The 90,198-nt window shown below is 64.9% G+C and carries 98 protein-coding genes, 1 pseudogene and 1 riboswitch; of the genes and pseudogenes, 32 read left to right on the forward strand and 67 right to left on the reverse strand.

The window, feature by feature from the left end; genetic code table 11:
* Window positions 1–608: 608 nt before the first annotated feature.
* Genes cysN through ACT53T_RS09555 form a run of 7 tightly spaced genes read right to left on the reverse strand, consistent with a single transcriptional unit; the run spans window position 609 to window position 6,754 of the window.
* On the reverse strand, window positions 609–2,237 hold the full coding sequence (gene cysN / locus ACT53T_RS09525) for a sulfate adenylyltransferase subunit CysN (RefSeq protein ID WP_476161028.1): 1,629 nt from the start codon (window positions 2,235–2,237) through the stop codon (window positions 609–611).
* The gene (gene cysD, locus ACT53T_RS09530; protein WP_018267971.1) at window positions 2,237–3,154 is read right to left on the reverse strand and encodes a sulfate adenylyltransferase subunit CysD; all 918 of its coding nucleotides are present in this window, start codon (window positions 3,152–3,154) and stop codon (window positions 2,237–2,239) included. Before cysD ends, cysN begins: the two co-directional genes overlap by 1 nt.
* On the reverse strand, window positions 3,151–3,900 hold the full coding sequence (locus tag ACT53T_RS09535) for a phosphoadenylyl-sulfate reductase (protein ID WP_476161029.1): 750 nt from the start codon (window positions 3,898–3,900) through the stop codon (window positions 3,151–3,153). The genes cysD and ACT53T_RS09535 overlap by 4 nt, the downstream gene beginning before the upstream one ends.
* The gene (locus ACT53T_RS09540; RefSeq protein WP_476161030.1) at window positions 3,897–4,397 is read right to left on the reverse strand and encodes a DUF934 domain-containing protein; all 501 of its coding nucleotides are present in this window, start codon (window positions 4,395–4,397) and stop codon (window positions 3,897–3,899) included. The genes ACT53T_RS09535 and ACT53T_RS09540 overlap by 4 nt, the downstream gene beginning before the upstream one ends.
* A complete protein-coding gene (locus tag ACT53T_RS09545; RefSeq protein WP_476161031.1) occupies window positions 4,381–6,105 on the reverse strand; it encodes a nitrite/sulfite reductase in 1,725 nt (574 codons plus the stop codon). Before ACT53T_RS09545 ends, ACT53T_RS09540 begins: the two co-directional genes overlap by 17 nt.
* Window positions 6,102–6,440: a DUF2849 domain-containing protein gene (locus tag ACT53T_RS09550; RefSeq protein WP_018267967.1), complete on the reverse strand. Its 339-nt coding sequence runs from the start codon at window positions 6,438–6,440 to the stop codon at window positions 6,102–6,104. Before ACT53T_RS09550 ends, ACT53T_RS09545 begins: the two co-directional genes overlap by 4 nt.
* Complete coding sequence (locus ACT53T_RS09555) at window positions 6,437–6,754, reverse strand: 2Fe-2S iron-sulfur cluster-binding protein (RefSeq protein ID WP_476161032.1); 318 nt, start codon at window positions 6,752–6,754, stop codon at window positions 6,437–6,439. Before ACT53T_RS09555 ends, ACT53T_RS09550 begins: the two co-directional genes overlap by 4 nt.
* Window positions 6,755–7,116: 362 nt before the next feature.
* On the opposite strand from ACT53T_RS09555, the gene ACT53T_RS09560 reads away from it, so the two are divergent.
* Together ACT53T_RS09560 and ACT53T_RS09565 are read left to right on the forward strand one after the other, a co-directional pair.
* A complete protein-coding gene (locus ACT53T_RS09560; RefSeq protein WP_018267964.1) occupies window positions 7,117–7,950 on the forward strand; it encodes a P-loop NTPase family protein in 834 nt (277 codons plus the stop codon).
* Between the two features lie 59 nt (window positions 7,951–8,009).
* Window positions 8,010–8,723 carry a hypothetical protein gene (locus ACT53T_RS09565; RefSeq protein WP_026191656.1) on the forward strand — a complete coding sequence of 238 codons (714 nt, stop codon included), beginning with the start codon at window positions 8,010–8,012 and terminating at the stop codon, window positions 8,721–8,723.
* A gap of 167 nt (window positions 8,724–8,890) precedes the next feature.
* Here ACT53T_RS09565 and ACT53T_RS09570 read toward each other — a convergent pair whose 3' ends face one another.
* From ACT53T_RS09570 to ACT53T_RS09590, 5 genes and pseudogenes are all read right to left on the reverse strand, one after another.
* Window positions 8,891–9,289, reverse strand: a complete 399-nt coding sequence (locus ACT53T_RS09570; protein WP_018267962.1) for a F0F1 ATP synthase subunit epsilon — start codon at window positions 9,287–9,289, stop codon at window positions 8,891–8,893.
* A 132-nt stretch (window positions 9,290–9,421) separates the two neighbouring features.
* Window positions 9,422–10,837: pseudogene (gene atpD, locus ACT53T_RS09575) on the reverse strand (F0F1 ATP synthase subunit beta); the annotation flags it as partial.
* Between the two features lie 49 nt (window positions 10,838–10,886).
* Complete coding sequence (locus ACT53T_RS09580; RefSeq protein WP_476161033.1) at window positions 10,887–11,768, reverse strand: F0F1 ATP synthase subunit gamma; 882 nt, start codon at window positions 11,766–11,768, stop codon at window positions 10,887–10,889.
* Window positions 11,769–11,921: 153 nt separating this feature from the next.
* Complete coding sequence (gene atpA, locus ACT53T_RS09585; protein WP_476161034.1) at window positions 11,922–13,451, reverse strand: F0F1 ATP synthase subunit alpha; 1,530 nt, start codon at window positions 13,449–13,451, stop codon at window positions 11,922–11,924.
* A complete protein-coding gene (locus tag ACT53T_RS09590; protein ID WP_476161035.1) occupies window positions 13,451–14,014 on the reverse strand; it encodes a F0F1 ATP synthase subunit delta in 564 nt (187 codons plus the stop codon). Before ACT53T_RS09590 ends, atpA begins: the two co-directional genes overlap by 1 nt.
* A 384-nt stretch (window positions 14,015–14,398) precedes the next feature.
* On the opposite strand from ACT53T_RS09590, the gene ACT53T_RS09595 reads away from it, so the two are divergent.
* Both ACT53T_RS09595 and ACT53T_RS09600 read left to right on the forward strand, forming a co-directional pair.
* Window positions 14,399–15,280 carry an S-methyl-5'-thioadenosine phosphorylase gene (locus tag ACT53T_RS09595; protein WP_476161036.1) on the forward strand — a complete coding sequence of 294 codons (882 nt, stop codon included), beginning with the start codon at window positions 14,399–14,401 and terminating at the stop codon, window positions 15,278–15,280.
* Between the two features lie 125 nt (window positions 15,281–15,405).
* Window positions 15,406–16,368, forward strand: a complete 963-nt coding sequence (locus ACT53T_RS09600; protein WP_476161037.1) for an OmpA family protein — start codon at window positions 15,406–15,408, stop codon at window positions 16,366–16,368.
* Between the two features lie 9 nt (window positions 16,369–16,377).
* On the opposite strand, the gene ACT53T_RS09605 is transcribed toward ACT53T_RS09600, so the two are convergent.
* Both ACT53T_RS09605 and ACT53T_RS09610 read right to left on the reverse strand, forming a co-directional pair.
* A complete protein-coding gene (locus tag ACT53T_RS09605; RefSeq protein ID WP_476161038.1) occupies window positions 16,378–17,034 on the reverse strand; it encodes a hypothetical protein in 657 nt (218 codons plus the stop codon).
* A 139-nt stretch (window positions 17,035–17,173) separates the two neighbouring features.
* Window positions 17,174–17,809 (reverse strand): transglycosylase domain-containing protein, encoded by a 636-nt coding sequence (locus ACT53T_RS09610; protein ID WP_476161039.1) that lies wholly within the window; start codon window positions 17,807–17,809, stop codon window positions 17,174–17,176.
* A gap of 163 nt (window positions 17,810–17,972) precedes the next feature.
* Between ACT53T_RS09610 and ACT53T_RS09615 the strand changes: the two genes are divergently transcribed.
* The 6 genes from ACT53T_RS09615 (at window position 17,973) to cysE (ACT53T_RS09640) (ending at window position 24,546) form a co-directional block, all read left to right on the forward strand.
* Window positions 17,973–18,500: an adenine phosphoribosyltransferase gene (locus tag ACT53T_RS09615; RefSeq protein ID WP_036295510.1), complete on the forward strand. Its 528-nt coding sequence runs from the start codon at window positions 17,973–17,975 to the stop codon at window positions 18,498–18,500.
* A 96-nt stretch (window positions 18,501–18,596) separates the two neighbouring features.
* A complete protein-coding gene (locus ACT53T_RS09620; protein ID WP_476161040.1) occupies window positions 18,597–19,775 on the forward strand; it encodes a L,D-transpeptidase family protein in 1,179 nt (392 codons plus the stop codon).
* Window positions 19,776–19,875: 100 nt separating this feature from the next.
* A complete protein-coding gene (locus ACT53T_RS09625) occupies window positions 19,876–20,910 on the forward strand; it encodes a YeiH family protein (RefSeq protein WP_476161041.1) in 1,035 nt (344 codons plus the stop codon).
* A 6-nt stretch (window positions 20,911–20,916) separates the two neighbouring features.
* Window positions 20,917–21,786 (forward strand): LysR family transcriptional regulator, encoded by an 870-nt coding sequence (locus ACT53T_RS09630; RefSeq protein ID WP_476161042.1) that lies wholly within the window; start codon window positions 20,917–20,919, stop codon window positions 21,784–21,786.
* 362 nt (window positions 21,787–22,148) lie between these two features.
* Window positions 22,149–23,624 (forward strand): MocR-like pyridoxine biosynthesis transcription factor PdxR, encoded by a 1,476-nt coding sequence (gene pdxR, locus ACT53T_RS09635; RefSeq protein ID WP_476161043.1) that lies wholly within the window; start codon window positions 22,149–22,151, stop codon window positions 23,622–23,624.
* Window positions 23,625–23,694: 70 nt separating this feature from the next.
* Window positions 23,695–24,546, forward strand: coding sequence for a serine O-acetyltransferase (cysE, locus tag ACT53T_RS09640; RefSeq protein ID WP_018267946.1), 852 nt, complete (start codon window positions 23,695–23,697; stop codon window positions 24,544–24,546).
* A 3-nt stretch (window positions 24,547–24,549) separates the two neighbouring features.
* On the opposite strand, the gene ACT53T_RS09645 is transcribed toward cysE (ACT53T_RS09640), so the two are convergent.
* From ACT53T_RS09645 to nifH, 26 genes are all read right to left on the reverse strand, one after another.
* Window positions 24,550–24,846 (reverse strand): hypothetical protein, encoded by a 297-nt coding sequence (locus ACT53T_RS09645; RefSeq protein ID WP_476161044.1) that lies wholly within the window; start codon window positions 24,844–24,846, stop codon window positions 24,550–24,552.
* A 341-nt stretch (window positions 24,847–25,187) separates the two neighbouring features.
* Complete coding sequence (gene gcvPB / locus ACT53T_RS09650; RefSeq protein ID WP_476161045.1) at window positions 25,188–26,699, reverse strand: aminomethyl-transferring glycine dehydrogenase subunit GcvPB; 1,512 nt, start codon at window positions 26,697–26,699, stop codon at window positions 25,188–25,190.
* Window positions 26,699–28,039: an aminomethyl-transferring glycine dehydrogenase subunit GcvPA gene (gcvPA, locus tag ACT53T_RS09655; protein WP_476161046.1), complete on the reverse strand. Its 1,341-nt coding sequence runs from the start codon at window positions 28,037–28,039 to the stop codon at window positions 26,699–26,701. The genes gcvPB and gcvPA overlap by 1 nt, the downstream gene beginning before the upstream one ends.
* Before the next feature lie 3 nt (window positions 28,040–28,042).
* Window positions 28,043–28,420, reverse strand: a complete 378-nt coding sequence (gcvH, locus tag ACT53T_RS09660; RefSeq protein ID WP_476161047.1) for a glycine cleavage system protein GcvH — start codon at window positions 28,418–28,420, stop codon at window positions 28,043–28,045.
* Window positions 28,417–29,571, reverse strand: a complete 1,155-nt coding sequence (gene gcvT / locus ACT53T_RS09665) for a glycine cleavage system aminomethyltransferase GcvT (protein ID WP_476161048.1) — start codon at window positions 29,569–29,571, stop codon at window positions 28,417–28,419. The genes gcvH and gcvT overlap by 4 nt, the downstream gene beginning before the upstream one ends.
* A 150-nt stretch (window positions 29,572–29,721) precedes the next feature.
* Window positions 29,722–29,811, reverse strand: a riboswitch (glycine riboswitch).
* 97 nt (window positions 29,812–29,908) lie between these two features.
* A complete protein-coding gene (locus tag ACT53T_RS09670) occupies window positions 29,909–30,076 on the reverse strand; it encodes a hypothetical protein (RefSeq protein ID WP_018267940.1) in 168 nt (55 codons plus the stop codon).
* 55 nt (window positions 30,077–30,131) lie between these two features.
* Window positions 30,132–30,425, reverse strand: coding sequence for a ferredoxin family protein (locus ACT53T_RS09675; protein WP_024881116.1), 294 nt, complete (start codon window positions 30,423–30,425; stop codon window positions 30,132–30,134).
* Between the two features lie 14 nt (window positions 30,426–30,439).
* Window positions 30,440–31,747 (reverse strand): FAD-dependent oxidoreductase, encoded by a 1,308-nt coding sequence (locus ACT53T_RS09680; RefSeq protein WP_018267938.1) that lies wholly within the window; start codon window positions 31,745–31,747, stop codon window positions 30,440–30,442.
* A 15-nt stretch (window positions 31,748–31,762) separates the two neighbouring features.
* Complete coding sequence (locus tag ACT53T_RS09685) at window positions 31,763–32,869, reverse strand: electron transfer flavoprotein subunit alpha/FixB family protein (RefSeq protein ID WP_476161049.1); 1,107 nt, start codon at window positions 32,867–32,869, stop codon at window positions 31,763–31,765.
* Between the two features lie 13 nt (window positions 32,870–32,882).
* The gene (locus tag ACT53T_RS09690; RefSeq protein WP_476161050.1) at window positions 32,883–33,734 is read right to left on the reverse strand and encodes an electron transfer flavoprotein subunit beta/FixA family protein; all 852 of its coding nucleotides are present in this window, start codon (window positions 33,732–33,734) and stop codon (window positions 32,883–32,885) included.
* A gap of 40 nt (window positions 33,735–33,774) precedes the next feature.
* Window positions 33,775–34,110, reverse strand: a complete 336-nt coding sequence (gene nifW / locus ACT53T_RS09695; protein WP_018267935.1) for a nitrogenase stabilizing/protective protein NifW — start codon at window positions 34,108–34,110, stop codon at window positions 33,775–33,777.
* Window positions 34,107–34,850, reverse strand: coding sequence for a serine O-acetyltransferase (gene cysE / locus ACT53T_RS09700; RefSeq protein WP_476161051.1), 744 nt, complete (start codon window positions 34,848–34,850; stop codon window positions 34,107–34,109). Before cysE (ACT53T_RS09700) ends, nifW begins: the two co-directional genes overlap by 4 nt.
* On the reverse strand, window positions 34,847–36,019 hold the full coding sequence (nifV, locus tag ACT53T_RS09705; protein WP_476161052.1) for a homocitrate synthase: 1,173 nt from the start codon (window positions 36,017–36,019) through the stop codon (window positions 34,847–34,849). Before nifV ends, cysE (ACT53T_RS09700) begins: the two co-directional genes overlap by 4 nt.
* A gap of 12 nt (window positions 36,020–36,031) precedes the next feature.
* Window positions 36,032–37,234 carry a cysteine desulfurase NifS gene (gene nifS, locus ACT53T_RS09710; RefSeq protein WP_400765995.1) on the reverse strand — a complete coding sequence of 401 codons (1,203 nt, stop codon included), beginning with the start codon at window positions 37,232–37,234 and terminating at the stop codon, window positions 36,032–36,034.
* A gap of 10 nt (window positions 37,235–37,244) precedes the next feature.
* On the reverse strand, window positions 37,245–38,297 hold the full coding sequence (nifU, locus tag ACT53T_RS09715; protein ID WP_476161053.1) for a Fe-S cluster assembly protein NifU: 1,053 nt from the start codon (window positions 38,295–38,297) through the stop codon (window positions 37,245–37,247).
* A 22-nt stretch (window positions 38,298–38,319) separates the two neighbouring features.
* Window positions 38,320–38,640 carry an iron-sulfur cluster assembly accessory protein gene (locus ACT53T_RS09720; protein ID WP_400765993.1) on the reverse strand — a complete coding sequence of 107 codons (321 nt, stop codon included), beginning with the start codon at window positions 38,638–38,640 and terminating at the stop codon, window positions 38,320–38,322.
* 221 nt (window positions 38,641–38,861) lie between these two features.
* Window positions 38,862–39,539: a nitrogen fixation protein NifQ gene (locus ACT53T_RS09725; RefSeq protein ID WP_476161054.1), complete on the reverse strand. Its 678-nt coding sequence runs from the start codon at window positions 39,537–39,539 to the stop codon at window positions 38,862–38,864.
* A 4-nt stretch (window positions 39,540–39,543) separates the two neighbouring features.
* On the reverse strand, window positions 39,544–39,861 hold the full coding sequence (fdxB, locus tag ACT53T_RS09730) for a ferredoxin III, nif-specific (protein ID WP_018267928.1): 318 nt from the start codon (window positions 39,859–39,861) through the stop codon (window positions 39,544–39,546).
* Window positions 39,861–40,061, reverse strand: a complete 201-nt coding sequence (locus ACT53T_RS09735; RefSeq protein ID WP_018267927.1) for a CCE_0567 family metalloprotein — start codon at window positions 40,059–40,061, stop codon at window positions 39,861–39,863. The genes fdxB and ACT53T_RS09735 overlap by 1 nt, the downstream gene beginning before the upstream one ends.
* 19 nt (window positions 40,062–40,080) lie before the next feature.
* Complete coding sequence (locus tag ACT53T_RS09740; protein WP_476161055.1) at window positions 40,081–40,548, reverse strand: NifX-associated nitrogen fixation protein; 468 nt, start codon at window positions 40,546–40,548, stop codon at window positions 40,081–40,083.
* Window positions 40,541–40,951, reverse strand: coding sequence for a nitrogen fixation protein NifX (nifX, locus tag ACT53T_RS09745; protein WP_400765991.1), 411 nt, complete (start codon window positions 40,949–40,951; stop codon window positions 40,541–40,543). Before nifX ends, ACT53T_RS09740 begins: the two co-directional genes overlap by 8 nt.
* A 15-nt stretch (window positions 40,952–40,966) precedes the next feature.
* Window positions 40,967–42,364, reverse strand: coding sequence for a nitrogenase iron-molybdenum cofactor biosynthesis protein NifN (gene nifN / locus ACT53T_RS09750; protein WP_476161056.1), 1,398 nt, complete (start codon window positions 42,362–42,364; stop codon window positions 40,967–40,969).
* Window positions 42,365–42,373: 9 nt separating this feature from the next.
* Window positions 42,374–44,044, reverse strand: coding sequence for a nitrogenase iron-molybdenum cofactor biosynthesis protein NifE (gene nifE / locus ACT53T_RS09755; RefSeq protein WP_476161057.1), 1,671 nt, complete (start codon window positions 44,042–44,044; stop codon window positions 42,374–42,376).
* 129 nt (window positions 44,045–44,173) lie between these two features.
* Window positions 44,174–45,733: a nitrogenase molybdenum-iron protein subunit beta gene (gene nifK / locus ACT53T_RS09760; protein ID WP_400765985.1), complete on the reverse strand. Its 1,560-nt coding sequence runs from the start codon at window positions 45,731–45,733 to the stop codon at window positions 44,174–44,176.
* 124 nt (window positions 45,734–45,857) lie between these two features.
* Window positions 45,858–47,324, reverse strand: a complete 1,467-nt coding sequence (nifD, locus tag ACT53T_RS09765; RefSeq protein ID WP_018267921.1) for a nitrogenase molybdenum-iron protein alpha chain — start codon at window positions 47,322–47,324, stop codon at window positions 45,858–45,860.
* Between the two features lie 82 nt (window positions 47,325–47,406).
* Window positions 47,407–48,294 (reverse strand): nitrogenase iron protein, encoded by an 888-nt coding sequence (gene nifH, locus ACT53T_RS09770; protein WP_026191650.1) that lies wholly within the window; start codon window positions 48,292–48,294, stop codon window positions 47,407–47,409.
* A 408-nt stretch (window positions 48,295–48,702) separates the two neighbouring features.
* Here nifH and ACT53T_RS09775 point away from each other — a divergent pair, with 408 nt between their 5' ends.
* Window positions 48,703–49,128 carry a response regulator gene (locus ACT53T_RS09775; RefSeq protein ID WP_018267919.1) on the forward strand — a complete coding sequence of 142 codons (426 nt, stop codon included), beginning with the start codon at window positions 48,703–48,705 and terminating at the stop codon, window positions 49,126–49,128.
* A 146-nt stretch (window positions 49,129–49,274) separates the two neighbouring features.
* Here the strand turns inward: ACT53T_RS09775 and ACT53T_RS09780 are convergent, their stop codons facing one another.
* The 14 genes from ACT53T_RS09780 to nifB form a co-directional block, all read right to left on the reverse strand.
* Complete coding sequence (locus ACT53T_RS09780) at window positions 49,275–49,607, reverse strand: (2Fe-2S) ferredoxin domain-containing protein (protein WP_018267918.1); 333 nt, start codon at window positions 49,605–49,607, stop codon at window positions 49,275–49,277.
* Between the two features lie 45 nt (window positions 49,608–49,652).
* The gene (locus tag ACT53T_RS09785) at window positions 49,653–50,552 is read right to left on the reverse strand and encodes an SIR2 family NAD-dependent protein deacylase (RefSeq protein ID WP_476161058.1); all 900 of its coding nucleotides are present in this window, start codon (window positions 50,550–50,552) and stop codon (window positions 49,653–49,655) included.
* A 40-nt stretch (window positions 50,553–50,592) separates the two neighbouring features.
* Window positions 50,593–50,808, reverse strand: a complete 216-nt coding sequence (locus ACT53T_RS09790; protein WP_018267916.1) for a hypothetical protein — start codon at window positions 50,806–50,808, stop codon at window positions 50,593–50,595.
* Between the two features lie 19 nt (window positions 50,809–50,827).
* Window positions 50,828–51,133 (reverse strand): 2Fe-2S iron-sulfur cluster-binding protein, encoded by a 306-nt coding sequence (locus tag ACT53T_RS09795; protein ID WP_024881138.1) that lies wholly within the window; start codon window positions 51,131–51,133, stop codon window positions 50,828–50,830.
* 247 nt (window positions 51,134–51,380) lie between these two features.
* Entirely contained in the window at window positions 51,381–52,532 is a 1,152-nt protein-coding gene (locus ACT53T_RS09800; RefSeq protein ID WP_026191648.1) for a DegT/DnrJ/EryC1/StrS family aminotransferase, read from the reverse strand.
* 6 nt (window positions 52,533–52,538) lie between these two features.
* Entirely contained in the window at window positions 52,539–52,802 is a 264-nt protein-coding gene (locus ACT53T_RS09805) for a hypothetical protein (RefSeq protein ID WP_024881140.1), read from the reverse strand.
* Between the two features lie 3 nt (window positions 52,803–52,805).
* Window positions 52,806–53,018 carry a putative nitrogen fixation protein NifT gene (nifT, locus tag ACT53T_RS09810; protein WP_026191647.1) on the reverse strand — a complete coding sequence of 71 codons (213 nt, stop codon included), beginning with the start codon at window positions 53,016–53,018 and terminating at the stop codon, window positions 52,806–52,808.
* 76 nt (window positions 53,019–53,094) lie between these two features.
* Window positions 53,095–53,319, reverse strand: coding sequence for a nitrogen fixation protein NifZ (locus tag ACT53T_RS09815; RefSeq protein ID WP_018267911.1), 225 nt, complete (start codon window positions 53,317–53,319; stop codon window positions 53,095–53,097).
* Window positions 53,316–53,612, reverse strand: a complete 297-nt coding sequence (locus tag ACT53T_RS09820; RefSeq protein WP_018267910.1) for a nitrogen fixation protein NifZ — start codon at window positions 53,610–53,612, stop codon at window positions 53,316–53,318. The genes ACT53T_RS09815 and ACT53T_RS09820 overlap by 4 nt, the downstream gene beginning before the upstream one ends.
* Window positions 53,609–54,418, reverse strand: a complete 810-nt coding sequence (locus tag ACT53T_RS09825) for a 4Fe4S-binding leucine-rich repeat protein (RefSeq protein WP_476161059.1) — start codon at window positions 54,416–54,418, stop codon at window positions 53,609–53,611. Before ACT53T_RS09825 ends, ACT53T_RS09820 begins: the two co-directional genes overlap by 4 nt.
* Window positions 54,408–54,950, reverse strand: coding sequence for a tetratricopeptide repeat protein (locus ACT53T_RS09830; protein WP_400765979.1), 543 nt, complete (start codon window positions 54,948–54,950; stop codon window positions 54,408–54,410). Before ACT53T_RS09830 ends, ACT53T_RS09825 begins: the two co-directional genes overlap by 11 nt.
* 17 nt (window positions 54,951–54,967) lie before the next feature.
* A complete protein-coding gene (locus ACT53T_RS09835) occupies window positions 54,968–55,321 on the reverse strand; it encodes a HesB/IscA family protein (RefSeq protein ID WP_018267907.1) in 354 nt (117 codons plus the stop codon).
* Entirely contained in the window at window positions 55,318–55,551 is a 234-nt protein-coding gene (locus tag ACT53T_RS09840; RefSeq protein WP_018267906.1) for a 4Fe-4S dicluster domain-containing protein, read from the reverse strand. The genes ACT53T_RS09835 and ACT53T_RS09840 overlap by 4 nt, the downstream gene beginning before the upstream one ends.
* A 148-nt stretch (window positions 55,552–55,699) precedes the next feature.
* Complete coding sequence (nifB, locus tag ACT53T_RS09845) at window positions 55,700–57,259, reverse strand: nitrogenase cofactor biosynthesis protein NifB (RefSeq protein ID WP_026191646.1); 1,560 nt, start codon at window positions 57,257–57,259, stop codon at window positions 55,700–55,702.
* Window positions 57,260–57,662: 403 nt separating this feature from the next.
* Between nifB and ACT53T_RS09850 the strand changes: the two genes are divergently transcribed.
* The 3 genes from ACT53T_RS09850 (at window position 57,663) to ACT53T_RS09860 (ending at window position 60,821) form a co-directional block, all read left to right on the forward strand.
* Entirely contained in the window at window positions 57,663–58,142 is a 480-nt protein-coding gene (locus ACT53T_RS09850) for a hypothetical protein (RefSeq protein ID WP_018267904.1), read from the forward strand.
* A 113-nt stretch (window positions 58,143–58,255) separates the two neighbouring features.
* Entirely contained in the window at window positions 58,256–60,037 is a 1,782-nt protein-coding gene (gene nifA / locus ACT53T_RS09855) for a nif-specific transcriptional activator NifA (RefSeq protein ID WP_476161060.1), read from the forward strand.
* Window positions 60,038–60,062: 25 nt separating this feature from the next.
* Entirely contained in the window at window positions 60,063–60,821 is a 759-nt protein-coding gene (locus ACT53T_RS09860; RefSeq protein ID WP_476161061.1) for a 4Fe4S-binding leucine-rich repeat protein, read from the forward strand.
* A gap of 163 nt (window positions 60,822–60,984) precedes the next feature.
* Here the strand turns inward: ACT53T_RS09860 and ACT53T_RS09865 are convergent, their stop codons facing one another.
* Together ACT53T_RS09865 and ACT53T_RS09870 are read right to left on the reverse strand one after the other, a co-directional pair.
* Window positions 60,985–61,575, reverse strand: coding sequence for a hypothetical protein (locus ACT53T_RS09865; RefSeq protein WP_400765974.1), 591 nt, complete (start codon window positions 61,573–61,575; stop codon window positions 60,985–60,987).
* Window positions 61,559–61,978, reverse strand: a complete 420-nt coding sequence (locus ACT53T_RS09870) for a group II truncated hemoglobin (protein ID WP_018267900.1) — start codon at window positions 61,976–61,978, stop codon at window positions 61,559–61,561. Before ACT53T_RS09870 ends, ACT53T_RS09865 begins: the two co-directional genes overlap by 17 nt.
* A gap of 326 nt (window positions 61,979–62,304) precedes the next feature.
* Here ACT53T_RS09870 and groES point away from each other — a divergent pair, with 326 nt between their 5' ends.
* From groES to ACT53T_RS09915, 9 genes are all read left to right on the forward strand, one after another.
* Window positions 62,305–62,592: a co-chaperone GroES gene (gene groES, locus ACT53T_RS09875; RefSeq protein ID WP_018267899.1), complete on the forward strand. Its 288-nt coding sequence runs from the start codon at window positions 62,305–62,307 to the stop codon at window positions 62,590–62,592.
* A 47-nt stretch (window positions 62,593–62,639) separates the two neighbouring features.
* Window positions 62,640–64,277 (forward strand): chaperonin GroEL, encoded by a 1,638-nt coding sequence (gene groL, locus ACT53T_RS09880; protein ID WP_400765971.1) that lies wholly within the window; start codon window positions 62,640–62,642, stop codon window positions 64,275–64,277.
* A gap of 187 nt (window positions 64,278–64,464) precedes the next feature.
* The gene (locus ACT53T_RS09885) at window positions 64,465–64,800 is read left to right on the forward strand and encodes a hypothetical protein (protein WP_476161062.1); all 336 of its coding nucleotides are present in this window, start codon (window positions 64,465–64,467) and stop codon (window positions 64,798–64,800) included.
* Window positions 64,801–64,871: 71 nt separating this feature from the next.
* Complete coding sequence (locus ACT53T_RS09890) at window positions 64,872–65,039, forward strand: hypothetical protein (RefSeq protein WP_400765967.1); 168 nt, start codon at window positions 64,872–64,874, stop codon at window positions 65,037–65,039.
* Window positions 65,040–65,093: 54 nt separating this feature from the next.
* Entirely contained in the window at window positions 65,094–65,933 is an 840-nt protein-coding gene (locus ACT53T_RS09895) for an ADYC domain-containing protein (RefSeq protein ID WP_476161063.1), read from the forward strand.
* A 142-nt stretch (window positions 65,934–66,075) separates the two neighbouring features.
* Window positions 66,076–66,213 carry an aa3-type cytochrome c oxidase subunit IV gene (locus tag ACT53T_RS09900; RefSeq protein WP_400765962.1) on the forward strand — a complete coding sequence of 46 codons (138 nt, stop codon included), beginning with the start codon at window positions 66,076–66,078 and terminating at the stop codon, window positions 66,211–66,213.
* Window positions 66,214–66,339: 126 nt separating this feature from the next.
* Window positions 66,340–67,470: a Re/Si-specific NAD(P)(+) transhydrogenase subunit alpha gene (locus ACT53T_RS09905; protein WP_400765959.1), complete on the forward strand. Its 1,131-nt coding sequence runs from the start codon at window positions 66,340–66,342 to the stop codon at window positions 67,468–67,470.
* Between the two features lie 45 nt (window positions 67,471–67,515).
* Window positions 67,516–67,965, forward strand: a complete 450-nt coding sequence (locus ACT53T_RS09910; RefSeq protein WP_476161064.1) for an NAD(P) transhydrogenase subunit alpha part 2 — start codon at window positions 67,516–67,518, stop codon at window positions 67,963–67,965.
* 4 nt (window positions 67,966–67,969) lie between these two features.
* Window positions 67,970–69,367, forward strand: a complete 1,398-nt coding sequence (locus ACT53T_RS09915) for an NAD(P)(+) transhydrogenase (Re/Si-specific) subunit beta (protein WP_476161065.1) — start codon at window positions 67,970–67,972, stop codon at window positions 69,365–69,367.
* A 92-nt stretch (window positions 69,368–69,459) separates the two neighbouring features.
* Here ACT53T_RS09915 and ACT53T_RS09920 read toward each other — a convergent pair whose 3' ends face one another.
* From ACT53T_RS09920 to ACT53T_RS09935, 4 genes are all read right to left on the reverse strand, one after another.
* The gene (locus ACT53T_RS09920) at window positions 69,460–70,791 is read right to left on the reverse strand and encodes a DUF3422 family protein (RefSeq protein ID WP_018267891.1); all 1,332 of its coding nucleotides are present in this window, start codon (window positions 70,789–70,791) and stop codon (window positions 69,460–69,462) included.
* 148 nt (window positions 70,792–70,939) lie between these two features.
* Window positions 70,940–71,539, reverse strand: coding sequence for a hypothetical protein (locus ACT53T_RS09925; RefSeq protein WP_476161066.1), 600 nt, complete (start codon window positions 71,537–71,539; stop codon window positions 70,940–70,942).
* A gap of 71 nt (window positions 71,540–71,610) precedes the next feature.
* Window positions 71,611–72,048: a cyclic nucleotide-binding domain-containing protein gene (locus ACT53T_RS09930; RefSeq protein WP_018267889.1), complete on the reverse strand. Its 438-nt coding sequence runs from the start codon at window positions 72,046–72,048 to the stop codon at window positions 71,611–71,613.
* Window positions 72,049–72,085: 37 nt separating this feature from the next.
* The gene (locus ACT53T_RS09935; protein WP_476161067.1) at window positions 72,086–72,736 is read right to left on the reverse strand and encodes a response regulator transcription factor; all 651 of its coding nucleotides are present in this window, start codon (window positions 72,734–72,736) and stop codon (window positions 72,086–72,088) included.
* An 85-nt stretch (window positions 72,737–72,821) separates the two neighbouring features.
* On the opposite strand from ACT53T_RS09935, the gene ACT53T_RS09940 reads away from it, so the two are divergent.
* Window positions 72,822–73,370 carry a L,D-transpeptidase family protein gene (locus ACT53T_RS09940; protein WP_476161068.1) on the forward strand — a complete coding sequence of 183 codons (549 nt, stop codon included), beginning with the start codon at window positions 72,822–72,824 and terminating at the stop codon, window positions 73,368–73,370.
* Here ACT53T_RS09940 and ACT53T_RS09945 read toward each other — a convergent pair.
* Window positions 73,367–74,041, reverse strand: a complete 675-nt coding sequence (locus tag ACT53T_RS09945) for a YggS family pyridoxal phosphate-dependent enzyme (RefSeq protein WP_018267886.1) — start codon at window positions 74,039–74,041, stop codon at window positions 73,367–73,369. The two genes, ACT53T_RS09940 and ACT53T_RS09945, sit on opposite strands and share 4 nt — an antisense overlap.
* A gap of 13 nt (window positions 74,042–74,054) precedes the next feature.
* On the reverse strand, window positions 74,055–74,330 hold the full coding sequence (locus ACT53T_RS09950) for a hypothetical protein (protein ID WP_400765946.1): 276 nt from the start codon (window positions 74,328–74,330) through the stop codon (window positions 74,055–74,057).
* A gap of 112 nt (window positions 74,331–74,442) precedes the next feature.
* On the opposite strand from ACT53T_RS09950, the gene leuS reads away from it, so the two are divergent.
* From leuS to holA, 3 genes are all read left to right on the forward strand, one after another.
* Window positions 74,443–77,058, forward strand: a complete 2,616-nt coding sequence (leuS, locus tag ACT53T_RS09955; protein WP_476161069.1) for a leucine--tRNA ligase — start codon at window positions 74,443–74,445, stop codon at window positions 77,056–77,058.
* Window positions 77,045–77,614, forward strand: a complete 570-nt coding sequence (locus ACT53T_RS09960; protein WP_476161070.1) for a hypothetical protein — start codon at window positions 77,045–77,047, stop codon at window positions 77,612–77,614. The genes leuS and ACT53T_RS09960 overlap by 14 nt, the downstream gene beginning before the upstream one ends.
* 67 nt (window positions 77,615–77,681) lie before the next feature.
* Complete coding sequence (gene holA / locus ACT53T_RS09965; protein ID WP_476161071.1) at window positions 77,682–78,710, forward strand: DNA polymerase III subunit delta; 1,029 nt, start codon at window positions 77,682–77,684, stop codon at window positions 78,708–78,710.
* A 35-nt stretch (window positions 78,711–78,745) separates the two neighbouring features.
* Here holA and ACT53T_RS09970 read toward each other — a convergent pair whose 3' ends face one another.
* The gene (locus ACT53T_RS09970; protein WP_476161072.1) at window positions 78,746–79,207 is read right to left on the reverse strand and encodes an META domain-containing protein; all 462 of its coding nucleotides are present in this window, start codon (window positions 79,205–79,207) and stop codon (window positions 78,746–78,748) included.
* 133 nt (window positions 79,208–79,340) lie between these two features.
* Entirely contained in the window at window positions 79,341–80,336 is a 996-nt protein-coding gene (locus ACT53T_RS09975; RefSeq protein ID WP_018267880.1) for a 2-hydroxyacid dehydrogenase, read from the reverse strand.
* A 244-nt stretch (window positions 80,337–80,580) separates the two neighbouring features.
* Between ACT53T_RS09975 and ACT53T_RS09980 the strand changes: the two genes are divergently transcribed.
* Window positions 80,581–81,132 carry an SH3 domain-containing protein gene (locus ACT53T_RS09980; protein ID WP_018267879.1) on the forward strand — a complete coding sequence of 184 codons (552 nt, stop codon included), beginning with the start codon at window positions 80,581–80,583 and terminating at the stop codon, window positions 81,130–81,132.
* 203 nt (window positions 81,133–81,335) lie between these two features.
* On the opposite strand, the gene irrA is transcribed toward ACT53T_RS09980, so the two are convergent.
* On the reverse strand, window positions 81,336–81,737 hold the full coding sequence (gene irrA, locus ACT53T_RS09985) for an iron response transcriptional regulator IrrA (protein ID WP_036295536.1): 402 nt from the start codon (window positions 81,735–81,737) through the stop codon (window positions 81,336–81,338).
* Window positions 81,738–82,010: 273 nt separating this feature from the next.
* On the opposite strand from irrA, the gene fabA reads away from it, so the two are divergent.
* The 3 genes from fabA to fabI all read left to right on the forward strand — a co-directional run bounded on the left by fabA (window position 82,011) and on the right by fabI (window position 84,684).
* Window positions 82,011–82,526: a 3-hydroxyacyl-[acyl-carrier-protein] dehydratase FabA gene (gene fabA, locus ACT53T_RS09990; protein WP_018267877.1), complete on the forward strand. Its 516-nt coding sequence runs from the start codon at window positions 82,011–82,013 to the stop codon at window positions 82,524–82,526.
* A gap of 91 nt (window positions 82,527–82,617) precedes the next feature.
* The gene (fabB, locus tag ACT53T_RS09995) at window positions 82,618–83,841 is read left to right on the forward strand and encodes a beta-ketoacyl-ACP synthase I (RefSeq protein WP_400765935.1); all 1,224 of its coding nucleotides are present in this window, start codon (window positions 82,618–82,620) and stop codon (window positions 83,839–83,841) included.
* Window positions 83,842–83,862: 21 nt separating this feature from the next.
* Window positions 83,863–84,684 carry an enoyl-ACP reductase FabI gene (gene fabI, locus ACT53T_RS10000; RefSeq protein WP_476161073.1) on the forward strand — a complete coding sequence of 274 codons (822 nt, stop codon included), beginning with the start codon at window positions 83,863–83,865 and terminating at the stop codon, window positions 84,682–84,684.
* Here fabI and ACT53T_RS10005 read toward each other — a convergent pair.
* Window positions 84,629–85,315, reverse strand: a complete 687-nt coding sequence (locus ACT53T_RS10005; protein ID WP_476161074.1) for a response regulator transcription factor — start codon at window positions 85,313–85,315, stop codon at window positions 84,629–84,631. The two genes, fabI and ACT53T_RS10005, sit on opposite strands and share 56 nt — an antisense overlap.
* Window positions 85,312–86,460, reverse strand: a complete 1,149-nt coding sequence (locus tag ACT53T_RS10010) for a sensor histidine kinase (RefSeq protein ID WP_476161075.1) — start codon at window positions 86,458–86,460, stop codon at window positions 85,312–85,314. Before ACT53T_RS10010 ends, ACT53T_RS10005 begins: the two co-directional genes overlap by 4 nt.
* 185 nt (window positions 86,461–86,645) lie before the next feature.
* Here ACT53T_RS10010 and addB point away from each other — a divergent pair, with 185 nt between their 5' ends.
* Window positions 86,646–89,762, forward strand: a complete 3,117-nt coding sequence (addB, locus tag ACT53T_RS10015) for a double-strand break repair protein AddB (RefSeq protein ID WP_476161076.1) — start codon at window positions 86,646–86,648, stop codon at window positions 89,760–89,762.
* Window positions 89,763–90,198: the final 436 nt, after the last annotated feature.

A 90,198-nucleotide genomic window follows, 5' to 3' on the forward strand; every position in this document is an offset into this window, starting at 1 on the left:
CGAAGCGACGAAGCGATCCAGGGGCCGCCCCACGACTCTGGATTGCTTCGCTTCGCTCGCAATGACGGCCGATGGACGGCCGGCTGATCGCTTCGGCCGAGCAAACCCACCCCCCTCGTCCTGAGGCGCTTTTTGCGGCACGCAAAAAGCCTCGAAGGACGATCCGGCGCCCACTCAGCGGCGCCCCTTCGAGACGCCCGCTTCACGGGCTCCTGTTGTATCACCCGTCATCGCGAGGAGCGAAGCGACGAAGCGATCCAGGGGCCGCCCCACGACTCTGGATTGCTTCGCTTCGCTCGCAATGACGGCCGATGGACGTCCGGCTGATCGCTTCGGCCGGGCAAATGCAACCCCCTCGTCCTGAGGCGCTTTTTGCGGCGTGCAAAAAGCCTCGAAGGACGATCCAGCGCCCACTCGGCGGCGCCCCTTCGAGACGCCCGCTTCGCGGGCTCCTGTTGTATCACCCCTCCCCGACCCTCTCCCGCTTCGCAGGAGAGGGAGCGGATTGCGCGCTTCATCGAGGCTTGGCGAAATGTCGTCGCCTTCCCTCTCCCGCGTAGCGGGGAAGCGTGAGGGAGGGGGCGCTTCAGCGTCTCGCGCGAGCGCCCTTACAATCCCGTGTCGTCGTGCGGCGGCTCGCCCTTGGTGAGGCCGACGGCGAAGCGCGTCCATAGGCGCTCGTGCAGATAATAGAGCACGATCTTGGAGACGATCTCCGTGCCGGTGATCGCCGCCGATATGCCCGTGTCCTGTGTGAACAGAAAGGCCGCAGCGAAAGTGATGACGCTGCCGGGCACGCGCCAGGACAGCGATTTCACCAGGCTGCGCAAGGGCGTCGGATGCAGCAGATGATCGGGCGGCGGCACGCCTTCCATGGAGGCGTAGCTCGCCTCCACGCCATTGCGCGCGCTGCGCTCGGTCCAGGCCGATTGCTTCACCATGCCGACGGCGACCGTCTCATTGGTCACGCGGTCGATGAGGATGAAGCCGCCGGTCTCGCGATTGTCCTCATAGAGATCGCAGGCGATGGCCGTGTCGAGCCACAGCTCCGCCTCGCCGATCTCGTTGAAGGCGAGCGTCTGCGTCGTATCGGCGAGCGGCTCGGCGAGGCCGGTCTCGATCTTTATGTGCGAGGCGACCTGCTTCACAAAGGCCGGCGTCGTGCGCGCGCCGAGCTTCAAAAGATAGCTCTTGTCCAGCGTGAGCGGCTCGCGCACCAGCCACAGGAGGCGGGCCGATAGGCGATCGCCGATCTTGGCCGGCGACACCGGCGAGGCGAGCATGTCGCCGCGCGAAATGTCGATCTCCTCGGTGAGGGTCAGCGTCACCGACTGGCCGGCCACCGCATGGGCGAGATCGCCGTCATAGGTGACGATGCGCGCGATCGTCGTGTCGCGGCCGGACGGCAGCACGCGGACGATATCGCCCGGCTTCACGTTGCCGCCGGCGATGAAGCCGGAGAAGCCGCGGAAATCATGGGACGGCCGGTTCACCCATTGCACGGGAAAGCGGAAGGGCAGCACGCGGGCGTTGTCGTCCGAAGCGACGCTCTCGAGATAGGCGAGCAGCGGCGGGCCGGAATACCAGCCCATCTTCGCGCTGGCGTGCACGAGATTGTCGCCGTCCTTGGCGACGAGCGGAATCACCTGAATGGTGAGAAAGCGCAAATGCTCGGCGAAGGCGCGGAAGTCGCGCTCTATGTCGGCGAAGACGTCCTGCGAATAGGAAGCGAGGTCCATCTTGTTGATGGCGACGACGACATGGCGCACGCCGAGCATGGAGACGATGACGCTGTGCCGGCGCGTCTGGTCGAGCAGGCCCTTGCGCGCGTCGACGAGCAGAACGGCGAGATCGGCCGTCGAGGCGCCGGTCGCCATATTGCGCGTGTATTGCACATGGCCGGGCGTGTCGGCGACGATGAACTTGCGCTTCTCCGTCGCGAAATAGCGATAGGCGACATCGATGGTGATGCCCTGCTCGCGCTCCGCCGCGAGGCCGTCGACGAGCAACGCGAAATCGAGATCGTCGCCCTGCGTGCCGTGCTTCTTCGAATCCTTCTCGAGCGCGGCGATGAGATCGTCGGCGGCGAGATCGGCGTCGTAGAGCAGACGGCCGATCAGCGTCGACTTGCCGTCGTCCACCGAGCCGCAGGTGATGAAGCGCAGCAAGGGCTTGTCGGCGGGCGCCGGCCCGGCGGGAGCGCGCAGCGGCGCGGGCGTGGCGAGGCCGCCGTGCATCAAAAATAACCCTCCTGCTTCTTCTGCTCCATGGAGGAGGAGCCGTCGTGATCGATGAGGCGGCCCTGACGCTCGGAGGAGCGGCTCGCGCGCATTTCGGCGATGATCTCCTCCAGCGTCGCCGCGGAGCTGTCGATCGCGCCGGTCAGCGGATAGCAGCCGAGCGTGCGGAAGCGCACCAGCCTCTGCTGCACGGTCTCGCCGGGCTGCAGCTTCAGGCGATCGTCGTCCACCATGATGAGCATGCCGCCGCGATCGACCACCGGGCGCTCCTTGGCGAAATAGAGCGGCACGACGTCGATGCCCTCGCGCGCGATGTAATCCCACACATCGGCCTCGGTCCAATTGGACAGAGGGAAGACGCGCAGGCTCTCGCCCGGACCCTTGCGCGCATTGTAGAGGCGCCAGAACTCGGGGCGCTGCGCCTTCGGATCCCAGCGATGCTGCGCGTTGCGGAAGGAGAGCACCCGCTCCTTGGCGCGGGATTTCTCCTCGTCGCGCCGCGCGCCGCCGAAGGCCGCGTCGAATTTCCATTTGTCGAGCGCCTGCTTCAGCGCGTCGGTCTTCATGATCTGCGTATGCAGCTGCGAGCCATGCACCGTGGGATCGATATTCATCGCGATCCCTTCAGGATTGGAGTGCACGAGCAGCTCGAGGCCCGTCTCGGCCGCGCGGCGGTCGCGAAAGGCGATCATTTCCTTGAACTTCCATGTCGTGTCGACATGCAGAAGCGGGAATGGCGGCTTCGACGGATAGAAGGCCTTCATGGCGAGATGCAGCATCACCGCCGAATCCTTGCCGATGGAGTAGAGCATCACCGGCCGCTCGCATTCGGCGACGACCTCGCGCATGATGTGGATGCTCTCCGCCTCCAGCCGATCCAAATGGCCGAGAGGTTTGGACGCCAGCGCGTTCATTGCGAGCCCTCCGGCGCCGGGCCGCGCGTCAGTCGGCCGTCCGGCCCGACATGCAGGCCGCATTCTTTCTTCTCGTCCTCTTCCCACCACCAGCGGCCGGCGCGCTCGCTTTCGCCGGGCTCCAGCGCGCGCGTGCAGGGCGCGCAGCCGATGGAGAGAAAGCCCTTGGCGTGCAGCTCGTTCACGGGAACGCTGAATTCCTCCGTCGCGGCGACGATGGAGTCGCGCGTGTAATCGGCGAGCGGATTGAGCTTGATGAGCCGACGCTCGGCGTCGCTCTCGATGAGATGCACGCCCTCGCGCGCCTGCGATTGATCGGCGCGCAGGCCCGTCACCCAGGCGGAGGCGCCGGCGAGCAGGCGCGACAACGGCTCCACCTTGCGAATATGACAGCAAGCCTTGCGATTCTCGACCGAGCGATAGAAGCCGTTGACGCCATGCTCGGCGACATAATCGGCGAGCAGCAGCGCCTGCGGATAGGCGGCGTGAATGCGCCGCGCATAGCGCGCCTCGGTCTTCTCCCAAAGGGCGATCGTCTCCTCGAAGAGACGGCCCGTGTCGATCGTCACCACCTCGATCTCGAGGCCCTGGGTGAAGATGGAATGGGTGACGAGCTGATCCTCTATGCCGAAGCTCGTCGTGAAGACGATGCGGCCGGGAATGACCTCGCGCGTGAGCTTCAGGCGATGATCGAGATCGAGCGGCGCGAGGCGCGGCGCCAGCGTTTCGACGATCGACGTCTTCATGCCACGCCCTTTCGCCGACGCTCGAGTATGGACGCGCCGCCAGCGACGCCGCGCTGATAGGAGAGGCTGCGCGCCTGACGCGCCTTGGCCCAATTGGCCTCGCCGTGATGCGCAGCGAGCTCGTCGGGTATCTCGATCGTGTCGAAGCCGCCGCCGATCGCGTGCAGATATTGGTCCGGCGTCAGCCGTCCGCTCGCCCGCAATTCGCCGGCGAAGCCGTCGCGCCGCAGCAGCCGCGCCAGCGAGAAGCCGCGCCCGTCGGTGAAGGCCGGGAAGGCGATGTCGATGAGCGCGAGACGCGCGAAATGAGGCGCGAGCGCTTTCGGGTCCGTCGTGTTGGCGACATAGACGCCGAGCGCCGTCGGCCGCGCATCCTCCAGCGCGGCGGGCAGACGCGCGAGCGAGACGATCACCTTGCCGGAGCCGGGAAGCGATTCCTCATCGGCGAGACGGCGCCACTCGTCCGCGATGAAAGCGCCGTCAGATACCAGAGCCATCCTCGCCCTCCCGGCGCGCAGATTCCTTGAAGCGCTTATGGCCCAAGCGCCGCCATGTGTCGATGAAAGCCTCGCCGTCGCGCCGCTCGGCGAGATAGAATTGCACCAGGCTCTCGATCACGTCGGGAACCTCTTCCGCCGACACGCCGGGACCGAGCAGCTCGCCGATCGAGGCCGAAAGCGTCGGATCGCCGCCGAGCGTGATCTGATAGGATTCGACGCCTTTCTTCTCGAGGCCGAGAATGCCGATCGCGCCGATATGATGATGGCCGCAGGCGTTGATGCAGCCGGAAATCTTGATCCCCAGCTTGCCGATGAGACGCTGACGCTCGAGATCGGCGAAACGCTCCGAGATCGCCTGAGCGATCGGGATGGAGCGCGCCGTCGCGAGCGCGCAATAGTCGAGCCCAGGGCAGGAGATGATGTCGCTGATGAGCCCGGCGTTGGCGGTCGCGAGGCCCGCCGCCGAAAGATCGCGCCACAGAGCGAGGAGATCATCCTGCTTCACATGCGGAAGAATGATGTTCTGCTCATGGCTGACGCGCAATTCGCCGAAGCCGTATGTGTCGGCCGCGTCGGCGAGCGCGCGCATTTGCGTGGAAGTGGCGTCGCCCGGAATGCCGCCGATCGGCTTCAGCGAGACGGTGACGATGGCGTAGCCGGGAACCTTGTGCGGCGCGACATTCGTCGCGGCGAATGCGGCGAATTCGCCGTTCTCCGCCTTGGCCTTCTCGAAGCCGTCCGAATGCGCCGGCAAGGTCTCGTAATCGGGCGGCGCGAAAGCGGCGACGACGCGCTCCAGCTCCTGCGCGTCATAGGCGAAAGGCGCGCGATCCATGGCGGCGAGCTCCGCCTCCACCTGCGCGCGAATCTCGTCGAGCCCGGTCTCGTGCACCAATATTTTGATGCGCGCCTTGTATTTATTGTCGCGGCGGCCGAAGCGATTATAGACGCGCAAGATCGCCTCGAGATAGGCGAGCAGATCGGCGCGCGGCAGGAACTCCCGGAGCAGCTTGCCGACGAAAGGCGTGCGGCCGAGACCGCCGCCGACGATCACCTCATAGCCGATCTCGCCTTCCGCATTCTTCACGATGCGCAGGCCGATGTCGTGAATCTTGATCGCGGCGCGGTCATGCTCGGCGCCGCTCACCGCGATCTTGAACTTGCGCGGCAGAAAGCTGAACTCGGCATGGGCGCTCGACCATTGGCGCAGAAACTCCGCCGTCGGCCGCGGGTCCTCCAGCTCATCGGCGGCGACGCCGGCGAAATGATCGGCGGTCACATTGCGGATGCAATTGCCGGAGGTCTGAATGGCGTGCATGTCGACATCGGCGAGCGCCTCGAGAATATCGGGCACATCGACGAGCTTCGGCCAATTATATTGGAGGTTCTGCCGCGTGGTGAAATGGCCGTAGCCTTTGTCCCATTTGTCGGCGATATGGGCGAGCTGGCGCATCTGCCGCGAGGTGAGCGAGCCATAGGGAATGGCGACGCGCAGCATATAGGCGTGCAGCTGCAGATAGAGCCCGTTCATCAGGCGAAACGGGCGGAATTCGTCCTCCGTCAGCGCGCCGGCGAGGCGCCGCTCCACCTGGCCGCGGAATTCAGCGACGCGCTCGCGCACGAAGGCGCGGTCATATTCGTCATAGGCGTAGATGGTCGGCGCGGAATTGGGGCGCGGCGGCAAGGCCGGATCATGCGCAGTCATCGATTCCCCGCTCCTTGCAGCCCTGCCTGCTTGCCGAGATCGCGCCGCACGCTGGGACCGGCGGCGCGGAATTTCTCGCGAAAATGCGACGGCGTCGGCGCGCCGGCCGCATCCACCGTCACATCGACCAGATAGGCGTCGACGACGCGATTGGCGGCGACCGCCGCCTTGCCCGCCGCGTCCAGCGTCGCCGCCTCGGCCTCGTCATAAGCAATTTTCGCGCGCAGGAGATCGCGCTCCCAGCCGTCCGGCCCCCAGAACACGACATCGCCCTCGGCGAGATCGGAGGCGAGCAGGATTTTGGGCGAGAATTTGGGATTGGCGGGCCGCGTCATGTCGGCTCCTTGACCAGTGTGAGCTTCAGCCCGTCGAGCTCGTCCGACCAGATGATCTGGCAGGAGAGCCGCGAGGTCTCATGCAGGAAGGGCAGTTCGTCGAGCTTGTCGAGCTCGTCCTCGCGCGGCGGCGCGACCTTGTCCGCCCATTCGGGATCGAGCACGATATGGCAGGAGGCGCAGGCGACCGCGCCGCCGCATGTGCCCTCCATGCCCATGCCGTAGTCCCGCAAAATTTCCATCAACCGCCAGCCTTCCACAGGCTCCAGCTCGTGGGTGACGCCGTCTGCGTCCTCGACACGGATCACGCTCATCCTTTTCTCCGAATAGGCGCTGTCGCCGCATAGGCGCCCTTGCTTCGGCTGTCGGCCCTGCGCGACCCCCTCGCGCCGGACAAAGCGGCCGCGCCGATCGCCGCTGCGCGCGGAGACCTCGTCACGAACCGCAATCCTTCGAAAATGTGAGACCTACTTATTCGAGGTCGCGTGAATGTCAATTCACTATAAGATAGGCTGGCGCCCGGAAAAACTACAAACGCCATTAGTGGTATGGGCGGAAAAGGCCGCGATCGCGCTCCCCGGGGCGAGAAAAGGCTCGGCGCGCCCGACTCATAAATGGTAAGAGTTTTATGTTCCTGCCGCCCGAAAGCGGGCGCGAGCGATATAGGTGCTAGGCCATGGCTCAAAGACCGACCAAAGAAACCAAGCAGAGTTCGGCGCGTGAGGAGCGGCCGCCGGTCGCGCGGGAGAAGACTCCCCCGCTCGCCCCTCCGAGAGGTCGGCCGACGCTCATTCTGGTCGGAGCGGACAAGGGCGGCGTGGGCAAGACGACGATCGCGCGCGTGCTGCTCGACTATCTCGCCGCCAACAACGTCTTGACCCGGGCCTTCGACACGGAGACGCCGCGCGGCACGCTCTATCGCTTTCACCCCGACCAGACCAATGTCGTCGATCTCACCTCGACCTCGGACCAGATGAAGATCATCGACACTCTGGCCACGGCTCAGGTGAAGGTCAGCGTCGTCGACGTTCGCGCCGGCGGGCTGGAGCCGGCCCTGCAGGCGCTGCAGGACACGGGCTTTCTCGATGCTGTGGCGGAAGGTGAGGTCGGCTTCATTCTGTTCCATGTGCTCGGATCGTCCATCGCCTCGCTCGACGAAATCGCAGAAGTCGCGCCCTATGTCGAGGACGCGGACTATTTCCTCGTCAAGAACCATGTCAACGACACCACATTTTTCGAATGGGACCCGGTGACGCACCGCAAATATTTCGAGAAAGTGGTGACGGCGGGCGAGATCACCATCCCCAAGCTCAACGAATTGTCCTATGAGCAGGTGGAGATCGCCGGCGCGCCTTTTTCCACCTTCGTCGCCAATCGGACGGCGGAAGGGGAGCCGGCGGACCATTCCTTCGTCCTTCGCGGCTATGTCCGCACCTGGCAGAACAGGATCGCCGACGAGTTCGACCGCATCCATCTGCTGGATCGGATCGCCGGCAGGGAGGGCGCATAGCGCCGAACATGGTTGAGCGGCAAAACAGAGAGCCTCGGGCGGCGCCGAGAGAGTGAGAGATGAGTCGACGCACTTTGGTGTTCGTCGCCTGTTCCCCGCATCCGCGTTCGGGCGTTTCGACGACCGCGCGGCTGCTGACGGACTTCTATCTCTCGCGTCTCACCGAGGTCGAAGGCTTCGACACCGATCCGCATGCGCCGCGCTACCACGAATGGTTCCCGGACCGCGCGCGCGTCATCGACACGGCCGACATACGCGGACAAATCTCCTTGTTCGATCGTCTGCTGATCGATGACGGGACGCCCAAGATCGTCGATGTCTGGCAGCGCGCCTATGACCGCTTTTTCAAGACGGTGAAGGAGATCGGCTTTGTCGAGGAGGCCCGCGCGCGCGGCGTGCAGCCGATCCTGCTGTTCCATGCCGACCACACCGACTCCGCTCTCGCCAGCGCGAAATCTCTGTCGGCGGCATGGCCCGATCTTCCCATGCTGATCGTGCAGAACGAAGGCGCCGCGCCGCTCGGCGCCTATGCCCATGAAACGCTGGGACAATATCCGACGACGCGCCGTTTCCTCATCGGCGCGCTGGACGGCGCGGTGGCGAAGACTCTGGACGAGCCGGATCTGTCGCTGAGCCGCATGCTGGTCTCGCCGCCGCCGGACATGTCGATCGTCATTCGCGCCGCGCTCAAAGCCTGGATCGCGCCGATCTTCACGCAGTTCCGCAGCTTCGAGCTGCGGCACGAGCTCGACGGCGCGCAGTTCTTGAAGTAGCGCGACGCCGCCGGCGCGCATTTCGCGGACGGCGCGCCTCCCGACAAAAAGAAGCGAGCCTGAAGGCTCACGGTCCGAGGCGAGCGCTGGACCGCGAGCCTTCAGGCTCGCATTGCACATAAGAGCGCGGCCGGCGCCCGGAGACAGGCTCCAGGCGCCGATTTTCGTCAGAGGCCGAGAGCGGCCTTCAGCTCCTGGAGCTGGCCGAGCTTTTCCGAGGCGAGGCGGCGCGCCTCGTCGGATTTGGCGTCGGCCACATCCTCGCTGGCGTCCTTGATATCGGCGTCGATCTTGGCGGCGTCGAGCTCGGCCACCGGAATGGCGTATTCGGCCAGAATGGTGAAGCCGCCGAGCCCGACATCGGCGAAGCCGCCGCGCACGAACAGCTTTTCTTTCTTGCCGGCCCCGTCGATCTCGACGACGCCGGGCTTCAGCACCGTCATCACCGGCGCATGGTCTTTGAGAACCGTGAACACGCCTTCGGCGCCGGGGGCGACGACGGCGTCCACCTCTCCCGAGAACAGAAGCTTCTCGGGAGAGACGAGTTCGAAGTGGAACGTGGCCATGAAGGGCTCCGTCGTCTATGCAGGATTTCGGAAAAGCGGGAACCGGCTTTCCGAGAAATTCCTGCAAAACCAAAAAGCTCTAAGCGGACAGGCGTCGGCGGGCCGACGCGCGTCCGCTCAGCGATTAACGGATCAAGCCGCTTCCTTGGCGAGCTTGGCGGCCTTCTCGACGGCTTCCTCGATCGTGCCGACCATATAGAAGGCGGCCTCGGGGAGGTGGTCGTACTGGCCTTCGACCAGGCCCTTGAAGCCCTTGATCGTGTCGGCGAGCGCGACGAGCTTGCCCGGCGCGCCGGTGAAGACTTCGGCGACGTGGAAGGGCTGCGACAGGAAGCGCTCGATCTTGCGGGCGCGCGCCACGGTCAGCTTGTCCTCTTCCGAGAGCTCGTCCATGCCCAGGATCGCGATGATGTCCTGCAGCGACTTATAGCGCTGCAGCGTGGACTGCACCTTGCGGGCGACCTCGTAATGCTCTTCGCCGACGATCGCCGGGGACAGCATGCGCGAGGTGGAGTCGAGCGGGTCGACGGCCGGATAAATTCCCTTTTCCGCGATCGAGCGGTTGAGCACGGTCGTCGCGTCGAGATGGGCGAAGGAGGCGGCCGGGGCCGGGTCGGTCAGATCGTCGGCCGGCACGTAAATGGCCTGCACCGAGGTGATCGAGCCCTTGGTCGTCGTGGTGATGCGCTCCTGCAGCGCGCCCATGTCGGTGGCGAGCGTCGGCTGATAGCCCACCGCCGAGGGAATACGGCCGAGCAGAGCCGACACTTCCGAGCCCGCCTGGGTGAAGCGGAAGATGTTGTCGACGAAGAAGAGCACGTCCTGGCCCTTGTCGCGGAAGTCCTCGGCGACGGTGAGGCCGGTCAGAGCGACGCGGGCGCGGGCTCCCGGAGGCTCGTTCATCTGGCCATAGACCAGCGCGGCCTTGGAGCCGGCGGCGGAGCCGTTCTCGGGCTTCTTGTTGACGCCGCCCTCGATCATCTCGTGATAGAGGTCGTTGCCCTCACGCGTGCGCTCGCCGACGCCGGCGAAGACGGAATAGCCGCCGTGCGCCTTGGCGATATTGTTGATGAGCTCCATGATGATGACGGTCTTGCCGACGCCCGCGCCGCCGAACAGTCCGACCTTGCCGCCCTTGGCGTAGGGCGCGAGCAGGTCGACGACCTTGATGCCCGTCTCGAGGATCTGCGCCTCGGTCGCCTGCTCGGCGTAGGACGGAGCCGGCTGGTGAATGGCGCGCTTGGTCGCCGTCACGATCGGGCCGGCCTCGTCGACCGGCTCGCCGATGACGTTGATGATGCGGCCGAGCATCTCGTCGCCGACCGGCACGGAGATGGGGGCGCCCGTGTCGGTCACGGGCGTGCCGCGCACGAGGCCTTCCGTCGAGTCCATGGCGATGGTGCGCACGGAGTTCTCGCCGAGATGCTGCGCCACTTCGAGGACGAGGCGCGCGCCCTGATTGGTGGTCTCCAGCGCGTTCAGGATTTCCGGCAGATGATCGTCGAACTTCACGTCGACGACAGCGCCGATCACCTGCGTGATGTGACCCGTGGTCGTGGGGGTAGCCATTGTCTCGTCCTCTCGACTGTTGTTCCGATCAGAGCGCCTCGGCGCCCGAGATGATCTCGATGAGTTCCTTGGTGATGATCGCCTGGCGGGACCGATTGTAGAGCGTCGTCTGCTTCTTGATCATGTCGCCGGCGTTGCGCGTGGCGTTGTCCATCGCGCTCATGCGCGCGCCCTGCTCGGAAGCGGCGTTCTCGAGCAATGCGCGGAAAATCTGCACCGAAATGTTGCGGGGCAGCAGCGTCGCCAGAATCTCGTCCTGGCCGGGCTCATATTCGTAATTGGCCTGCGGGCCGGCCGTGGCGGCCTCGTTCTCATTGGCGGAAATCTGCGCCGGAATGAGCTGCAGCGCTGTCGGAAACTGCTGAATCACCGATTTGAAGCGCGAGAAGAACAGCGTCGCCACATCGAACTCGCCGCTCTCGAACAGCTCGATGACCTTGCGGCCGATCGCGTCGCCATGCTCGAAGCCGAGCTGGCGCACGCCGCGCAGCTCGATGAGCTCGATGATGTTCTTCTCATAATTGCGGCGGAGCTGGTCGTAGCCCTTCTTGCCGACGCAGAGAATCTTGACCGTCTTGCCCTGGCCCTGCAGGCGCTGGATGTGCTCGCGGGCGAGGCGGACGATCGAGGAGTTGAACGCGCCGCAGAGGCCGCGCTCGGCGGTCGCGACGACGAGGAGATGCGTCTCGTCACGGCCATTGCCGGAGAGCAGCACGGGCGCGCCGGAGGAGACGCCCCCGGCGAGATTGGCGAGCACTTTCTCGATGCGCTCTGCATAGGGACGCGCCGCCTCGGCCGCCGCCTGGGCGCGACGCAGCTTGGCCGCCGCGACCATCTGCATGGCCTTGGTGATCTTCTGCGTCGCCTTGACGGAAGATATGCGGTTTCGAAGATCCTTCAACGAAGGCATGAGAGAACCCGTCTCATTCTGACCAGAACCACGCCGCCGTCATCGCGAGGAGCGAAGCGACGAAGCGAGCCGGAGCCGCGAGGCGACCCCTGGATTGCTTCACTTCGCTCGCAATGACGGAGGCATTGTCTCTAGTCCTCGAGGTTGCGCGCGTCAGGCGAAGGATTTCGAGAAGGCGTCGAGGACGCCCTTCAGCTCGGCGGCCGTCGCATCCGGCAGATCCTTGGTCGTGCGGATCGTCTCGAGGATGTTCGGATGCTGCGTGCGCAGCAGCGCCAGCAGACCATCCTCGAAGGCGCGCACGCGATTGACCGGCAGCGGATCGAGATAGCCGTTGACGCCGGCGTAGATCACCACCGTCTGCTCTTCCATCTGCAGCGGCGAGAACTGCGGCTGCTTCAGCAGCTCGGTGAGGCGCGCGCCGCGATTGAGCAGACGCTGCGTCACCGCGTCGAGATCGGAGCCGAACTGAGCGAAGGCCGCCATCTCGCGATACTGAGCGAGCTCGCCCTTGATCTTGCCGGCGACCTTCTTCGTCGCTTTCGTCTGCGCCGAGGAGCCGACGCGCGACACCGAGAGGCCGACGTTCACCGCCGGGCGGACGCCCTGGTAGAAGAGGTCCGTCTCCAGGAAGATCTGGCCGTCGGTGATGGAGATGACATTGGTCGGAATATAGGCCGACACGTCGTTCGCCTGCGTCTCGATGACCGGCAGAGCGGTGAGCGAGCCAGCGCCGCGCTCGTCATTGAGCTTGGCGGCGCGCTCGAGCAGGCGGGAGTGCAGATAGAACACGTCGCCCGGATAGGCCTCGCGTCCCGGAGGACGGCGCAGCAGCAGCGACATCTGGCGATAGGCGACGGCCTGCTTGGAAAGGTCGTCATAGACGATCACGGCGTGCAGGCCGTTGTCGCGGAAATACTCGCCCATGGCGCAGCCGGCGAAGGGCGCCAGGAACTGCATCGGCGCCGGATCGGAAGCGGTGGCGGCGACGACGATCGAATAGTCGAGCGCGCCGCGCTCCTCCAGCACCTTCACGAATTGCGCGACGGTGGAGCGCTTCTGGCCCACCGCGACATAGACGCAGTAGAGCTTGGCCTTCTCGTCGGTTCCGTCGTTCAGCGACTTCTGGTTCAGGATCGTGTCGAGCGCCACGGCGGTCTTGCCGGTCTGGCGGTCGCCGATGATCAGCTCGCGCTGGCCGCGGCCGATCGGGATCAGCGCGTCGATGGCCTTGAGGCCGGTCGCCATCGGCTCATGCACCGACTTGCGCGGAATGATGCCGGGAGCCTTCACGTCGACGCGGGAACGGCTCTCGTAGAAGATCGGGCCTTTGCCGTCGATCGGATTGCCGAGCGCGTCGACCACGCGGCCGAGCAGGCCCTTGCCGACCGGAACGTCGACGATGGCGCCGGTGCGCTTGACCGTCTGGCCTTCCTTGATGTCGCGGTCGGAGCCGAAGATCACGACGCCGACATTGTCGCTCTCGAGATTGAGCGCCATGCCGGTGAGGCCGTTCTCGAACAGCACCGTCTCGCCGGCCTGGACATTGTCCAGACCATAAACGCGGGCGATGCCGTCGCCGACGGACAGAACCTGACCGACCTCTGCGACTTCGGCCTCATTGCCGAAATTGGCGATCTCATTCTTGAGGATCGCGGAAATCTCTGCGGCGCGGATAGCCATCAGCCGACCTCTTTCATGCGTGTTCGAATGGAATTGAGCTTGGTCTTCAGCGACGCATCGAGCATGCGCGAGCCGATTTTGACGACGAGACCCCCGATGATCGCCGGATCGACCTTCACCTCGAGGTCGACGGCCTTGCCGCCGGTGACGCCGGCGAGCGCATCGCGCAGCGCGCTCTCGTGATGAGAGGCGAGCGGCGCGGCCACCGTGACGTCGGCGCGCACGACGCCCTTGGCGGCGTCATGCAGCTTGCCATAGGCCTCGATGATGGCGGGGAGAACGAAGAGGCGACGTTTTGTCGCGACGAGCTTCACGAAATTGGCCGCGACGCCCGTGACGCCAGCGGCGTCGAGAATGGGAGAGAGAGCCTTGATCTGCGTCTCGGCAGAATAGACCGGGCTCTCGATCAGGCGCTCGAGATCCTTGCTCTCCTGGATCAGCGCGGCGAAGCCGCGCAGCGCCGTCGCGATCTCCTCCGTGGAGCCTTGCTCCACTGCGAGATCATAAAGGGCCGAGGCGTATCGCCCCGCTACACCGGATAGATCGTCTCCGCCTGAAGCCACTTGCGTATCGCTCTCGGATCGCCGTCACTCGAGGCGCCTCGCGCGCAACGCAGGTCTGCGTGCGACGAAATCCGCAATGGCCTCGAACAACGTATTGTCGGGGGAAGGAGCCAAGGGCGACGCCCCAGCTCCAAGGCGATCGTCCCCTAACACAGCATATTTTGCGGCGCAACCCTGCGACGGCTGCGGAGAGGGCAGTTTCAACGATCGCACAAAAAAGCGTCACCTCCGTCTCGGCGCGTGGAAACCCTCGGCTTGGCCTTTGATGACATTGAATTTTTTAGCGCTTCGCGATTTTTCTGCGCGGGCCGGCGCATTGTCGCCGCTTGCGCCTCACGCGAGGCCATGGCACTGCGAAATCCTATCCACAGTCGGAGACGAAAGATGACGCGAGCGGTGGTGGGCATCATCGGAGGATCGGGCGTCTATCATCTGCCCGGCCTGCAGGATTTGCGCGAGCAGCGCGTGACGACGCCTTGGGGCGATCCGTCCGACGCTCTGCATTTCGGCCGCATCGGCGAGACGCAGGTGGTTTTCCTGCCGCGGCACGGTCGCGGTCATGTGTTCTCGCCCTCGGGCATAAATTATCGCGCCAATATTTTCGCGCTGAAGCAGGCGGGCGTCACCGATCTCGTATCCGTCTCCGCCTGCGGCTCGTTCAAATCGGAGCTCTATCCCGGCCTCTTCGTGCTGCCGGGTCAATTCGTCGATCGCACCTTCGGCCGGCAATCCTCCTTCTTCGGCAATGGCTGCGTCGCGCATGTGTCGATGGCGCATCCCGTGGCGCCCTTGCTGGCGAAGCGCATCGCCGCCGCGGCGAAAGCGGAAGGCATGGAGCATTCCGTCGGCGGAACCTATGTCTGCATGGAAGGTCCGCAATTTTCGTCCTACGCGGAATCGCTAACCTACAAGGCCGCGGGCTATGACGTCATCGGCATGACGGCGATGCCGGAGGCGAAGCTCGCGCGCGAGGCCGAGCTCTCTTACGCGACCATCGCAATGGTCACCGATTTCGATTGCTGGCATCCAGAGCACGACAATGTCGATGTCGCTGCGGTCATCGCCGTGGTGCGCGACAACGCCGACAAGGCGAGCCGTCTGCTCGCGCGACTGCTCGCGGATTTCCCACAAGAGCACGAGCCCTGCCCCATCGGCTCCGACCGCGCGCTCGACACCGCCATTCTGACGGCGCCCGAGGCGCGCGATCCGGCGCTGATGGAGAAGCTCGGCGTCATCGTCGCGCGGGCGCGCGGCGCGGCGGCGTGAGAAGGTGCGCGGCCGCACAGACGCGAAGCGATCGACGATCCAAGCTTTGATTCGCGCCTTTTTTTAAAAAAGGCGGAGTCTCGCCATCCGAGCGGTGGCGCGACTCCGAACCAGGAGCGAGCTTCGTGTCCATATCGTCGAACAGAATCGCCTTTTCTCTCCTCGCCTGCCTGCTGACGAGCGCCGCTCTCGGCAAGGATGCGGCGGGGAGCAAGGATCATCCATTGGTCGGCCGCTACGCCGGCGCCGAGATCACGAGATATGTCGCGGCGGAGTTCGACGAGCAGCGCTTCGTGCGTGCGCCGCTCGACATCAAGACCGACGGCGAAGCCTTCACCGAAGCGAATAGTTTCGCCGTCAGGGGCAAGGTCGCGCGCATCTGGTACGACGCGCCCAAGGAGCGATCCTCGCTCGAGATCATCGCCAATTACGAAGAATCCCTGAAATCCAAAGGTTTCGAGATCGTCTACAGCTGCGCCGACGCCAGCTGCTTCAAAGGCCAGACGAGCGTCTACCGCTTCAATTTCGTCGGCGGCGACAGCGCCATCAACTACCGCTATGGCGACGGCGTGCGCTATCTGCTCGCCAAGGCGACGCGTCCCACCGGCGACGTCTATGCGGCGATCATCATCGGCGACAGCAAGAGCGGCCCGCTGGTGCGCGTGATCGCCGTCGATATGAAGCCGATGCAGAGCGGCCAGATCGCCTTCGTCGACGCCGACGCCATGGCGCGCGCGATAGCGAGCAGCGGACGCGTCGCGCTCTACGGAATTCAATTCGATTTCGACGATGCGCAGATCAAGCCGGCATCACGCGCGACGCTCGACGAGATCGCCAAATTTCTGAAAGCGAATCCGTCCATTTCGGTCATCGTGGCCGGCCACACCGACGGCAAGGGCCAGTTCGACTACAATGTGGATTTGTCGAAGCGGCGCGCCGCTGCTGTGGTCGCCGATCTTACGCAGCGCTATGGCGTCGCGGCGCAGCGCCTCACGCCCTTCGGGGCCGGCATGGCCTCGCCGATCGCCGCCAATGACGACGAAGCCGGCCGCGCCAAAAATCGCCGCGTCGAGCTTGTCAAACGCTGATCGCGCCGTTCAATCCGCGCAATCGTCCAGCCACACATCGGCGAAGCCGCGCCGCGCGCAGAGGCCGGCGAGATATTTCTCGATGCGGCGCACGCGCTCGGCGTTGGCTTGCGTGCCCGGCGCGCGATCCACCGTCTCATCGCCGGCGGCGACGAGGGCGAGAAACTCGTCGTCGTCCAATTCCGCGAGCGGCTTGCCGAACCATCGGCGCGAGGCGGAATCGAATCCGCCCACATCGATGAAAGCGGCGATCTGCGCGCTCTTGGAGGCCAGCGGGCCGACGGCGAATTGCGCGATCAGCGTTTGACGAATCCTGCCGAAGCCCGGCTTGAAATCGGCGAAATAGAGCTTCTTCGTCACCGATTGCGCGACCGTGCTGGCGAGCGGCGCGCTCCAATCGACGCCGCCGTGGATCCAGAAGCCGGGGTCATGCACGGCGAGCAGCGTTTCTATGCGCTCGCGCGAGAAGCCGGGCGGCAATTTCGCGCCATGATCCGTCTCCGCCTCATAGCGCGCGAACAGCGACGGCGTGGCGATCCGCGCCAATGCGACGGAGACCGCCTCATAGCCGATGACAGCGGCGAAGGCCGCGCCGGCGAAGGCCGCCAACGCCGAGCCGGCCGTCGCCGCCGCGAATGAGCGCGCCCGCAATTTCGCTTCCCGCATCACACAAGCTCCCGCCGCAACCAACTCCCCGCCGCGCCTCCCTCTCGAGAAGCTTTGCGAGGAAAAAGGGCGGCGACGCGACACGGCCGTGGCCATCTCGCGACGCCGCCGACGCGATTGCGGCGGGACGAGCGACGGGTCATCCCCCGCAGCTCTCCAGCCACACATCCGAAAAGCCGCGCCGCTCGCAGAGGCCGGCGAGATATTTCTCGATACGGCGCACGCGCTCGGCGTTGGCCTGCGTGCCCGGCGCGTAATCCTTGGGATTGTTGTTGGTCGCGACCAGCGAGAGAAACTCGTCGTCGTCGAGCTCCGCCAGCTTCTTGCCGAACCATTTTTGCGATGCGGGCTCGAATCCGTTCACATCGATGAAAGCGGCGAGCTGCGCATTCTTGGACGTCAGCGGCGCGACCGCGAATCGCGCGATCAGCGTCTGCCGGATCTTCGAGAAGCCCTTTTGGAAATTCTCGAAATAGAGCCGCTTCACCACGGATTGCGTGACGGTGGTGGCAGTGAGCGGCGCGCTCCAATCGACTCCGTCATGCGTCCAGAAGCTCGGATCCTGAACGGCGAGCAGCGTCTCGATTCGCTCGCGGGACAGCCCGGCGGGCAGGGAGGCGCCATTGTCGGTCTCCGCCTCATAGCGTGCGAAAATCTCCGGCGTGGCGACGCGCGCGAACGCCACAGAGACCGCCTCATAGCCGAAGAGACCGAGAAACGCCGCGACGGCGACCGCCACGACGACGTAAAAAATTCTGCGCTTTATGTCAGCCATGTGAAAACTCCTCTCGAAAACTTGAACATGCCGATCTTTGCAGGGAAAATGGGCGCCGGCTCGGCGATCCCACGGCCACTCTGAGGCGGGCGGCGAAGATGCGCTTTAGCCGAGAATGAGCTATGAACCGAAGAGCCGAACCCATTCCGACGAGATCTCGAACATGACCCTCGCCTCCTCGATTCGCACGATTCCCGACTATCCCAAGCCGGGCATCATGTTCCGCGACATCACCACCCTGCTCGGCGACGCCAGGGCGTTTCGCCGCGCGGTGGACGAATTGGTGCAGCCCTGGGCCGGCACGAAGATCGACAAGGTGGCGGGCATGGAGGCGCGCGGCTTCATTCTGGGCGGCGCGGTGGCGCATCAATTGTCGGCCGGCTTCGTGCCCGTGCGCAAGAAGGGCAAGCTGCCGCATGCCACCGTCTCCATCGCCTATTCGCTGGAATATGGCGTGGACGAGATGGAGGTGCACGAGGACGCCGTGGTGAAGGGCGAGCGCGTCATTCTCGTCGACGATCTCATCGCCACCGGCGGCACGGCGGAAGGCGCCGTGAAGCTGCTGCAGAAGATCGGCGCCGAGGTCATCGCCGCCTGCTTCGTCATCGATCTGCCGGAGCTCGGCGGCGCCGAGAAGATCGAGGCGCTCGGCGTGCCGGTGCGTCGGCTCGTCACCTTCGAAGGACATTGATTTTTCAGCGGCCGGGCGCGCTTTTGGCCGCGCCTCGGCCGTTCCTTCGCCAATATCGCGTTTCGTAATGCGTTTTCACTGATTCCGTAACGACCCATGCCGTCGAAACCGTCGCGCCCCATCCTCCTCGCCGCCGCGCTGGCTCTGAGCCTCGTCGAGATCGGCGTTTTCGTCGCCTTCGCCTCGCGCGGCCCGGCGCGGCCGGCGGAGACGCGCGAGGCCGTCGCGGCAAGACGCTCCAATCCCTTCGGCGCGCTGGTGCAAAATCTGCGCGGCGCCATTGTCGAGACTGCGCGGCAGGAGGAGCCGGCTCCGAGCGAGGAGCCGCCGCCGGCGATCGCCGCCGCGCCGAGCGCGCCGAGCGCGCGTCCGCCCTCCTTCCTCGCGGCGCTGCCTCCCCTGCGTCCGTCGGAGCCGGAGGCGGTCCTCGCCCTGCCGCCCGTCGATGCGCCGCTGCCGCCGGCGCGGCCGCGCAATCTCGCCGCCGTCGAGCCCGCGACCGCCACCACGCCCACGGAGGCGACCACTGCGCTGCCGCCGGTCGCCGTCTCGCCGCCGGCGCCGACACAGGCGCTCGCCCTCGCCGCCGCGCCGCCCAATGAGCCGCCGCCGCTGACGAACCGTGACGACGGAAATTTCCGCATGGGCTCTGCGGTCTATGTCCGCATCTTCAAAAAGGAAGGCGAGCTCGAGCTTTGGCGTCGGCAGAGCGGGCGTTTCACGCTCTACCGGACCTATCCCATCTGCAAATGGTCCGGCCATCTCGGACCCAAGCTGAAATCCGGCGATTATCAATCGCCCGAGGGCTTCTACAGCGTCTCGGCGCGCCAGCTCAATCCGAACTCCCATTATCACCGCGCCTTCGACGTCGGCTTTCCCAACGCCTACGACAAGCAGAACGGCCGCACCGGCGGCGCGCTGATGGTCCATGGCGCCTGCAAATCGGTCGGCTGCTTCGCCATGACCGACAGGGTGATCGAGGAAATCTACGGCCTGGTGGAAGCCGCGCTGCGCGGCGGCCAGCATGAGGTGCCGGTCCACATCTTCCCGTTCCGCATGACCGATGCGGCCTTGGCCAAGGAGACGCAGGGCGATTGGACCAATCTCTGGTCGGCGCCGCCGGAGCACCAGCAATGGAGCGGCTTCTGGCAGAATTTGAAGGAAGGCTACGACCTCTTCGAGCAGACCGGCGAGCCGCCGACCGCCTATGCCTGCGGATCGCGCTACGCCTTCGGCGCCGCCGGCGGCTCCTGCCGCCGCATCGCCGGCTGGTAATCCATCGAATAAATCGAACGATTCAAGAAATATAATGCGTTGGACCGAACGGTCCGCGGCTGCGATCTGAACCGAGCCCTCAAAAAAGGAGTTCGGTCCGATGGAAGCCGTTTCGACCTCGGCGCCCGCTTTCCCGAAAGCGCCCCCCTTCCTCCGCGCCCCGGCGTTTCTCGCCATCCTCCCCGGCGTCGCCCTCACCGCGGCGATAGCGGCTGCGGCCTATGCGCTGCGTCTGCTCCCCGCGATCGGCGCGCTCAGCCCGATGATCCTCGCCATTCTGCTCGGCGTCGGCCTGCGCAATCTCTTCGGCGCGCCGGCCTGGGCGGCCCCCGGAATCGTCGTCTCGCTGCGCAAGATCCTGCGCTTCGCCATAGCGCTGCTCGGCCTGCAATTATCGGCGGCGCAGATCATCGATGTCGGCTTCACGGGCCTCGCGATCATCGCCGCCTCGCTCGTCGCCACTTTCTGCTTCACCACACGTCTCGGCCGCTGGCTGGGCGTCGAGCCCGAGCTCGCCCGATTGATCGCCGCCGGCACGTCGATCTGCGGCGCCTCGGCCGTGGTGGCGGCCAACGCCATCACCCGCGCCCGCGATGAAGACGTCGCCTACGCCATCGCCTGCGTCACCGTTTTCGGCACGCTCGCAATGGTCTCCTATCCGGCGCTCGCCGATCTCGCGCGGCTCGGCCCGCGCGCCTATGGCCTATGGGCCGGCGCCTCGATCCATGAGGTCGCGCAAGTGATCGCCGCGAGCTTTCAGCACGGCCGCGAGGCCGGCGATTTCGGCGCCGTCGCCAAATTGTCGCGCGTCATGCTGCTGGCGCCGACGCTGCTGACGCTCGCTGTCATGGCGGGGCGCGGCGCGGAAAAGTTTTCGCCGCCCTTCCCCTGGTTCGTGATAGGCTTTCTCGCTCTCGTCGGCGTCTCCAGCATTGTCGCCATTCCGCCGGACGCAAAGGCCGCCATCGCGACAGCGACGACGATTCTGCTGTCGATGGCGCTCGCCGCCATGGGGCTCGAGACCGATATCGCCGCGCTGCGCGCCAAGGGGCTCCGGCCTCTGGCGCTGGGCCTGGCGGCCTCGGTCTTCGTCTCCGGCTTCAGCCTCGCGCTCATCGAGGCGTTCTTTCGCTGAGGCGTCATGACGCTGGAGCAATTGCGCATTTTCGTCGCCGTCGCCGAGCGCGAGCATGTGACGCAGGGCGCGCGCGAGCTCAATCTCACCCAATCGGCGACGAGCGCGGCCATCGCCGCGCTCGAAGCGCGATACGCGACGAAACTGTTCGATCGCGTCGGCCGTCGCATCGCGCTCACCGAGGCGGGGCGTCTGTTTCTCGTCGAGGCCAAGGCCGTGCTGGCGCGCGCCGCGGCGGCCGAGGCGGTTCTCTTCGATCTCGCCGGGCTCGAATGCGGGGCGCTGAGCCTTTCCGCCAGCCAGACGGTCGGCAATTATTGGCTGCCGCCGATCCTGCATCGGTATCGCACGCTCTATCCGAAGATCGCGATAGAGCTGAAAATCTGCAACACGCTGACCGCCGCCGATATGGCGCGCGAGGCCATTGTGGATTTCGCCATCGTGGAAGGCGAGATCGACGACAAATCCCTCGCAGTGGAGCCGGTGGCCTGGGACGAGCTGAAGCTCGTCGCCTTCCCCGGCCATCCCTGGACCGCTGCAGCGCCGAAGCGCGTCGAAGATTATCGATCCGCGAGCTGGGTGCTGCGCGAGAAAGGCTCAGGCACGCGCGCCATTTTCGAGGCGGTTCTGCGCGAGAAGGGCGTCGACCCCGCCGAGCTGCGCGTCGCGCTGGAGCTGCCGACGCATGAGGCCGTCGCCGCGGCCGTGGCGGCGGGCGCCGGCGTCGCCATGCTGCCGAGCCTCGTCGCCGGGGCCTCGGCAGGGGCGCTGGCGGCGATCGACATCGCTCTGCCGAAGCGGCGCTTTCTCGCTTTGCGCCGCGAGGGCCGCCACATCACCCATGCGGCGCAGGCGTTTTTGGCGCTGCTGCGCTGAGAGGCGCGTCGGCGCGCGTATGACACGCCGACGCGCGGCCGCCGGACTCTTCCCGGCGTCCGGCGGTCAACGGAACAATTGCGACAATTGGTGCATCACGATGAGGAAGAAGGCGAGCACTCCGCCAATTCCCATCAAAGCTTTCACGACGCCCGCGCTGCTCGTCTGCATGGCTCGAGTTCCTTGTTCGGTTGCGACAAAAGCGAGGCTAGCGGAGCGAAAAAGGCGTTAAACCGCCAAGATCGACGCGCCGACGGGTCCAAAGACGCGCGGCGGCCCCGTCACTTGACAGAGCCGGCGCGCCCGGAGGAAGCTGCCGCCGGCCCTACGAAAAGAGCAATAATGCCGAATGGAGGGGTCCAATGTCGCGACCCTTCGCCTATAGCCTGTCGCGCGAGATCGATCCGCGCCGCGGCGCGCCCCTCTATCTGCAGATCGTCCATGCGCTCATTCACGATGTGAGGAGCGGACGGCTCGCGCCGGGCGCGGCGCTGCCCAGCAGCCGCGAGCTCGCCGAATCGCTCGGCGTCAATCGCAAGACCATCGTGCTGGCCTATGACGAGCTGGTCGCCCAGGGCTGGTTCACCACCCATGGCACGCGCGGCACTTTCGTCTCCGCCGAGCTGCCGGAGACGCTGCCGGCGCCGCGCAAGGCCTCCGCCGATCCGCGCTCGCCCGGCTTTCCCTTCCGCGCAACGCCCGACCCCGCCTTTGTGCCGGCCGGCGAGGGACTGGCCATAGACGACGGGCTTCCCGATGCGCGGCTCTTCTCGATCGACACTCTGCTCGGCGCCTATCGCGACGCCGGACGGCGCGCCGCGCGCTGCGGCGGGCTCGGCTATGGCGATCCGCGCGGAACCGGCGAGCTGCGCCGCGCCATAGCGGCGATGCTGGCCTCGCATCGCGGGCTCATCGTGGACGCGGAGGATGTGTGCGTCACGCGCGGCAGCCAGATGGGCATTTTCCTCGCCGCGCGCATTCTCGTCGCGCCGGGCGACGTCGTGCTGGTGGAGGGCCTCGGCTATTCGGCGGCGCGCGCGGCCTTCGCCGCCGCCGGCGCCGAGGTGATCGGCGTCCGTCTGGACGAGGACGGCGTCGATGTGGAAGATGTCGAGCGCCTCTGCCACGGGCGGCCCGTGCGCGCGATCTATGTGACGCCGCACCACCAGTTTCCGACCACTGTTCCGCTGACGCCCGAACGGCGGCTGCGCCTCTTGGACCTTTCCGCCAAATATGAGTTCGCGATCATCGAGGACGATTACGATCACGAATATCATTTCGAGCGCCAGCCGCTGCTGCCCATGGCGAGCTATGCGCCGGGACGGGTGATCTATGTCGGCTCCATGTCCAAGCTGCTGCTGCCGGGATTGCGCATCGGCTATGTCGTCGCGCCGCCGCCGGTGGTGAAATCCCTGGCCAACGCCGCCGCCGGCGTCGATCGCCAAGGCAATGCGATGACCGAGCTCGCCGTGGCCGCTCTCGTCGATTCCGGCGAGCTGCGCCGCCATGTGCGCAAGGCGCGCCAAATCTATGCGCAGAGGCGCGACGCTTTCGGCGCATCGCTCGCCCGCGCCTTCGGCGACGCCATCCGCTTCCGCACGCCCGCGGGCGGCCTCGCCTTTTGGACGACCTTCCGGGACGAGGCGACGCTCGACGCGCTGGAGCGCGACGCCGCCGCCAATGGCCTGCGCTTCCTGCCCTCCACCTGCTTCGCGGCGCCGCCACAGCGCGGGCGCGGGCTGCGGCTCGGCTTCGGCAGCCTCGACGCCGGCGAGGCGGAGCGCGTCATCGGGCGGCTGCGCCGCGCCGCCGGCGCGCAAAGCGCGCTACCCTGCTGATCGCTCGGCCGAACTGGACGAAGCCGGCCGCTCGAGCCACATTGAGGGCCTTCGAAGCGAGGAGACGCCGATGGGAGCGACGCAGGACAATAGTCGCGCGATCGTCGCCGACGCCACGGGTCGCGACGCGCTGTGGGAGCATATCCTCCGCGAGGCCGAGGACATGCTGGCGCGCGAGCCGGCGATGGCGAGCCTGGCGCTGACCTTCGTCCTCAATCGCCGCTCCTTCGAGGATGCGGTGGCGCGGCGTTGCGCGGCGCGTCTCGGCGGCGCGGTGACGGAGGACCTGCTCTTCGACGCCTTCGCCCGCGCGCTGGACGCCGATCCTGCGATCGGCGACGCTTTTCGCGCCGACATAAAGGCCGTCGTCGAGCGCGACGCCGCCTGCGGACGGCTGATCGAGCCGCTGCTCTTCTTCAAAGGCTTTCACGCGATCGAGACGCATCGGCTGGCGCATTGGCTGTGGACCAATGGCCAGACCGATCTCGCGCTCTATCTGCAGAGCCGCTCGTCGGACGCGTTTCAGACCGACATTCACCCCGCGGCGCGCTTCGGCCGCGGCATATTCCTCGATCACGCCACCGGCCTCGTCGTCGGCGCGACGGCGGTGGTGGAGGACGATGTCTCCATTCTGCAGAGCGTGACGCTGGGCGGCACCGGCAAGGAGAGCGGCGACCGTCATCCCAAGGTGCGGCGCGGCGTGATGATCGCCGCCGGCGCGAAGATTCTCGGCAACATCGAAATCGGCGCCTGCTCGCGCGTCGCGGCCGGCTCCGTCGTTCTGCATCCCGTGCCGCGCAATTCCACCGTGGCCGGCGTGCCGGCGAAGGTAGTGGGAACCGCCGGCTGCGCCGAGCCGGCGCGCGACATGGATCAGTTTCTGAACGGCCTGTCCTACGATTCGTTCAGCTATTCCATTTGAGCCTCACTGCGGCGGCGTCTCTTGGCCGACGCGCCCGGCGAGCTGCGCGAAGGAGAAGCCTTCGCCCGCCGCCGATTCGCGCAGCGCGAGACGCAGCAGCCGCGCCGGAAAGCAGATCGCTTCCACATTGGAGCCGCGCATGTCGCGCGGCCGCAGCGGATCATTGGCGAGCGAAAGCTCGACATCGACGAGCAGCGCGTCGATCTCCTCCTGTGCGAGCGCGCCCTTGTCGCGCAATGCGCCGAACAGCGCCGCGAGTATGGCGTAGACGCCTTCCAGCTGAAGATTGGCCGTGTTCATATGTCGCCTCCGGCGCCCCTTCAGCGTAACCGCCGGCGGGAGGATTCGATCCATCGGCGCGAGAATAATTCGCGCGCGGCAGTCACAGCGAAGAGTGAAGCGACAAAGCGATCCAGGAAACAACGAGGCGTCATCACGCGCGCTCCTTCTCCCACTCGTGGGAGAAGATGGCCCGGCAAAGCCGGGTCGGATGAGGGCCGCTCGGCAAAATCTCTGCCGTGGGTCGAGCCCTCATCCGACCCTCGCTGACGCGAGGGCCACCTTCTCCCGCAAACGGGAGAAGGGCGCGCCCTTATCTTCAGTTTCGCCTTCAGTTTCGCGGTCTCGGCGAAGTGGAGCAATCAGCCCGCGCTCCAACGCAGCACGGGCTTGCGCGCGGCGGCGGCCTCGTCGAGGCGACGGCGCGGGGCGTAGCGCGGCGCCTCGGTGAAACGGCGCGTCTCGCCGCGCTTCGCGCTGGCGATGAGATCGCGCAATGTCGCGACGAAGAGATCGAGCGAGCGTTTCGATTCCGATTCCGTCGGCTCGATCAGCATAGCGCCATGCACGACGAGCGGGAAATAGATCGTCATCGGATGATAGCCCTCGTCGATCATCGCCTTGGCGAAATCGAGCGTGGCGACTCCCGTCCCCTCGAGGAAGCTATCGTCGAACAAGACCTCATGCATGCAGAGGCGATCGCCGAAAGGCTGCGTCATCACATCGCGCAGCGCCACGCGCAGATAATTGGCCGAGAGCACGGCGTCGCGCGACGCCTGCGCGAGCCCGTCCGCGCCATGCGACAAAATATAGGCGAGCGCGCGCACGAAGGTTCCGAACTGACCATGAAAGGCCGTCAGCCGGCCGAAGCTCTGCGCTCCATCGCCATGCTCGACGAGACGCAGCGCCTCGCCCTCGCGCAGCAGAAACGGAACCGGCGCGAAAGGCGCGAGACGTTCGGAAAAGACGACAGGACCGGAGCCCGGCCCGCCGCCGCCATGCGGCGTCGAGAAGGTTTTGTGCAGATTGAGATGCATGGCGTCGACGCCCAAATCGCCGGGCCGCGCCACGCCGGCGATGGCGTTGAAATTGGCGCCGTCGCAATAGAAATAGCCGCCCGCCCCATGCACGCGCCGCGCAATGGCGACGATATTGCGCTCGAACAATCCGCACGTATTGGGATTGGTGAGCATGATGGCCGCGACATCGGGACCGAGCGCTCTGGCGACCGCCTCCTCGCTCACCACGCCATCGGCGCCGGCCTCGATCACGCGCGGCTGAAAGCCGAGCAGAGCGGCGCTCGCCGGATTTGTGCCATGCGCCGATTGCGGGATGAGAACCACCTTGCGCGTCGCCGCTTCGCCGCGCGCTTCCAGCGCCGTCTCTATGGCCATGAGGCCGCAGAGTTCGCCATGCGCGCCGGCCTTGGGCGAGAGCGCTATGGCGCTCATTCCGGTGAGCGTCAGCAGCCAGCGCGACAGCTCCTCCATCAGCGCCAGCGCGCCTTGCGCCGTCGATTGCGGCTGCAGCGGATGCAGATCGGCGAAGCCCGCGAGCCGCGCGACTTTCTCATTGAGACGCGGATTATGCTTCATCGTGCAGGAGCCGAGCGGATAGAGGCCCGCGTCGATCGAATAATTCTTGCGCGACAGACGCACATAATGGCGCATCGCCTCCGGCTCCGAGAGGCCGGGCAGGCCGATCGGCCCTTTGCGCTCGAGCGCGCCGAGACGCGGCTCCAAATGCGCCGGCTCTTCGATATCGACGCCGCTCGTATCCGTGCGGCCGATCTCGAAGATGGGCGGCTCCTCCTGATCGAGCCCGCGATTTCCCGAGAAGGTCTCGAAAGCGGATTCCTTCGGATGATCGAGCATCAGAGCGCTCCTCTCATTGCGGCGACGAAAGCCTCGCGATCTTCCGCCGTATCGACCTCTGTGCTGGCGACGATGAGGAGATCATCGAGCCCCGCGTCTGGAAGCAGGCGCGAGACCGGAACGCCCGCGAGCACGCCTCGCTCCGCCATGGCCTCGACGAGACGCGCGGCGTCGCCCGGAACGCGCAAGGTGAATTCGTTGAAGAAGCTCTCATTGAGCGTCTCGACTCCGGCGACGCCCGCGAGCCGGTCGACGAGATCGATAGCGCTCGCATGATTGGCGCGCGCGAGACGGCGCAGGCCCGCTTCGCCGAGCAGGCTGAGATGAATGCTGAAGGCGAGCGCGCAGAGATTGGAGTTGGTGCATATGTTGGACGTCGCCTTGTCGCGGCGAATATGCTGCTCGCGCGCCGAGAGCGTCGTGACATAGCCGCGGCGTCCGTCGGCGTCGACGGTCTCGCCGATGAGACGTCCGGGCGTCTGCCGCAGATAGGATTGCCGCGTCGCGAGCAGGCCGAGATAAGGGCCGCCGAAGGAGAGCGGATTGCCGAGCGACTGGCCCTCGCCGACGACAATATCCGCGCCCATCTCGCCGGGCGACTTCAGCAGGCCGAGCGAGACGACCTCCGTGAAGACGGCGACGAGCAGCGCGCCATGCCGATGGCAGGCCTCGGCGATGGACGTGAGATCGCGCAGATTGCCGAAGACATCCGGCGTCTGCACGATGACGCAGGAGACGCTATCGTCGATCGCCGACGTAATATCTTCCCGCGCGCGCACATCCGGCGCCAGCGCGACGATCTCGTCGCCGGCGAAATGCGAGATGGTGCGCAGCACATCCGCGTAATGCGGATGCAGTCCGCCGGAGAGAATCGCCTTGCGCCGCTTGGTGATTCGATGCGCCATCAGCGCCGCCTCGGCGCAGGCGGTGGAGCCGTCATACATCGACGCATTGGCGATCTCCATGCCGGTGAGCATGGCGACCTGCGTCTGAAACTCGAAGAGATATTGCAGCGTGCCCTGCGATATCTCCGGCTGGTAGGGCGTGTAGCTCGTTAGAAACTCCGAGCGCTGAATCAGATGATCGACGCTCGCGGGAATATGATGGCGATAGGCGCCGGCGCCGATGAAGAAAGGCGCGCTCGCGGCCGAGAGGTTGCGCTTCGCCATCTCCGACAGCAGACGCTCCACCTCCATCTCCGATTTCGCGCGCGGGAGATCGAGCGGGCGATCGAGCAGCAGCTCAGACGGCACATCGGCATAGAGCGCCGCGAAATCGGCGACGCCGATCGCATCGCGCATGTCTTTGCGATCGGCGTCCGTCAAGGGCAGATAGCGCATGGCTCATCCCTCGCTTTCCAGAAAGGCGCGATAAGCGTCCTCATCCATCAGCTCTTCGAGCTCGGCGGCGTCGGCGACGCGCAATTTCAGCAGCCAGCCTTCGCCGAGCGGCTCCTTATTGACGAGATCGGGCGATGATTCGAGGCGGTCATTGATCGCGACCACCTCGCCGGAAATCGGCGCATAGATTTCGCTCGCCGCTTTCACGCTCTCGATCGTCGCCAGCTGCTCGCCTTTGGCGACGCGCTTGCCCGGCGACGGCAGCTCCACAAAGACGATGTCGCCGAGCTGCGACTGCGCGAAATCGGTGATCCCGACGATCGCAATGTCGCCGTCGACTCGCAGGAAATCATGGTCCTTGGTGTAGCGCTCGCCGCTCATGATCTGTCCTTTCCGGCTGTGCCGCGGAAAAAGCGATGGGGAACGAAAGGCAAAGGCGCGACCTCCACCGCGACAGGCCTGTCGCGAAGGCGGCTCTCGAGCGTTACGCCGGGCGTGGCGAAGGATTTTTCGACATAGCCCATGGCTATGGGACGCGAGAGCGTCGGCGAATAGCCGCCGGATGTGACTCGGCCGATGATTCGGCCATCCGGCGCCGTCAGCGCCGCGCCCTCGCGCAAGGGCGCGCGGCCTTCCGGCAGCAGGCCGACGCGCCGGCGCGCGGGGCCATGCTCCAGAGCGGCGCGGATGCGCTCATAGCCGGGGAAGCCGCCCTGCTCGCGCCGGCGCTTGCCGATGGACCAGGCGAGGCCCGCCTCGACCGGATCGGTCGTCGCGTCGAGATCATGGCCATAGAGGCAGAGGCCCGCCTCGAGCCGCAACGAATCGCGCGCGGCGAGGCCCGCGGGCGCGACATCGGGATGCGCTAGCAGAGCTTCCGCCAGCGGCTCGGCGAGATGATTGGGGACGGAAATCTCGAAGCCGTCCTCGCCCGTATAGCCGGAGCGCGACACGAACAGGCCGGCGCCGCGAAACTCGGCGGCGCGCCAGCCCATGAAGGGCATGTCCTCGAGCTCCGGCAGGACCGTCGCGAGCGCGGCGGCGGCGCGCGGCCCTTGCAGGGCGATCAGCGCGCGGCCGGTGAGAACCGAAAGAGCGAGCTGCGGCAGCTCCTGGCGCAGAAGCGCGAAATCTTGGGCCTTGGCCGCGGCGTTGACGATGAGCAGCAGCCGCTCGTCGCGTCCCGGCAGGCGCGTGATCATCAGATCGTCGAGAACCCCGCCGTCCTCCGCGAGCAGCTGGCTATAGCGCGTGCGCTCGGGCGGCAGCTCCGCTATGGCGGCGGGGACAAGAGATTCGATGCGCTCCGCGGCGCCGCGGCCGGCGAGAATCGCCTGGCCCATATGCGAGACGTCGAAGAGGCTCGCCTTCTCGCGCGTGTGAATATGCTCGGCGACGACTCCGGCCGGGTAATGCAGCGGCAGCTCATAGCCCGCGAATGGCGTCATTCGCGCGCCGAGAGCGCGATGCAGCGCATCGAGCGGCGTCTTTTCGAGCGGCGTGGGAATGCGTGGGGCGAAGCTTTCGCTCAAAGGGCGCTCCCGACAGATCGGCGTTCCGCATTGGGCGGATTTCTCCGCCCGGCTCGCGCCCCCTCTGTCTGGAGACCTGAGAGATTTCCCTGCAGCGCAGGTTACGCCCTTCGGTGGGCGCGGATGGGCCGCGCCGCTTTCCAGAGTGTCTCTTTCCTCGCGGTCCTTTTGCCTGAGCGTTTCCGGGGCGGTTGCGCCTTCGGCTCCGGCGCGAGCGCCGGTCTCTCCCGCGAAGATCGTCGAGACACTTCAAAAGATGAGATCGAAACGCGCGGTCGTCAAGCCTTGCCGGCGACGAGAGCCTGCGTCGGTCGGTCGCGCCCCGAAAGGGGCGGCCTCATTCTTCGCAGTCGGTGGACAGGACGACCTCGTCGGGCAGTCCCGCCATGACGCTTTTTTCCAAATTCACCCCGACGAGACGGGCCAAGGCTCCGTCTCCCTCGAGGATCACCACGGCTTCGCTCGGCATGTCCTTCAGCACTTCGATCAATTGCGCGACCGTCATCGAACATCCTCGCGTCCATTTTCCGACGCGCCGACACGCGGCGCGTCGGTCGCTCTCAGCCGAATTTGAACAGCACGCCGTAGCCGCCGCGCGGATAATTCCACACGATATCGCCCTGCGGCTCGCAGAGAACACGACAAGTGCCGCATTCCAGACAACCGTCCGGCGTGATCTCGACCTGGCCCGAGGCGTTCTGCTCATAGCAGCCGGCCGGGCAGATCTTCGTCATCGCCACGAGATTCTTGGACGGCGTCGTGTGCGGCTGCACGACGATATGGGGTTTTCCTTGGTCGACGAGATAGCGGTTCTGGAACAGCTTCTCCTCGACTCGCGCAGCTTGCGTCGACATCGCGATTCCTCCTCTCAGCGCCAGGCGCGCGCCAGACGCCATGCATCTCCGAACAATCCCGTCAGCGAGCGCTTCTCACGGAAAGCGCGGACCGACGCCTTTTCCTTCTCGATCTTCGGCGTGCCGTCGACGCGTAGGAAATTCTCCATCGCCTTCGACACGAGTGTCGGATAGGTGAGGAAGAAATTCTGCGCCTGCGTGTGCAGCAACGCCGGCATATCCTTGTATTTCTTCAGATCCTTCATGACGAAGCTGTCATCGAGGAATTTTTTGTAGAGCGCCAGATTCTGCTTCGTCATCGGATCGCGGCGGGACTTCACTTGGAAAATCGCCTCGCCCGCGAGCCTGCCGGACGTCATAGCAAGATTTGAGCCTTCTCTATGGATGGCGTTGTTGAGCTGCGCCGCGTCGCCGACGACGACCCAACCATCGCCGAACAGCTCGGGAATCGTGTTGAAGCCGCCCTCGGGAATGAGATGCGCGGCATATTCCTTCACTTCCGAGCCCTCGAGCAGCGGCGCGATCGACGGATGCTTCTTGAAGTTCTCCAGCATGCCGTAGGGCGTCTCCTGGTTTTCGGCGAAATCCGACACCAGGCAGCCAAAGCCGACAGAAATGCTCTCTTTGTTCGTGTAGACGAAGCCCATGCCGGTCATCCCCTTGGAGATGGTGCCGGCCGCCTCGATCACGACGCCTTCGTCGCCATGCAGATTGAAGCGGGCCTCGAGCGTCTCGCGCGGCAGGAAGTGCATTTCCTTCACCGCGAGCGCGACATGCTCGGGCCGGGGCGTCGGCCGCAGCCCGGCGCGCGCGCCGAGCAGGCCGTTGACGCCCTCCGCCAGCACGACGACATCGGCGAAGACCGTGCCGCCGGCGCGATCCGTGCGCACGCCGATCACCTTGCCGTAAGCGTCGCTGACGAGCTCGGTGACGGTGGTCTCGCTGATGACGATCGCGCCCGCGCCCTGCACCTGCTTGTTGAACCAGCGATCGAACTGCGAGCGGATGATCGTGTAGCGGTTCGGCTTCTCCTCGTTGAAGTCGTCCGAACGATATTGCATGCCCGTATGGGAGCGGTCGGTCATCATCCAGAACCGCTGCTCGATGAGATGCCGCTCGAGCGGCGCCTCCTCGCGGAAATCGGGGATGATCTTCTCCAGCATGTCGGCATAGAGAATGCCGCCCTGCACATTCTTGGAGCCGGCGTATTCGCCGCGCTCCAGCTGCAGGACGTTCAGACCGCGCGAGGCCATCGTATAGGCCGCAGCGTTGCCGGCCATGCCGGCCCCGATGACGATCGCGTCGAATTTCTCTTCGATCATGATGATCTCCTCGGGTTAGCCGGCGAGCCGGTCTGCGTTCTCGGGCGAGAGACGTTTGCGGAAAGCTTCGGTCAGCGCCGGAAGCAGACGAATGGCGTCGGTCACTATGCCGATATGCGCGAAGTCGAAGATCGGCGCATTCTTGTCGGTGTTGATCGCGACGATGCAATCGGCGCCTTCGACGCCGACGCGATGCTGAATCGCGCCGGAAATGCCGGCGGCGATATAGAGCTTGGGACGGATCGACTTGCCGGTCTGGCCGATCTGGCGATCGGAGCTGATCCAGCCCTTCTGCACCAGAGGACGCGAGCCGCCGAACTCGGCGCCGAGCACGGTCGCGAGATTGCGCACCAGCTGATAATTCTCCGCGCTCTGCAGGCCGAGCCCGCCGGCGACGACGACATCGGCGAAGGCGAGATTGCTCTTGGCCGACTCGCGGTCGGGGATGAACTTCAGCAGCTTGGTGATGATCGCGTCTTCGTCGAGATCGGCTTTGAACTCGATCACGCGGCCGGTGCGCGATTCATCGCGCACAGGGGTCGGCAGCTGACGCGGACGCACGGTCGCCATCTGCGGCCGATAGTTCAACGTATAGATCGTGCACAGCAGCGAGCCGCCGAAAGTCGGACGCGTCGCCGCCAGCGAGCCGTCGGCGTCGACCGCGAGCTCGGTGCAATCGGCGGTGAGGCCGGTGAGCAGAGTCGTCGCCACGGAGCCGGCGAGATCGCGTCCGAGCGTCGTCGCGCCGAGCAGCAGGATCTCGGGCTTATGCGTGTTGACGAGCTGTGTGACGGCCTTCGAATAAGGCTCGTTGCGATAATCGCCGAGGATCGGATTCTCGACGAGATAGGCGAGATCGGCTCCGTAGAAGAAGGACTCGGTGACGGCCTTGCGCGTGGCTTCGCCGGGCGCGCCGAGCACGACGGCGGCGAGATCGACCTTCAGCTGATCGGCGAGCTTGCGGCCGGCGCCGAGCAGCTCCCAGGACACCGGATGCACCTCGCCGCGCTCCAGCTCGACGAACACCCAGACGTGCTTGTAGCCGCGGAAATGCTCCGGGAGCTCCTTTTTCGCGCTGGCGCGGCTCTGCTGCGGCGCGGCGGGGGCGGGCTTGTCGGACATTTTCGCTTCTCCTTTAGAACCCACTGGCCAATTTCGTCATATCTTCCTCGAGCGCCGGATGGCGCTTGAAGATCGCCTCGATCAGCACGTCGGCGGATTCGCCGGCGTTCTTGCCCGGCTCCACGAAGGCGGCGCGGTCGGTGCGCTGCGGCGGCGCGAAGACCTTCTTCACGATCGTCGGCGATCCTTTCAGCCCGCATTTGCCGAGGTCTTCGATCTCGGCGTCCTTCGCGCTCCAGGTGATGATCTCGGCGCGAGCGGCGCGCAGCGAATCCGAGATGGAGCCGCGACGCACCTCGTTCGTACCCTCGAGCATGGCGATGAGGCAGGGCATTTTCGTCTTGAGGACTTGCGTGCCGCCTTCCGCGCGACGCTCGATCACGACCTCGCGCTTCTCCTCATCGGCTTCGACGATTTTGGAGACATAAGTCAATTGCAGAAGGTTGAGACGCTTCGCCACACCCGGACCGACCTGCGCCGTGTCGCCGTCGATCGTCTGCTTGCCGGTGAAGACGAGATCGAGATCGCCCCAAGTCTTCTGAATCTTGCCGATCGCCTGCGCGAGCGCATAGGTCGTCGCCAGAGTGTCCGCGCCGGCGAAGAAACGATCGGTGAGCAAAATCGCGCGATCGGCGCCGATCGCCAACGTCTTGCGCAGTGCGTCGGCGGCCATGGGCGGACCCATGGTCAATGTCGTGACCTCGCCGCCGAATTTGTCGCGCAGCTTCAGCGCTTCCTCCAGCGAGAAGAGATCATAGGGATTGATGATCGTCGGCACCCCCTGCCGCATGATCGTGTTGGTGACAGGATGCACGCGGATCTGGGCGCTGTCGGGAACTTGCTTGATGCAGACCAGTATCTTCATGAGTCTCTTCCTCTCGCCATCCCGACTGGTGTTTCGATCTTCATCCGTTCGACGTCGTGACCGTTGTGAGCGGCACGAAGGGCTTCTTCGGCTCCTCCTTCGGCTTTACAGCGTCCTTGTGCACTTTGAAAAGCCGTTCTTCGATCGGAGACGATTTCGTGAAGTCCTGATAGGCCTTCGCGAGAAACTCACGACAGGCTTCGCGCACCTCGTCGTCGGACGCGCCCTCGGGCGCCGCCTTGTGAAGATACTCGCCCATGCGCCGCAGAATATGCAGACGCGAGTGACGCACGATGTTGGGGTCGTATTCGACGCCGAGAAGATCGAAGAATTCCTCGGCCGCCGACAATTTGCGCAGATCGTCCAATATGCTCATGGCTTGTTGTCTCCGACTTGCCGATGGGAGCCTTCGCTGACGCGCACCTGAAGATGTGCGAGCCGCGCTTCGAGAAAATCGATGCGGTCGATGAGCACGGAGATCGCGTCGCCGACCGGATCGGGAATGAGGTGATGCTCGAGATCGATGCGGCCATCCACGCCCGAGCGGCGCCGCTGCTCGCGCACCACACGGCCGGGAATGCCGACGACCGTCATCTCCGGCGGCACATCCTCGATGACCACCGAATTGGCGCCGATGCGCGCGCGCGGGCCGACGCTGATCGGCCCGAGAATCTTGGCGCCCGCGCCGATCAGCACGCCATCGCCGACCGTCGGATGGCGCCGGCCCGCGGACCAGGAGGTGCCGCCGAGCGTGACGCCGTGATACATGGTCACATCGTCGCCGATGGTCGCCGTCTCGCCGATGACGACGCCCGCGCCGTGATCGATGAAGAAGCGCACGCCGATCGTCGCGCCGGGATGAATGTCGATATTGGTGACGAGACGCCCGAACCACGAGAGCGCGCGCGCCGAAAACTTGTGGCCGTTGCGCCACAGGCGATTGGCGATGCGATGCCATATCAGCGCGTGCACGCCCGGATAGAGCAGCACCACCTCGAGCGTGCTGCGCGCCGCCGGATCGCGCTGCGCGACGCAGCCGACATCTTCGCGAATCTGCGCGAGCAGGCCTTTGCTGGCCACGACGCGCGGCGTGTCGACAATCGAAATGGGACTCATGACACGCCTCCGACATCATGCCGCGCCGCCAGCGCCGCTTCCGCCTGCGCACGATCGACGAGGCGAATGAGCTCGCCGCGATTGACCGGACGCTTCTGGTCCAGCGCACGGCGCTTGACGTGAGCGAGCAGGCGCGCAGCCGTCTCGCGGTCGAGATCGACACCGATCTCGGCGCATTTCTTCTGAATCGCGCTCAAGCCCGAATGCTTGGCGATGACGATGCGATGGCGTCGCCCCAGCCGCGCGGGATCGAGGCCCTGATAGGTGCGGACATCCTTCATCAGCGCCGAGACATGAATGCCCGATTCATGCGTGAATATGTCGGAGCCGACCACCGCCTTGGCGCGGCCGATCTTGCGGCGCGCCGCCGCCGCCACGAGCCGCGCGACGCCCTGCAGGCGCTTGAGATCGATATTGGTGCGCCCATGCGCGACATGGCCGAGCGCCAGAGCGACCTCCTCGAGCGCCGCATTTCCGGCGCGCTCGCCGAGGCCGAGCATGGTGACAGAGGCATGCGTCGCGCCGCCGCGCACCGCGGCGAGCGTGTTGGCGGTGGCGAGCCCGACGTCGTCGTGGCCGTGAAACTCGATCGGCAGATCGGTCTCCTCGCGCACGCGACGTATCGACTCGTAGGTGGCGAAAGGATCGAGCGTTCCGAGAGTGTCGGCGAAGCGGAAGCGCGTCGCGCCGGCCGCCGCGGCGGCGCGGGCGATGCAGCCGATGTCGCGCGGATCGGCGCGCGAGGAATCTTCGCCGCCGAGCGCGACGGTCAGCCCCTTGGATCGCGCATAGGCCACGACGCGCTGCACCCGCGCCGCCGCGCCATCGACATCCGTCGACAGCTTGACGCCGATCTGCAAGCGCGACATGGGCGACGACACATTCACATGCGCGACATTGGCCGCGAGCGCCGCGTCGACATCGCTCTCGCTCAGCCGGCACCAGGCCATCACCCGGCACGGCAGGCCATCGCCGGCGATGGCGGCGATCGAGTCGATCTCGTCCCGGCCCATGGCGGGCGTCCCCGCCTCGATCTCATCGACGCCGAGAGCCGCCAGCGCGCGCGCGATCGCGAGCTTCTCCGCAGCGGTGAAGGCGACTCCCGGCGCCTGCTCGCCGTCGCGGAGCGTCGTGTCATTGATGAAGATGCGGGGTTGATCGCCGTTCACGGGAGCCGCCTGTCAAGCAAAAACGGGCTTGGAGTCGTTCGTCTTCTTCTCCGCGTCCGCCCAGAAGGGCGACATTTCGCGCAGCTTCTCGACAATCCCCGGCAGCGCCTCCACGACGCGATCGACGTCCTCCGAGACATTGTCCCGCGAGAAGGAGAAGCGCACCGCGCCATGCAGCGCCGCCTCGGGAATCGCCATCGCCTTCAGCACATGGCTCGGCTCCATCGAGCCCGACGTGCAGGCCGAGCCCGACGAAGCGGCGACGCCGCCGCGATTGAGATGCAGCAGGATCGCTTCGCTCTCGACATATTCGAAAGCGATATTGGTCGTGTTCGGCAGACGGTCATGACGATCGCCATTGACGATGCAATTGGGCACGCGCTGCAGAACCGCCTTCTCGAGCCGATCACGCAGCTCCTTCACGCGGCCCTGCTCTTCCGCCATATGCTGAAGCGCGAGCTCCGCCGCCTTGCCGAGGCCAATGATCGCCGGCACATTCTCCGTGCCGCCGCGACGCGCGCGCTCCTGATGGCCGCCGCGGATCAGCGGCTTGAAACGCGCGCCCTTCTTCACATAGAGCGCGCCGATTCCCTTCGGGCCATGCAGCTTGTGGCCGGACAGCGACAACATGTCGATCGCGCTGTCCTTGAGCGAGATCGGCGTCTTGCCGACCGCCTGCACGGCGTCCGTATGGAACAGAGCGCCATGCTCCTTGGCGAGCTCGGCGAGGCCTTCGACCGGGAAGATCGTTCCGGTCTCGTTATTGGCCCACATCAGCGACACCACGGCCACCTTGTCCGACAGAGCGGCGCGATAGGCGTCGATATCCAGCTGGCCGGAACTATCGACGCCGATGAAGTGAACCTTGGCGCGGCCGGTCTTCTCGAGATGCTCGCAGAGCGACAGAATCGCCGGATGCTCGACCTTGGACGTCACGATCTCATTGCGATCCGGCAGCGCCTCGAGCGCCGACAAAATGGCGGCGTTGTCGCTCTCCGTCCCGCCCGAGGTGTAGATGATCTCGTGATCATGCGTCGCGCCCAGCAACTGCTGCAGCTGCTGCCGCGCGGCCTTCACCGCGGTCCCGACCTCCGCCCCGAACGAGTGAGCCGAAGAGGCGTTGCCGAAATGCTCCGTGAAGAAAGGAAGCATCGCCTCCACCACCGACGGATCGACTCGGGTCGTCGCATTATTGTCGAGATAAATCGCCTTCATGACGCACTCCTCAATGAGCGTTGCGACCGACTGGGATCACGCGGATCGGCACGCCCAATTTGGCCATGAGCCGCTCTTGAATTCCCGAGACGGTTACGCTCGCCATTTGACAGCCGACGCAAGCGCCCGTGAGGCTGACGAGCACATTGGAGCCGTCGACGTCGATCAGCTCGCAATCGCCGCCGTCCTTGCGAAGATAGACGCGGAGGTCTTCGATCGTTTCCTCGATCAGACGAATCTTCTTCAGATTCGTCATCCCGGCGGAAGGCGGCGGCAATGGCGACGCTGGAGAGAGCGGCGAAGATTCCGCGGCTGGCCGCACGATCGGCTTCGCAGGGGCCGGCGCCGTCGACGCGGCCCGCACGGCGGCGCTGAAAAGATTGAGCGAGCCCGGCCGCGGCGCGACGGGAGCTGGCGCCGAAGCGGCCGGCGCCGTCTCTGGACGCGCGGCTTCCGCCGCCTGCGCAGACGCCGAAGCGGCAGAGGCAGCCGCAGCCTCGGTCGCTACCCGCAGCAGAATATCCTCGATCTGCTCATAGCAGGTCGTACAGCCCGTGCCCGCCATGGTGAAGGCGCCGACCTGCTCGACCGTCGACAGCGCATTGTCGCGGATCGCGCTTTCGATCGCCCGCGCATCGACGCCGTGACATTTGCAGACGAGCGCCGCCTCCTCGTGCCGCGGCAGCGGGGCTTCGCCGCGAAAATCGGCGATCGCCGCCTTAAGCGCCTCATGCCCCATCACAGCGCAATGCATTTTTTCCGGCGGAAGCCCGCCGAGAAAATCCGCGATGTCGCGGCCGGTGACAGCCCGCGCCTGCTCCAGCGTCTTGCCGATGACGAGCTCGGTCAGAGCCGAAGAGGACGCGATCGCCGAGCCGCAGCCGTAGGTCTGGAATTTGGCTTCGAGAACGATCTCCGTCACAGGGTCGATATGGAGCATCAGCTTGAGCGCATCCCCGCAGGAAAGGGCGCCGACCTCGCCGACCGCATTGGCGCCGTCGAGAGCGCCGGCGTTCTTTGGGTTGAAGAAATGCTCGTGGACCTTGTCGGAATATTCCCACATCGCCGCTCTCCCCGTAAGACGATCAGCCGAACGACTTGCCGCAGGAACAGCTGGATTTGGCCTGGGGATTGTCGAAGGTGAAGCCCGCGCCCTCGAGGCCGCTGACGAAATCCACGCGCGTGCCGTCGAGATAGGCGAGCGAGCCCTCCTCGATGAAAACCTTCACGCCGTCGCGCTCGAAGACATGGTCCGCGGGATTGCTCTCATTGACGAGGCCCATGGTGTACTGGAAGCCCGCGCAGCCGCCGGCCTCGACCATGATGCGCAGTCCCTCGACCTCCTGCCCGGCGCCCGAAATTGCCGAACGCACCGCGTTCAGCGCGTTGTCTGTGAGTTCGATCATTTGCTTAACCTCTTCCCGGAAAATCATCCGTCATAGAGGAAGCAACCGCTATGCCACCCGGCTTTACCATCGTGAATCAGTCGATTCGAAGCGCTCGAGGCTGTTCGCATTCCCACATTGTCAGAGTTCCGACACGGATGGCGTTTGTGCTGCTATTTGCACGAAATTCCGCGATTTCAGCGGCGTTTCACGCTGAAAAAGGCGCCAAATCTCGAGATCGATCAGGAATTCGAAGGCTTGCCGTGGGACAGCCGCGCCAGGGCGCTCTCGCCGCTCTCATCGCCGAAGCAGTCGTGAAAATCGCTGCACTCCCGGCACGTCGGCGAGGCGCAAAGGACGAAGCCTTCCATCTCGCACAAGGAGCGATAAAAGAACTTTTTCCATTTCATATGATTGACGTTGCGCGCAGCGAGGCTCGGAAAGCGCTCCTGCATCAGACGGCCGAGCTCGTCTCTTTTGGCGAGACCGAGATCCTGCCACAAATGCCGCGGCGACATAGCGCGCTTGGTGAGAATAGAGGCGAGCCAAGCGGATTCGTCCGACGCGTCGCCGCGAAACCTCAGCAATAATTCGCGAATTTGATCTTCTTCGTCGTCCAGCGCGATCGTCTCGGGCTCGGATGCGAGCTCGAACAGAGAGGTCGCCTCGGGCGCCCAACGCTCGATCAACCGCGTCAGCGCCTCGCGCCCGAGCGCGAGCGACTGGGCGAGCCCTCCGGGCCGCCCAGCCGCCTCGCTCAGACCGAGAGCCAGCACGCAACAGAACACATGGGCGGTAAAAGGATCGTCGCGTCCGAAATCGCTCGGACGCGACCGCAAGCGCACGTAAATGTCCGTCGCATCCAGGCTGGGCTGCGGAAGCCTGCTCTCCGCTCGACGATCCTCGGAGAGAAAGGCCATCGGATCAGCCGACCAGCTGGTCCACAGGGACGTGCGTCTGGCAGTCCTTGGGACAGACCTTGGAGCACGCCGAGCAGCCGATGCAGTCCTGCTCCCGCTCGACCTTCATGATCTTGCGATTGAGCTCGCCGTCGAAATCATCATCGTCATCGTCGGTGACGATGCCGAGGATGGTCCCCTCCGCGTCGACGCCGTAGAGCGCCATCACGTCCTGCGGGCAAACCTTGAAGCAACGCCCGCAACCGATACAGGTCGCGGGGTTGATGTCGGTGAGATAGGACGGCGTCCAATCGGCGCCGCCTCTGGTCTTGAACGCCCCCATCACGCCGTCTCCAATTCCTTGAGCTTCTGGCGCGCGGCCTCGAGAGCCGAATACGCCTCATAGGTCTCCTGCGCGACAGTGAGAATCGTGCCCCAATTGATCGGCAGCTCTTCCGAAAGGTCGTGCAGATTCATCTTCATATTGGTCGCCTTGGCAGAGAGCTTCTTGATCTCTGCCTTCAGCTCGTCGACGGAGCTCATTTTCCACTCTCCTTCGAAATCAGTAACGGGCGACTTCCGGGAATTTCTCCACCATCTCGACGCCGGCGTTGACGAGCTTGGTGCCTTCCTCGGCCAGCTTGTCGAGATTGTCGAAGCCGAAACGATGAACGTCGCGCAGCTGCTTATTGACGACGATGAGGCGCCCGGCGATGAGAACCTGACGGCCGAAACCCTCATGGCTCATCTTGATCATCGGCTGAACCATCACGCCGGTGGCGCGCTCGATCGACAGAGCGACGGCGTTGTAGAAAAGCTCGACGCGCCAGAGGATCTCGGGGTCGGGATCGCCGATCAGCGGCAGCGCCTTACGCGCTTCCTTGTCCACGATATACGGCTTGATGAGATCGAGATCTTTCTTGTTCTCCCAGGTGCCGTGCGTATCCTGCGCGCGCCACTGCTTGATGAGCTCCTTGATGAAGATGCTCTCAGCGGCATTAGTCGCCGTAATCGTCTCGGTCTCAGCCATTTGCAGCCTCTTCCTCGAAATCGAAGGTACGTTCCTGCCCCTTCGTTATCACCTTGCGCAGCCACGGCGGCGGCGCGCCCTGCAGGACAACCTTGAGCTTCTCCAGCAGATCGACAATGTTCTCGGGCTGCGGCACCTTCATCGGATGAATGCCGGAGGCCACGACACGCGCCGCGCCCGAGCCGCCGATCGCCGCGATGTAGAGAATCGCGCAGTCCTTGATCGCCTCGAGCTTCGGCTGGAGCTTGTCTTCGTTGCCGTCCTCTTGCAGATCGCCCTGGAACTGGATCGTCTCGACCAGGCTATATCCCTCGGCCGTCAGCTCGTAGATCGCGATATTCTTCGCCCAACCGAAATGGGCGTCGACGCGTTCGAGGTCTTGTGTGGCGAATGCGACTTTCATGCTGCCTCCTCGTGGTCAGGCCATCGCGGTAAGTTGGACGAGCTCGGGGGACGGCTCACCCCCGAAATGAGTGACATTCTCATCGTCACGGCGCCATGTGTCGGGATCGGGCTCATGCGCCTGCGAGATGAACATATTGCCGATATTGAAGATCAGCGTCCGCGTGCCTCTGTAGCCGACCGTCAGCTCGTGCCCCGCGCCGAGGCGATCGAAGGTCGGGAGACCGAGCCTGAAGAGCGGCACGCCGAGACGTTCCGACGCCTGGCGCCCATGTGAATGGGTCATTATCAGATCGGCGTCCTTCGAACGATTTTCCAAATCTTCAAGATCGCCGATCAGCACCTCTTCGATCGCCAGCTTTTCGAGCACGGCGGAATGCGTGGTCGTCACCGCCGCCGTGACATTCGCGCCCATCTCGATCAGCCAGGATCCGATCGCGAACAAAAGATCCGGCTCGGCCCCGATCGTCACCTTCTTGGCGCCGAAATGGAAATGCCCGTCGAGCATTGCGTCGACGAGTTGCCCCCTCTGCCGTTTGAACTTCACCGGCACGGGGCGGCCGCTGATGCGGGACAGAAAGGCGATCAGCTCATCATTGGGCGCGAGGCCAGTGAGGCGATCGAAGAGCACGAAGGGCACGCCGGCGCGACGCTCGAGAGTCGTCGCTGCGAGCCGCATCTGCTCGCCGACCGCGATCGACCAAGCGGCGGAGCCCATCTGTTTCATTGCGTCGCGAGACGTGCCGCCGAGCGTCGTCGGCGTGAAATCCTCCGGCAGATGCCCGTCGAGCGAACCAGAGAGATCGGGCAAGAAAGTCGGCTCTAGCCCAAAGCTTTCGATAATGTCACGCAGCTCGTCGATATCGCCGGGCGTGAGGTGGCAGCCGGGCAGAACATTCACGCGCTGCGGAGCCCTTTGCGCAGGCGTCTCATTCGCCGGCACGAAAGCCTCGATCAGCTTGGCGACGGTCTTGCCCCAGCCATCCTGAAACGCATCCTTGAAGTCGGGAGTCGACACATAGACGATGCCCATGTGATCGAGCTCTGGGTGACGCTGACGAATGAGCTGAATATATCCGTCGACGTCATCGCCTTTGGTCTCGGTCACGCCGGTCGAGCAAATGCCGATGATCTCCGGCTTGGCGCGCTTCGCGATGTTTACGACCGCTTCTTCGACATTCTCCAAACCGCCGAGCACAGTGGCGACCTCGCTCATCGCGGTCGTCTGCAGCGGAATGGCTTCGCGAAAATGTCGAACGAACAGCACGAGCCCAAAAGATGTGCATCCCTGTGACCCATGCAGCAGCGGCATGCATCCCTGAACGCCCATGAAGGCGAGCGCGCCGCCGATCGGCTGGCTCATCTTCAATGGATTGACCGCGCAGGCCTTTTTGGAAACTTCGACTCTAGCCATCGGAGCGCCTCACGCGGCTTTCGATGCAGGAACCGCGCCACTGGCGTTGGCTGCCTCGATCATTTGTTCCATCGTGTCGCGGCATCCGCCGCAACCCGTGCCGGCGTGCGTCGCCTCGGCCAGCGCATCGACAGTGGTCAATGAGCCGGCGGCGATCGCGTCTTCGAGGGCGCCGACGTTGACGCTATGGCATTTGCACACGCGCTTCTCGCGACGAACCTGCTCGGCCTTGACCGGATCGGCGGCGAGCTCGGCCGCCTCGGCGGCGATGGCCTCATTCGCACGCTCTTCCCAGGTTTTTTCCTGCCACGGCGGCGCTCGACGAACCTGCTCCCAAACCGGATTGAAGAGCGCCTTGTCGATCTCGTGAACGAGCTCGACCATGCCTTCATAACCGGCATAGGCGTGATGACGCTCCTGGTTGATGTCGAGCCAGGGCATCTTGGCCTTGAGCGCAATGAACTGCGAGCGGCCGCCCGACAACATGATATCCGCCTGCGCGTCTTTGAGCATTTTATACATTTCGCGCGGCGTCATATCGTCGATCATATGGGCGTCCTGACCCATCAGTTCCTTGATGCGCTCCTTGTCCTCCTTGGTGGACTTCTTGACGCTGGTGCCGACGAGCTCCATGCCGGCTTCCTGCAAAGCGGCGACGACGGACCAGGATTTGACGCCGCCCGTGATGAGCAGAACCTTCTTGCCCGTGAGGCGCTCCTTATAGGGAGCGATGCGCGCCCAGGCGCGCGCCTCCTCGCGCTCGATGAGCGCGTCGGTCCGGTCCTTCAGCTCCGCCGGCGCGCCCCGCTCGATCAGCAGGCGCGCAATCTCGCGAAGCGAGTCGCTCATATCGCCTATGCCGTAGAACGACCCTTCGAAGAAGGGAATGTCGTAGCGCTCCTCCATCTTGCGAGCGACGTTGATCATGGCTTTAGAGCACACCATCATCGACGCTTTTGCGCGATGGGAATAGGCGACCTCGTTGTATTTGCCGTCGCCGGAAATGCAGGACAGGATGCGAATGCCGAGCTCGTCCAGCAGCGGCTTCACCTGCCACAGCTCGCCGGCGAGATTATATTCGCCGATGATGTTGATGTCGTAGGGAGTCGTATACTCCGGCTCCTGCGTCCCGATCACATGCTCGAGAATAGCCTCGCCCGCGAGCTTATTGCCGAGATTCTTCGGCCCGACGAAGCCGGGCGAGTTCACGGGAATGACAGGCTTGTTGAATTTTTTCGCAGCGGCCTTGCAGACCGCGTCGATATCATCGCCGATCATCGCAGGAACGCAGGTCTGATAGACGAAGACCGCTGGCGGATCGTATTTGTCGATGATCTCTTTGATCGATTTGTAGAGGCGCTTCTCACCGCCGAAGACGACGTCGGTCTCGCCGATATCCGTCGTGAAACCGGTGCGGTAGAGGCTGGAGCCCGAAGTCTTGGCTCCGCGATTGTCCCAGGAATTGCCTTCGCAGGCGATGGGACCATGAACGAGATGGGCGACGTCGGTGATGGGCTGAAGAGCGATCTTGGCGCCATCGAAAGCGCATCCGCCGGCTGCGGCGCCCGGCGCCAATTGCTTCGTGCAGCCCTTCTTTCGCTCTTTCTCGGATTTGCCCTTGTTCTTGTCGCAACCGGGCTCGTTGAAAACTTCTTGAACTTTTGCGGCCAGCGTGCTCATCCGCGCCTCCTGCAACGGCCATCGCCTCCCACACTGCGCACTCATTGCGCCGGCGCGGCGATCGACCCGACGGATCAGGCTCTCGTTGTTCCGCCGGGTCGATCGCGACCCGGCGGAAGCTCGTGAACGTCAGCGAATAATGTCGAAGCTGTAGTCCGACTTCGCGACGACGTTGGTGTTGCGATCGATCTCCTCGAAGACCTTATCGAGCAGCCACACCAGAACGTTCAGGCCGCCCTGATAGCCCCACACCGGATAGCGGTGATAGTGGTGGCGATCGAAGACCGGGAAGCCGATGCGGATCAGCGGCGTGCCCGTGTCGCGCTCGAGATATTTGCCGTAGGTGTTGCCGATCAGGAAGTCGACCGGCTCCGTGAACAGCAGCGAACGCATATGCCAGAGATCCTTGCCAGGATAGGCCTTGCAGTTCTTGCCGAAGGGCGAGCTGGCGAACAGCTCGTTCATCTTCTCTTCCCACACCTTGCCGCCGTTGCTGGCGAGCACGGTGATCGGCTCGGCGCCCAGCTCCATCAGGAAGGCGGAGAGGCCGTAGCAGAGGTCCGGGTCGCCGTAGATCGCGAAACGCTTGCCGTGCAGATGCGCGGAAGAGTCGGCGATGGCGTCGACGAGGCGGCCGCGCTCGCGCGTCAGCTCCTTGGAGATCGGCTTGCCGGTGACTTCCGAGACCTTCATCAGGAACTCGTCGGTCGCGCGCACGCCCACCGGATGATGGAAGGAATAGGTCTCCTGGCCGCTCGCGGCGATCAGCGGCAGCGTCTTCTCCGTGGAGAAATGCTGCATCGAGAAGGTCGCCTTCGCGTTGATCGCGTTGGCCGCGTCCTCGAGCTTCGTGCCGCCGTCATACATGCGGAACTCGCCGTCGGTGGGCGTATCCCACACATCGCTCGGATCGCCGAAGATCGTGTATTCGACACCCATGGAGTCGAACATGCGCTTCACTTCGCGAATGTTGCCGACCACATAGCCGTCGAAGCCGCCGATGAAGTTGATCGAATTGTTCGGAACGCGCTCAAGCTTGGGAGCGGTGCCGGCCTTGCCGTTCCAGAAATGCTCGACAATGCCCTTCATCACATTGTCGTAGCCGGTGACATGGCTGCCGACGAAGGCCGGGGTGTGAGCGAACGGAACGTCGTAATCCGCCGGGACGGAGCCCTTTTCCTTCGAGGTCTTGATGAAGGCGTTGAGGTCGTCGCCGATGACTTCCGCCATGCAGGTGGTGGAGACGGAGATCATCTTCGGCTTATACATATTGTAGGTGTTGGCGAGGCCGTCGATCATGTTGTTGAGGCCGCCGAACACCGCCGCGTCTTCCGTCATCGAGGAGGAGACGCAAGAGGTCGGCTCCTTGAAGTGACGCGAGAAGTGCGAACGATAATACGCCACGCAGCCCTGCGAGCCATGGACGAACGGGATCGTCTGCTCGAAACCGAGCGAGGCGAACACCGCGCCGAGCGGCTGGCAGGCCTTGGCTGGATTGACGGTCAGAGCTTCGCGAGCGAAGTTCTTTTCCTGATACTCTTTCGTCTTGGCCCACTCGCGAACGCGCTCGACTTCGGCGTCGGGGTGATGATTCTCGAACTCTTTCTTCTTCTTCTCGAACATCTCGAGATATTCCGGCTGGCGGAATAGGTTGAAATGGTCGAGGACGTTATCTGCATTCTGTGGCATGTCGATTCCCCTCGTTGTCCGCGAGCGCCCGCCCTCTCGGACCGAGGCGGCGACCCGGCCTCGGTCTCTCGAACGCGAACGGGGAGAACCCCGTTCGCGAAGAGAGCGTTTGCAACTCAGTCGATCAAGCCGCCCACGGCGCCTTGGCGAATTTCCAGACCGGCGAGTTGATCGCCATGTCCATGTCGCGAGCGAAGATCGCGAAGCCGTCATAGCCGTGATACGGGCCGGAGTAGTCCCAGCTGTGCATCTGGCGGAAAGGAACGCCCATCTTCTGGAAGACGTACTTTTCCTTGATGCCAGAGCCGACCAGGTCGGGCTGGATCTTCTCGACGAACTTCTCGAACTCGTAGCCGGTCACGTCGTCATAGATCAGCGTGCCGTCCTTCACATAGTGGGTCGTGCGCTGATAGTCGTCGTTGTGGCCGAACTCATAGCCGGTGCCGACGATCTCCATGCCGAGATCCTCGTAGGCGCCGATCACGTGACGCGGGCGGAGACCGCCGACGAACAGCATGACCTTCTTGCCTTCGAGACGCGGACGGTACTTGGCGATCACCGCGTCCATCAGCGGACGATATTTGGCGATGACGCGCTCGGCGCCTTCCTTGATCTTGTCGTCGAAGTGGCTGGCGATCTTGCGCAGCGATTCTTCGATCTTCGACGGACCAAAGAAGTTGTACTCGACCCACGGAACCCCGTACTTTTCTTCCATGTGACGGGAGATGTAGTTCATCGAGCGGTAGCAGTGCAGCACGTTGAGCTTCGCGCGAGGCGTCGCCTCAAGCTCGGCGATCGTGCCGTCACCCGACCACTGCGCAACGACGCGGAGGCCCATTTCCTCGAGCAGAATGCGCGAAGACCAAGCGTCGCCGCCGATGTTGTAGTCGCCGATGATCGCAACGTCGTAAGGCGTCGCTTCGAAGAGAGCGGGCTTGCCCTCCATCTTGTCGAACACCCAGTCGCGGATCGCGTCGTTGGCCAGATGGTGGCCGAGCGACTGCGACACGCCACGGAAGCCTTCGCAGCGAACCGGAACGATCGTATGGCCGTTGTACTCCTTGGTCTTCGCCTTGGAGACGGCCTCGATGTCGTCGCCGATCAGACCGATCGGGCACTCGGACTGGACGGAGATGCCCTTGTTGAGGGGGAACAGCTCCTGGATTTCGTCGATCAGCTTGGCGAGCTTCTTGTCGCCGCCGAACACGATGTCCTTCTCCTGGAAGTCCGAGGTGAACTGCATCGTGCCGAAGGTGTCGATGCCCGTCACGCCGATGTAGTAGTTACGACGAGACGCCCAGGAATACTGACCGCAGCCGACCGGGCCGTGGCTGATGTGGATCATGTCCTTGATCGGGCCCCACACGACGCCCTTCGAACCGGCGTAAGCGCAGCCACGGATCGTCATCACGCCGGGGATCGACTTGATGTTGGACTTCACGCCGCAATCCGGCTTGCCATCCTCGAATGTGCCGAGGTGCTTCGCGCGGCGCTTGGCGGTCTTTTCAGGATAAACTTCGAGAACCTCTTTGATCAGCGCCTTATTGCGCGCCTTGAGGTCTTCGATGGATTCGGGTTGAGCCAGGCTCATGACGCCATCCCTTTCTGATTAGTCCTAGCTTGAAAGATCGGCCCGGCCCCGTTCGAGGCCGGGCCGCTAGCTTTCAAACGGATTACGCGATCGCGGCGAGGTCCGCAGCGGTCTTGCCGACCTGCGACTCGTCGACCTGCTTCATGATGCCGTGCTCCATGAGGAGGTCTTCGAGCTCGTCCATGGTGATCGGGGTCGGGATGATGCCGTTGCCCTTGTTCGCATGGACCTTCTCGGCCAGGTTGCGGTAGTGCTGAGCCTGACCGGACTCGGGAGCGTACTCCACGACAGTCATGCGGCGCAGCTCGGCGTGCTGAACGATATTGTCGCGCGGCACGAAGTAGATCAGCTGGGTGCCGAGCTTCTTGGCGAGAGACTCCGCCAGCTCGTACTCCTTGTCGGTCTGGCGCTCGTTGCAGACCAGCCCGCCCAGGCGCACGCCGCCGGAGTTGGCGTACTTCAGAATGCCCTTGGAGATGTTGTTGGCCGCATACATGGCCATCATCTCGCCGGACATGACGATGTAGATTTCCTGAGCCTTGTTCTCACGGATCGGCATCGCGAAGCCGCCGCAGACCACGTCGCCGAGCACGTCGTAGGAGACGTAGTCGACGCCGTCATAAGCGCCCTGCTCCTCGAGGAAGTTGATCGAGGTGATAACGCCACGGCCGGCGCAGCCGACGCCCGGCTCCGGACCACCGGACTCGACGCAACGGATGTCCATGAAGCCGATCTTCATGACGTCTTCGATCTCGAGGTCCTCGACCGAGCCGGCCTCGGCGGCGAGCGACAGGATGGTGTCCTGGGCCTTGGCGTGGAGGATCAGGCGGGTCGAGTCGGCCTTGGGGTCGCAACCGACGATGAGGATCTTCTTGCCCATCTGGGCAAGAGCCCCGAGGGTATTCTGGGAGGTCGTGGACTTGCCAATACCGCCCTTGCCGTAGAACGCGATCTGTCGAAGTTCTGACATCTCTGTCTCCTTAAGATACCGTTTCATTGCGATCGGCGCGCACGGCGCGCAGGCCGAAGTCGTCGTTACCGACCGAGCCCGGCGCCGGTTGCTTGATCGCCCCCTTGGTGATCGGGGCCGCCCAATCCGCAGCCACTCGCCTTGCGGGCCCTGTCTCGCAAGCGGCGTGCCAGCCCTCATTCGCAGCCTTAAATAAGGTGAAATCAATTATTTAGAGATGAGCGCCGTGCCCCCCGAGGGGGGTGTGTCAAAGCCGACAGTCATGCGCGGAATCGGACGAAGCGCTTTTGGCCGACTGGCTCGTTCGGAACTATTGTAAGATTCGGACGCGCTTCGTCGCCATTGTCGGATTCGGCACGGCATGTCGATTGCTTAGAAAGCGGGCAGTCAAACTACGGAGCAGACGAGATGCAAATCGGCGTCGAAACGTCCAGGGCGGTCGAAAACAAGCGCATTTTCGTCGTCGACGACGACGAGATCATTCGGGCGGCGCTTCAGTTCATGCTGCACGACGAATATGAGACCCACGAGATCGGGAGCCTCGAATCCGCCATCGACAAGGCGGCGTCGGCGAAGCCCGATCTTTTGATTTTGTCGGAAAATGTCGTGAAAGCGGCCGGCCTTCCCGTGCTGAAGGAAATTCCCCAACGCATTTCCGGCGTGAAGGTGCTGGTGATCGTCGACTCGCTTCAGAGCGGCTTCGGCAAGGAGAGCCAGGCGGCCGGCGCTCACGGCTATATCGTCAAGCCGCTGACGGTCGAGTTCGTTCGGCAGAAAGTGGACGTTCTTCTCGGCCGGCGCCAGGGAGTCGCCATTCCGTTGACTGTTCTCTGACATCGGGCGAAGGCGATCAGGCGACGATCTAGGCCGGAGCGCTCGCTCCGGCCTTTTTGTTTTCGGATGTGTTTTTTTCACGGGTCCGACAAATAGAAAACGCCCGCGGCGACCGCGGGCGTTTGCGCATTCTCTCGACGTCGGCGTCAGAGCTGCGGCACGATGATCAAGCGCTCGACGGGATTTCCGTCGATGAAATGCGATTGAACGATTTCATCTATGTCTTCCGGCGTGCGCGGCGCATACCAGACGCCCTGCGGATAGACGACCATCAACGGGCCGGCGCGGCAGAATCCGAGACATCCCGTCGCCGTCATCGAGACGTCGGGCAGCGGCTGCGCGCCGAGCTTGGCCTGCAGACGATCCCACAGCGGCTTCGCGCCGGAAGTGGTGCAGCTGCCGCGCGGATGTCCCGGCGGACGCTGCTGGAAGCAGGTGAACACATGGTATTTGAACACGACCGGAAGTTCTTCGAGCATTGTCTTGTCCTGAATTACACTGATCTGCGGCGACGCCGGCGCCGATCAAGCCGCAGCGTCGGCGGTCGTGACGACGACAGGCTGGCCGGTGAGAGTGCCCACGAATTCGGCGAGCGGCGTCTCGATACGCGTGATGTTCTGCTCGGCGAGGAACTTCGCTTCATTCTTCGTCAGCGGGCCTTCGATCACGGCCCAATGCTGGTCGGAAGAGCGCTTCATGATCTGACGAGCGAAGTTGCGCTCGAGCTGGGTCGTGAAGCGGCAACCGAGGAAGAGGAAGCTGCGGCCCTTGCGGATCGACTGGACCGCTTCGGGGATCGGCGTCTGAATGTCGATTTCTGTCAGCACCTCGACATAGTCGGAGTCCGAGATGACGAAATTCGCCGCCGGAGTCACCGAGCCGATCGGCTGATAGAGCAGAGTTTCCCAAGCCAGAGTCTCTTCGGGAGCCTCGGCCGGAGCCTTGGCGCCGGACCCGTCGCGGATGAATTCCTTATTGGGCACGAGCGAGAAATCAGGCCGGAAATAATTCACCCAATAGCCGAAATGTTCGGCTTGTGACACGCCTTGCACAATGCCCCAGCCCTTGCGGCCCGCGAGGGATTTCTGCGGCAGATCGTCGTACCAGGCGTTGACCACCAGCGGCAAGCTCGGCTGCTCGGCGATCCACTTATGCAGGACGCTAGGATCCGGCGACTCCTCGAAAGCCTTCTTCATCGCGGCCGATATGGTTTTGCGATGCTTGAAGTTCTCGATGTATTGAGCGGCAGCGGTGAGATTATTGCGGATTTTGTGCGGAACGGTCGCCGCCTTCGTCAGCTGCACGACCAATTCTTCGGGAGAGGCGGGAACAGGGTTCCCGCCGGTCGCCAGCGTCAGCACGCCGGGTCCGAGATAGGGTATCACGAGGCCTCGCTCAAACCCCGTTTTGATTGCGCTCAGCACTTGTGTTTCTCCTCTCGTCGAACCCGGATTGCCTGCTTTGTCACTGAAGCGTGGCGCTCTTGGCGACGTCCAGCTCTTCGGGCGTCAGCTTGAAGGCGCCGCGGCCGCCCGAAAGCGCCATGTAGTCCATGGCGTAGGCGTTGGTCAGCTTGGTGAACCACTCCTGGCTGGACAGGCTCGCGGGACGCTCGCCGATCTCCTGCACGGAGCCGTCATTGTAAAAGCGGACATGAATGATGACGGATTTGTCGCTCATCTTGATTCCCCTCCGGTTTTCAGCGGCCCGAGTCGAAGCCCAGCAGCTCGACCGTGACGTTCTCGGTTCCGAAATTGGCTTGGCAAGCGAGACGCGATTTCGAGCCCACGCCGACGATCGTGTCCAACTGCTCGTTTTCGGCGCGAGTTGTCTTCGACAGGCTCTTCTTTCCTTCCTGGACGAAAAGATGGCAGGTGCCGCACTTGGCCTCGCCACCGCATTTGCTTTGGATCTTCTCCTCCGCTTTGAGAATCGCGTCCAGGAGTCTGCTGCCCGGCTCAACTTCGATGGTTTTGCCCGACGGCAGAATGGTCAGTACCGGCATGTCGTTCACTCCTCCTTGCCAAAGGTCCTCACACCGTCTTTCCAGCAAGTTTCGAACCACTCTAAATTTCGTGCAGCGGCGCGCGCGACAGCACGCATCGCGGACGAAAAAGCGCAGCGTTCCGGGTGTGATGGGGCTTTTGTTCGCGCGGTTGGGCTACTCTCGGCCACTCGCGACTTCGGTCACGTCCGTTTCTGGACAATGACATGACGGCTATGGACGCGCCGGCCAGAGGCCGGCGCGCCTGTCACAGATAAATAGCGGCGCCTGCGCCGATATTGATCGAAGCGTCCTTCATCGTGCCGACGATGAAAGCGATCTGATTTTCGGTGAGATGAGCGTGGAAGGGCAACGCGACCGCGCGATCCGCGACTTTCTCGGTCACGAAGAAATTGCCGCGCCGATAGCCGAGATCGAAGTAGTAGCGTTGCAAGTGCAGCGGATGCGAATAGGCCGCCGCGTCGATCTTCTCTGTCTGCAAATCTTCGATGATCTGATCGCGGCTGGAGCGCGAGAAGCGCGTGCCGAGATGCACGACATAGAGGAACCAGTGAACCTCCTCGACGTCGGGCGCGATATAGGGATCTTTGATCCCTTCGAAGGACTTCACATATTGGTAGAACCAGCGCTCGACTCGGGTGCGGCGCGCCAGCAGCAGCTCGAGGCGCCGAAACTGCGCGAGACCGAGCGCCGCGGTGATGTCGCTCATCGCCGCCTGCATGGGAGGATAGGCGCCGAGCACCACAGAGGATCGCTCCGCGATCCGGCGGCTGCGAAGATTGCGGATCGCCGAGGCGCGGTCGTCGTCATCGGTGACGATCATGCCGCCCTCGCCGCAGGCGATGACGCCCGGCTGCGAAAAGTCGAACACGGAGCAATCGCCGAAGGAGCCGACCAGCTTGCCCTTGTAGATGGAGCCGATAGCCTCGGTCGAATCTTCGATGAGGATCAGCTTCTTCGCTTCGGCGAGCTGACGAAAGGGCTCCCACGGGGCCGGATGGCCGTTGGTGTTGCCCGCGACGATCGCCTTGGTCTTGTCGGTGATGACCGCTTCGGCCTTTTCAGGCGCCAGCGTGCCGGCCCAATAGTCGATGTCGGCGAACACCGGCCGCGCGCCCGAGAGCGCGATCGCATGCGTCGTCTCGCGGAAAGAATGGGCGGAGGCGACGACCTCGTCGCCGGGGCCTATGCCATAGGCGCGCAATGTCAGCAGAAGGCCGATCGTGCCGCTGGACACGGCGATCGCATGCTTGCGCCCGAGATAGGCGGCGAACTCCGCCTCGAATTCTTCGACTTTCGGTCCCGCGGACAGTCGCGGGGACGTGATCGTCTCGACGACCGCATCCAGATCACTCTGGGCGAGATCTGGATCATTCATCGGCAGAAGGGACGTCTGCATGCTCGCTCACCTTTTCGGGGCAACCACCAATCCTGTGGCGACGGTCGGATCCGCTGTGATCTTGACGCAATGATCGCGGGCGTCGATCAGGAACAAATCGCAGTTCTCATAGGTGCGAAACGGCGTCTCGTCCTGAATATCCGCCTTGTCGCATCTCATCGCCGTGAGGCCGGGTGCGACTTGTCTCAGAGCGGAAACGGCCGCCTGATCGGCGGCCGCCGTCGCGAGCGTCGCGTCGATCGCCTCGAGTTGCTCGGTCGCGATCGGCATTTTTCAGTCTCCACTTACTTTCTTGGCTTCGACCGTGATCGGCAGCGAAGTCTCCGCCGCCATCTCCGGCAGCTGAAGCACCCAACCATTGGCGAGCGTCACCGTGCCGCCCCACAAATTGGGGCTCTCCTGTTCGACGATCGGCTCTTCGAGATCCTTCTTCGGCACATAGGCCGAAAGAATGCCGTCGGAGCCTCTGCGGATCATGACTTTCACACTGCGCCTCGCTGTTAGGTTGACCCTTGTCGTTTAGCAATGTTCATACCGCGAGTCGTGCGAAAAAATCACCGCGTCAAACGGGCTCGATCTCCTCCTCGAAGCATCCGATCACCGTCTTCTCGCCGAACTCCACGATATAGACGGGCGTGTCGCTCTCGACATGCTGGCCGATCTGCACGATCTCGCCGGGATCGCCCGCCTTCACGAGCAGGGCGTCCGGCTCATGCCCCGGGTGCGATCCGTCGTTGAACAGATCGACGGTGGCGCGCACCCGCATGCCCCAATCATATTTGATCATTGAGCCGCCTCTTGGGTCACGACCTCGACGGGCTCGAGCTCCTTTTTGCGCATGCCGACCTTATAGCCGGTCTCCACGAACTCGACGCCGTAGATGTAGAATTGCTGCAAAAACGTGCCGATGCTCGAGACGTAGCCGATCTCGCCTTTTTTGACGAGAATCTCGCCGACGTCCTTGCCCGGGAAGGTTCCGTCGTTTCGCACCACCTTCTTCGACTTGACCTTCTCACCGTAGTTGAAGGCCGGCGGATCGTTCAGCTCGACGGCGCCGTCGTCACGGTTGATGTTGCTCATATCCGTTCCTCGATGTGGCTGTGGTTGCGCTCCAAGACTTTCCGGCCGGATGGATCGGGCGTCTCGCCGAGCCGCGCTTCTGCGGTCTCGCGCACGATCGGATCCTCGTCGGAGAGAAGAAGTCCAATGTCCGTGAGGGCGGCGCGCTGCGCCACCTCGTAACGCACACGCCAGTCCGGGTCGCCGATGAGATCGGGAAGCAGCGCGGCGTCGAGCCGTTGCGCGGCCTCGAAGCGGACTGTGGCGTCCGGGTCGGTCGTCATGCGTTTCAGCGCCTGCGGCGCGATGCGCTGAGCGACCACGCGCCGCACCTCGATCTCGTCGTCGTCGATCATCAGCACCAGCAGATCGGGCGATATTCGACGGGCGACGACCTGACGAACATAATAGTCGCGGTCCTCGATCATCGGCAGAAGATCGACGGGGTCGAGCCGGTGCGCGACCCTGATCCTCACCTCGCGATGCGGATCATTGCGAAGCTTGAGAAGATAGCGGTCCGGCAGGCGCCGCGCGGCGCTCCAGCGCACGGTCTCTTCGGGATCGTCCAGAAGCGCCGGCAGGAGGAATATCTCGGCGGCTTTTGCGGCCCAGGCGCGCACCTCGAAATAGGGATGCGCGAGATAAAGTCGCGCCAGCTTCGGATTCCAATCGAAGAAGCGATCGATCCGACGCGCATAACGGTCGAAAACGCAGGCCCGCAGCGGCTTGCAACGGCCCTCGGCCAGAAGCTCGCCATGCGGACATTGGCCGCAATCGACGGGTGCGCCCTGCCAGTCGATGGCCTCGTCGATCTCGTCAGTCGACATCCTCGGCCTCCCGTTGCGCGAGCACGGTGAGCAGCAAGGTCGCGCCGACTTTGTCGGTCGGATCGAGCTCGAGGAGCTTTTGCGCTGCCTCTCGTCCCTCCTCATGCTCGCCCATGCGCATCTGCAGATAGGCGTAGCCTTTGAGCACGAACATGAAGAAGCGCGGCAGCACGGCCTCGTAATTGGCGAAGTCGGCGTCGCCCTTTCTCACCTCGCGCCAGTCGAGCGGCAAAGAATTGTCGATCGCAGCCCGAGTGAGGCAGGTCTTGGCGATCTCGAGCGTCTCCTCGAGTCGATTTTTATAGAAGTAGAACCGGTAGAGCCCGATCAGCACCGCCACATGGGTCGGGGCCGCGCGACGCGCCTCGAACAAATGCTGTTCTGCGACGTCGCCGAGATGGTAGGAAAGCGCCGCTTCGCGGAGATGACGCTCGGCTTCCGCCGGCAATCCGGCGCCGAAGACAGGAGAAGAGAGAATCTCGTCTCCCGTGTCGAAGGCCTCATTGCGTAGAGCGCCATCTCCGTTCAACATGAAGCGTTCCTATCCACTCACGCCACGGGAAGCTCCGGCAGCTCGACGACCGTCTGCGTCGTCGAGGAGCACCCGCAGGCCTTCGCCTTGGGATCGATGAAGGAGAAGCCAGTGGAGGTGGCCGTCTCCTTGAAGTCGATCGTCACGCCATCGAGCAGCAGGCGGCTCTGCGCCGGCAGAAACAGCTTGAAGCTCGGGAAGTCGAACGCCTGCTCGCCTTCGCGCGGAGCCGGCTGAACCGAGAATTCCGCGCTCATGCCCGAGCAGCCGCCCGGGGAGACGTGGAGGCTCAGGCCAAAGCCCGGACCGCCGTCGAACATGACGAGGCGACGGATGAACTTCTCCGCGGCGGGAGTGAATTGAATGTTCATGCCGCGCCCCCGGCAGCCTGATAACGCGGCAGCGAATTGTCGATGACGCAGGTGTCGTCGACCGGGCACACCGCGACGCATTGCGGCACATCGAAATAGCCGATGCACTCGGTGCACTTCTTGGGATTGATGACGAAGGTTCCGTTCTTCTCGGAGATCGCCACATTGGGGCATTCCGCCTCGCACGCCGAGCAGGACGTGCATTGCGAAGCAACGATCTTGTAGGTCATTTGCTTGCTCCTCCATCGAGCCGTCACTGAGCCGGAGAATCGCCGATTCTCACGAGCCCTAATTCTCCGCGCATCCGCGGTCTTGAGTGAAGCGCGGGCCGCTCGGCGGCTCGCGCTTCCTTGGTGGCGAATGCCGATCGCTTCCGTATCAGGCCGTGATGAAGGCGCCCTGACGCAGAGTCGCGTCGCCGCGCTCCTTGTGCTCGATCTCGCCGCTCTTCACCTTGTCCAGATAGCGCTTGAAGTAGGTGATCGCCGACTGCTCGATGAACTCGAAGGCGAACTCATCGACCGGATCGATGCCGGCCTTGACGAGATCGTTCTTCGGGCAACCGCCGATCTTGGCCACGAACACGGCCGTGCAATCGTTGATCGCGCGGATGATCGTGTCGAGGCTGTCCTCCTCGCCATAGCCGCCCTGGCAATACAGGTCGACACGACGATGGCCGACGAACTTCGCCCCATGGGTGCTGAGCTCGTAGATCTGGAACTCCTTGGCGTGGCCAAAGTGCTCGTTGACGCGGCCGCTGCCCTTCGTCGCCACCGCGATCAGGATCTTGATGTCGACATTGTCCTCGCCGGCGAGCGTCGCCAGCTCGGCGTTCTTGGCGGCGGCCACCTTCAGGCGCTCTTCCTCGACCTTCGTCTGATAAGCCTTGCGGCTCTCGAGATCATAGGTCACTTCCATGGCCATGATCTTGTCGGTCGTGAATTCGGCGCTGCGATCCTCGCCCAGCAGCCCGACCGCGTCGGCGCGGCACTGGCGGCAATGGCGCATCATGTTCATCTCGCCTTCACAGCTGTCCTGCAGCGCCTTCAGCTCCTGAGCCGTCGGGCCGCGCTGGCCGTTGAGGCCGAACACGGTGCCGTGCTCGGGGGAAGAGATGAGCGGCATGATGTTGTGCAGGAACGCCCCACGCGACTTCACCGCCTTGTTCACCTCGACGAGATGCTTGTCGTTGATGCCCGGGATCATGACCGAGTTGACCTTGCACAGAATGCCGCGCTCGGTCAGCATCTCAAGGCCGCGCATCTGGTGCTGCGTCAGGATCTCGGCGGCCTCACGGCCATAGATGCGCTTATGCTGCCAGTAGATCCAGGGATAGATCTGGGCGCCGACGTCAGGATCGACCATGTTGATGGTGATGGTGACGTGGTCGACGTTATATTTGGCGATCGTGTCCACATGCTCCGGCAGAGCGAGACCATTCGTCGACAAGCAGAGCTTGATGTCGGGAGCGGTCTGCGAGATCAGCTCGAAGGTCTTGAAGGTCTTCTCGGGATTGGCGAGCGGGTCGCCCGGGCCGGCGATGCCGAGAACGGTCATCTGCGGGATCGTCGACGCGACGGCCAGAACCTTCTTGGAGGCCTGCTCGGGCGTCAGCTTCTCCGAGACGACGCCGGGGCGCGACTCGTTGGCGCAATCATATTTGCGATTGCAGTAGTTGCACTGGATGTTGCACGCCGGAGCGACGGCGACGTGCATGCGGGCGTAGTGGTGATGCGCCTCCTCGCTGTAGCAAGGATGGTTCTTGACCTTGTCCCAGATTTCCTGCGGAAGATCGTTCTCGCCAGCCGCCGTGCCGCAGCTCGCCTTGCCGCTGCCGCCGGAGGTGCCGCAGCCCTTGTGCTCGGCGATCTTCTGCATCACGTCATCGATCGATTCAGCCCCGCCGGCCTCGACGGTTTCAGTAGATAGAGATTCCATGTTCGGTTCCTCACGATTTGAAGAGTTTCAAACCCTTGCGGAACGCAGTCGCGACATATCCGTCTGCCAATGCACCGGCGCTGTCGCGGAAGCGGTGTCCGGGCACGAGGTTCGCAACAAGCATGCCATGCCGAAGCAGGCTCCTAAAGACCTGAAATTATGAGATAAGCTCTGTTTGTTTGGAACCTGTCCAAATGCCGACACATGTCGGAAAGCGTCGGAACCAGCTGTCGTGAACGCGACACTTCGACGCAAAACCCGCGCAAGCCCAACGATAAAGTCGCGAAATCGCGCTTCTCGGGCGCCTTTCGCTCGGGCGCAGCGGCCGTGGGCGTGAATTCCCGCCTCCTCGCCCGTCTCGCGCGCGACCGGCATTGGCGCGCAGCTTGCTTGCGGGCGCGTCATGAACGACCTCACCCGTGAAAACGATCTCGTCGACTTCGGCGAGCTGTCGCCCGCCGTCAACGAGCTCTTGCAAAAAGGCGTCCTCGCCTATCGAAGCGATCGGACGCGCGCGGACGAATTGTTTCGGGAGGCGCTGGAGCTGTCTCCCCACGAGCTGCCCGCCTACTACTGCCTTTACAAGATTCATACTTATATGGGGAATCTGGAGGTCGCCTGGACCGTGGCCAATCAAGGCTTGGCCGAGGCGACGCGGCAGGCCGGATGGGCGCTCGATCCGCATAGCTGGCCGCTGAAAGAAACGGCGCCGGGCTCGGCCGAGCGCTTCGCATTGTACACTTTAAAGGCTTTGAGCTTCATTCAGCTGAAACGCGGCAACAAGGCGGAAGCGATGGAAAACCTCGGGATTTTGCAGCTGCTGGACCCACCCGGCCATGTCGGCTGGACGGTTATTTATGAGCTTGCGCAGGGAGTTGCCTGAGGCCGTGCGCGCGCCGCCAGCGAGCGGAGCGTAGAACTGTCACGGCGACGGCATGTTAGTTGCTAAACATTCCAGGGTGAACTATCGATTCCCGCGGAACGTCAGGCACGTCTATGGGATACGAAGCTGGAAGCAGCATGAACACGGCTCAGGCTCGCGCGTTCGACCCGAGCGAATCTGCTCTCGTCGGAATCTACGAAATTTCGAAACTACTGGCCTCGCCCAACCGGCTCGAGAAGACGCTGGCGGGGGTGCTGGCGCTGCTGTCGAGCTTTCTCGACATGCGCCACGGCCTCATCGCTCTGCTCGACACGCATGGCGACCCGGAAGTGGTCGTCGGCTCGGGCTGGAGCGAAGGCAACGCCAAGAAGTTCTTCGAGCATCTTCCCGAGCGGGCGGTCGGCCAGATCGTCGCGACCAAGATGCCGCTGGTGGTCGAGAATGTCGCCGCCTCGCCTCTGTTCGAAGGCACGGATCTCTCCGAATGGGGACCGACCGACGGGCAGCCCTTCTCCTTGATCGGCGTGCCGATCAAGGAGGCGGATGCGGTGGTCGGCACATTGACGGTCGATCGCGTCTATAGCGACCGGTCCTCGGTTCGCTTCGATCACGACGTTCGATTCCTGACAATGATCGCCAATCTGGTCGGCCAGACCTTGCGGCTGCACAAGCTGATCGCGCGCGATCGCGAGCGTCTGATGCAGGAGAAGGCCAGGCTGGAGAAAGGCGATCGGCCGGCGGCGCATCATATAGAGGCGCGGCTGGACGGCATCAAAGGGATCGTCGGCGAGAGTCCGGCGGTGCGCGCCGTCGTCGACAAGATCCGCATCGTCGCCAAGGCGAAGTCGACCGTGCTGCTGCGCGGCGAGTCGGGCACCGGCAAGGAGCTGTTCGCGGCCGCGATCCACAATCTCTCGCCGCGGCAGAGCAAGCCTTTCGTCAAGCTGAACTGCGCCGCTTTGCCGGAGAGCGTGCTGGAATCCGAGCTGTTCGGTCATGAGCGCGGCGCCTTCACCGGCGCGGCGGCCCTGCGCAAGGGCCGTTTCGAGCTCGCCGACGGCGGCACTCTGTTCCTGGACGAGATCGGCGACATCACGCCCGCCTTTCAGGCCAAGCTGCTGCGCGTGCTGCAGGAGGGCGAGTTCGAGCGCGTCGGCGGCTCCCGCACGATGAAGGTGGATGTTCGCTTCGTCTGCGCCACCAATCGCAATCTCGAGGAAGCGGTGCAGAAGGGCGAGTTCCGCGCCGATCTCTATTACCGCATCAGCGTCGTTCCGATCTTCCTGCCGCCGCTGCGCGAGCGCAGGGGCGATCTGGCGCCGCTCGCCAATGAGTTCCTGCGTCGGTTCAACGGTGAGCAGAATGTCCATCTGACTTTCTCGGAGTCGGCGATGGAAGTGCTCAACGAATGCAGCTTCCCGGGCAATATTCGCGAGCTCGAGAATTGCGTTTATCGGACGGCGACGTTGGCGCGCAACGACTCGATCGTGGACAAGGACTTCTCTTGCCGCAACGACGGCTGTCTGTCTTCAGTGCTGTGGAACGGCTCACGCGAGTCGACGATCGGCGGATTGCACCCGCCGAGCTTCACGCCTCTGCCGATCGTCTCCAAGCCGCAGGCGCCGCCGCCGCCGACGCGGCCGCCCGTGGCGCGGCCGCCGGTCGTCGAGGAGCCGGTCGTTCCGGTCGTCGCGGCGCAACCAACGGCGGCCTGTCCGGGGGCGGAGAACTGTACCGTCATCGAGACGGATCATCGCTCCGATCGCGACAAGCTCATCGAGGCGATGGAACAGGCCGGATGGGTGAAGGCCAAAGCGGCCCGCCTGCTCGGCCTCACCCCTAGACAAATCGGCTATGCGCTGCAAAAATATGACATCCCGGTAAAGAAGTTTTGATTCCTGGAAAGAAGACGGCTCGCCAATGGCCGCAGAACCAGAAAGAATAAGCGACGATCCGCTCGACTGGCGCGGTCGCCCCATACGCTGCAGGGAATGCTCCCATGTGGCGCTCAATCTCGAGGGGCTCTGCCGCAAGGGATCGGCCTGCGTGCGCGACCGCAGGGCGAAGCGTGTCGATCTCTTCTTCCGCGGACATCCGCATCTCGCGGATTCCTATCTCGATCACGTCTATTTCGAGGTGCGCGCCCGCGCGGCGCGCTACGCCTCGGTGCTGCGTCTGCCGCCTCTGCTCGACGATCCCGAGCCGGAGGTGCGCGCGACAGTGGCGTCACGCCTACCGGCGTCGCGCATCGCCCATCTCGCGCATGACCCCGAGCCGCGCGTGCGAATCGTCGCCGCCAATCGGCTCGAAGGGGCCGCCCTGCTCGCCATGTATTCGGACCCGGATTATCTCGTCCGCATCCATGTCGTGCGGCGTCTGTCGCCCGATTTGCTGACCATCGCCGTCCATGACGAGGACCCGGAGGTGCGCCGCTGGGTCGCGCGCCGCATTCCGCTGGAGCGGCTGCATCTTCTCGTGAAGGACCCCGAGCCTCTGGTGCGCCTCGTCGTCGCCGAGCGCCTGCCGGAGGATCGCCTCGCCGCCATGAGCAAGGACGAGGATTTGCGAGTCCGCTTCACCGTCGCCGAGCGCTGCTCTGCCGAGCTGCTCCCCTCTTTCCTCGATGACGAGGACGAGCTGGTCCGCGCCTGCGCGCAAGCGCGTCTGGAAGGCGACTGACCACCACTGTCGATCAACGAACCAGGCCGGGCGCATTCTGACAATCGTGTCGGAATGCGCGCATGGCGTTTCTCGCCCGCCTTCTCTCGCCGCATAAAAAAAAGCAATCCAGAGCCGAGCGGCCCCTGGATTGCGTGATCATTCCCGAGAGGAGACGGTCGCGTCAGACCGGACGATTCTCGTTGCGGTTGCGCACCGGACCCATGACTTCCAGGCCCTTCTCGAAGGTGATCTTCTCGAACTTCTGGTCGAAGGCGATGCCCGCATTGGCGACGGCGTCGATCTTGCCGGCGGTCGTGGCTTTCTTGAGATCGTTCTTCTCGATGTAGAACAGCTCGAGTAGCTCGTTGTAGACCGTCGACTCGTCGATCGGCAGCACGTAGTAATTGATGCCGTCGAGCTCGACCTGATATTTGCTGAGCAGATCGATATTGTTGGCGAAAATGAAATATTTGCCTTCAGGGCTCAGCAGGCCCTTCAGCACCTCGTGGACATTGCCCAGATGCTCGAAAGAGAGCACCCACTGCGCGAAGAAGTCGAAGGTGGGCTTGCCGGCTTCCGCCACCGCGATGACCTGATCGGAGCAGAGCTCCGGCGGGCGCGCCTCATCGGCGAACTGTTGGGCGAATTTCAGGGCGAGCTTGCCGCGGAAGCCGAAGCGCCCGGCCTTCTCCGTCGGTCCCTTGTGAACCGGGCTGAGCAGCCGCTTCTGCTCTTCCAAAGTCGCAAACGCCGTTTCAGTGATGCTTGTCATGTTGATTATCCGGATCGTTACGTAGCCAATCCGCCAGTTTGGCGAAGTTCTGCTTCAGGGAGTCACGCAGTCTCACATCATCGACCACCTCATCGAGCGCGCCAGTCATGCAGGCCATCCACGCGTCGCGCTCGGCGGGTCCGATCGCGAAGCCCATGTGACGCATGCGCAGCCGGGGATGTCCCCGCTGTTCCGAATAGCTCTTCGGTCCGCCCAGCCATTCGGCCAGATAGAGCTTCAGAACCGCCTTGGTGGGGCCGAGATCGATCGCATGCATGGCGCGAATGCCCCGCGCCTGCGGCAGCTCGTCCATATTGCGGTAGAACGTCTCGACCAGACGGTCGATCGCCTCCTGGCCTCCGATGACGTCGAATGCGGTCTTTGTCGATTGCACGGCGTCCATTGTCATGCCTCGCGAGCTAGCAATTCGTATGCCGAAGCATGGGCCTACCACAGGGCGCGAAAGGGCGCGACGCCCCTGCGGGAAAGCGCGATAGGGCCGCCCGATTTCGGCCGCCTCCCGAGAATAAAGAGGCACGGCAAGGCGCAATTTTATGCATTCGCGCAGCCGGCGCCCGAATTTCAGTAGGACGCGCCCTTGACAGGGCAGGGGGCTGCTTCCTATGTCATCGCCAGCCTGCTGGCACTCACCCTTCACGAGTGCTAATAGGCATTTTATTCAATCTTTCGCCCGCGCGCTCCGGCCGGGCAGCAACGAAGGAAGACGAAATGGCGTTCCGTCCCCTCCACGACCGCGTCGTGGTCAAGCGCCTCGAAGGCGAAGACAAGACCAAAGGCGGCATCATCATTCCCGACACCGCGAAAGAGAAGCCCGCCGAGGGCAAGATCATCGCCGTCGGGCCGGGCGCCCGCGACGAGAGCGGCAAGCTCGTCGCCCTCGACGTGAAGGAAGGCGACCGCGTGCTGTTCGGCAAATGGTCCGGCACCGAGGTCAAGATCGACGGGGAAGACCTCCTCATCATGAAGGAAAGCGACATTCTGGGCGTGATCGCCTGAGCCGCTAGACCCTCGCAGCTTTTTCTCTTCAACGGAGCCGAACGAAAATGGCAGCCAAGGACATTCGTTTTTCCTCCGACGCGCGCGACCGTATCCTGCGCGGCGTCGAAATCCTCGCCAATGCGGTGAAGGTCACTCTCGGCCCCAAGGGCCGCAACGTCGTCATCGAGAAGAGCTTCGGCGCTCCCCGCATCACCAAGGACGGCGTCACCGTCGCCAAGGAGATCGAGCTCGCCGACAAGTTCGAGAATCTCGGCGCGCAGCTCGTTCGTGAGGTCGCCTCCAAGCAGAACGACCTCGCCGGCGACGGCACCACGACGGCGACCGTGCTCGCCGCCGCCATCGCCAAGGAAGGCGCCAAGGCCGTCGCGGCCGGCCTCAACCCGCAGGATCTGAAGCGCGGCATCGACCTCGCGGTCGAGGCGGTCGTCGCCGATCTGAAGAAGAACTCCAAGAAGGTCACCTCCAACGACGAGATCGCCCAGGTCGGCACCATCTCGGCCAATGGCGACAGCTTCATCGGCCAGGAGATCGCCAAGGCGGTGCAGAAGGTCGGCAATGAGGGCGTGATCACGGTGGAAGAGGCCAAGAGCCTCGACTCCGAGACCGTCATCGTCGAGGGCCTGCAGTTCGACCGCGGCTATCTCTCCCCCTATTTCATCACCAACGCCGAGCGTCTCGTCGCGGAGCTCGAGGATCCCTACATCCTCATCCACGAGAAGAAGCTGTCGACGCTGCAGCCGCTGCTGCCGATCCTCGAGGCCGTTGTGCAGACCGGCAAGCCGCTGCTCATCATCGCCGAGGACGTCGAGGGCGAGGCTCTGGCCACGCTCGTCGTCAACAAGCTGCGCGGCGGCCTGAAGATCGCGGCCGTGAAGGCTCCGGGCTTCGGCGATCGTCGCAAGGCGCAGCTCGAGGACATCGCCATCCTCACGGGCGGCCAGGTCGTCTCCGAGGATCTCGGCATCAAGCTCGAGAACGTCACGCTTCCCTTGCTCGGCCGCGCCAAGCGCATCCGCATCGACAAGGAGAACACGACGATCATCGACGGCGCCGGCGAGAAGAAGGACATCGAGGCCCGCGTCCAGCAGATCAAGGCTCAGGTCGAGGAAGTCACCTCCGACTATGACCGCGAGAAGCTGCAGGAGCGTCTCGCCAAGCTCGCGGGCGGCGTCGCGGTGATCCGCGTCGGCGGCGCGACCGAGGTCGAGGTGAAGGAGAAGAAGGACCGCGTGGACGATGCGCTGAACGCCACCCGCGCGGCCGTGCAGGAAGGCATCTCGCCCGGCGGCGGCGTCGCCCTGCTGCGCGCGATCGCCGTGCTCGGCGACGTCAAGGTCGCCAACTCCGACCAGAAGACCGGCGTCGAGATCGTCCGCAAGGCGATCCAGGCTCCGGCCCGTCAGATCGTCGACAACGCCGGCGGCGACGGCGCGGTCGTGGTCGGCAAGCTGCTCGAGTCCAAGGACTACAGCTTCGGCTATGACGCCCAGTCCGGCGAGTATGGCGATCTGGTCAAGCTCGGCATCATCGACCCGACCAAGGTCGTCCGCACCGCTCTGCAGGACGCGGCTTCCGTCGCGGCGCTGATCGTCACCACCGAGGCGACGATCACCGAGCAGCCGAAGAAGGACTCCGGCCCGGCTCTGCCGCCCGGCGGCGGCATGGGCGGCATGGATTTCTGATCCGCGCTTCCCTCGGAAGAAACAAAGAAGGCCCCGGAGAAATCCGGGGCCTTTTTCATTGCCCGCGCGCGCCGTGCGCCGCCGCACGGCGAAGGGAACGCGAAAGAGCGACAAGGGCGATGTTCCGACGCCAATGCGGAACGTCAGGCGGCGGATCCCCGCCGTCGCTCATGAAAGGTTCGAGACAATGTTCCAACGCTCGATTTTCGCCCTCGGCCTCATTCTAGCGGCGGGCTCGGCCTCCGCCGAAACCGCGTCCAACGGCATTTCCTTGAATGGCTTCTCCACCAATGCGTTGAGCGAGAACGCTATTACAATTAACGGGCTGCATTTGAACGCGCTGACGCAGAACTCGGTGCAGCTGAACGCCGTGCAGCTGAACTCGGTGCAGCTGAACGCGCTGGTCGAAAACGCAGTGACGCCGAACGCGCTCACCTTCAATAGCGCGACGATCGAAGGCGCTCGGTCGCGCGGCGTCGGCGCCGGCTTGCGCGCCTCCTCGCTCGAGCTTCCCGAGCGCTGAGGCGGGACGCATCCCGCTTCGAGCATGATTTCAATGCGACTTGATAGAAAGGGTCCGAAATGTTGCTGCGCATGATCTCGATTTTTGTCCTGGTCGCCGTGGCGGGTTCCGCTTCGGCCAAGATCGCCGCCAATGGCGTCAGCCTGAATGGCGTCAGCTTGAACGCCATCGGCGTGAATGGCCTCGGCGTGAACGGCGCGAGCCTGCGCGGCGTCGCGCTCGAGCTTCCGCAAAAATGAAAATAGAGGAGGCGGCCGACACTCGGCCGCCTTTCGCATCGGAAGGAGCGCGACATGGCGAACCGCAATCTCTTTTCTCTCGCGCTCTGCGTCTTTGTCTCGCTGGCGGCGAGCGCGCAGGTCCGAGCGGCGCAATCGGCGCAAATGGTCTCGCTCGACGTCGAGGGAACGCAATTCAAGGCGACTCTCTCCGACGGACGCGCGCTCTATTCGCCCGATCTCGTCGGGGCGACGCTGACGATCGCCGGCGCTGGCGGCGAGACGAAAATCCGTATCGAAGCGGTCGAGCCGGACCCCGGCGACAATGCCCGCGCAGCGGCCCCCTCCTCCGAGGTTCTGCTTCACACGTTCTCCTACCGGACGCCCGAAGGAGAATGGAAGAACCTGTGCGACCCCGGCCCCGACGGCCGCCGCCAGGGCTTTCCTCTCGCCGGCCGCGCGCGCCGCGACGGCACGATCGCGCCGGCCGAGCCCGGCGTCTTCGAGCTGACCTGCACGGGCGGCGCGCAGGGCAAATGCGTGCGCTTCGGCTATCATCCGTGGAAGACGCGCGACGGCGCGCCGACGGCCCGCGCGCTCTATGACGCCTGCGTGCGTCTGGTGCGCGCCGATTACGCTGGCGATGGCGAGGGCACGACGCGCAACGGCCAGCCGATCGACATTTACGATCTCGTCGGCGTGCAATCGCCGGGCAATGATCCGGCGCATGAGTTCGAGGCCGGCTTCTCGCCCGAGGGCGCCGTCTGCGTGCGCCACGTCCGCGTCAGGGAAAATGCGAGCCTCGAGGCGCTGGCGGCCGGAAGCTTGCGGCTGAAAGGGCGAACCGGCGCCATATGCACGGAAGAATTCGCGCGCGCCAATGGCGCCATCCTCTTCGTCCGCTCGCCGCCCTGATTCCCGTCGCGCCCCGCCCGCGCCGTCGCCCCGCAGACCGCGACGATTGCGACATTGCAGGACGGCGCGCGCTCGTCTAGCATGATTCTGCTTCGTCCCTCGACGGACGAAGCGCAAACGCAAGAGCACGCGGGGGAGAGCAATGGCCAATCATCACGAGACTTCGTCAGACATTGCGGAGCATCTCGCCACCTATAACGGCTTTCTGACGCTGCTGAAGGTGGGAACGGCTGTCAGCGTCGTCACCCTGCTGCTGCTGTATTTCTTCCTCGCGCGCTAAAAGACCCGGCGCGTCGATCGCCGATGCGCCGCTCCACAGGTTCTCTCCACAGTTTCTGACCGAATGCGAAACCGCGCGGCCATCCGGCCACGCGGACCCGACGCTCCGCAAAATGGAGTTTCGTCAATGCGCATTGCTGTTCAAGCCGAGAGTGACAAGAACGAGACGCGCGTCGCCGCGACGCCGGAGACGGTCAAGAAGCTCGCGGGCCTCGGCGCGGAAGTCGTGGTCCAATCGGGCGCTGGATCGCTGTCCGGCTTCTCCGACGCCGATTACGCCGCCGCCGGCGCGGCGATCGCGCCGAGCGCCGCAGCCGCCTCCGATAATGCCGAGGTGGTGCTGCGCGTGCGCCGACCGGCGCCGGGCGAGCTCTCCGGCATAGCGCGCGGCGCGGCGGTCGTCGCCATCGCCGATCCTTTCGGACATGAGAAAGAGCTCGCGGCCCTCGCCCAGACCGGCGCGACGCTCTTCGCCATGGAATTCATGCCGCGCATCACCCGCGCGCAGGTGATGGACGTCCTCTCCTCTCAGGCCAATATCGCGGGCTATCGCGCCGTCATCGACGCGGCGGCCGAATATAGCCGCGCCATTCCGATGATGATGACGGCGGCGGGCACCGTCCCGGCCGCCAAGATCTTCATCATGGGCGTCGGCGTCGCCGGACTGCAGGCGATCGCCACGGCGCGCCGGCTCGGCGGCATCGTCTCGGCGACCGACGTGCGGCCCGCCACCAAGGAGCAGGTGGAATCGCTCGGCGCGAAATTCATCGCCGTCGAGAATGACGAGTTCCGCCAGGCCGAGACTTCCGGCGGCTACGCCAAGGAAATGTCGCCGGAATATCAAGCCGCACAGGCGGAGCTGGTCGCCGCCCATATCGCCAAGCAAGATATTGTGGTGACGACGGCGCTGATCCCCGGCCGGCCGGCGCCCAAGCTCATCTCGGCGGCGGCGGCGCGCTCCATGCGCGCGGGCTCGGTCATCATCGATCTCGCCGCCGAGCGCGGCGGCAATTGCGAGCTGACCAAGCCGGGCGAGACGATCGTCGACAATGGCGTGAAAATCGTCGGCGCGGTCAATCTCGCCGGCCGACTGCCGGCGACGGCCTCCAGCCTCTACGCAAAAAACCTGCTAGCCTTCGTCGAGACTCTCATCTCCAAAGAGACGAAGACTCTGGCCATCGATTGGAACGACGAATTGGTGAAGGCGACGGCCCTCACCCGCGACGGCGCCGTCATCGATTCGCGATTTGCGGCTTGATCGCGCCGGCCCCGCGAGGGCCGCGCGAAGAAAGGGCGTTGGCACATGGCATCCGACACGACTCAGCAAATGCTCGAAACGGCTCGCCGCGCAGCCGAGGCGACGCGCCAGCTCGCCGATCAGGCGCAAGCCTATTCCGACCAGCTGGCGCAAGTGGCGGCGGCGGCCTCCTCGCACGGTCTGACCGGCGGCGTCGATCCGGTCGTCTTTCGCCTCGCGATTTTCGCGCTGGCGGTTTTCGTCGGCTATTATGTCGTCTGGTCGGTGACGCCGGCGCTGCACACGCCGCTGATGTCCGTCACCAACGCCATCTCTTCCGTCATCGTCGTCGGCGCGCTGCTCGCGGTCGGCGCCGACGCAAAGGCCGACGCCAGCGGCGGCGCCAGCTGGGCGCAATGGTTCGGCTTTGTCGCGCTCGGCCTCGTCAGCGTGAATATTTTCGGCGGCTTCATGGTCACCGAACGTATGCTGGCCATGTATAAGAAGAAGGGCTGAGCGCATGAACGGCAATCTCGCGGTCCTTCTCTATCTCGCCGCCGGCATATTGTTCATTCTGGCGCTGCGCGGCCTCTCCTCGCCCGCGACGTCGCGGCAAGGCAATCTCTACGGCATGATCGGCATGGGCGTCGCCGTCGGCACGACTCTGCTGCTGCGCGCGCCGAGCTTCAGCGGAATTTTGTTCATGTTGTCGGGCGTCGCCATTGGCGGCGGAATCGGGGCGTGGCAAGCGCGCACCGTGCTGATGACGGAAATGCCGCAGCTCGTCGCCTTGTTCCACTCCTTCGTCGGCCTCGCCGCTGTTCTGGTGGCGGGCGCAGCGTTCAATGCGCCGCAGGCTTTCGGCATTGGCGCGCCCGGCCATATAGAGGGCGGCAGCCTTTTCGAAATGTCGCTCGGCGCGGCGATCGGCGCGATCACCTTCTCCGGCTCCATAATCGCTTATATGAAGCTCGCCGAGAAGATGAGCGGCAAGCCGATCCTGCTGGCCGAGCGTCACACGCTCAATATTCTGCTGGGGCTGGCGCTGCTCGGCTTCATCGTTCTGTTCGCGACGACGGAGAGCGGCTTCTGGCTCTTCCTCATCATACTCGTCTCGCTCGCGCTCGGCGTGACGCTCATCATTCCCATCGGCGGCGCCGATATGCCGGTCGTCGTGTCCATGCTCAACTCCTATTCGGGCTGGGCGGCGGCGGGCATAGGCTTCACGCTCGGCAATCTCGCGCTCATCATCACGGGCGCGCTGGTCGGCTCCTCGGGCGCCATCCTCTCCTACATAATGTGCAAGGGGATGAACCGCTCCTTCGTCTCCGTCATTCTCGGCGGCTTCGGCGGCGAAACAGCGACGGCCGGCGGCGCGGTGGAGAAGCGCCCGGTCAAGCAGGGCTCGGCGGAGGACGCCGCTTACATCATGCAGAACGCCGGCAAGATCATCATCGTGCCCGGCTATGGCATGGCGGTGGCGCAGGCGCAGCACGCGCTGCGCGAGATGGCGGACCTTCTGAAGAAGGAAGGCGTCGAGGTGAAATACGCCATTCATCCGGTCGCCGGCCGCATGCCCGGCCATATGAATGTTCTGCTCGCAGAGGCCAATGTTCCTTACGACGAGGTCTTCGAGCTCGAGGACATAAATTCCGAATTCGCCCAGGCCGACGTCGCTTTCGTCATCGGCGCCAATGACGTGACCAATCCTTCCGCCAAGACCGATCCGCAATCGCCGATCTACGGTATGCCGATCCTCGACGTCGAGAAGGCGAAGACGGTTCTCTTCCTGAAGCGCGGCATGGGCTCCGGCTATGCGGGCGTCGAGAATGAGCTGTTCTTCCGGCCCAACACGATGATGCTGTTCGGCGACGCCAAGAAGACCGTCGAGCAGATCGTCAAGGCGCTGGCGCATTGATCGAAGGAAACGAAAGCGCCCCCTGTCTCGCTCGCTGATGCGGGCGAGACAGGGGGCGATGTTTTCGCCAAAGCTCTGGGGCCGATCCGCCGTCAGCTCACCTTCTCTTCTTCCTGCGCCTTGGCGGAGAGGCGCTTCACGCGCTGCCAGAAGGACCAGGCGCCGAGAATGACGAAGGGCATGGCCGCGGCGGCCGCCTCCTCGCCCGTGAAGCCGAAGGGCAGAGCGCCGGCGTCCTTCAGTCCCTTGAAGAAATAGAGCGAGAGGCCGGCGACATAATAGCTGAGCGCCGCGATGGAGAGGCCGCCGACCAGCTTTTGCAGGCGCATCTGCAGCCGCGCGCGGCGATTCATATCGTCGAGCAGATCGCGGTTCTGCTGCTCCATCTCGAAGGTGATGCCGGTGCGCATCAGATCGGTGGCGCGCTCCACCTGCCGGGCGAGGCGCGCCTGCCGCGTCTCGAATGCGTTGCAGGTCTCGATCGCCGGATCGAGCCGCGCGCTGAAGAAGGCCGATATGGTCGTATATTGGCTCTCCTTCGCCTCCTGCAGGAGGTTGAGGCGGTTCTTGACGATGGCGTGATAGGCGCGGCTCGCGCCGAAGCGAAAGGCCGTGCGCGTCGACAGCGCCTCGCTCTGCGCCAATAGATCGCTGAGACGCTTCAGCAGATCGCGGCTGGTGCGCATGTCCTGCGTCTGGCTCAGCGCCTGGGTGATGTCGGAGATTTCGCGCTCCATGGCGCGCAGCTCCGGCCCGGCGCTACGCGCCTCCGGCAGGCCGAGCAGCGCCATCGTCCGATAGGTCTCGATTTCCAGCACGCGCTGGATCAGCCGCCCGGTCTCCAGCGCGCCAATGGCGCTCTCCTTCACCAAAAGTCGCGTGAAGCCGAAAGGATCGACCGCGAAATCGGTCATCACATGGGCGGCGCCCTTGGCCGCGCGAATGACGCAGAGGCTCTGCGAGTTGAACAGGCCGACATAGGGCTCGTGCGAATGTCCGCTCTCGAGCGCGCAGAGATGGGTGGCGACGATCAGCCGGCCCGGCGCGCGAAAGGCGATCTCGCCGGTCCCGATGGGATCGGGATGGGTGAAGGGCTCGCCGGAGTCCTTGTCGGTCGACCAGGTGTAGGTGGTGAATTCCGTATGCTGCTCCCAGCGCAGCCGCCAATCGCCGATCGAGAGGCGCTGGAATTTGGCGTCTCCGGGGCGCGGCACCAGCATATGGGCGCGGCAGAGATCGGCGAGGGCGGCGCGGTCGGCGCGCGCTTCCTCCTCATTGGTGGCGAAGGCGAAATGATAGACGCGCTGCGGCAGCGTGATCGGCAGGAAAGGCCGGGCGTGCAGCTCGGCGAGGACGGCCGCGCGGGCCTCGTGCTCGGCGAAGCGTCCGGCGATGGGCGCGCCGCTCTCCTGGTCTGACGCCATTTCTCTCTCTTTCGTTTCGTTTCGCTTTTTCCCGGCGGGCGCGGGCCTCGCCGAATCGCTTTCGAGAATAGCGAGGGAGCCTGTCGCGGGAATGCGACAAAACGAACGAAAAGGCGAGGCGTAGCCGCCTCGCCGTCAGAGTGGCCGTTCAGCGATGATGGAAGCCGCCGCCATGGAAGCCCCCGCCGAAGCCGCCATGATGGAAGCCTCCGCCCCAGCCGCCATGACCAAAGCCGCCATGACCGAAGCCGCCGTGACCGAAGCCGCCATGGCCCCATCCGCCGCCCCAGCCGCCGACACGATGGTAACCGCCGCCCCAGCCGCCGAAATAGCGCGGACGATAGCCCCAGCCGCCGCCATAGACGACCGGCCCGCCGCCCCAGCCATAGCCGTAATAGGGATAGCCGTAGCCATAGTCGTAAGGATAGGGATAGGCGTAATAGGGCGAATAGGCGCCGGCGGCGACGAGGCCGGCCGCCGCCGAGGTGACGACCGCCGCCGCAGGATCATAGCCACGGTAATAGCGCAGCGCATGATGCCGGCGGATCGGCCGATAATGAGTCGTGTAGCGCACGTAATGGCGATGCGGGCGGCGGCTGTAATGCGCCTCCTCTATCGCGCTCTGCGGCGCGACGATGGATTTGCTCGCGACGCTGGTGACGCCGGCGAGCGCGCCTCCCGTGGACAGGGCGAGGGTGAATGTCACGCCGAGCGCGGCGAAAAGCCCAGATTTGAACGGATCACGCATTTTCTCCTCCTTACTTCGACGCAAAAGAAACATTTGCCAATGGCGGCGCGCGGACGCCCTGCGGCGACCGCTCACGCCTCGAATTTCAGCTCCTGCGCCAGCTGCGTCAGGCGCGTGGCGACGCGGGCGCGCACGCGCGTCGCCGTGTTGGGAAACTCCTCCAATATGCGCAGGAACAGCGCGCGGGTGATCTTGAGGATGGTCGCCGGCTCACGCGCTATGGCCGTGACGGGGCGCGTCGTCTCGGTGATGAGCGCGGTCTCGCCGATCAGCGCGAAGGGCCGCAGCACTTTCTCGGCGGGGCGTCCGTCGTCGTGCTTCTCCAGCGCGATCGAGCCATTGGTGAGGATATAGCCGCCGTCGGAGGCCTCGCCGCGGCGGAACAGCGCGTCGCCGGCGCGCAGCAATTTCGTCTCGGCGCTGAAGGTCAGAAGGCGCAGCGCCTCGACCTCGAAATCCTCGAACAGGGGAATGCGCCTCAGATTGGCGATATCGTCGTCGAGAGCCATGTCCCGGCTGCTTTCCTCGGGGCGTCGCGCCGCGCGGTCAACGCGCGGGGGAGAAGACCAGCCGATAGCCGTTCTTTTCGGTGAGAAGAAGGCGGGCCTCGGCGGGGTCGGTTTCGATCTTGCGGCGCAGCCGGCTGACATGGGTCTCCAGCGTGCGCGTCGTCACTGTCGGATGATAGCCCCAAACCTCGCGCAGCAACATGTCTTTCGTCACCACCGCGCCGCGCGCCGCGGCGAGGCGCGTCAATATTTCGGCCTCCTTCTCGGTGAGCGGCAGGCGTTTTTGCGCGGCGTCGGTCAGCTCGAAGGCGCCGGGGCGGTAGCGGAAGGTGCCGATGGCGACGAGGAGCGGCTCGCGATCCTCCCTCGCCCGCAGCCGCGCGAGAAGATGGGCGAAACGAAACGGCCGCGCGATATAATCGCAAGCGCCGGCGACGCTCGGCGCGCCGATGAGAAGGATCGCGCCATGGAAGCGCTCGCGGACGTCATGGGCGAAAGCCTCGCCGATCCCCGCCTCGGCGAGCATGATGTCGTAGCCGCCTTCGTCCAGCAGGCGCGTCGCCTCCGGCGCGGAGGCGGCGGGCGCGACGGCGAATTCGGGATAGCGAGCGAGCTGCTCCGTGAGCGAGGCGCGCAATCCCGCGCCGGCGAGGAGCAAAATATTGCGCGGCGTCGGCGCTTCCGTCATTGGCGCTTCCGGGAGTGGGCTCTCTTGCCCATGATCGGCCAAGGACGAGCGCCGTTCAAGGCGTGTGCGCGGGATGGAGAGGCGCATGACCGAGGGGTTTTCCCGCCATCATGGCGGGGTGTCGACGCTGAAGGTCGCGCGGCGGATCGGCGGCCGCCCGCATGAGGGCCGGCTGATCGCCGGCGATCTCGTGCTCCCCTGCGCGCTCGGCCGCTCGGGGATCACGCGCCGCAAGCGCGAGGGCGATGGCGCGACGCCGGCCGGGAGCTTTGCGCTGCTCTCCGTCTATCTGCGGCGCGGGCGGACGGCGGCGCCGCGCCTCGTCGCGGCGCGCTTCACGCGCCCGGATGATCTCTGGTGCGACGACGCCCGGTCCTTCCTCTATAATCGGCCGCTGCGGGGGAAGACGCCGCTCGGCCATGAGCGGCTCTGGCGGTCCGACCATCTCTATGACGTCGTCGGCGTGCTCGACTACAACATCCGCCCGCGCGTGCTGGGGCGCGGCAGCGCCATTTTCTTCCATATAGCGACGGAGACGCTCGGCCCGACGGCCGGCTGCGTGGCGCTGCGGGCGCGCGATATGGCGCGGCTGCTGCCGCGTCTCGCCGCCGGCGTCCGCATCGTCGTCGATTAAGGCTTCGAATAGTCGCGCTCGCCCATGATGGCCGAGCCGATGCGGACATGCGTGGCGCCGAGCTGAATGGCGAGCTCGTAATCCGAGCTCATGCCCATGGACAGCTCCTTCAGCCCGTTGCGGGCGGCGATCTCGGCGAGCAGAGCGAAATGCGGCGAGGCCTGCTCGCCGACCGGCGGCACGCACATCAGCCCGGCGATCTCCAGCCCATGCTTCTGCCGGCACTCGGCGATGAAGGCGTCGGCGTCCTGCGGTAAGACCCCGGCCTTTTGCGGCTCCGCCCCCGTATTCACCTGCACGAGCAGGCGCAAGCGCTTGCCCTGGCGGCGCATCTCCTCGGCGAGGGCCTCGGCGATCTTGGGCCGGTCGACACTCTCTATGACGTCGAAAGTCTCGACCGCCTCGCGCGTCTTATTGGATTGCAGCGGGCCGATGAGATGCAGCTCGACGCCGGAAAAGCGCTGGCGCAGCTCGCCCCATTTGGCGCGCGCCTCCTGCACTTTATTTTCGCCATAGACGCGATGCCCGGCCTCGAGCAGCGGAACCGCCGCCTCGGCCGGAAAGGTCTTGGTGACGCAGACGAGGGTGATCTCGGCCGGATCGCGGCCGCAATCGCGGGCGCGTGAGGAGATGGCGTCCTTGGCGGCGTTCAGCCGATCGACGACGGTCATGGAAGAAGCGGCCTCAGCGGACGAATTTGACCATAATGTACGTCGCGCAGATCAGCACGACGCAGTATCCGAACATCCAGCGCAATATCTCGTTCTTTGCCTGAATGATCGCGAGTCTAATGCGCGATTCCGATTCGAAAATCGCTTGTCTCAGCCCCAGCAGACAGGCGGGCTCCGGCGTTTCGCGCGCGGCGATCGCTCCTCCGCGGAGATCAGGCGGATGCCCGAGTCTCTGCTCGGGCGAAAACCCTTCCCGGGCCGGAGGGTCGAAGAGCGCTTGCGCCGACATGGCCCGGATATAGCACGCGCCCCGCTTCGCGGCGAGAGGCGCCTTTGACAAGCCCCGCCCCGCCCGGCATTACAGGCGAAACTCCGCAATTCGATCAGGACCGCTCGGACCCATGAGACCAGAACGCTACGACTTCGCCGCGGCCGAGCCCAAATGGCGAAAGATTTGGGACGAGCGGCAGGTTTTCACCTCCGGCGACGCGAAGAAGCCGAAATATTACGTGCTCGAAATGTTCCCCTATCCGTCGGGGCGCATTCATGTCGGCCATGTGCGCAATTATTCCATGGGCGACGTCATCGCCCGCTATAAGCGCGCCAAGGGCTTCGACGTGCTGCACCCCATGGGCTGGGACGCTTTCGGCCTGCCGGCGGAGAACGCCGCCCAGCAGAGCGGCTCGCATCCGGCGACCTGGACCTACGCCAATATCGCGAGCATGCGGACACAGCTCAAATCCATGGGCCTGTCGCTGGACTGGTCGCGCGAGATCGCCACTTGCGATCCGGCCTATTACAAGCATCAGCAGAAGCTGTTTCTAGATTTCCTCGCCGGCGGCCTCGTCGATCGCAAGCAGTCCAAGGTCAACTGGGACCCGGTGGACATGACCGTGCTCGCCAATGAGCAAGTGGTGGACGGGCGCGGCTGGCGCTCCGGCGCGCTGGTGGAGCAGCGCGAACTGACGCAATGGTTCCTGCGCATCGGCAAATATGCCGACGATCTTCTCACCTCGCTCGACACGCTCGACCGCTGGCCGGAGAAGGTGCGGCTGATGCAGCGCAATTGGATCGGCCGCTCCGAAGGCCTGCTGGCGCGTTTCGCGATCGCCGGCGATCCGACGGGCGAGATCGAGGTCTTCACCACGCGGCCGGACACTTTGTTCGGCGCGAAATTCGTCGCTCTGGCGCCCGACCATCCGGTCGCGCGCGCGGCGGCTTCGAGCGACCCGGCGCTCGCCGCCTTTGCCGAAGAGTGCCGCCATATCGGCACGTCGGTGGCGGCGATCGAGACCGCCGAGAAGAAGGGCTATGACACGGGCCTGCGCGTCGTGCATCCCTTCGATCCCTCTTGGACGCTGCCCGTCTATGTCGCCAATTTCATTCTGATGGATTACGGCACGGGCGCGATCTTCGGCTGCCCGGCGCATGACCAGCGCGACCTCGATTTCGCGAATGCTTACGGCCTCGGCGCGACGCCGGTCGTCTGCCCGGAGGGCGTCGATCCCGCGACTCTCATCGTCAGTGAGACCGCCTTCGACGGCGAGGGACTTCTCGTCAATTCGCGCTTTCTCGATGGGCTCACCGTCGCGGAAGCGAAGGAGGAGGTTGCCAAGCGCCTCGAGGCCGCGCAGCTGCACGGCCGTCCGCAGGGCGAGCGCAAGATCAATTACAAGCTGCGCGATTGGGGCATATCGCGGCAGCGCTATTGGGGCTGTCCGATCCCCATCATCCATTGCCCGGATTGCGGCGTCGTGCCCGTGCCGGACGCCGATCTTCCCGTGAAGCTGCCGGAGGATGTGACATTCGACCGGCCGGGCAATCCGCTCGACCATCATCCGACATGGAAGAATGTCGCCTGTCCGAAATGCGGAGCCGCCGCGCGGCGCGAAACCGACACGATGGACACTTTCGTCGATTCGTCCTGGTATTACGCGCGCTTCACCGATCCGCACAATGAGTCGGCGCCCGCCGCGCCGGACGCGCTCGCGCGCTGGCTGCCGGTGGATCAGTATATAGGCGGCATAGAGCACGCGATTTTGCATCTCCTCTATTCGCGCTTCTTCTCGCGCGCCATTCGCGACACGGGCCATGGCGGCGTCGGCGAGCCTTTCGCCGGCCTCTTCACCCAGGGCATGGTGGTGCATGAGACCTATCGCGCCGCCTCCGGCAAATGGATCGCGCCCAGCGAGCTGCGTTTCGAGACCAGCGACAAGGGCCGCCGCGCCTTCCTCATCGAGGGGAGCGAGGAGGTGGTGATCGGCGCGATCGAGAAAATGTCCAAGTCGAAGCGCAACACGGTCGACCCGGACGATATTATCGCCAGCTATGGCGCCGACACGGCGCGTCTCTTCGTGCTCTCCGATTCGCCGCCCGACCGCGATGTCGTGTGGACGGAGGAAGGCGTGCAGGGCGCTTGGCGCTTCGTGCAGCGCGTCTATCGCCTGGCCGGCGAGCTGGCCAACGCCGCGGCGCCCGTCGGCGCCGGCGCGCCGGCCGAATTCGGCGCGGCGGCGCTCGATGTGCGCAAGGCGACGCATCGCACCATCGCCGCCGTCGGCGACAATATCGAGCGCCTGCGCTTCAACACGGCGATCGCCCGCATTCGCGAATACGCCAATGAGCTGACCGCCGCGCTCGACAAGGTGGAGACGGTTCCGGTCTCCGCCGATCTCGCCTTCGCCTTCCGCGAGGCGGCGGATGTCTTCGTGCAGCTGATCGCGCCGATGACGCCGCATGTGGCGGAAGAGTGCTGGAGCGATTTCGGCCATTCCGAGATCGTCTCGCTGGCGCCCTGGCCAGAGGCCGATCCTACTCTCGTCGCGCAGGACATGATAAGCTTGCCGGTGCAGGTGAACGGCAAGAAGCGCGCGGAGATTCTCGTGGCCCATGACGCCGATGAGGCGACGATCCGCGAGGAGGCGCTGACGCAGGAGGCCGTGCTGCGCGCCATGGAAGGCAAGCCGTTGAAGAAGTTCATTCTCGTTCCCAAGAGGATCGTCAATGTGGTCGTTTGAACGGCGCGCCAGGACCGCGAGCCTTCAGGCTCGCAGCGCAAAGAGCGAGCCTGAAGGCTCGCGGTCCAAGCCACTGGTCGCCGCCATCGCCGCTCTGGCGCTCTCGGCCTGCACGGTGCAGCCGCTCTATGGCCCCATCGGAACCGACGCGCCGCTGGCGGCGGAGCTGCAGGCGGTCGCGGTCGATCCTATCCCCGACCGCATCGGCCATTACGTCCGCAATGAGCTGATCTTCGCCCTGAACGGCACAGGCTCGGACGTTCCGCCGCGCTATCGGCTCAAGGTCGAGCTGAAAGAGCGCGTGCAGACGCCGATTCTCGACACCGTCACCGGCCGCGCGACATCGGCGACCGTGATCGTCGACGCCGAATATAAGCTCATCAATATCGCCGATGAGCAGATCATCACCAAAGGCGTCGCTTTCGGCGTCGCCAGCTATGACCGTTTCAGCAATCGTCTCGCCAATGTGCGCGCCGCGCGCGACGGCGAGATTCGCGACGCCAAGGTCATCTCCGACATGATCCGCACGCGGGTGTCGACGGCTTTGGCGAAATGAGAGCGAATAGGGAGTAGCGAGTAGAGCTATTCGCTACTCCCTATTCGCCATTCGCTCGCCCAGGCCCATGACCGCCATCAAGACCCGCGACGCCGAGCGCTTCGTGAAGGCGCCGCCGGCCAATATCTTCATGTTCCTGCTCCACGGCGCCGACGCCGGCCTCGTGCGCGAGCGCGCGCTCGCCATTGTCGCGCAGCGCGTCGACGATCGGCATGATCCGTTTCAATGTGTGGAGATGAGCGGCGACGCCGTGGCCGCCGATCCGCTGTCGCTGCTCGACGAGGCCAATACGATTCCGCTGTTCGGCGGCAGGCGCGCGATCATCGTCGAGACGGGCGGCAAGTCCATCGTCTCGCCGCTCGAGCAATTGCTCGCCGCGCCGCCTGTGGATTGCGCCGTCGTGCTGACCGCCGGCGCGCTGAAACGCGACGCGCCGCTGCGCAAGCTGATCGAGCCGTCCAAGATCGCCGCGGCGATCGAATGCAATCCAGACGATGAGCAGGATCTGCATGCGCTGATCGACAACAGCCTGCGTGAGGCGGGCTTTTCCGTCACGCCGGAAGCGCGGCTGCTGCTGCAGGCGGCGCTCGGAGAGGATCGCCGCATGAGCCGTTCCGAGCTCGCCAAGCTGATGCTCTACAAGCATGGCGCGCGCGCGATCGAGGCCGGCGATGTCGAGGAGATCGTCGCGCACGCCTCCAATATCGCCTCCGATCGCCTGGTGCTGGACGCTTTCTCGGGGCAAGCCGACGCCGCGGGCGACGCTTTCGACAGAGCGGTCGCCGGCGGCGGCGACGCCGGGCAGCTATTGAACGGCGCGCTGCGCTACGCCATGGCGCTGCATCGCGCGCGGCTCACCGTGGATCGCGAGGGGCGGCCGGATTTCGGGATCACGATTCTGATGCGCAGCGGCTTCGGCTTCTCGCAGCGGCCGCAGCTCGAGCAGCATTTGCGCATCTGGTCCGCGGCGAAAGTGGCGGCGCTGCTGCCCGCGCTGCGCGACGCCAATCATCGCGCCCGCGCCAATGCCGCGCTGGCGGAGATGGAGGCGGGACGCGCGCTGCTGCGCATTGCGAGTCAGGCCGGGCGGCGCTGAGCCGCCGCCGGAGCGGGATTGAACGGCCGGCTCTTTCAGAGCGAGCGGGTGAAGCGCAGCACGCCGCCCTTGGCGCCCTTGAGGACGAGGTCGGAGCCCTGCAGGTCCCAGAAGGGGCCGGACAGCATCACCTGCCAGAAATCGCGCTCGATCGCCTGCAGAGCCGGATCGCATTTGGCGTCGGCGACGGCGGGCATGGCCTTGGGACCCAGGCGATTGGCGCCGACGACGAAGACGCCGGACCATGACTTGCAGCCCGAAAAGCCCGAGCCGCGCATCGTCGTGTCGATGCGAATCCAAATGTCGGCGGGCGGAGCCTTGCCGTTTATGTCCTTGAGATTGAAAATATAATTATGCGGGAACGGCTTGTAGTTCGGCGGCGGCTCCTGCGCGGTCGCCTCCTGCTGATCCTTCTCCTTTTGCGCCGGCTTGCCCTTGGCCAGCGCGGGGCCGTAGGCGGCGAGGCCGACCAGAAGCGCGGTCAGAAATCGTCTCATCCTTCGATCCTTGTTGAGAGCGACCCTCGAGCGAATCGCTTCAGGAGAATGGCGCGCGTCTTGTGGTTTTTTTCCGAACGGAAATGCGCCGGAAAGCTCCGACGCGCGCGGGGAGAGGAGCGGAAACGCGCCCTCACAACATGCTGGGCAGAACGCGATCGGGCGGGCGGTGCCCGTCCATGAAAGTCTTGATGTTGATGATGACCTTCTCGCCCATGTCGACGCGGCCCTCATTGGTGGCCGAGCCCATATGCGGCAGCAGCGTGACCTTGCCGGCCTTGGCCAGCTTGACGAGCTTGGGCGAGACGGCCGGCTCATGCTCGAAGACGTCGAGGCCGGCGCCGGAAATCTCCTCCGCCTCCAGCATGCGGATCAGCGCATTCTCGTCCACGATCTCGCCGCGGGCGGTGTTGACGATGATGGCGTGCGGCCGCAGCTGCTTCAGCCTGCGGGCGGAGAGCAGATGATAGGTCGCCGGCGTATGCGGGCAGTGGATCGACAGAATGTCGATGCGCGCCAGCATCTGGTCGAGCGATTCCCAATAGGTCGCCTCGAGCTGGTCCTCGATCTCGACCGGCAGGCGGCGGCGGTTGTGATAATGGATGGAGAGGCCGAAAGCGCTGGCGCGGCGGGCCAGCGCTTGGCCGATGCGGCCCATGCCGACGATGCCGAGGCGCTTGCCGGTGATGCGATGGCCGAGCATCCAGGTTGGCGACCAGCCGCCCCAGGAGCCGTCTGGAATGGTGCGCGCGCCCTCGACGAGGCGGCGCGCCACGGCCAATATCAGGCCCATTGTGAGATCGGCCGTGTCCTCGGTGAGGACGCCGGGCGTATTGGTGACGGTGATCGAGCGGCGCAGCGCCGAGGCGACGTCTATGTGATCGACGCCATTGCCGAAATTGGCGATCAGCTTGAGCTGGTCGCCGGCCTGGCCGATGAGGCCGGAATCGATGCGGTCGGTGATCGTCGGCACCAGCACATCCGCGGTGCGGACGGCCTCGACGAGCTCCTCATGGGTCGCCGGCCGGTCGCTCACATTGAGGCGCGTGTCGAAAAGCTCGCACATGCGGGTTTCGATCACCTCGGGGAGCCGACGTGTCACCACGACGAGCGGCTTCTTTTTCGCCATCTTCCCCTTCGTCCTCCCGCCTCGCGCGACTAAGCTCTCCGGCGCGCCCGAAGGCCCGTTCCGCCGATCGAGCCTTTGGAGCGGTTTCGACGTCTCTTCAACCAGGTCTTAACGACGATGGATGAAAAGAGCGTTTCGCCGCCCGCGCCCCTTTCCCATCGAACTTCCTAGCAGATGGCGGGACAAAGACAAGACGAGGCGTCGTTCGCATCTGCGAAGGGCGCTCCCCGGGAGAAGAGTAGAAATGGACGCAAAGCCCCTTTTGAGCCGACGCGCGGCCGCCGCGATCCGCCGCCTCGCCGTCGATCTGCTCGCCATCGCCGCTCTGCTCGCCGTCGCGCCGGCGCGCGCCGACGCGCAGCAGCAGCTCGGCTCGGCGTCCGGCCTTCCCCTGCCGCGTTATGTCAGCCTCAAATCGGACCGCGTCAATCTTCACGAAGGGCCGAGCAAGGAGCATCCGACGCTCTGGGTCTTCGAGCGCGCCGGCCTGCCTGTCGAAATCACCGCCGAATTCGAGACCTGGCGAAAAATTCGCGATTCGGAGGGAACCGAGGGCTGGGTGCTGCATTCGCTGCTCTCCGGCCGCCGCACCGCCCTCGTCGCGCCCTGGAAGAAGGAGCCGATTCTCGCCTACGCCAGCGATCGTGCGACGGCGGTGGCGAAACTCGCGCCCGGCGTCGTCGCCAGCCTGCGCCGCTGCGACGGAGCCTGGTGCCGCGTCTCGGGAGAAGGTTTCGACGCCTATGTGAAGCAGGAGGGCCTTTGGGGCGTCTATCCGGGGGAGAAGATAGAGTGACCAGCCGATAGGCTCACTCGGCCGAGGACGCGAAGGCCCCCTCCCTCACCCTCCCCCGCTTCGCAGGAGAGGGCGGCGGCAGGCGTGTCGCGAAATTTCGATGAAGCGCCGCGTCTACTCCCTCTCCCGCGAAGCGGGGGAGGGCTGGGGAGGGGGCGCGAGCAGCGCCTCGATCCAGCCGCGCAGAAGCAAAGCGTTTCCGCTCAGTCCTCGTCCTTGCACAGGCGGACCACCACATCGACGCGGGCGATTCTCATGCCCGGCGGCGGCGGCGGCAGGCTGGCGACGTCCACATGGGCGCCGGGGATATCGACGAGCCCCTCGCCCTCGACCAGGAAATGATGATGCTCCGACACATTGGTGTCGAAATAGACGCGCGCGCCGTCCACCGCGATCTCGCGCAGCAGGCCGACATCGGTGAATTGATGCAGCGTGTTGTAGACGGTGGCGAGCGAGACCGGCAGATCGTCGGCCAGCGCCTCCTCGAAGAGCTTCTCGGCCGTCACATGGCGGTCGCCCTTGCCGAACAGCAGCCCGCCCAGCGCCACGCGCTGACGCGTCGGCCGCATGCCGGCCGCCATCAGCCGGCTGCGCAGCCGCCGCATGGCGTCGCTCGGCGCCCGCTCGGAGGTTTCGACCGTGAATTGCTCGACCGTCATTCGCCCGTTCTTCCCGCCCCGCATCATGTCTCTTTCGTTACAATAGGGAAGCTCGGCGGCAGAGACAATCTTTTCCTCCGCGGGCCGCTGTGGACCGACGAAACCGCTCTCGAGGCCGCGCGCCCCCTTTGACCCGGCGGGCGCCTATGTTAACGAATGCGGCTTCCGGTCCGCAGCGCGGCCGGAAATCGTCACGTCGCAGACGCAAGAAGGAACATCATGAGCGAACGGCGCTCGTCTTTCGGATATGAGGATCTGCTCGCCTGCGCGCGGGAAGAGCTTTTCGGCCCGGGCAACGCCCAGCTTCCGCTGCCGCCCATGCTCATGTTCGACCGAATCACGGAAATTTTCGAAGAGGGCGGCGCCCATGGCAAAGGCTATGTGCGCGCCGAGCTCGACATTAATCCGAGCCTCTGGTTCTTCGACTGCCATTTCAAGGGCAATCCGGTGATGCCGGGGTGCCTCGGGGTCGATTCGCTGTGGCAGCTCACCGGCTTTTTTCTGGGCTGGCTGGATCTGCCCGGCCGCGGCATGGCGCTGGGCGTCGGCGAGGTGAAGTTCAGCGGCCAGGTGCGGCCGCACAATAAGCTCGTCCGCTACGGCGTCGATTTCAAGCGCGTGTTCAAATCCAAGCTCGTCCTCGGCATCGCCGACGGCTGGGTGGAGGTGGACGGCGAACGTATTTACGAAGCGAAAGACCTGAAGGTCGGTCTCGCCAAGCCGGAAGCCGCGTGACGGCCCGACGGCGCGCCGATCGCGGCGCGCGAGACAATCGCCAAACCAGACGGGACAAAGCAAAAGCCCGCCGGCGCGAGGGAGTTCGGACATGAGAAGAGTGGTCGTGACCGGCATGGGCGTCGTTTCGTCCATCGGCAACAATACGCAGGAAGTCGTCGCCTCTCTGCACGAGGCGAAGTCGGGCGTCGTCAAGGCGGACAAATACGCCGAGCTCGGCTTCCGCTGCCAGGTGCATGGCGCGCCGACCCTCGACCCGTCGACCCTCCTCGATCGTCGCGCCATGCGCTTCCACGCCATGGGCACGGCCTGGAATCACGTCGCCATGGATCAGGCGATTCTCGACTCCGGCCTCGCGCCGGACGAAATCTCCAATGAGCGCACCGGCATCATCATGGGCTCGGGCGGCCCTTCCACCAAAGTCGTGGTTGAATCCGCCGATATCGCCCGCACCAAGGGGCCGAAGAAGGTCGGCCCCTTCGCCGTGCCCAAGGCCATGTCCTCCACCGCCTCGGCGACGCTCGCCACCTGGTTCAAGATCAAGGGCGTCAACTATTCCATCTCCTCGGCCTGCGCGACGTCGAATCATTGCGTCGGCAACGCCTATGAGATGATTCAATGGGGCAAGCAGGACATTATGTTCGCCGGCGGCTGCGAGGAGCTCGAATGGGAGCTCTCCGTGCTGTTCGACGCCATGGGCGCCATGTCTTCCTCCTTCAACGACCGCCCGGCGACGGCCTCGCGCGCCTATGACAAGAACCGCGACGGCTTCGTCATCGCCGGCGGCGCCGGCGTGCTGGTGCTGGAGGAATATGAGCGGGCCAAGGCGCGCGGCGCCAAGATCTACGCCGAGATCGCCGGCTATGGCGCGACCTCGGACGGCCATGACATGGTCGCCCCTTCCGGCGAAGGCGCGATGCGTTGCATGCGCCAGGCGCTCGCCGGCGTGAAGACGCCGATCGACTATATCAATCCGCACGCCACCTCGACGCCCGTCGGCGATCAGAAGGAGATCGAGGCGATCCGCGAGGTCTTCGGCCGCGGCGACAAATGCCCGCCGATCTCGGCGACGAAATCGCTGACCGGCCATTCGCTCGGCGCGACAGGCGTGCAGGAGGCGATCTATTCGCTGCTGATGATGCAGAACGGCTTCATCTGCGAGAGCGCCAATATCGAGGAGCTCGACCCCGAATTCGCCGATATGCCGATCCTGCGCCAGCGGCGCGACAATGTCGCTCTGCGCGCCGTGCTCTCCAACTCCTTCGGTTTCGGCGGCACCAATGCGTCGCTGGTGTTCAAGCACCCCGACGCCTGACGAGAATAGGACCAATCAAAGATGACGGTTTCAACGGGCCTCATGCAGGGCAAACGCGGCCTTGTCATGGGAGTCGCGAATGATCATTCCATCGCCTATGGCATAGCGCGAGCGCTGGCGCGGCATGGGGCCTCGCTCGCCTTCACCTATCAGGGCGAGGCGCTCGGCAAGCGCGTCCGCCCGATCGCCGAGGAGCTCGGCTCCAATCTGGTGATCCCTTGCGATGTGGAAGATATCGCGTCCCTCGATTCCGTCTTCGCGCGGCTTCAGGAGGAATGGGGCGAGCTGGATTTTCTGGTCCATTCGCTCGCCTATTCCGACAAGAGCGAGCTGAAAGGCCTCTACGCCGACACATCGCGCGAGAATTTCATCCGCACCATGGTCATCTCCTGCTTCTCCTTCACCGAGGCGGCGAAACGCGCGGCGGCGATGATGAAGAATGGCGGGACCATGCTCACCGTCTCCTTCGGCGGCGGCACGCATGTGATGCCCAATTACAACGTCATGGGCGTCGCCAAGGCGGCGCTCGATTCCTCCGTGCGCTATCTCGCGGCCGATTATGGCGCGCGCGGCATTCGCGTGAACGCCATCTCCCCCGGCCCGGTGCGGACGATGGCCGGCGCCGGCATCACCGGCGCGCGCGCCATGGGCGCGTTCCAAAAGGCGCATGCGCCTTTGCGCCGCATGATCACGCTGGACGAGATCGGCGGCTCGGCGCTCTATTTCCTGTCGGAGCTGTCGGGCGGCGTGACCGGCGAGATTCACGTCGTCGACGCCGGCTACAACATCATGCTGCAGCCGCGCCCCGAAGATTTGAACGGCGGCGCCGCAACGGCGGATTAGGCTCGCGTCCCTCGCTCGCCTTGACGCTGGCGGCGATCACCGAGAGCCGCGCCAGCTCGACCAGCGTGCCGATATTGGCCTTGGCCATGATATTGGCGCGGTGCAGCTCCACGGCGCGCAATTCGAGGCCGAGCCCTTCCGCTATGTCGCGGCTCGGCCTTCCTTTGGCGACGCCCGCCAGCACGCGGCGCTCGTCCTCGCTCAGCGCGCCGAAACGCGCCAGAACGGCGCGCGTCTCGGCGTCGCTCTCGGCCTCGCCGCGCCGAGACGCCAGCGCCCGCCGCACCGAGGCGAGCAGCGCCTCATCGTCGAAGGGCTTTTCCAGAAGATCGCTGGCGCCGGCCGCCATCGCCTCCACCGCGAGGGAAGCGCCGGCGCAGGCGGTGATGATGACCACGGGCGGCGTCGCCCCGGAGGCGCGCAGCCGCCGCGTCAGCTCGACGCCGGTCATGTCCGGCAACCGCATATCGGCGACGATGCAGCCCGATGTCTTCGGCCCCGCCTCGGCGAGACATTCCTCCGCCGCGCGATAGGCGCGTGGGCGAAAGCCGCGCGAGCGGAACATCAGCGTCAGCGCGTCGCGGATGGCCGGATCGTCGTCCACGAGGTGCACGAACGGCGCTGGTCTCATAGGCTGGCCCTTTCCGCGAGAGGAAGCGTGAAGCTGAAAATCGCGCCGCCGTGAGGATTGGGCTCGGCCCATATGCGGCCGCCATGCGCCTCGACAATGGAGCGGGAAATCGAAAGCCCTATGCCCATTCCGCTCGCCTTGCTGCTGCGGAAGGGCTGAAACAGCGCGCTGGCGCCGTCCTTCAGACCATGGCCGGTGTCGGCCACGTCGAGCCGCGCATAGCCGTCGGCGGCGGAGGTGGAGAGCGACAGCTCTCGCCGCGGCGCGCCGTCCATCGCCTCGACGGCGTTGCGCATGAGATTGACGATGACCTGCTGGATCTGCACGCGATCGGCGAGAACCTCGTCATTCTCGGCCTTGGCGGCGACGGTGATCTGCGCGCCGACCTGGCGCGCGCTGGCGACGCCCAGCGATTTCGCCTCCTCGACCAGAGCGCTGAGGCTCTGCACCGTCTTCACCGATTCGCCGCGGGTGACGAACTCGCGCAAGCGGCGCACGATGTCGCCGGCGCGCATCGCCTGCGCCCCCGCCTTGTCCAGAATATCCTCGACCTCGCTGCTCTGCTTGGGCTTGCGCTGCAGCAGCCAGCGCGCGGTGCGGACATAGGTCGCGATGGCGGAAAAGGGCTGGTTGATCTCATGCGCGAGCGCCGCCGCCAGCTCGCCCATCGCCGCGAGCCGCCCGGCGTAGGCGAGCTCCGAGCGCAGCTCGCAGAGCAGCGCCTCGGTGGCGCGCTCCTCGGTGAGATCGCGAATGACGGCGATGCGTTGGCGAAGCGCGCCGCGCGTCTCGGTCACGGTGAGCGCGGCCGGGAAGGCGGAGCCGTCCGGGCGCCGCGCCAGCGCGTCCGATCGCCGCTCGCCGGCGGCGAGGCGGCTCTGGGGCAGCAGCTGCGCGGCCTCTATCCCGAGCAACGCGTCGCCCGCGCAGCGGAACATCAGTCCCGCAGCCGCATTGGCGGCCGCCACCACGCCTTTCGCGTCGATTGTAAGCACAGCGTCCGACAGAGAGTCGAGAACGGCCTCGAGCCGCGCCGTATCGGCGAGGCGCAAATCCTCCCCGCCCCCGGCCGCGCGGCGCGAAGGCCGTGTCGACGCGGAAGTCTCTCGGAGCTCGGCGTGCGAATCGCTCGACGATCGGTCCATCGGCGAGTTCCCTCGAAACCTATTCGCTCTCGAAAAAGCCGGCGCGCCGCCAAACCATCGCCACGGTCGCCGCCCCGGAGTATTCTCCTCTGCCAGCGGGTTTCAATTCCGCAATCACGCGCAATACACAGAATTCAGACGTGAATTGCTCCGCTCGTGCTTTCTTTCCACCCGCCGAGAAAAGAATGGCGTCTCGCTACGTATTTTCCATAGCCCCTGGCGCCTCCTTTCTGGGCGCCTTCACGCGGTCTCTGCTGGATGGCGCGCTCATCCCCGGCCTCTCGCGCGAGAGCGGGCCGCTGGCTCTGGCCGCCACCACCATTTATGTGCCGACACAGCGCGCCGCGCGGGCTTTGGCGGCGCAATTCTCCACGGCGATCGAGGCGCCGGCGGCGCTGCTGCCGCGCATCTTGCCGCTCGGCGATCTCGACGAGCAGGAGGCCGCCGCGCTGTTCCATGTCGATCTCGACTCCGGCGAGGCGGCGCAGGAGCAGGCGCTGGCGCCAGCGATAGAGGAGCTGGACCGGCGGCTGATCCTGGCCGAGCTGACGCTGCAATGGGCGCGCGCGCTGCGCCACGCCATCGTCTCCATCGATTCGACCGGCGCGGTCGAGCACGACCCGCGCGAGATGCTGCTGATCGCCCCCTCCCCCGCCAGCGCCTATGCGCTCTCCGGCGAGCTGGCGCGGCTGATCGACGAATTCGCCATCGAGAAGCTGGAGGCGAGCGCGCTCGCCGGCCTCGCGGAGGAGGCCTATGACCGCTTCTTCGCGATCACCGCCAATTTTCTGAAAATCGCGCTCGAGGATTGGCCGAATATTCTCGGCGCGCGCGGCCTCATCGACCGCGCCGCGCGGCAGACCGCGCTGATCGAGGCGCAGATCGCGCATTTGGAGCGCGGCGGCGCGCGCGGCCCGGTGATCGCGCTCGGCTCCACCGGCGCGCATCCGGCGACGGCGCGCCTTTTGGCGGCGATCGCCCGGCTGGAGCGCGGCGCGGTGATCCTGCCCGGCCTCGATCTCGAGCTGGACGAGGCCGCCTGGCGCAGGGTCGGCGACGATGGCGAGAGCGAGCGCGACGAGCCGAGCTTCACCCATCCGCAGACGCTGCTGAAGCGTCTCCTCTCGACGATCGGCGTCACGCGCGAGGAGGTCCGCCCCATCGGCTCCGCTCCGCCCGTGCTGCGGGCGCGGACGCGGCTGCTGGCCGAGGCGCTGCGCCCCGCCGATTGCACCGATTATTGGCGCGAGTTCCGCGCCGCCGCGGCCGAGGGCTTCGCCGAAGCGCTCGCCGGCGTCTCCTTCATCGAGGCGGCGGACGAGCGCGAGGAGGCGCTGGCGCTCGCCCTTTCCATGCGCGAGGCGCTGGAGACGCCCGGCCGCACGGCGGCGCTCATCACGCCCGATCGCGACATCGCCCGCCGCGTCTGCGCCGAGCTGGCGCGATGGGGCGTGGAGGTCGACGATTCGGCCGGCCGACCGCTGGGCTCGACGCCGATCGGCGCTCTGGCGCGGCTCGTCGCCGCCACGGCGGAGGACGGCGCGTCGGCGATCGACGCCGCCGCTCTGCTCGCCCATCCGCTGACGCGCCTCGGCCTCGAGCGCGCGGAGATCGAGCGCCTCGCTCCGCTGGTCGAGATCGCCGTGCTGCGCAATGTCGAGAGCGGCGGCAGCTTCGCCGCAATGGCCGCGCCGGCGCGCGGGCTCGCCGAAGAGACGCACGCCCATCCGGCGCTGAAGCGCATGAGCGAAGAGGACTGGCGCGCGATCGCCGATCTCCTCGCCCGTCTCGACGAAGCGCTTTTTCCCCTCGCCGCGCTCACGCCGGAGGCGCGCCTCGGCGAACGCGCGCGCGCCCATGCGCTGGCGCTGGAGAAAATCGCCGGCGAGGAGCCCGCCGGCGAGGGCGTCGAGCAATTGCTGCAACTCTTCGATGCGCTGGAGGCCGCAGGCAGCGCGCTCATCTTCGACGCCGCCGGCTACGCCTCCTTCTTCGACCGCCTCGCCTTCGAGGCGAGCGCGCCCTCCCCGAAACGCGCGCATCCGCGCCTCAAGATTCTCGGCCTGCTGGAGGCGCGCCTGCTCGACGCCGATCTCGTGCTGCTCGCCGGGCTCGACGAGACGATCTGGCCGCCGCAGGCCGAATCCGGCGCCTTTCTCAATCGCGCCATGCGCCGGCAATTGGGCCTCTCGCCGCCGGAGCGCCGCATCGGCCAGACGGCGCATGATTTCGCCATGGCCTTCGGCGCCCCGGAGGTCGTCGTGAGCCGCGCGAAAAAGCGCGACGGCGCGCCGACCGTGGCGTCTCGCCTCATCGCGCGATTGGCGGCGCTCTCGGGCGAGGCTTTCGCCGCCTGCAAGGCGCGCGGCGATGAAAAATGCGCGCTCGCCGCCGCGCTGGATCGCCCACAGGAGATACGCGCCATATCGCGCCCGCTGCCGCGCCCGCCCGTGGAGCTGCGGCCGACGCGGCTCAGCGTCACGCGCATCGAAAAATTGCGCCGCGATCCCTATTCCGTCTTCGCCGAATCTATTCTGCGCCTGCCGCCCTTGCCGCCGCTCGGCGCGCCCAAGGGCGTGCGCGAGATCGGCGTCGCGATCCATGCGGCGCTGGCGAACTTCCAGGAGGCGCATCCCAAAGGCCCGCTGCCGGAAGACGCGCGCGCGCTGCTCGTCGAAATCGCGCGCGCCGAGCTAGGCGAATTCCTGGACGATCCGTCCTTCCTCGCCTTCGACTGGCCGCGCATAGAGGCCGGACTCGATCACGCGCTCGCCTTCGAGCGCGAGCGCCGCGAGCAAGCGCGCGAGATTTTCATCGAGAAAGGCGCCGGCTGGAAGCTGACGCTCGCCGACGGCAGCGTCTTCACCCTCTCCTGCGTCGCCGATCGCATAGAGGTGGATGCGAGCGGCGAAGCTTTCGTCTTCGATTACAAGACCGGCAATCCGCCGACCGCCTCACAGGTCGGCGCAGGCTTCTCGCCACAGCTCACATTGGAGGCGGCGATGATCGAGGCCGGCGCCTTCGACTCCATCGGCGCGCCGCGAGTCGCCGGCGCCGCCTATGTGCGGCTCGGCGGCAAGAGCGGCGGCGAGACCCAATGGCTGAAATTCAAGGACAAGGGTTTCGGCGACGTCGTCGCCGAGCATCGCGCCAATCTCTTCGTGCTGCTGAATCAGTTTCGTCTCGCCGACACGCCCTATCCCTCGCGGCCATGGGTGGAATTCGCCTCGCGCTACAGCGATTACGACCATCTGGCGCGCGTGAAGGAATGGTCGCGCGAGGGCGGCGGCGGAGAGGAGTGACGCTTCGCTGCGAAGTCACGAAGCGTTCACCCTGTTCTTTGACGCTTCGGCAAGGAATCGGCGGCCGATTTTCGGCGCTCCCGATTCGGACAGGGTTTGTGCGCGTCTCGTGCCGCAATTCCACTTTCGGGACCATGCGAAGAGGCCGACGATTCACCACTCGCTAAGCCTGTGAAGGCGGCGACGCGCCGAGCCGCGAAGACACCGCATTTACGAAGCCTTCGCCATGATGATTGACGCTTCGGCAAGGAATCGGCGGCCGATTTTCGGCGCTCCCGATTCGGACGCGGTTTGTGCGCGTCTCGTGCCGCAATTCCATTTTCGGGACCACGCGAAGAGGCCGACGATTCACCACTCGCTAAGCCTGTGAAGGCGGCGACGGGCCGAGCCGCGAAGACACCGCATTTACGAAGCCTTCGCCATGATGATTGACGCT

The organism is Methylosinus sp. DMC45, assembly GCF_056313885.1.

Excerpts from the sequence above, each read along its gene's own strand:
- cysN (WP_476161028.1), bottom strand. The coding sequence starts at position 2,237 with ATGCACGGCGGCCTCGCCACGCCCGCGCCGCTGCGCGCTCCCGCCGGG.
- cysD (WP_018267971.1), bottom strand. The coding sequence starts at position 3,154 with ATGAACGCGCTGGCGTCCAAACCTCTCGGCCATTTGGATCGGCTGGAG.
- ACT53T_RS09535 (WP_476161029.1), bottom strand. The coding sequence starts at position 3,900 with ATGAAGACGTCGATCGTCGAAACGCTGGCGCCGCGCCTCGCGCCGCTC.
- ACT53T_RS09540 (WP_476161030.1), bottom strand. The coding sequence starts at position 4,397 with ATGGCTCTGGTATCTGACGGCGCTTTCATCGCGGACGAGTGGCGCCGT.
- ACT53T_RS09545 (WP_476161031.1), bottom strand. The coding sequence starts at position 6,105 with ATGACTGCGCATGATCCGGCCTTGCCGCCGCGCCCCAATTCCGCGCCG.
- ACT53T_RS09550 (WP_018267967.1), bottom strand. The coding sequence starts at position 6,440 with ATGACGCGGCCCGCCAATCCCAAATTCTCGCCCAAAATCCTGCTCGCC.
- ACT53T_RS09555 (WP_476161032.1), bottom strand. The coding sequence starts at position 6,754 with ATGAGCGTGATCCGTGTCGAGGACGCAGACGGCGTCACCCACGAGCTG.
- ACT53T_RS09560 (WP_018267964.1), top strand. The coding sequence starts at position 7,117 with ATGGCTCAAAGACCGACCAAAGAAACCAAGCAGAGTTCGGCGCGTGAG.
- ACT53T_RS09565 (WP_026191656.1), top strand. The coding sequence starts at position 8,010 with ATGAGTCGACGCACTTTGGTGTTCGTCGCCTGTTCCCCGCATCCGCGT.
- ACT53T_RS09570 (WP_018267962.1), bottom strand. The coding sequence starts at position 9,289 with ATGGCCACGTTCCACTTCGAACTCGTCTCTCCCGAGAAGCTTCTGTTC.
- ACT53T_RS09580 (WP_476161033.1), bottom strand. The coding sequence starts at position 11,768 with ATGCCTTCGTTGAAGGATCTTCGAAACCGCATATCTTCCGTCAAGGCG.
- atpA (WP_476161034.1), bottom strand. The coding sequence starts at position 13,451 with ATGGCTATCCGCGCCGCAGAGATTTCCGCGATCCTCAAGAATGAGATC.
- ACT53T_RS09595 (WP_476161036.1), top strand. The coding sequence starts at position 14,399 with ATGACGCGAGCGGTGGTGGGCATCATCGGAGGATCGGGCGTCTATCAT.
- ACT53T_RS09605 (WP_476161038.1), bottom strand. The coding sequence starts at position 17,034 with ATGCGGGAAGCGAAATTGCGGGCGCGCTCATTCGCGGCGGCGACGGCC.
- ACT53T_RS09610 (WP_476161039.1), bottom strand. The coding sequence starts at position 17,809 with ATGGCTGACATAAAGCGCAGAATTTTTTACGTCGTCGTGGCGGTCGCC.
- ACT53T_RS09615 (WP_036295510.1), top strand. The coding sequence starts at position 17,973 with ATGACCCTCGCCTCCTCGATTCGCACGATTCCCGACTATCCCAAGCCG.
- ACT53T_RS09620 (WP_476161040.1), top strand. The coding sequence starts at position 18,597 with ATGCCGTCGAAACCGTCGCGCCCCATCCTCCTCGCCGCCGCGCTGGCT.
- ACT53T_RS09625 (WP_476161041.1), top strand. The coding sequence starts at position 19,876 with ATGGAAGCCGTTTCGACCTCGGCGCCCGCTTTCCCGAAAGCGCCCCCC.
- ACT53T_RS09630 (WP_476161042.1), top strand. The coding sequence starts at position 20,917 with ATGACGCTGGAGCAATTGCGCATTTTCGTCGCCGTCGCCGAGCGCGAG.
- pdxR (WP_476161043.1), top strand. The coding sequence starts at position 22,149 with ATGTCGCGACCCTTCGCCTATAGCCTGTCGCGCGAGATCGATCCGCGC.
- cysE (WP_018267946.1), top strand. The coding sequence starts at position 23,695 with ATGGGAGCGACGCAGGACAATAGTCGCGCGATCGTCGCCGACGCCACG.
- ACT53T_RS09645 (WP_476161044.1), bottom strand. The coding sequence starts at position 24,846 with ATGAACACGGCCAATCTTCAGCTGGAAGGCGTCTACGCCATACTCGCG.
- gcvPB (WP_476161045.1), bottom strand. The coding sequence starts at position 26,699 with ATGCTCGATCATCCGAAGGAATCCGCTTTCGAGACCTTCTCGGGAAAT.
- gcvPA (WP_476161046.1), bottom strand. The coding sequence starts at position 28,039 with ATGCGCTATCTGCCCTTGACGGACGCCGATCGCAAAGACATGCGCGAT.
- gcvH (WP_476161047.1), bottom strand. The coding sequence starts at position 28,420 with ATGAGCGGCGAGCGCTACACCAAGGACCATGATTTCCTGCGAGTCGAC.
- ACT53T_RS09670 (WP_018267940.1), bottom strand. The coding sequence starts at position 30,076 with ATGACGGTCGCGCAATTGATCGAAGTGCTGAAGGACATGCCGAGCGAA.
- ACT53T_RS09675 (WP_024881116.1), bottom strand. The coding sequence starts at position 30,425 with ATGTCGACGCAAGCTGCGCGAGTCGAGGAGAAGCTGTTCCAGAACCGC.
- ACT53T_RS09680 (WP_018267938.1), bottom strand. The coding sequence starts at position 31,747 with ATGATCGAAGAGAAATTCGACGCGATCGTCATCGGGGCCGGCATGGCC.
- ACT53T_RS09685 (WP_476161049.1), bottom strand. The coding sequence starts at position 32,869 with ATGTCCGACAAGCCCGCCCCCGCCGCGCCGCAGCAGAGCCGCGCCAGC.
- ACT53T_RS09690 (WP_476161050.1), bottom strand. The coding sequence starts at position 33,734 with ATGAAGATACTGGTCTGCATCAAGCAAGTTCCCGACAGCGCCCAGATC.
- nifW (WP_018267935.1), bottom strand. The coding sequence starts at position 34,110 with ATGAGCATATTGGACGATCTGCGCAAATTGTCGGCGGCCGAGGAATTC.
- cysE (WP_476161051.1), bottom strand. The coding sequence starts at position 34,850 with ATGAGTCCCATTTCGATTGTCGACACGCCGCGCGTCGTGGCCAGCAAA.
- nifS (WP_400765995.1), bottom strand. The coding sequence starts at position 37,234 with ATGAAGGCGATTTATCTCGACAATAATGCGACGACCCGAGTCGATCCG.
- nifU (WP_476161053.1), bottom strand. The coding sequence starts at position 38,297 with ATGTGGGAATATTCCGACAAGGTCCACGAGCATTTCTTCAACCCAAAG.
- ACT53T_RS09720 (WP_400765993.1), bottom strand. The coding sequence starts at position 38,640 with ATGATCGAACTCACAGACAACGCGCTGAACGCGGTGCGTTCGGCAATT.
- ACT53T_RS09725 (WP_476161054.1), bottom strand. The coding sequence starts at position 39,539 with ATGGCCTTTCTCTCCGAGGATCGTCGAGCGGAGAGCAGGCTTCCGCAG.
- fdxB (WP_018267928.1), bottom strand. The coding sequence starts at position 39,861 with ATGGGGGCGTTCAAGACCAGAGGCGGCGCCGATTGGACGCCGTCCTAT.
- ACT53T_RS09735 (WP_018267927.1), bottom strand. The coding sequence starts at position 40,061 with ATGAGCTCCGTCGACGAGCTGAAGGCAGAGATCAAGAAGCTCTCTGCC.
- ACT53T_RS09740 (WP_476161055.1), bottom strand. The coding sequence starts at position 40,548 with ATGGCTGAGACCGAGACGATTACGGCGACTAATGCCGCTGAGAGCATC.
- nifX (WP_400765991.1), bottom strand. The coding sequence starts at position 40,951 with ATGAAAGTCGCATTCGCCACACAAGACCTCGAACGCGTCGACGCCCAT.
- nifN (WP_476161056.1), bottom strand. The coding sequence starts at position 42,364 with ATGGCTAGAGTCGAAGTTTCCAAAAAGGCCTGCGCGGTCAATCCATTG.
- nifE (WP_476161057.1), bottom strand. The coding sequence starts at position 44,044 with ATGAGCACGCTGGCCGCAAAAGTTCAAGAAGTTTTCAACGAGCCCGGT.
- nifK (WP_400765985.1), bottom strand. The coding sequence starts at position 45,733 with ATGCCACAGAATGCAGATAACGTCCTCGACCATTTCAACCTATTCCGC.
- nifD (WP_018267921.1), bottom strand. The coding sequence starts at position 47,324 with ATGAGCCTGGCTCAACCCGAATCCATCGAAGACCTCAAGGCGCGCAAT.
- nifH (WP_026191650.1), bottom strand. The coding sequence starts at position 48,294 with ATGTCAGAACTTCGACAGATCGCGTTCTACGGCAAGGGCGGTATTGGC.
- ACT53T_RS09775 (WP_018267919.1), top strand. The coding sequence starts at position 48,703 with ATGCAAATCGGCGTCGAAACGTCCAGGGCGGTCGAAAACAAGCGCATT.
- ACT53T_RS09780 (WP_018267918.1), bottom strand. The coding sequence starts at position 49,607 with ATGCTCGAAGAACTTCCGGTCGTGTTCAAATACCATGTGTTCACCTGC.
- ACT53T_RS09790 (WP_018267916.1), bottom strand. The coding sequence starts at position 50,808 with ATGAGCGACAAATCCGTCATCATTCATGTCCGCTTTTACAATGACGGC.
- ACT53T_RS09795 (WP_024881138.1), bottom strand. The coding sequence starts at position 51,133 with ATGCCGGTACTGACCATTCTGCCGTCGGGCAAAACCATCGAAGTTGAG.
- ACT53T_RS09800 (WP_026191648.1), bottom strand. The coding sequence starts at position 52,532 with ATGCAGACGTCCCTTCTGCCGATGAATGATCCAGATCTCGCCCAGAGT.
- ACT53T_RS09805 (WP_024881140.1), bottom strand. The coding sequence starts at position 52,802 with ATGCCGATCGCGACCGAGCAACTCGAGGCGATCGACGCGACGCTCGCG.
- ACT53T_RS09815 (WP_018267911.1), bottom strand. The coding sequence starts at position 53,319 with ATGATCAAATATGATTGGGGCATGCGGGTGCGCGCCACCGTCGATCTG.
- ACT53T_RS09820 (WP_018267910.1), bottom strand. The coding sequence starts at position 53,612 with ATGAGCAACATCAACCGTGACGACGGCGCCGTCGAGCTGAACGATCCG.
- ACT53T_RS09825 (WP_476161059.1), bottom strand. The coding sequence starts at position 54,418 with ATGTCGACTGACGAGATCGACGAGGCCATCGACTGGCAGGGCGCACCC.
- ACT53T_RS09830 (WP_400765979.1), bottom strand. The coding sequence starts at position 54,950 with ATGTTGAACGGAGATGGCGCTCTACGCAATGAGGCCTTCGACACGGGA.
- ACT53T_RS09835 (WP_018267907.1), bottom strand. The coding sequence starts at position 55,321 with ATGAACATTCAATTCACTCCCGCCGCGGAGAAGTTCATCCGTCGCCTC.
- ACT53T_RS09840 (WP_018267906.1), bottom strand. The coding sequence starts at position 55,551 with ATGACCTACAAGATCGTTGCTTCGCAATGCACGTCCTGCTCGGCGTGC.
- nifB (WP_026191646.1), bottom strand. The coding sequence starts at position 57,259 with ATGGAATCTCTATCTACTGAAACCGTCGAGGCCGGCGGGGCTGAATCG.
- ACT53T_RS09850 (WP_018267904.1), top strand. The coding sequence starts at position 57,663 with ATGAACGACCTCACCCGTGAAAACGATCTCGTCGACTTCGGCGAGCTG.
- nifA (WP_476161060.1), top strand. The coding sequence starts at position 58,256 with ATGGGATACGAAGCTGGAAGCAGCATGAACACGGCTCAGGCTCGCGCG.
- ACT53T_RS09860 (WP_476161061.1), top strand. The coding sequence starts at position 60,063 with ATGGCCGCAGAACCAGAAAGAATAAGCGACGATCCGCTCGACTGGCGC.
- ACT53T_RS09865 (WP_400765974.1), bottom strand. The coding sequence starts at position 61,575 with ATGACAAGCATCACTGAAACGGCGTTTGCGACTTTGGAAGAGCAGAAG.
- ACT53T_RS09870 (WP_018267900.1), bottom strand. The coding sequence starts at position 61,978 with ATGGACGCCGTGCAATCGACAAAGACCGCATTCGACGTCATCGGAGGC.
- groES (WP_018267899.1), top strand. The coding sequence starts at position 62,305 with ATGGCGTTCCGTCCCCTCCACGACCGCGTCGTGGTCAAGCGCCTCGAA.
- groL (WP_400765971.1), top strand. The coding sequence starts at position 62,640 with ATGGCAGCCAAGGACATTCGTTTTTCCTCCGACGCGCGCGACCGTATC.
- ACT53T_RS09885 (WP_476161062.1), top strand. The coding sequence starts at position 64,465 with ATGTTCCAACGCTCGATTTTCGCCCTCGGCCTCATTCTAGCGGCGGGC.
- ACT53T_RS09890 (WP_400765967.1), top strand. The coding sequence starts at position 64,872 with ATGATCTCGATTTTTGTCCTGGTCGCCGTGGCGGGTTCCGCTTCGGCC.
- ACT53T_RS09895 (WP_476161063.1), top strand. The coding sequence starts at position 65,094 with ATGGCGAACCGCAATCTCTTTTCTCTCGCGCTCTGCGTCTTTGTCTCG.
- ACT53T_RS09900 (WP_400765962.1), top strand. The coding sequence starts at position 66,076 with ATGGCCAATCATCACGAGACTTCGTCAGACATTGCGGAGCATCTCGCC.
- ACT53T_RS09905 (WP_400765959.1), top strand. The coding sequence starts at position 66,340 with ATGCGCATTGCTGTTCAAGCCGAGAGTGACAAGAACGAGACGCGCGTC.
- ACT53T_RS09910 (WP_476161064.1), top strand. The coding sequence starts at position 67,516 with ATGGCATCCGACACGACTCAGCAAATGCTCGAAACGGCTCGCCGCGCA.
- ACT53T_RS09915 (WP_476161065.1), top strand. The coding sequence starts at position 67,970 with ATGAACGGCAATCTCGCGGTCCTTCTCTATCTCGCCGCCGGCATATTG.
- ACT53T_RS09920 (WP_018267891.1), bottom strand. The coding sequence starts at position 70,791 with ATGGCGTCAGACCAGGAGAGCGGCGCGCCCATCGCCGGACGCTTCGCC.
- ACT53T_RS09925 (WP_476161066.1), bottom strand. The coding sequence starts at position 71,539 with ATGCGTGATCCGTTCAAATCTGGGCTTTTCGCCGCGCTCGGCGTGACA.
- ACT53T_RS09930 (WP_018267889.1), bottom strand. The coding sequence starts at position 72,048 with ATGGCTCTCGACGACGATATCGCCAATCTGAGGCGCATTCCCCTGTTC.
- ACT53T_RS09935 (WP_476161067.1), bottom strand. The coding sequence starts at position 72,736 with ATGACGGAAGCGCCGACGCCGCGCAATATTTTGCTCCTCGCCGGCGCG.
- ACT53T_RS09940 (WP_476161068.1), top strand. The coding sequence starts at position 72,822 with ATGACCGAGGGGTTTTCCCGCCATCATGGCGGGGTGTCGACGCTGAAG.
- ACT53T_RS09945 (WP_018267886.1), bottom strand. The coding sequence starts at position 74,041 with ATGACCGTCGTCGATCGGCTGAACGCCGCCAAGGACGCCATCTCCTCA.
- ACT53T_RS09950 (WP_400765946.1), bottom strand. The coding sequence starts at position 74,330 with ATGTCGGCGCAAGCGCTCTTCGACCCTCCGGCCCGGGAAGGGTTTTCG.
- leuS (WP_476161069.1), top strand. The coding sequence starts at position 74,443 with ATGAGACCAGAACGCTACGACTTCGCCGCGGCCGAGCCCAAATGGCGA.
- ACT53T_RS09960 (WP_476161070.1), top strand. The coding sequence starts at position 77,045 with ATGTGGTCGTTTGAACGGCGCGCCAGGACCGCGAGCCTTCAGGCTCGC.
- holA (WP_476161071.1), top strand. The coding sequence starts at position 77,682 with ATGACCGCCATCAAGACCCGCGACGCCGAGCGCTTCGTGAAGGCGCCG.
- ACT53T_RS09970 (WP_476161072.1), bottom strand. The coding sequence starts at position 79,207 with ATGAGACGATTTCTGACCGCGCTTCTGGTCGGCCTCGCCGCCTACGGC.
- ACT53T_RS09975 (WP_018267880.1), bottom strand. The coding sequence starts at position 80,336 with ATGGCGAAAAAGAAGCCGCTCGTCGTGGTGACACGTCGGCTCCCCGAG.
- ACT53T_RS09980 (WP_018267879.1), top strand. The coding sequence starts at position 80,581 with ATGGACGCAAAGCCCCTTTTGAGCCGACGCGCGGCCGCCGCGATCCGC.
- irrA (WP_036295536.1), bottom strand. The coding sequence starts at position 81,737 with ATGCGGCGGCTGCGCAGCCGGCTGATGGCGGCCGGCATGCGGCCGACG.
- fabA (WP_018267877.1), top strand. The coding sequence starts at position 82,011 with ATGAGCGAACGGCGCTCGTCTTTCGGATATGAGGATCTGCTCGCCTGC.
- fabB (WP_400765935.1), top strand. The coding sequence starts at position 82,618 with ATGAGAAGAGTGGTCGTGACCGGCATGGGCGTCGTTTCGTCCATCGGC.
- fabI (WP_476161073.1), top strand. The coding sequence starts at position 83,863 with ATGACGGTTTCAACGGGCCTCATGCAGGGCAAACGCGGCCTTGTCATG.
- ACT53T_RS10005 (WP_476161074.1), bottom strand. The coding sequence starts at position 85,315 with ATGAGACCAGCGCCGTTCGTGCACCTCGTGGACGACGATCCGGCCATC.
- ACT53T_RS10010 (WP_476161075.1), bottom strand. The coding sequence starts at position 86,460 with ATGGACCGATCGTCGAGCGATTCGCACGCCGAGCTCCGAGAGACTTCC.
- addB (WP_476161076.1), top strand. The coding sequence starts at position 86,646 with ATGGCGTCTCGCTACGTATTTTCCATAGCCCCTGGCGCCTCCTTTCTG.